General features: G+C 56.6%; 75 protein-coding genes and 3 pseudogenes (1 of these 78 only partly in view). 50 read left to right on the top strand and 28 right to left on the bottom strand.

The window, feature by feature from the left end:
* Nucleotides 1-581 precede the first annotated feature (581 nt).
* Nucleotides 582-773, top strand: a pseudogene (locus GMO_RS14905) (tyrosine-type recombinase/integrase); the annotation flags it as partial.
* On the opposite strand, the gene GMO_RS14900 reads toward GMO_RS14905, so the two are convergent.
* Together GMO_RS14900 and GMO_RS04740 are read right to left on the bottom strand one after the other, a co-directional pair.
* Nucleotides 680-1,297: a LexA family protein gene (locus tag GMO_RS14900; RefSeq protein WP_008851171.1), complete on the bottom strand. Its 618-nt coding sequence runs from the start codon at nucleotides 1,295-1,297 to the stop codon at nucleotides 680-682. The pseudogene GMO_RS14905 and the gene GMO_RS14900 sit on opposite strands and share 94 nt — an antisense overlap.
* A gap of 594 nt (nucleotides 1,298-1,891) precedes the next feature.
* Complete coding sequence (locus GMO_RS04740) at nucleotides 1,892-2,815, bottom strand: alpha/beta hydrolase (RefSeq protein WP_040507491.1); 924 nt, start codon at nucleotides 2,813-2,815, stop codon at nucleotides 1,892-1,894.
* 140 nt (nucleotides 2,816-2,955) lie between these two features.
* Here GMO_RS04740 and GMO_RS04735 point away from each other — a divergent pair, with 140 nt between their 5' ends.
* Nucleotides 2,956-3,831, top strand: a complete 876-nt coding sequence (locus GMO_RS04735) for a LysR family transcriptional regulator (RefSeq protein ID WP_280985121.1) — start codon at nucleotides 2,956-2,958, stop codon at nucleotides 3,829-3,831.
* A 133-nt stretch (nucleotides 3,832-3,964) separates the two neighbouring features.
* Here GMO_RS04735 and GMO_RS04730 read toward each other — a convergent pair whose 3' ends face one another.
* Nucleotides 3,965-4,621 carry a TetR/AcrR family transcriptional regulator gene (locus GMO_RS04730; protein WP_040507489.1) on the bottom strand — a complete coding sequence of 219 codons (657 nt, stop codon included), beginning with the start codon at nucleotides 4,619-4,621 and terminating at the stop codon, nucleotides 3,965-3,967.
* 109 nt (nucleotides 4,622-4,730) lie between these two features.
* Between GMO_RS04730 and GMO_RS04725 the strand changes: the two genes are divergently transcribed.
* The 3 genes from GMO_RS04725 to GMO_RS04715 all read left to right on the top strand — a co-directional run bounded on the left by GMO_RS04725 (nucleotide 4,731) and on the right by GMO_RS04715 (nucleotide 7,473).
* A complete protein-coding gene (locus tag GMO_RS04725) occupies nucleotides 4,731-5,297 on the top strand; it encodes a hydrolase (RefSeq protein WP_008851167.1) in 567 nt (188 codons plus the stop codon).
* A complete protein-coding gene (locus GMO_RS04720; protein WP_008851166.1) occupies nucleotides 5,290-6,702 on the top strand; it encodes a DHA2 family efflux MFS transporter permease subunit in 1,413 nt (470 codons plus the stop codon). The genes GMO_RS04725 and GMO_RS04720 overlap by 8 nt, the downstream gene beginning before the upstream one ends.
* A gap of 135 nt (nucleotides 6,703-6,837) precedes the next feature.
* A complete protein-coding gene (locus tag GMO_RS04715; protein ID WP_245528429.1) occupies nucleotides 6,838-7,473 on the top strand; it encodes a CPBP family intramembrane glutamic endopeptidase in 636 nt (211 codons plus the stop codon).
* A gap of 286 nt (nucleotides 7,474-7,759) precedes the next feature.
* On the opposite strand, the gene GMO_RS13805 is transcribed toward GMO_RS04715, so the two are convergent.
* Nucleotides 7,760-7,897, bottom strand: coding sequence for a DUF4113 domain-containing protein (locus tag GMO_RS13805; RefSeq protein ID WP_245528428.1), 138 nt, complete (start codon nucleotides 7,895-7,897; stop codon nucleotides 7,760-7,762).
* A gap of 148 nt (nucleotides 7,898-8,045) precedes the next feature.
* Between GMO_RS13805 and GMO_RS04710 the strand changes: the two genes are divergently transcribed.
* Together GMO_RS04710 and GMO_RS04705 are read left to right on the top strand one after the other, a co-directional pair.
* Nucleotides 8,046-8,513, top strand: a complete 468-nt coding sequence (locus GMO_RS04710) for a hypothetical protein (protein WP_040507974.1) — start codon at nucleotides 8,046-8,048, stop codon at nucleotides 8,511-8,513.
* 456 nt (nucleotides 8,514-8,969) lie between these two features.
* The gene (locus GMO_RS04705; protein ID WP_050801385.1) at nucleotides 8,970-9,608 is read left to right on the top strand and encodes a hypothetical protein; all 639 of its coding nucleotides are present in this window, start codon (nucleotides 8,970-8,972) and stop codon (nucleotides 9,606-9,608) included.
* A gap of 131 nt (nucleotides 9,609-9,739) precedes the next feature.
* On the opposite strand, the gene GMO_RS14140 is transcribed toward GMO_RS04705, so the two are convergent.
* The 3 genes from GMO_RS14140 to GMO_RS14355 form a co-directional block, all read right to left on the bottom strand.
* A complete protein-coding gene (locus GMO_RS14140) occupies nucleotides 9,740-10,237 on the bottom strand; it encodes a hypothetical protein (protein ID WP_139064360.1) in 498 nt (165 codons plus the stop codon).
* A 264-nt stretch (nucleotides 10,238-10,501) separates the two neighbouring features.
* Entirely contained in the window at nucleotides 10,502-10,720 is a 219-nt protein-coding gene (locus GMO_RS04700) for a DUF4113 domain-containing protein (RefSeq protein WP_008851161.1), read from the bottom strand.
* A gap of 391 nt (nucleotides 10,721-11,111) precedes the next feature.
* Complete coding sequence (locus tag GMO_RS14355; protein WP_008851160.1) at nucleotides 11,112-11,285, bottom strand: hypothetical protein; 174 nt, start codon at nucleotides 11,283-11,285, stop codon at nucleotides 11,112-11,114.
* A 144-nt stretch (nucleotides 11,286-11,429) separates the two neighbouring features.
* Here GMO_RS14355 and GMO_RS13800 point away from each other — a divergent pair, with 144 nt between their 5' ends.
* Nucleotides 11,430-11,642 carry a helix-turn-helix domain-containing protein gene (locus GMO_RS13800; protein WP_083813599.1) on the top strand — a complete coding sequence of 71 codons (213 nt, stop codon included), beginning with the start codon at nucleotides 11,430-11,432 and terminating at the stop codon, nucleotides 11,640-11,642.
* A 1,661-nt stretch (nucleotides 11,643-13,303) separates the two neighbouring features.
* Here the strand turns inward: GMO_RS13800 and GMO_RS14350 are convergent.
* From GMO_RS14350 to GMO_RS04685, 3 genes are all read right to left on the bottom strand, one after another.
* Nucleotides 13,304-13,465 carry a hypothetical protein gene (locus GMO_RS14350; RefSeq protein WP_008851159.1) on the bottom strand — a complete coding sequence of 54 codons (162 nt, stop codon included), beginning with the start codon at nucleotides 13,463-13,465 and terminating at the stop codon, nucleotides 13,304-13,306.
* Between the two features lie 554 nt (nucleotides 13,466-14,019).
* Nucleotides 14,020-14,775 (bottom strand): SDR family oxidoreductase, encoded by a 756-nt coding sequence (locus GMO_RS04690; RefSeq protein WP_008851157.1) that lies wholly within the window; start codon nucleotides 14,773-14,775, stop codon nucleotides 14,020-14,022.
* A 28-nt stretch (nucleotides 14,776-14,803) separates the two neighbouring features.
* Nucleotides 14,804-16,144 (bottom strand): GntT/GntP/DsdX family permease, encoded by a 1,341-nt coding sequence (locus GMO_RS04685; protein WP_008851156.1) that lies wholly within the window; start codon nucleotides 16,142-16,144, stop codon nucleotides 14,804-14,806.
* Nucleotides 16,145-16,553: 409 nt separating this feature from the next.
* On the opposite strand from GMO_RS04685, the gene GMO_RS04680 reads away from it, so the two are divergent.
* Nucleotides 16,554-17,972: a carbohydrate porin gene (locus tag GMO_RS04680; protein ID WP_083813611.1), complete on the top strand. Its 1,419-nt coding sequence runs from the start codon at nucleotides 16,554-16,556 to the stop codon at nucleotides 17,970-17,972.
* On the opposite strand, the gene GMO_RS04675 is transcribed toward GMO_RS04680, so the two are convergent.
* Nucleotides 17,965-18,945 (bottom strand): LysR family transcriptional regulator, encoded by a 981-nt coding sequence (locus GMO_RS04675; protein ID WP_008851154.1) that lies wholly within the window; start codon nucleotides 18,943-18,945, stop codon nucleotides 17,965-17,967. The genes GMO_RS04680 and GMO_RS04675 overlap by 8 nt on opposite strands.
* Nucleotides 18,946-19,121: 176 nt before the next feature.
* Between GMO_RS04675 and GMO_RS04670 the strand changes: the two genes are divergently transcribed.
* From GMO_RS04670 to GMO_RS04660, 3 genes are read left to right on the top strand one after another with little or no spacing between them, the layout of a single operon-like run.
* A complete protein-coding gene (locus GMO_RS04670) occupies nucleotides 19,122-20,789 on the top strand; it encodes an MFS transporter (RefSeq protein ID WP_175282571.1) in 1,668 nt (555 codons plus the stop codon).
* 17 nt (nucleotides 20,790-20,806) lie between these two features.
* On the top strand, nucleotides 20,807-21,883 hold the full coding sequence (locus tag GMO_RS04665; RefSeq protein ID WP_008851151.1) for an HlyD family secretion protein: 1,077 nt from the start codon (nucleotides 20,807-20,809) through the stop codon (nucleotides 21,881-21,883).
* An 8-nt stretch (nucleotides 21,884-21,891) separates the two neighbouring features.
* Nucleotides 21,892-23,421, top strand: coding sequence for an efflux transporter outer membrane subunit (locus GMO_RS04660; protein WP_008851150.1), 1,530 nt, complete (start codon nucleotides 21,892-21,894; stop codon nucleotides 23,419-23,421).
* A gap of 386 nt (nucleotides 23,422-23,807) precedes the next feature.
* Here the strand turns inward: GMO_RS04660 and shc are convergent, their stop codons facing one another.
* Nucleotides 23,808-25,811: a squalene--hopene cyclase gene (gene shc / locus GMO_RS04655; RefSeq protein WP_040507485.1), complete on the bottom strand. Its 2,004-nt coding sequence runs from the start codon at nucleotides 25,809-25,811 to the stop codon at nucleotides 23,808-23,810.
* Nucleotides 25,812-26,168: 357 nt separating this feature from the next.
* Between shc and GMO_RS04650 the strand changes: the two genes are divergently transcribed.
* Nucleotides 26,169-26,558 carry a hypothetical protein gene (locus tag GMO_RS04650; protein WP_040507965.1) on the top strand — a complete coding sequence of 130 codons (390 nt, stop codon included), beginning with the start codon at nucleotides 26,169-26,171 and terminating at the stop codon, nucleotides 26,556-26,558.
* Nucleotides 26,559-26,758: 200 nt separating this feature from the next.
* Nucleotides 26,759-28,888, top strand: coding sequence for a M3 family metallopeptidase (locus GMO_RS04645; RefSeq protein ID WP_040507483.1), 2,130 nt, complete (start codon nucleotides 26,759-26,761; stop codon nucleotides 28,886-28,888).
* A 64-nt stretch (nucleotides 28,889-28,952) separates the two neighbouring features.
* Here GMO_RS04645 and GMO_RS04640 read toward each other — a convergent pair whose 3' ends face one another.
* From GMO_RS04640 to GMO_RS04630, 3 genes are all read right to left on the bottom strand, one after another.
* On the bottom strand, nucleotides 28,953-29,504 hold the full coding sequence (locus tag GMO_RS04640; protein WP_040507481.1) for a DsbA family protein: 552 nt from the start codon (nucleotides 29,502-29,504) through the stop codon (nucleotides 28,953-28,955).
* 27 nt (nucleotides 29,505-29,531) lie between these two features.
* Nucleotides 29,532-29,954: an alternative ribosome rescue aminoacyl-tRNA hydrolase ArfB gene (gene arfB, locus GMO_RS04635; RefSeq protein WP_008851142.1), complete on the bottom strand. Its 423-nt coding sequence runs from the start codon at nucleotides 29,952-29,954 to the stop codon at nucleotides 29,532-29,534.
* A gap of 98 nt (nucleotides 29,955-30,052) precedes the next feature.
* Nucleotides 30,053-31,270 (bottom strand): MFS transporter, encoded by a 1,218-nt coding sequence (locus GMO_RS04630; protein WP_008851141.1) that lies wholly within the window; start codon nucleotides 31,268-31,270, stop codon nucleotides 30,053-30,055.
* Nucleotides 31,271-31,709: 439 nt separating this feature from the next.
* Here GMO_RS04630 and GMO_RS04625 point away from each other — a divergent pair, with 439 nt between their 5' ends.
* From GMO_RS04625 to GMO_RS04615, 3 genes are read left to right on the top strand one after another with little or no spacing between them, the layout of a single operon-like run.
* The gene (locus GMO_RS04625; protein ID WP_040507479.1) at nucleotides 31,710-34,907 is read left to right on the top strand and encodes an efflux RND transporter permease subunit; all 3,198 of its coding nucleotides are present in this window, start codon (nucleotides 31,710-31,712) and stop codon (nucleotides 34,905-34,907) included.
* On the top strand, nucleotides 34,907-36,124 hold the full coding sequence (locus tag GMO_RS04620; RefSeq protein WP_008851139.1) for an efflux RND transporter periplasmic adaptor subunit: 1,218 nt from the start codon (nucleotides 34,907-34,909) through the stop codon (nucleotides 36,122-36,124). Before GMO_RS04625 ends, GMO_RS04620 begins: the two co-directional genes overlap by 1 nt.
* Nucleotides 36,124-37,755, top strand: coding sequence for an efflux transporter outer membrane subunit (locus GMO_RS04615; protein WP_008851138.1), 1,632 nt, complete (start codon nucleotides 36,124-36,126; stop codon nucleotides 37,753-37,755). Before GMO_RS04620 ends, GMO_RS04615 begins: the two co-directional genes overlap by 1 nt.
* A 74-nt stretch (nucleotides 37,756-37,829) precedes the next feature.
* On the opposite strand, the gene GMO_RS04610 is transcribed toward GMO_RS04615, so the two are convergent.
* Nucleotides 37,830-38,780: a ketopantoate reductase family protein gene (locus GMO_RS04610; RefSeq protein WP_008851137.1), complete on the bottom strand. Its 951-nt coding sequence runs from the start codon at nucleotides 38,778-38,780 to the stop codon at nucleotides 37,830-37,832.
* A 132-nt stretch (nucleotides 38,781-38,912) separates the two neighbouring features.
* Here GMO_RS04610 and GMO_RS04605 point away from each other — a divergent pair, with 132 nt between their 5' ends.
* A complete protein-coding gene (locus tag GMO_RS04605) occupies nucleotides 38,913-41,057 on the top strand; it encodes a TonB-dependent receptor (protein ID WP_008851136.1) in 2,145 nt (714 codons plus the stop codon).
* 198 nt (nucleotides 41,058-41,255) lie between these two features.
* On the opposite strand, the gene GMO_RS04600 is transcribed toward GMO_RS04605, so the two are convergent.
* Complete coding sequence (locus tag GMO_RS04600) at nucleotides 41,256-42,263, bottom strand: hypothetical protein (protein ID WP_008851134.1); 1,008 nt, start codon at nucleotides 42,261-42,263, stop codon at nucleotides 41,256-41,258.
* 317 nt (nucleotides 42,264-42,580) lie between these two features.
* On the opposite strand from GMO_RS04600, the gene GMO_RS04595 reads away from it, so the two are divergent.
* Both GMO_RS04595 and GMO_RS14635 read left to right on the top strand, forming a co-directional pair.
* Nucleotides 42,581-42,895, top strand: coding sequence for a hypothetical protein (locus GMO_RS04595; protein WP_040507477.1), 315 nt, complete (start codon nucleotides 42,581-42,583; stop codon nucleotides 42,893-42,895).
* Nucleotides 42,896-43,008: 113 nt separating this feature from the next.
* Nucleotides 43,009-43,564, top strand: a pseudogene (locus GMO_RS14635) (transposase); the annotation flags it as partial.
* 458 nt (nucleotides 43,565-44,022) lie between these two features.
* Here the strand turns inward: GMO_RS14635 and GMO_RS13790 are convergent.
* A complete protein-coding gene (locus tag GMO_RS13790) occupies nucleotides 44,023-45,441 on the bottom strand; it encodes a discoidin domain-containing protein (protein WP_175282570.1) in 1,419 nt (472 codons plus the stop codon).
* Nucleotides 45,442-45,767: 326 nt separating this feature from the next.
* On the opposite strand from GMO_RS13790, the pseudogene GMO_RS04585 reads away from it, so the two are divergent.
* Nucleotides 45,768-46,818: pseudogene (locus GMO_RS04585) on the top strand (transposase).
* A gap of 377 nt (nucleotides 46,819-47,195) precedes the next feature.
* On the top strand, nucleotides 47,196-48,164 hold the full coding sequence (locus GMO_RS04580; RefSeq protein WP_083813610.1) for an MIP/aquaporin family protein: 969 nt from the start codon (nucleotides 47,196-47,198) through the stop codon (nucleotides 48,162-48,164).
* Nucleotides 48,165-48,176: 12 nt separating this feature from the next.
* Here the strand turns inward: GMO_RS04580 and GMO_RS04575 are convergent, their stop codons facing one another.
* Both GMO_RS04575 and GMO_RS04570 read right to left on the bottom strand, forming a co-directional pair.
* Nucleotides 48,177-49,043, bottom strand: coding sequence for a DNA/RNA non-specific endonuclease (locus tag GMO_RS04575; RefSeq protein ID WP_008851126.1), 867 nt, complete (start codon nucleotides 49,041-49,043; stop codon nucleotides 48,177-48,179).
* Nucleotides 49,040-49,237, bottom strand: coding sequence for a hypothetical protein (locus GMO_RS04570; RefSeq protein ID WP_008851125.1), 198 nt, complete (start codon nucleotides 49,235-49,237; stop codon nucleotides 49,040-49,042). Before GMO_RS04570 ends, GMO_RS04575 begins: the two co-directional genes overlap by 4 nt.
* Before the next feature lie 115 nt (nucleotides 49,238-49,352).
* Between GMO_RS04570 and GMO_RS04565 the strand changes: the two genes are divergently transcribed.
* Nucleotides 49,353-49,868: a hypothetical protein gene (locus GMO_RS04565; RefSeq protein WP_040507954.1), complete on the top strand. Its 516-nt coding sequence runs from the start codon at nucleotides 49,353-49,355 to the stop codon at nucleotides 49,866-49,868.
* Here the strand turns inward: GMO_RS04565 and GMO_RS04560 are convergent.
* Together GMO_RS04560 and GMO_RS04555 are read right to left on the bottom strand one after the other, a co-directional pair.
* Nucleotides 49,853-50,494: a CatB-related O-acetyltransferase gene (locus GMO_RS04560; protein WP_008851123.1), complete on the bottom strand. Its 642-nt coding sequence runs from the start codon at nucleotides 50,492-50,494 to the stop codon at nucleotides 49,853-49,855. The two genes, GMO_RS04565 and GMO_RS04560, sit on opposite strands and share 16 nt — an antisense overlap.
* Before the next feature lie 106 nt (nucleotides 50,495-50,600).
* Nucleotides 50,601-51,191: an NAD(P)H-dependent oxidoreductase gene (locus GMO_RS04555; protein WP_040507947.1), complete on the bottom strand. Its 591-nt coding sequence runs from the start codon at nucleotides 51,189-51,191 to the stop codon at nucleotides 50,601-50,603.
* A 311-nt stretch (nucleotides 51,192-51,502) separates the two neighbouring features.
* Here GMO_RS04555 and GMO_RS04545 point away from each other — a divergent pair, with 311 nt between their 5' ends.
* Complete coding sequence (locus tag GMO_RS04545) at nucleotides 51,503-54,052, top strand: mechanosensitive ion channel family protein (protein WP_008851120.1); 2,550 nt, start codon at nucleotides 51,503-51,505, stop codon at nucleotides 54,050-54,052.
* A 244-nt stretch (nucleotides 54,053-54,296) separates the two neighbouring features.
* Nucleotides 54,297-56,198, top strand: a complete 1,902-nt coding sequence (gene acs / locus GMO_RS04540; RefSeq protein ID WP_008851119.1) for an acetate--CoA ligase — start codon at nucleotides 54,297-54,299, stop codon at nucleotides 56,196-56,198.
* Nucleotides 56,199-56,511: 313 nt separating this feature from the next.
* Here the strand turns inward: acs and GMO_RS04535 are convergent, their stop codons facing one another.
* A complete protein-coding gene (locus GMO_RS04535; protein ID WP_008851118.1) occupies nucleotides 56,512-57,153 on the bottom strand; it encodes an Abi-alpha family protein in 642 nt (213 codons plus the stop codon).
* A 461-nt stretch (nucleotides 57,154-57,614) separates the two neighbouring features.
* On the opposite strand from GMO_RS04535, the gene GMO_RS04530 reads away from it, so the two are divergent.
* The 5 genes from GMO_RS04530 (at nucleotide 57,615) to GMO_RS04510 (ending at nucleotide 62,873) form a co-directional block, all read left to right on the top strand.
* Nucleotides 57,615-59,261 carry a S10 family peptidase gene (locus GMO_RS04530; protein ID WP_008851116.1) on the top strand — a complete coding sequence of 549 codons (1,647 nt, stop codon included), beginning with the start codon at nucleotides 57,615-57,617 and terminating at the stop codon, nucleotides 59,259-59,261.
* Between the two features lie 156 nt (nucleotides 59,262-59,417).
* A complete protein-coding gene (locus tag GMO_RS04525) occupies nucleotides 59,418-60,566 on the top strand; it encodes an MlaE family ABC transporter permease (RefSeq protein WP_008851115.1) in 1,149 nt (382 codons plus the stop codon).
* Nucleotides 60,567-60,568: 2 nt separating this feature from the next.
* Nucleotides 60,569-61,336, top strand: coding sequence for an ABC transporter ATP-binding protein (locus GMO_RS04520; protein WP_008851114.1), 768 nt, complete (start codon nucleotides 60,569-60,571; stop codon nucleotides 61,334-61,336).
* The gene (locus GMO_RS04515) at nucleotides 61,336-62,298 is read left to right on the top strand and encodes an MlaD family protein (RefSeq protein WP_008851113.1); all 963 of its coding nucleotides are present in this window, start codon (nucleotides 61,336-61,338) and stop codon (nucleotides 62,296-62,298) included. The genes GMO_RS04520 and GMO_RS04515 overlap by 1 nt, the downstream gene beginning before the upstream one ends.
* Nucleotides 62,295-62,873, top strand: a complete 579-nt coding sequence (locus tag GMO_RS04510) for a PqiC family protein (protein WP_008851112.1) — start codon at nucleotides 62,295-62,297, stop codon at nucleotides 62,871-62,873. The genes GMO_RS04515 and GMO_RS04510 overlap by 4 nt, the downstream gene beginning before the upstream one ends.
* Nucleotides 62,874-62,936: 63 nt before the next feature.
* Here the strand turns inward: GMO_RS04510 and GMO_RS04505 are convergent, their stop codons facing one another.
* Nucleotides 62,937-64,394, bottom strand: coding sequence for an NAD-dependent succinate-semialdehyde dehydrogenase (locus GMO_RS04505; protein ID WP_008851110.1), 1,458 nt, complete (start codon nucleotides 64,392-64,394; stop codon nucleotides 62,937-62,939).
* A gap of 364 nt (nucleotides 64,395-64,758) precedes the next feature.
* On the opposite strand from GMO_RS04505, the gene pstS reads away from it, so the two are divergent.
* The 4 genes from pstS (at nucleotide 64,759) to GMO_RS04485 (ending at nucleotide 69,228) form a co-directional block, all read left to right on the top strand.
* Nucleotides 64,759-65,766 (top strand): phosphate ABC transporter substrate-binding protein PstS, encoded by a 1,008-nt coding sequence (pstS, locus tag GMO_RS04500; protein ID WP_040507475.1) that lies wholly within the window; start codon nucleotides 64,759-64,761, stop codon nucleotides 65,764-65,766.
* An 89-nt stretch (nucleotides 65,767-65,855) separates the two neighbouring features.
* A protein-coding gene (locus tag GMO_RS13785; protein WP_217491390.1) for an IS5 family transposase occupies nucleotides 65,856-66,634 on the top strand; the annotation gives its coding sequence in 2 pieces (ribosomal slippage) (nucleotides 65,856-66,195 and nucleotides 66,195-66,634; 780 coding nt in all).
* A 194-nt stretch (nucleotides 66,635-66,828) separates the two neighbouring features.
* Nucleotides 66,829-67,815: a UDP-glucose 4-epimerase GalE gene (gene galE, locus GMO_RS04490; RefSeq protein ID WP_008851107.1), complete on the top strand. Its 987-nt coding sequence runs from the start codon at nucleotides 66,829-66,831 to the stop codon at nucleotides 67,813-67,815.
* 129 nt (nucleotides 67,816-67,944) lie between these two features.
* On the top strand, nucleotides 67,945-69,228 hold the full coding sequence (locus GMO_RS04485; RefSeq protein WP_040507473.1) for an alpha/beta hydrolase: 1,284 nt from the start codon (nucleotides 67,945-67,947) through the stop codon (nucleotides 69,226-69,228).
* A gap of 72 nt (nucleotides 69,229-69,300) precedes the next feature.
* On the opposite strand, the gene GMO_RS04480 is transcribed toward GMO_RS04485, so the two are convergent.
* Nucleotides 69,301-69,459, bottom strand: coding sequence for an oxysterol-binding protein (locus GMO_RS04480; protein ID WP_139064359.1), 159 nt, complete (start codon nucleotides 69,457-69,459; stop codon nucleotides 69,301-69,303).
* Nucleotides 69,460-69,812: 353 nt separating this feature from the next.
* Between GMO_RS04480 and GMO_RS04475 the strand changes: the two genes are divergently transcribed.
* The 5 genes from GMO_RS04475 to GMO_RS04455 all read left to right on the top strand — a co-directional run bounded on the left by GMO_RS04475 (nucleotide 69,813) and on the right by GMO_RS04455 (nucleotide 76,212).
* Nucleotides 69,813-70,838: an MYG1 family protein gene (locus GMO_RS04475; protein ID WP_040507944.1), complete on the top strand. Its 1,026-nt coding sequence runs from the start codon at nucleotides 69,813-69,815 to the stop codon at nucleotides 70,836-70,838.
* 324 nt (nucleotides 70,839-71,162) lie between these two features.
* On the top strand, nucleotides 71,163-73,097 hold the full coding sequence (locus tag GMO_RS04470) for a lipase family alpha/beta hydrolase (protein WP_245528427.1): 1,935 nt from the start codon (nucleotides 71,163-71,165) through the stop codon (nucleotides 73,095-73,097).
* A complete protein-coding gene (locus tag GMO_RS04465) occupies nucleotides 73,094-74,095 on the top strand; it encodes an Lnb N-terminal periplasmic domain-containing protein (RefSeq protein ID WP_008851101.1) in 1,002 nt (333 codons plus the stop codon). The genes GMO_RS04470 and GMO_RS04465 overlap by 4 nt, the downstream gene beginning before the upstream one ends.
* A gap of 98 nt (nucleotides 74,096-74,193) precedes the next feature.
* Nucleotides 74,194-75,507, top strand: coding sequence for an ATP-dependent DNA helicase (locus GMO_RS04460; protein ID WP_008851100.1), 1,314 nt, complete (start codon nucleotides 74,194-74,196; stop codon nucleotides 75,505-75,507).
* Nucleotides 75,508-75,513: 6 nt separating this feature from the next.
* Nucleotides 75,514-76,212, top strand: a complete 699-nt coding sequence (locus tag GMO_RS04455; RefSeq protein WP_008851099.1) for an NUDIX domain-containing protein — start codon at nucleotides 75,514-75,516, stop codon at nucleotides 76,210-76,212.
* A 24-nt stretch (nucleotides 76,213-76,236) separates the two neighbouring features.
* On the opposite strand, the gene GMO_RS04450 is transcribed toward GMO_RS04455, so the two are convergent.
* Nucleotides 76,237-77,019 (bottom strand): TIGR03915 family putative DNA repair protein, encoded by a 783-nt coding sequence (locus GMO_RS04450; protein WP_008851098.1) that lies wholly within the window; start codon nucleotides 77,017-77,019, stop codon nucleotides 76,237-76,239.
* Nucleotides 77,020-77,021: 2 nt separating this feature from the next.
* Nucleotides 77,022-78,269 carry a putative DNA modification/repair radical SAM protein gene (locus tag GMO_RS04445; protein ID WP_008851097.1) on the bottom strand — a complete coding sequence of 416 codons (1,248 nt, stop codon included), beginning with the start codon at nucleotides 78,267-78,269 and terminating at the stop codon, nucleotides 77,022-77,024.
* Between the two features lie 180 nt (nucleotides 78,270-78,449).
* Between GMO_RS04445 and GMO_RS04440 the strand changes: the two genes are divergently transcribed.
* The 3 genes from GMO_RS04440 to moaB are packed head-to-tail and all read left to right on the top strand — an operon-like array spanning nucleotide 78,450 to nucleotide 80,767.
* Complete coding sequence (locus GMO_RS04440; protein ID WP_245528426.1) at nucleotides 78,450-79,445, top strand: ABC transporter ATP-binding protein; 996 nt, start codon at nucleotides 78,450-78,452, stop codon at nucleotides 79,443-79,445.
* A complete protein-coding gene (locus tag GMO_RS04435; protein ID WP_008851095.1) occupies nucleotides 79,442-80,203 on the top strand; it encodes an ABC transporter permease in 762 nt (253 codons plus the stop codon). Before GMO_RS04440 ends, GMO_RS04435 begins: the two co-directional genes overlap by 4 nt.
* Nucleotides 80,204-80,242: 39 nt before the next feature.
* Nucleotides 80,243-80,767, top strand: a complete 525-nt coding sequence (gene moaB / locus GMO_RS04430; RefSeq protein WP_008851094.1) for a molybdenum cofactor biosynthesis protein B — start codon at nucleotides 80,243-80,245, stop codon at nucleotides 80,765-80,767.
* A 437-nt stretch (nucleotides 80,768-81,204) separates the two neighbouring features.
* On the opposite strand, the gene GMO_RS04425 is transcribed toward moaB, so the two are convergent.
* Nucleotides 81,205-81,993 carry a deaminated glutathione amidase gene (locus tag GMO_RS04425; RefSeq protein WP_008851093.1) on the bottom strand — a complete coding sequence of 263 codons (789 nt, stop codon included), beginning with the start codon at nucleotides 81,991-81,993 and terminating at the stop codon, nucleotides 81,205-81,207.
* Between the two features lie 406 nt (nucleotides 81,994-82,399).
* Here GMO_RS04425 and GMO_RS04420 point away from each other — a divergent pair, with 406 nt between their 5' ends.
* The 8 genes from GMO_RS04420 to GMO_RS04385 all read left to right on the top strand — a co-directional run.
* Nucleotides 82,400-83,068, top strand: coding sequence for a TetR/AcrR family transcriptional regulator (locus GMO_RS04420; protein ID WP_040507469.1), 669 nt, complete (start codon nucleotides 82,400-82,402; stop codon nucleotides 83,066-83,068).
* 110 nt (nucleotides 83,069-83,178) lie between these two features.
* Entirely contained in the window at nucleotides 83,179-84,162 is a 984-nt protein-coding gene (locus tag GMO_RS04415) for an efflux RND transporter periplasmic adaptor subunit (RefSeq protein ID WP_008851091.1), read from the top strand.
* Nucleotides 84,140-87,250, top strand: a complete 3,111-nt coding sequence (locus GMO_RS04410; RefSeq protein ID WP_040507467.1) for an efflux RND transporter permease subunit — start codon at nucleotides 84,140-84,142, stop codon at nucleotides 87,248-87,250. Before GMO_RS04415 ends, GMO_RS04410 begins: the two co-directional genes overlap by 23 nt.
* Nucleotides 87,247-88,698, top strand: coding sequence for an efflux transporter outer membrane subunit (locus GMO_RS04405; RefSeq protein WP_040507466.1), 1,452 nt, complete (start codon nucleotides 87,247-87,249; stop codon nucleotides 88,696-88,698). Before GMO_RS04410 ends, GMO_RS04405 begins: the two co-directional genes overlap by 4 nt.
* Before the next feature lie 336 nt (nucleotides 88,699-89,034).
* Nucleotides 89,035-89,301, top strand: coding sequence for a hypothetical protein (locus tag GMO_RS04400; protein WP_139064357.1), 267 nt, complete (start codon nucleotides 89,035-89,037; stop codon nucleotides 89,299-89,301).
* The gene (locus GMO_RS04395; RefSeq protein WP_040507465.1) at nucleotides 89,298-89,600 is read left to right on the top strand and encodes a hypothetical protein; all 303 of its coding nucleotides are present in this window, start codon (nucleotides 89,298-89,300) and stop codon (nucleotides 89,598-89,600) included. Before GMO_RS04400 ends, GMO_RS04395 begins: the two co-directional genes overlap by 4 nt.
* The gene (locus GMO_RS04390; protein ID WP_008851086.1) at nucleotides 89,597-91,147 is read left to right on the top strand and encodes a PepSY-associated TM helix domain-containing protein; all 1,551 of its coding nucleotides are present in this window, start codon (nucleotides 89,597-89,599) and stop codon (nucleotides 91,145-91,147) included. The genes GMO_RS04395 and GMO_RS04390 overlap by 4 nt, the downstream gene beginning before the upstream one ends.
* Before the next feature lie 119 nt (nucleotides 91,148-91,266).
* Nucleotides 91,267-92,033 carry the 5' portion of a M28 family metallopeptidase gene (locus tag GMO_RS04385; protein WP_008851085.1) on the top strand. The gene runs 934 nt beyond the window's last position, so only the first 767 of its 1,701 coding nucleotides appear in the window; the start codon lies at nucleotides 91,267-91,269; its stop codon lies off the right edge, out of view.

Here is a 92,033-nt window from a genome sequence, read left to right as displayed (position 1 = left end):
CGAACATCCCGCGCCTTGTTATGGACCGACGGGGCGATCGAAGACTTGAGGAAGCGGTCAAACCCTTCCTGGGTGCAGGCATTCATGAAGGTCACAGGTTGCTGCTTCATCCAGAACCGGACATATATCCACCGCTCAGATGTTCTGCTGCCGGATTTTCCTTCGATTGCAACAGTCGTCGCACGTTGCGCGCGGCCGAAATGGCAGAAGAATGCCTGGGATTCTCGCGTCATGAGCCTCTCCTCACCTCTTCATGGGGAAATCATTCTCGCTGTGCAGCGTGATGCTGAAGCACGGCGAGGAGAAACCTTCCCGCGGGGAGTCGTCAGATCAGTGCTTGGGCGAGGCCCAAGACTGGGTGACTGCGGAAGAAAAAAGGGTGGCGCGCCTTCCGATTGAAGGGCTCTGAATGCGTCATGATAACGCAGAGTTATCTGACATGGCCCGTTGGGCGACGTGTCAGATAACTCTGAATATCCCCCTGAAAGCCGTCAGATAATACCTGTTATCTGACGTTTTTTCATGCCTCGAATGAGGGTGAAAACTTATATGTATCAATGACTTGTTAGAGAGTTGGACGAATGGCGCCAGCGGCGGCGGGGAAAACGCCCAATATCTCTGACGACGATCGTCTCATGAAAATGTGGCTCCACAACCGCTCCGAGAACACGGCTCGGGCCTATCGGGCGGACGTGGAATCTTTTCGTGCGTGGAGCGCCAAACCGTTCCTCGAGGTCACGCTTGAGGATCTGCAGGAATGGTACGACAGCCTTGAAGGCGCCGATGCTACGCGGAGACGAAAGCTCGCCTCCGTGAAATCGGCCCTGTCATTTGGCGTGCGCGTCGTCATTCGGCATTGAAGGTCTTGTACTTTCTTGGCCTTCGCATCTCCGAACTGTGCGGCCTGACATGGAGAGATATGACACGGCGCCAACAGCCCGGTCGCCACGGCCCAGATCGCCACGTCGGTTTCGTCATCGACCTGAACGGGAGAAGCGCCAGGCGAAGAAGAGCGCAGCCACCATTCCCCGGCGCGCTGGGTCAGTTCACAGACCCGCAGCTCGTCGCCCACGCTGGCAATCACCACGACACCGGCCCGGGGAGCCACGGCAGAATCGACCACCAGGATATCGCCATGCCGGATGGAGCGGCCCAGCAGGGCATCCCCTTCAACGCGGACCGGATACCGGCTGGGCTGACGCAGATCGAGGACGGCCGACATGAGATCGATCGTGCCCTCGATGTTGTCGCCTGCAGGGGATGCGAAGCCGGTCGTGCGGTCGCCTTGATAGTTCATGATTCTGGCCTCCTTAACGAGAACAGAAAGAGAACAAATCAATGCACGTCAATGCCTTTGCAGAAACGATTTCTGGAAGTCGTTTGTTTGCAAGGAGATAGGCTACTGGCGCCCCCTTCCATTGGGGCAGCGCAATTCCTAGCGGATCTGTATAAACTGTTGAGGATTGCTAAATGGGTGGATGCGGGTGAGGCCTGACGGAACCTCACAATGCGCTCCTGCCCATAAACGAGACAGTGTGCTACGGCAGCCAGAATATCACCGTGTCACCGCATCCAAGGCGAGCGTAGCAGACTGGTGCAGGGCTTTCATCTGACCCGCTTCAACGCCAACCCAAGCAGAATTAGGCATCATAATATTCCCGGGTATAAGATCGAGAACTATAGTTTCACCAAATAGACAAAATCATGTTTTTACAATGATGTAGTCGAAGATTGTGACGAACTAATTCGCCCCGATCTCCCTGGGAGAGATCGCAGCTTTCGTTACGAAACAGTCTGTCTGCTTTGGGAGGGTGAACGGAAGGTCCGATTACGGTAAATCTGAGGACGTAATCGGACGTTCCAAGTTACCAAGGCTCTTAAAGGCATGGCGTTAGAGATACGCGCCGTAGAACTCTTTCAGTTTCGCAATCGCCTGGCTTGTGTATTCCGGCTTGTCATACAAGTCGTAATGCGTCGCGCCAGGTACGACGAAGATATTTTTCTTCTTGGACCGGGCCTTGTCGAACAGCTCGAAGCCGTCGCGATAGGAACCGAAAATACCGGGCTGACCGCCGCCAACAATGACCTGCAACGGCTGGGTCAGCAGGCGGTCCACCAGGTGGAATGCATCCCATGAAAAGGCTGCACCCGTGCTGACCACATTTAGTTTGTTGGGCGACCCGGGCTTCTGGCCACGGGGCGTCGTGTAATAATCGACAGCCTCAACAACATCCACATCCTTGATGTCGCAGGACGCAAGCTGCTTTTCCGACTGTGGGATGTAGCTTGTAATGGCGGCTGCAGTCCCATGTGCCTCAGCTGTGCGCTGGGCACAGACGCCTTCCATAGCCTTCAGGGCAGCATCTGGAGACAGGTCACCCTCGCGGCACAGACGACCATAATTGGCAGCGACAACAGTGCCAACGGCTTTGAAACGACGTTCTGTCATGGAGGCATTCGCGGCGTAGCCACCGCCACCACAGATGCCGAGCACGCCAATCCGGTTTTCGTCAACGAACCCTAGCGTTGTGAGGTAATCGGCCGCCGCGCGGAAATCCTCGACGCGCAAGGCCGGATCTTCCAGATAGCGTCCGGGACCGCCACTTCCGCCCTGGGTGGACGCATCGAAGGCAAGGCAGACATATCCGGCTTCCGCCAATCCCGCGGCATAAATGGCGGCAGTCTGTTCTTTGCAGGAGCTGATCGGGTGAGCCACCACAAGGGCCGGATATTTCAGGCTCTTATCAAAATCCTTCGGAAAATGCAGATCCCCCGCCATATCCCAGGTTCTGTTTTTGAAGGTCACGGTTTTCATTGTCATCGTTCCTTTCCGCTTCGAGCCTGAAACGCCCGACAGGAGGAAAGATGAAACAACTCTCCTTATAAGTTTAGATGGCTTGTTCCGCATTTAGTCATTAGCCATACTTCTGAATGATGAATGAAAATCTTCGCGATTTGAATGCTTTTGTCATCGTGGCAGCCGAGGGGAGCTTCACCCGGGCCGCCGCACGGCTCAGCGTGTCCCAGTCCGCGCTCAGCCAGATAGTCCGCAATTTGGAAGAACGCTTGGGAATCCGCCTGTTCAACCGTACGACGCGAAGCGTCTCTCCGACCGAGGCCGGAGAGCGGCTTCTGGCAGAGGTGGAACCGGCGCTTGCCCGGATTGAACGCGGACTGGAACAGCTTGGTACTTTACGCGAGCGTCCGTCTGGTACGATCCGCATTTCAGCCGATGAATATGCGATCTGGAGTGTGCTCTGGCCGGTTCTGGAGCGCTTTCTTGTTGACTATCCGGAGATCCATGTGGATCTCACAACCGATTACGGTCGGACTGACATCGTGCGCGAACGGTATGATGCCGGGGTCAGACGCGGCCAGCTTGTCTCGAAAGACATGATCGCATTGCGGATCGGACCGGATGTGCCAATGGCCGTCGTAGCCACGCCGACGTTTCTAAAGCAGCATGGGAGTCCACGAAACCCGCGTGATCTGGCCGAGTTTCCCTGCATCAATCTGCGGCTGCCGACACACGGCGAACTTTTCCCCTGGCAGTTCAGGAAAAGCGGCAAGGACATACGAATCACAACGTCTGGGCAACTTGTTCTGACCAGCCTTTTTCAGATACGCGAGGCCTGTCTGGGCGGGCTGGGGCTGGCCTGGCTGCCGCATGATCTTGTGGCTTCCCGAATTGCGACAGGAGAGCTGGTCGAGGTGCTCTCACAATGGCAAAAGGTTTTCGAGCCCTATCACCTTTACTATCCAAGCCGTCGCCAACACTCATCGGCGATGGCTGCTTTCATCGCCGCATTGCAGGCTTCAGTACGGGAGTAGTGTCTGCTTTTGGGATATCCAACATTCACACGCATTGTCTGACACGAGGGCGCAAGCTGCCACGACATCTCACTCTCCGGGACAGCGCCAAGGCTCTTAGGTCGTGGGTCGAATACTGCACCAATCCGCGAAATTATGGCTTCGCGTCTGCTTTGCCGTCTGAAGCGCGCCGAAACGGCTCCAGCCGATCCGCAAGATAAAGACGGTTCATCCGCCGCAACTCGTCGGGCGCACCCAACGTCGTAGGCGCGTCCTTCATCGTCATACCGCGCAACACTTTCATAGTGTTTAGAACCACCGCAGCAATATCCCTCGCCAGTGCCTCATCCAAGCCTGGTGCACAGACACGAAGTGCTGCCGCAATTCCAGCTATTGCATTTCCTCGCGCAAAATCACGGATCTCCATTTTGTCGGTCCGCGCCTCCATCAGCGCGGACAGGGATTTTACGCGAGGATGAAGCGTGACAAGCATTTCGATCAGAACGTCTGCCAGAGCGTCCGGCGATAGAGTGGCCGCACGTTTGGCAAGTGCCGCGTATTCGTCTTCCAGAACGGCGATATGCCGCTGCACCAAAGCGTCCGCCACAGCTTCCTTGTTTGGAAAAAAACGATAGAGCGAGCCAATCTTCGCTCCCGCGCGCGCGGCGATCTCCGCCATGGTCGTCGTCTCGTAACCTCGTTCTGCCATGAGATCAGACGCGGCCTCCAGTAATTCCTCGACGCGCTGACGCCCGTCCGCTCGCAACGGCTGAAGAGGCATCCGTTTATCCCTTGACGAATTTGAGTCCATCCTCAAATAATGCTCCAACTTGAGTATCCACTCAACTTATTAACGTTTTTACGCGCTTCGAACAACGGCTCCAGGTGACCGTTTGAACGCCAACCAGGAGGGTCTTGCTATGATTTCACTCTCAGCCACCAGAACAGCTCTCGTTCTGATCGATCTCCAAAAAGGCATTACGGGGCTTCCCTTGGCTCCGACATCAGGCGCCGAGATTGTGGAGCGCTCGAAAGCACTTGCCGCTCGTTTCCGAGCGGCAGACGCGCCGGTTATCCTGGTAAACGTGGCGTTCGCAGCGGATTTCTCTGACGCATTGCATACGGTTGTTGAGCGCTCTTTCTCTCCCCCCGGAGGTTTTGCGCCAGACTGGGCTGAACTGGTCGACGGTCTCGCCGAGCCAAAAGATCTACGTGTCACGAAACGGCAATGGGGCGCATTCTACGGTACGGATCTTGACCTCCAGCTTCGACGTCGCGGGATCACCACGATCGTACTCGGCGGAATAGCCACTAATTTGGGTGTAGAATCGACTGCCAGAGCGGCACATGAGCATGGATATAATGTCGTGCTCGCCGAGAATCTTATGTCCACCTTCACGGACGAGATGCAGCGCTTTGCCTGCGAGGAGATTTTTCCTCGGTTAGGTCGCGTGACAATGAGCGAGGCAATTGCACTAGATGCATGAGCGCATGTCACCGGAGCACTCAGAAAAATTGCCACCAGGCACATGGAAAATTGTGAGCGTCGCGGCGGTCGGGTCGTTCATGGCACAACTGGATGCCACAATCGTCAACGTGTCGCTCCCAGATCTCGTTACGAGTCTGAACGCGCCGTTTTCACAAGTACAGTGGGTGGTCAGCGGCTATCTGCTGGCGCTCACCCTGACGTTGCCACTGAATGGATGGCTCGTAGGCCGCATCGGGGGACGAGCAGTTTATTTGTGGTGTTTCGGTGCCTTTACACTGACGTCAGGCCTGTGTGCTCTGGCATGGTCCGCGTCCTCTCTGATTGTATTCCGTCTGCTACAGGGGATGGCCGGTGGGCTGCTGGCTCCCATGGCGCAGATGACGGTTGCCCGTGTGGCAGGAAAACAGATGCCGAGGGTCGCTAGCGCACTGACGGCACCGGTTCTGCTTGCGCCTCTTCTTGGTCCCGCCGTCGCGGGTGCCATTCTCTCGGTCACCTCTTGGCGATGGATCTTTCTTCTCAATGTTCCGGCCGGGCTAGCAGCCTTCATCCTTGCCGTTCTATTTCTCCCGGACGATAAGCATGAAGAGCGCCCCCGATCGCTTGATCTGACAGGCCTCGGATTTCTCGCGCCAGCCCTTGTCTCGTTTCTCTACGGCATAGATCATGTCGACCGGTCTTATGGACAAGCGACCTTAGGCGCGTCCCTCGTGCTGTTCGTCCTGTATATCCGATCCGCGCGACGCAAGCGCGATGACGCGCTGATCGACCTGCGCCTGCTGCGTGCGCCCGTCTTTTCGGTGTCGGCGGTCATCATGTTTCTGACGAACGGGGTGTCGTTCGCTGGTCAGATGCTTCTACCCGTATGGCTGATCCACGCCTGCGATGTCTCGCCTGAGCGGACAGGCCTGTTCATGGCCCCTCTGGGACTGGGGATGATGTGCGTCTATCCGCTCATTGGCCGTCTGAGTGACCGGTTTGACGTGCGCGATCTGACTGGTTGCGGGGCGCTACTGTCGTTGATCGGCACAGTGATTCTGGTGCTGCTCGCCTATAACGGCCTGAACGTCACACTGCTCACTATAGCGCTGCTGCTGCGTGGCGGGGGTGGGGGTGCCGTCGGTATTCCCGCCATGAGTGCGGGATATGCTTCGATCGCACGCGCGGATATCCCGATGGCAACGACCGCGCTGAACATCATGCAAAGGATCGGAGGGCCGACATTGATTACAGCATGCGCCACGTTCCTCGGGTGGCGGCTTGCGACGGTCGGTCTGTCCCATGTCGCATCGGAGGCTTATGGCGAAACATTTGGATTACTCGCGTTATTCCATGGCGCTCTGTTGCTCGCCACGCGCTTCATCAGGCCTTTAGAAAAGAAACGCCAGTTCGGATCGAACTGAACTTGTCGGGCATTGATACTTACCTGAGAAAATAAAATTCTCCCAGGCAAGATTGGCCAGCGTCGTCCGCTTTAAGATCAGTCGTTTGTATTTCGGATTGTCCGAGATGAAGGCGATAGCTGCCGCTGCATTTCTGTGCCAAACTCGAAACACATGCCTCTCCTTCGCCTCGCCGTCGAATTTGCTGCCCTCTATCTCGGTGGCCCCTTTATAATCCTCGAACTCCGCCGCCCCGGCATCCTGTTCGGGCTCATCTGGGTGACGGCTATCGCGGCGTTTCTCGCGATCCGGGGCGAAAAGCCACAACCTCATGACGTGCGTCGCGAGCTGCGCGTCATCTTCCTGCGTTTCGCGATCCTCGCGCCGGTTATCGTGGCGCTGACGGCATGGTTCTGGCCCGAGACATTCCTCAGCCTACCGCTTCAGAAACCGCGCTTCTGGCTGCTGATCATGGTGCTCTATCCGGTGCTGTCGGTATGGCCGCAGGAAGTGCTCTACCGCGCATTCCTGTTTGCCCGGTATCGCCCGCTGTTCCGCAGCGACAAAGGCATCATCACCGCAAGCGCACTCGCTTTTGGCTTCGCCCATGTGATCTTCCTGAACTGGATCGCAATCGCCATGACCGCCATCGGCGGCCTACTCTTCGCCCGCGACTACGCACGCCACCGGTCGCTGCGCCTGACTTGCCTAGAACACAGTCTCTATGGTTGCCTGATCTTCACCGTAGGCCTCGGCCGCTTCTTCTACACAGGCGCCGCCTGGCACCACTGAGAGCGCTAGCCGACCGGGCCGGAGCCGCCGTTCACCCGTCTCGGCACCTGCAGACCAACGCCCCTGAATCTGGCCGGGCCGCCACGTCAGCGTTATGGAAGATGTCCAGTTCCGGCGTCTTGCGCGGGCAGTTCGGGCAGCGTCAGGGCGACGACCGACACCCTGGCGTACCGCCGGTTAAACGGCGCCAGGATCGGCCGAAATCAATCCTTGCACGCCATGACACGTCTGCTTTGAGAAAAGGTCGTGCCGCGCTCTGACGTCCGACAAGAGGCGAAAGTAGCCTCTACCAACTCCTGGCTCGAACGATCTCCTCCAGTCGCGTCGTATAACGTGCCGACAGGAGAGACTGCCGCGGAGCCCAGCTTCGTTTCAGACCCGTCGAGGCCGGTCGCAGGGTTCCGCTGCCAAAACGGGCATTCACCGCATCTCATGCCGGTGGGCAATTTTCTGCACAGGTGCAGAAAAATTAGCTTCCAATGGAAGTCTTGGATAGAGTTTTATTGGAAGACAACCCTAGCGAATCCGAAAAACATAGAATTATTTTTCGAAGGATATGTGCGATTTATAAAATAACAAGCATATCAAAAATAGCCTTCCTTCTCGCAAGTATTCTTTTGATCATACTTGCAGCCCTCCTAATTATCTCAGGAGGGATTGGTCTGATATATGCATTCAAATTATCACTAAATGATGGACGGGAAGAAATCGTTCAGGCGATCAGTTACGTTGTGATCGCCATAGCAGTTTTTGATGTTGCCAAATACTTCATAGAAGAAGAAGTATTACGTTCCAGGGGAAAGCAATCCCTCTCAGAAGCTCGTACCAGCCTCACAAAATTTATGACGACGATTATTATTGCTGTCTTTATCGAAGGTCTTGTCGGAGTGTTCGAGCGCAGTGGTAAGGCCCCTGAAGACATTCTTTATCCCGCAGCATTGCTAGTAGTCGCGACATTCATGGTGGTGGCATTAGGAATGTATCAAAAACTCAGCGTGAATGCTGAACGGGAGAAAAAAGAAAAAGATCTTATCGGATGATCTGAAAGGAGGTGCTACGGCAGCCAGAATATCACCGTTTCACCGCATCCAAGGCAAGCGTAGCAGACTGGTGAGCTTGATGACTGAGAGGATGGAAGCTCTCAGCCGCCGATTCAGTCAGCGCTTTACGGGCGCTTAAGGAAAGCTGCTTCACCAGTAAGCACCCGAATCGTAGTACAAGCACGGTCGCCGGTACAAGCGGAATTAGCACCGCAATATTCCCGGGTATAATATCGGGAATTATAGTTTCCCCAAGTAGACAAAAGCTTGTTTTTACAATGATGTAGTCGGGGATTGTGACGGATCTCTCTCCGCTATGAGGCAATTTCTCCAATAAAAACAGTTACTTAGTTGTACAGAGCGTCACTTCGTGTTGACTGTGCGTCACTGGTTCAGCGTCACTATCCGTGATGGCTTACCCCTGCCCTTAACTGCTAGAAGTTGGGCATGAACGATATGGCTAATCTGACCGAGAGGCATGGAAGCTACTATGTGCGCTTCATTGTGCCCAAGGAGCGCTGGCGGGACGTTGGCGCCGTACTAGGCTCAAGCACGGGCCTGCGCAGAGACGTTCTGAAGTCCTTACAGACCAAAGATCGCAAGACGGCTTTTAAGCTGCGTGATGCCGCTCTGGAGGCTATTAGGCGTTCGCTTAACCTCAAGCTGGCTGAGGCTGGATTGCCTCCCCTGCACGGTGATGTGGTCCCGGACTGGATGAGCGAGGAATGTCTCTTATCCGAGGCACTGGAAGCCCGGCGGGAGATTGCGGCCACCTCAGACAGGACGGACGGTGGTGACGAGCAGATGGGTGAGACCGACCCCAGACGCCGCCTGATCGAGGGCATGGATTACTTTCTGGAGGAGCGGGCCGAGCAGCTTGAGAAGGCCGGAAAGAACCCTTCAGACTATGTGAGGAGATTGCGCTGGGCCAGACCACGCCCATCGGCCCCCTTTTTGAGCGCTGGATACGGGATGTTGAAAATACGATCAGACAGCAGACGACCCGAGGGCACAGGCTGGCCTTTTGGCTCTTCGGGGAGTTTCTGGCTTCTCAGGATGGAGACGAGAGCCCAAACCAAGACCCGGAAACCCTGATTGCGTCAACAAGCGTGGAAAGCATTACCAAGAGGCGCATAGACGAGTTTCCCGAATGGCTGGCCCAGCATAAGGGGCTATCACCTAAAGACCATTCAGAGCCGTGCCAGCCCGCTCAAAACCTTCTGATACTACTGTATCTCGAGGCAATTCGTCACGATTTTGTCGGAGCATATCGGCAGCTTCATTATAGTTGTCCCGGGTGTGACCAGAGGCTCGTTAGGCGAAGAAACGTTCTTCGTTACTTCTTTAGCGGTTGCCGTTGTGGCATCTCCTTTTTGCGCAGCTTCAGGTGCCAGCCCATTATATCTTTCGCATATCAATGGAGAGTTGCTTGCCATATCGATATCGATAGTATTCCCGATTGTGGCATTTGAGGAATTGCTAAACTGTTCACCCGCCTCGATCTTTGCAGCCTCGATCGGCGCAGACAGCGTCGCATGCCCTCCAGCAGATGCATCCGATGTCGAGGAAATATTGAAGTGAATTTTCAACCGGCACGCAATCAGACCAAGCTTCATTGGCGGAGAACTTATCCCATCTTCCTTTGTATACGTCGGACTTTTCAGTATAGCGTTAAAGTCGCGAAATCCGCGAGCGGTATCTTTGAAAGCTTGATCGACAGTCACTGTTCCTAGGGGCACAAGCGTGCTGGGTTTCGTTATCCCGCATCCCGTTAGGCAAGCCACGGGCAAAGCCAGCCAAATACGCATAGACAGGCTCCTATCCCAGTACCATGACAATACTGGTAACACTCTCGGGCCGTCACCTATTTTAGGCATCTGCTTCGCTCACTTGCTCGTGAATAGACGGTCTGCTCCCGGCCAATTTGGCGGCAGGAATCCAAACTAATCATATCCGCTTTACGGAAATTAGCGCACCGATTTCTACAACTAGGATGAAGACGGGAACAGTCTCTCCCAACTCCTCGCCCGAACAATTTCTTCCAATCGCGTCGTATAGCGTGCCGACAGAAGAGACTGCCGCGAAGCCCAGCTTCGTTTCAGAGCCGTCGAGGCCGGTCGCAGGGTCCCGCTGCCAAAACGGGCATTCACTGCATCCAGCGCTGCCATGTCGATCACGGACCGGATCGGGTCACGTGAGGTGAACATGCGTTCCTGTCCACCCGCGGACGCAGATCTGTCAGGATTACGCCACCCTTAAAAGACCGATGGCCGGGAAGAAAAATCGCTTGGCCGAATGCTTGGATGCGGGTTGACCTAGCCCTTTTCTACACTGCGTTCCTGCCTCTGAACGGAACAATGCGCTCATTCGTTGGATTGCGTTACAGAATCCACGGTATCATCAGCAATATTATAACTACAATGTTATGTAATTTCTAACAAACTAAATTTTTTACATTGACGATATTAAACGCAAATTAGGAATAATTACTCAATCCATTTTAGGTATTCATGGTGTGTGCCACAAACGAAAATGATTTATTTAGTAAATTCCGTTTGTGAAAACTATAAGAAAACCAAATTCCATTTCGGAATGTTTTTATGAAATTTCTGCTGCTTTAATGATTTTTTGATGATTGCGTTGATTGATTTCGTAATCTTCATGATCGTATAAAGCGTAGATCTTTTCGATAACCTCAATGGTTTGTTGTTTCTCGCCGTTTTCCCAGAGATTATCTGCGAGTTTCAGCAAATCTGAAATTTTTGAGCACATGGCAGGGAACCCGCATTATTTGAAATTGTTAAGACCAGAAACATTTGGAATGCTTCCTTACACATTGCGACAAAAAAGCGGCGGCGCAAGAGCAATTAAGGCGAATTGCGGTCAAATTTTGTTCTGTGAAAAGGTTTTAAATATATGCAGAATTTGACTAAAATCATTGCGCAGAACGTAAAAACGCTGCGCCTCGAACGGGATCTAACTATCTCTGCTCTCGCCACTAAATCTTTTTTATCAGAAGACCTGATTAGTGAAATCGAAGAAGGGATTTATCGCCCTGATTCAGCTGAACTTCTTCGTCTTGCGGAAGTATTCCAAATTCCTCCCTCACATTTACTATCGATGAGTTGAAGCAGCTTCCCATCCTACAGGGTTACTCAATCAAGGTAGGGGAAACGTAAGGCATCTCATCAACAGTATCGACCCAAAACTACTTTCCAACGAATAATTAGATAATCAAGATATTCGAATAATAACAAATAAATTTCTTTCCTTTGATTTTATTTATTTGGATTTAATATACATAAACCTCCCGATTGTGCGAAATTTATTACAATATTACTCAAATATCTTGATTGTATATTCCATACTACAAGCTGGCTGAAGCTTGCACATCCCCCACGACTCAGGAAAAAGTCCTTCGATAAGGCTTTTCGACGCATCGCCCATGAGATCAAAGCCCGTTTCTTCGCCATTTATTATCTCTATAAGGGAAACGATTTACTAAGAAGCGCCTTGTGTAAGATTATACTGGGCCTTTTTATTTTCAATAACATTTCACTTTTTCTGCGTATTGTTCCGTATTCGGCACGAAGATCATGCCTACAAGAGAGACTGCCATGGAGCCCAGCTTCGTTTAAGATCCGTCGAGGCTGGTACAAGCGGAAACCTGTGAATTCGATGGAAGGATGCGGAATCGAGCTGAAGGGTTTCATTTTGGAGGGGCCTGTAGAACATCCTTTATGGAACCATCATAAAACCAATTAGATAGCGTCCCAGATCGACTGCTTCTCTCCCCTGACAGCGCCCTTCCTCAATCAGTCTTATCCATCAAGTCAGCGGGAAAAGGCTTCAGAACAATGAATCTCAAGCAAAATACAAAAAAGAATCAGACCATCTTGTCGATGCTTCATGCATTGAGATTAGTAAATTTCCCATCCTTCTCATACACCGCTTCTCCAGCCGCCTACCTGGCCGGTTTTCCCTTGCCACAAAGAGTCCATGCAACTCCTGAGCCTCCGCCCTCTATAACCTTCTATGGAAATGGAGGCTCATTATCAGATACCGTTTGACCATCTTGATCGCCCTGATTGTGCTCACCGCACTAATGCTCCTTGCACTTGATCACTCGCGGCACATCATCGCGACGCCCAAAGAGAAACATATGGAGCGAATAAACCCCACCCCTGGGGCAAAAGGATGGAGAGCATAGAAGAAAGGGACTGCGCGTGTGGCCCTTGCCTCAGCCTGCGCTGACATTACTGGAATTCAGGCGCCATATAACGGATAGCCAATCCATCATATTTCTCAGCCGCCCCTCACCGAACGGCTTCTGTTGTCTGAAAAAATCACCAGAGCCCTCCCGAACGTCACCCTTCCAGCAATCCGAAACGTTCCAGTCGCGTCGGTAGGCATCGGTTATGCTTACTATTGCGAGCGTAGAAAAGAGCTACATTACGTCACGAACAGCAAGGATTTGGAAATCTTCAATTCCTGAAACACAAATGCATTTTCGATCGAACGCTCAACGGGATCGTGGCCGGGAGGCGTCCGGCCTTGATCGTGCGGCAGAAGTTGCTCGGCATAGCCATAACATTTTCAGCCCCCTGTAAGGTGGTTGAGGCTCTACGGCCTTTTACTGGCCACATCCCTTTCCGAGTACGCGTCGCCATCTGGATCGTAGCAAACACCACCGGCAATCTTCCGCCAGAAGAACCCGACACGAAAGCAGCCCAACGATCGAAGTATCCGCTCGCCGCTTTCAGGTTAGGAAACGGAACACTGTAACAAGATCAATTCCCAAGATTGGGTGGATCTTCAACAGGCGGTGGCGGCTCACCCGGCGGAGGATAAGGGTTAGGAGGCGGAACCGGAGGAACGGGCAGCGGTGGATTGGGGATCTCGCTGCCCTGAAACTGCATCAGTTTGAAAGGCCTGCCAAATTCAGGAAGCATGGATTATCTCCCGCTTTGAGAACACTCCTAGAAACAGGCACAACGGGGCTCAGACAGTTCAGTTCTGAAAAAAAGAAAACCCGGCCAGAAGCCGGGTCACTCACAGGTTACATCCCACCATCCGGACCGCCAGGGCCTCTCTGGTCTGAGCCGCCCATGCCTCCTTCCTGAAAACTGCCTCCTTGCCCATAACCGCCCCGATTTCCGCCATCATGGCCGTTCTGATGGCCCCCCAGGTCCTCCCGGAGGCGGCGGTCCCCAGCAGGCGGACAGGGCAAGCGTCATTCCAAATCCGACAAGAAGTCTTGAGAAACTGTTCATACAAATCCTCCCATCGGAAATACAGACAGCCCTGACGGCAACAACATGGCGCGGCTGCAACGAAGGGAAACGACGTTTTGCGGAAGATATGTTCAGCCTTCTGTAGAAGAAGAGATCATTTTAGAACCGGATTCCCGAAACCTTCACAGCAACCCCGCTGCGGAAATTCCACGTTCTTACGCCCCCTCCGTGAACACATCCTGATCAAAAAATCTGTCTCTCAAACAGCCTCATCAAAGAGAAATGGATATGCCGCCATCCACGTAGAGGACATGTCCATTAACAAACGATGAGGCATCAGAAGCTAGGAATATCCCTGCCCCGATCAGTTCATCCACCTTCCCCCATCGTCCCGCAGGCGTCCGCTGCCCAAGCCAGGAAGAGAACTCAGGGTTCTGCACCAACGCCTCATTCAGTTCCGTTTCGAAATACCCCGGCGCGACGGCATTACATTGCAATCCATGCCGGGCCCAGTCCGTGGCCATTCCTTTTGTCAGATTGCCCACAGCCCCTTTTGTCGCCGTATAAGGCGCAATACCGGGGCGCGCCAAGGCCGTCTGGACACTGGCGATATTGATGATCTTCCCTGCCCGCCGCTTGATCATATGACGCGCGACAGCCTGTCCGACATTGAAAACAGAAAAAATATTGGTTTTCAATAATTGCTCGAAAGCAGACGCTGGGAAGTCTTCCAGTGGCGCGCGATGCTGCATGCCCGCGTTATTGACCAGAATGTCGATAGCACCATTATTTTCTTCGAAATGGTCAACAGCTTTCCTCACGCCATCATGATCCGTCACATCAAATGGAAGGACATGACTTCCAGGCAAGTCACGGGCCACCGCCTCAAGATGGCCCACGTGACGTCCGTTCAGAATGACTGTCGCCCCCGCCGCATGCAGTCCCTGTGCCAGTGCAAGGCCAATACCCCGCGAAGAACCGGTTATCAGGGCCGTACGCCCGGACAGGTCAAAAAGAGATAACGTCATGGTGATGTGCCTCTCGTTTTTCGCTCAATCAGATGACAAGAGATGCCAGCAGGACGAAGACCAATCCGAAAACCGCAATCAGCGTTTCGAGAACGGACCAGGTACGCAGTGTCTGCGGAACTGTCAGACCAAGATACTCCTTCATCTGCCAGAAACCGGCATCGTTGATCGGCCCGAAAGCAACCGAACCTGCCCCCGTAACAATGACCATCAGTTCCGGTGAAACCGCAGGAGAATGTGCTAGGATCGGCCCCGCAATACCGGCCGCCGTGCTCATGGCAACCGTGGAAGAGCCGCTGGCCAGCCGGACCACAACGGCAAGCAGCCAGGCAAGTACAAGCAACGGCACATGCGCCCCCACAGCCGCGTCCGTGATGGCTTTGGACACCCCGCTGTCCATCAACTCCCGGCCAAAACCGCCACCGGCCCCGACGAGCAGCATGATCAGGGCCGTCGGCCCCAGACATTCATTGGTAAATCGCAGAATGGTCTCGCGGGAAAACCCACGCGCCAGCCCCAGAACATAGAACGAGAGAATGGTGGCAACCAGAAGCGCAATATCCGTATTCCCCAGGAAATGCAGGACCTGGTTAATGGCGGAATGCGGTGCAGTCACCAGATCGGCAAACGAACCGATCAGCATCAGGAAAACAGGCAGCAGAATCGTAAAGGCCGTAATGAAGAAACCCGGAAGATTTTCCGGAATTTCCCGGTTCAGAAACTGTTCCGCCAGCGGGTTAACCTGGGTTATCTTGATGCGCGGTGCTACATATCGCGCAAAGATGGGCCCGGCAATGGCTGCGATCGGCGTTCCCATCAGGATACCCCACAGGATCGTCCGCCCCGTATTGGCATGATATGCGGAAAGCGCCAGCAATGTGGCCGGATGCGGAGGTATCATGGCATGCGTCACGGAGAGCGCGGCGCCCATGGGAAGAGCAACCCGCAGGATTGGCGTTTCAGTCCGCGAAGCAAGGATGAACGCCAGGGGGAACAGAAGAACCACACCCACTTCGAAAAAGACCGGCAGACCGATCAGCAGGCCGATGATCATCATGGCCCAGTCTACGCGCTGTCGCCCCGCCCGTTCGGCAATCGTCAGCGCAATACGGTCAGCGCCGCCTGATTCCGCGAGCATTTTTCCCAGCATCGTTCCCAATGCGATGATCGTGCCGACATGTCCCAGAACATGCCCTGCTCCGGCTTCAAAAGACGCCACGACCTTGTCTGGCGGCATGCCGGAGACGAGAGCAAGCAGCAACGAAACCGCAAACAGGACAATAAAGGGGTTGAGCCGGTAATAAGCGATCAGGATGACAATTGCTATGATTGCTGTTGAGGCCAGGGAAATTGCAAAGATCGTCGTCATGAAAAGCTTAATCCTTGGCAGTGCAAAGTCTTTTCATGAGCGTCTGGAAAAAAGAAGAAAAGTAACAAGATCGCCACTGGGGCTACTTGGGATATTTCCCGAAATCGTGAGTAAAGCTCACGAGACATAAATTGAAATTTTTTCAGGATTGTAAATGGCCCAATAAAACACTTCGTAATTTTATAAAAATATTTTTATTGTCTCGCTTTATTTTTCATTAAAGGTAAATTTTAGATGATACCCGGAGAAAACAGATTTTACAGGATGATTTCCGTCACGAATTTTTATAGTAGAATTTCCTGAAACTCCTCTTTTACCTCACGAGAAACTGATATTTCCAGGTTGTTACTGGAAAACGTATGGAGAAACCAAGTTGCTGAACCGGAAAACCTACCGTTTTTCTGCCGCAATGCTCGCTTTTTCCGTGGTATCCATCAGTATGGCGTCCTCCGCGCGGGCGCAGGTCATGGATCGGGACGTGGGGTCCGCCCCCAGTATTCTGGTTTCCACCCCCTTGCCGGCAAATGCATCCAAAAAAACGTCCGTTCCTGCATTTTCCACACCGGAAGCCATTATTTCCAATCCCCTCTCGGTATGGCTTCGTCAGAAAGGAATTAATTTCCTCGTCGACAACACCAACGAATTTGCAGGCGCGATCACGCCACCGACCAAAGGAACCACCAAAGGGTTCTCAAACTACAAGCAGGGCGCCAGCAATGCCGGACAGTACGCCCTGCAGCTTGATATCAACTGGGAGAAACTTGCGGGACTGAAAGGTTTCGCTACCCATATGGTGACCGTGGGCCGGTACGGAACCACTGCGAACCGCATGTTCGGGGACTGGCTGAATCATGCCTCCGAAGACTACGGCGGTGGCGGAAACGTCGTCGTCCATCTTGTCTATATGTATGGAGAGGAAACGCTGTTCGGCGGCCGCTTGGCCATCGCTGCCGGGCGCATGTCGGAAATTTCCGATTTCGCGGCCAGTCCCCTGTTCTGCAACTTCCAGAACGGTAGCTTCTGCGGCCGTCCCAAAGGCATCACGGATACGAACTATGACGCCGGCTACCCTGCTGCGACATGGGGTTTCCGCGTGCGCGGACGGCCCGTGAAATCCGTTTACATCCAGACGGGCGTTTATCCCATCGAGAACGGAATCTATCAGGTTTACCAGCACCGGACTGGTTTCAAGTTCAACGGCTCCAACATCATCGGCTACGCCGCCCCCATCGAAACCGCCTGGGAGCCGGTTTTCCGCAACGGAACCCTCCCCGGCCATTACAAGTTTGGCGCCCAGTTGTTCAGCACACCACAAAACGACAATTATTATGACCTGTACGGCGGATCATATGCCAAAACCGGCCTGAGTCCGAAAGTTCACAGCGCCTCCTGGTCGACCTGGGTCATGTTTGATCAGCGCCTGATTCATTACCATGACAAGGATTCCGGCCTGACTGCCCTGACCGGCATCATCTATAACGATCCCCATACATCCCTGCGGCGTTACCTTGCCTACGGTGCCCTCATCAATCGCGGCTTCCTGCGCTCACGCCCATACGACACGCTGGGATTTGCCTTTACCTATACGAAAATCGCCTCCGGCGTGAGCAGGACGGAAGAAGAACTGCTCCAGAACGGCGAAACCATGCCCAACCATGCCACCGGCGTTCAGAGAAGCACCATTGTCATGGAACTCAATTACGCTGTTCACGTCATGCGCGGCGTCATTTTCACTCCGCTGTTCGAATATTACGTCCGCCCCAACGCGCAGTACAACTTGCGGAACGCAGCCCTGCTGGGGTTCAAGAGCCATATTCAGTTTATGTAGGCCCGGCGGAAGCAGCCTTCCGTTCACTGGCTTCCCTCATGCGGTGGAGCTCCTGACGGATGGTATGGAAAACCGTTTCCCGCAACCAGCGGTGAACAAGATCCATATCCATCCGCGGATGCCAGGCCTGAAAACAGATCACGGGCGGCAGAGCAAAGGGAAATTCGAACGCTTCCAGCTCGATCCGGTCGAGCAGTAACCGATCAATGACGATATCCGGCAGCGGCAGGATCATGTCCGTCTCCCGCATCGTCTCGATCATGGCGTAATAGGTTGGCACAACCATCGCAATCCGCCGTGCCAGTCCATATTTTTCCCTGAGAATGACGTCGAGCGGCCCATGCATCCGTCCTTTGCGGGAAATACTGATATGATCGTAATCCACCAAGGTTTGTGGCGTCACACCCCGTTTCAGGATCGGATGCGACTTGCGGACCAGGCCGCGAAATTCCGTATGGAAAAGGGTCTGCTTCATGATCTCCGGCGCAAGATCATCCGTCGCGCCGATATAGAGATCGATCCGGTTTTTCCGCAGGGGTTCGCTGGCAGATTCCTCGGTTTCCGGTGAAAAAATGACCCTGCACCCCGGACAGCTCTCTTTCAGCGTTCTGAGGACAGCGTGGCCGAACGCCCCAACAATCAGATCATGCGCACGGATGGTAAAACAGGGCGCCAGCTCTCGCAGATCCAGATCATCACTGTCATTGACGAGTTCATCCGCAAGTTTCACGAGATTCTGAACCCGGTCCCGGATGCGATTGGCGAATGCCGTCGCCACCATCCTGCGTCCGGACAACACCAGAATCGGATCCCCGAACACCGTCCGCAGCTTTGCCAGGTGCCGGCTCATCGCAGCTTCACTCACCTGAAGTCGCTGTGCCGCCAGCGAAACGCTCTGCTCTTCCACCAGAACCTGCAGATAACGCAACAGGTCCAGATCATACCGCCGTGCTGCCGTGACTTTACGCGCCATGCCCTGCCCCTTTCATAATTGTTCCGCCAAGAGAACCCTGTATTCGTATTCCTGCCACAGTGCCGTAAGCATCCTCTCCGATCCTTCCGAAAAGTGAAATCGTCATCTGCCAGAACTGTGGGTTTTCGGACCGTACCACTCCCAGATAGATGCATCCCAAAGCAGGAAGGCACCTTATGGCAGATGCAGTTCAACCCAGCATAACCGCGGCTCCCGAGCCACCGTCCTACATCCCGCCTTTCGGATTGCGTACGGTTATCGGCTGTCTGGGAATGCTGCTGGCTGTGCATGTTGCCGGTTTCAATGAACACATTACCGAGATCGGCCTCGCCGATATTCGTGGCGCCATGCATATCGGCCACGACGAAGGCACGTGGTTCATCTCGGTCTACGAGGCCTTCAACATCGCCGCCATGGCTTTCACGCCTTGGTTCTACATGACGTTCTCGATCTACCGCTTCTCCATCTTCATGACGGCGGTTCTGGCGCTTCTCTCCATTCCGCTGCCCTTCATGCCGGACATGTTCTCCCTGTGCTTCCTCCGCGCCGTGCAGGGCATGAGCGCGGGCTGCCTGCCCCCTGTCCTCATGACCGTCATGCTCAAATACCTGCCTCCCCCCATCAAGGTCTTCGGCATTGGCGGTTACGCCATGAGCGCGACGTTCGGCCCCAATCTCGGCGGCCCGCTCGAAGCCCTCTGGTTCGAGCATGTCGGCTGGCGTTGGCTCTACTGGGAGGTCATTCCCCTCAGCATCATCGCCATCATCATGATGGCCTATGGACTGCCCAAAGACCCGGTCCATCTGGAACGTTTCGAGAAGTTCAACTGGCGCGGCTTCTTCATCGGCGCGCCCTCCATTCTCTGCGTCGTCACGGTTCTCTATCAGGGCGATCGTCTGGACTGGTTCCGCTCCCCGATGATCTCACATCTGACCTTCTGGGGCGGCGCCTTCTTCGTCGGCTTCCTATTCCACGAATGGCACCATCACAGCCCCTTCTTCCGCCTTCAGTACTGGAAGAACCGCAACATCACGATGGCGCTCCTCACCCTCGTCGCAGTGCTCATCATCTGCGCCCTCATGAACGAGGTCCCGATGACCTACCTTGAGGAAATCCGCGGATACCGACCCATCCAGGCCATGCCCGTCGCCCTGACAGTCGCCCTGCCACAGCTCATCATGCTCCCCCTGACCGCCGCCATCTGCAACACCCGCGTCGTGGACTGCCGCTATGTTCTTGCCATCGGCATGACCTGCCTGGCCCTCTCGGCCGGGCTGGGCCTGTGGCTTACCCCGGACTGGGTGCGTGACAACTTCTATCTCCTGCAAGGTCTCCAGATCTTCGGCCAGCCCATGGTCGTGATCCCGACCCTGATGCTCGCCACCATGTCCCTCGGACCCGCGGACGGACCATTCATTTCCGGTATGGTCAACATGCTCAAGGGGATGGCCAATGCCTTTGCCACAGCCATTTTCGAAGTAATGCTCCGCCGCCGCGAGCAGTATCATTCCACCATGCTGCTGGACAGATCGGGCAACAATGCCACCGCCCTTTCCGGCATGGGCAACCCCATCGAAAACGTCATCGGCAACACGTCCCCCGATCCCGGACATGTCGCCCGCAATACCCTTCAGATCTTCCATACCTACATCCGCGAGCAGTCCACCGTCCTTGCACTGGTGGACATCTATTTCGTCGTGATGTGGATCTGCATTTTCTACATCGCCCTGACAGCCATTCTGCCAAAGCGGGTCTATCCCCCCGGCAAAGGTCCCTTCCCCAAAGCGTCAGCTCCAGCACCCGTTTCCGTGCCTCCTGCGACATCCCCCGCTCTCGCCCACTGATACCGGACCCGCTTCCCATGATTTCCACCAAACCTCTCCTGCTGGCTGGCTGCACGGTTATCGTCCTGACCGCCCTCGCCTGGACCGCCGACCGTTTCGTTGTGGGAGACGGCATCCACCAGGAAACAAACGACGCCTACGTCACGGCCGACTTCACGACCGTCGCACCCAAGGTCTCTGGCCGTATCGATCAGGTTCTGGCTGAGGACAACGAATATGTCCGCGCCGGTGAAGAACTCGCCCATATCGAGGATGACGATTACCGCGCCTCCCTCGGCGTCGCGAAAGGTGACGTCGCCGCCGCACAGGGTGACGTCAGCAACCTTCAGGCCGCCCTGAATCGCCAGTCCTCCCTGATTTCCGCGGCAAACAGCACAGTGGAGGCAGACGAGGCCGCCCTCGTCTTCGCCCGGCAGAACGCCGCGCGGTACCGCAATCTCTCCGCGGGCGGCGCCAGCACACTCGAACAGCAGCAGGGCGCAGATGCCCGGCAGCGTGAAGCCGTGGCCCAGCTTTCCCGAGACAAAGCCAGCGTCGATGCCGCTACCCGGGAAGTTGACGTCCTGAAAGCCCAGCTTGAAAAGGCGCAGGGCGCCCTTCTCCGCGCCCAGAGCGCCGAACGTCAGGCTGAACTCAACCTGTCCTACTGCACTATCCCCGCCCCCGTTGAGGGCGTGGTGGGTGAACGTGGCGTACGCGTGGGTGCGTATGTGCATCCCGGTACCGGCCTGTTGGCCGTCGTGCCCGTCCACAAGGCCTATGTCCTAGCCAATTTCCAGGAAACCCAGCTCACAAAGGTCCAGACAGGCCAGACCGCGAAAATCTGGGTCGATACCTTTCCCGGCCATCCCCTCAGGGCCCATGTGGACAGTCTCGCCCCCGCAACCGGCGTTGCCTTCGCCGCCATCCAGCCGGACAATGCCACCGGAAACTTCACGAAAGTTGTCCAGCGCGTTCCCGTCAAGCTGACGTTCGATCCCGGCCAGCCCCTGGCCGAGCGTGTCCGTGTCGGCATGTCGGTGGAAGCGGAGATCGACACTTCCTCCACCCCTGATGGCTCGCACTCCCACGACAACCGTTACATCTGGCGGTAAGGACAGCCATGCGTTCCCCCCTAAAAACCCTGCCGCTGCTGAGCCTGCTGGTCCTGAACGCCTGCAATGTCGGCCCGGACTATCACCGGCCGGATCTCCAGACCGCAGCACACTGGCACGAGAGCCTTCCCCCCGCTCAAAGCCACCCGGAAGAGACACTGGCCATCGATCCGCAGTGGTGGAAACTCTACAACGACCCCATCCTGACGGAACTGGAAGCGGACGTCGCTCGCACCAATCTCGATCTCCGAACCGCGGCCCTGCATTTCGATGAAAGCCGCGCCGAACGCCGCATCGCCGCTGCAGCCCAGATGCCGCATTCCGAGGCCGCCGCATCCTACGCCCGTGAACGGGCCAGTACGAATGGTATCCTCGGCCTCCTGGGCACGACCGAACAGGCCGGACCGGGAGAAATCGCCAGTGGTGAACAGGGCTTTGGCCCTGCCGCTGCGGATGGCGCAAAGGGAAACCCGTCCTTCAACCTGCCGCAATACGGCATCAGCGCGTCATGGGAAGTGGATTTCTGGGGACATGTCCGTCGGCAGGTGGAAGCCGCTACTGCAGCCATGCATGAGACGGAGGAACTGCGTCGTAATGTGCTGGTCTCCCTCATGGCGGAAACCGCACAGGATTACATCAGCCTGCGCAACGTTCAGGCCCAGATGGCCATCATCCTGCAAAGCATCGACATCGCCCGCCACAGCGTTGACTTGACCGTCATGCGCTTCACGCAGGGTACGGCCACAAAACTCGATGTCGCCTATTCACGGGGACAACTCCATAACTTCGAGGCCCGCCTTCCCGTTCTGAAAAGCCAGCAGGTCCATCTGATCAATGCCCTGAGCTTCATGATCGCCCGCGAGCCTGGAGCCCTGACCTCCCGCCTGGGAACCACGCGGGACATTCCGCCCGTCCCGGTCAGCATCCCCGTCGGCCTACCATCCCAACTCGCGGAACGGCGCCCCGACATCCGCGCCGCCGAAGATCGGCTTCACGCCGCAACAGCCAGCATCGGCGTGGCCATTGCGGATTTCTTCCCCCGCGTTACCCTGTCCGGAAGCCTGGACATCCAGGCCCTCCAGTTCAGCGGACTGGGTTCATGGGCCTCCCGCCAGTACGGCTTCGGCCCGACCATGACCCTTCCCCTGTTCGAGGGCGGCCGTTTGACAGGCCAGCTTCACCTCCGCCGCGCCCAGCAGAAGGAAGCCGCCATCACCCTCCAGCGCACGATCCTCCATGCCTGGGAGGAAATCGACAACGCCATGGCGGATCTCAGCGCCGCACAGGACCGCCGTGCCAGCTTGGCGGAAACCGTGACCGAGGACGACACCGCCGTTCATATCGCCCAGTTGCAATATGCACAGGGCGCAGGAGACTTCCTGAACGTCCTGACCACCCAGAACGCCCTTCTCTCCAGCCGGAGCGCCCTCTCCGAAGCCAGCGCAGGCGTTTCAGTCTCCATGGCCCATCTCTACCGCGCCCTCGGCGGCGGATGGTACCCTGCAACAGCCAGTGACACCAGACCGCCCCATGCCTGAGCCGGTCCGCTCCGGCCCATTCACGCTGACCGATCCGAAGCCACTATCGTGAAACGGGCCTCCGTTATCCATACGGGATCATCAGACAGTTCAGAGATACGGCCCCGGAAACCCCGTGGCTTCCGGGGCCCCTTCCGCTGACCGCAGAAAGGCTGAACACCATCTCAGGTCCGGAACAACAAATCGGACGAACCTTTTCGGTCCGCGACATTGGCCGAAGTCACATTACAGTCCGACAGCAGGGCTGACCCACCCGTCAGATACCCAGCTTCGTGAACGCCCGGATCGGAAAGCAGTGGCCCTGATTCCACCCAGCCTGACACCTGCTCACAGAGCAGTGTGCCAAACCGGACGGATACAGAACCATGGTTCTCTGGAACCGCGCCTCAGGCAGCGGCCGAAGCATCCTCTTTCATCATGCGCCGCGCCCGGCTGAGCGCCATGACCGGGAAATACTGCCGGTACAGGTCATAACGCAGCATGAAGGCCCGTGAGAGTTCCGCTCCCTGAAGCAGGCGGTCAGGCAGGGACGGATCATCCAGCTTGATGGCCTGCCCCACGCCATAACCAGGGAACCCGGTCCCGGTATATTCCTCTTCCGTCCAGCTTCCGTCTTCCTGCCGCTCGATCAGAAACTGACAGCCACGGGCGATGGCCTCCCTGTCCTTAGGCCGTTTCGCCGCCAGAAGCCCGATGAGCGCCCATGCCGTCTGGGAGGCCGTCGCCACCCCGTGCCCGACCGCATTGATATCCATATAGGACGCACAGCTCTCGCCCCAGCCCCCGTTCTCCTGCTGGACGGACATCAGCCAATCACAGGCCCGGACGATGTAGGGCTGCGTCATGTCCTCGCCAATGGCGGCCAGCGCCGGCAGAACCGCACCCGTCCCATAAACGTAATTCACGCCCCACCGCCCGAACCAGGCACCATTCCGTTCCTGTTCGCTGCGGATATAGGCCAGCGCCTTCTGAACGGACGGATGATTGCGGGAGATGCCAAGCAGGCCGAACGCCTCCAGCACATGGGCCGTCACGTCCACGGAGGGCGGATCAAGTGCCTCCCCGAAGTCGCAGAACGGAATTTTCGTCAGGATGCTCCGGTTGTTGTCCTTGTCGAAAGCGCCCCAGCCGCCGCTGGAACTCTGCATGGCCAGCAGCCAGTTTACCCCGCGCGAAATCGCGCCTTCAATGTCGCGCTCGCGCCATTCCGGCCGATGACGGCATCCTGCCAAGGCAATCAGCGCAACCGCTGTATCGTCCGTATCGGGATACTTGTCGTTGGCGTATTCGAAGGCCCATCCCCCAGGCTCCGTGTCGGGCAGCTTGATGGACCAGTCCCCCTTGACCCGCACCTGCCGGTCTAGAAGCCAGCCGATCGCCTTGTCCATCTGGGGCGAATACCGGTCTTCCGCCCCGGCATCATGCAGCGCCAGAACGGCCAGCATCGTATCCCAGACCGGGCTGTTCGTTGCCTGGATCCAGCTTGCATCCCCCTTGTCCCGGCGCCAGCCCGGATCATTGAGCGCATCCATCGCCTTCGCCAGGACCGGATGATGCAGCGGATATCCCTCCACGGACAGGGCCATGAGGCCATAGATCCAAGGCGGCTGAATCCCGCCCCAGCCGCCATCGGCGTCCTGATGGCGGATGATCCATTCAATTACGTGGCGGATGGCGGCTTCCCGCGGGACAAAACGCCGGACAGGAAAGGACTGAAGGGAATGCAGCCCCTTGTCCGCCGCACGGAAGAACCTGCCCCACAGATCTTCCTCGCCCTTTACGGGCAGTTCGTAATCGAAATTCTCCCGCCCTTCGGGGAACAGGCCGTCCAGACGGTTTTCCGGAAGCAGGGGGCGGCTGGGCCGACGGGCTGACAGGATGGTCAGCGGCATCATGGTCGCCCGCGCCCATTGTGCGAAATTATAGATCGAGAAAATAAAATTGTCGGGCAGCCAGATGATCTCGGGCGGCAGGTTCGGTGTCTTGTCCCACGGCCACTCCCCGATCAGCGCCAGCCAGTACCGCGTGAAGACACGGACATTCCGCAGGCCGCCTTTCTGCTGGATCCACGCCGCGGACTTCGCCATAATCGGCATGTCAGCGGCATAGCCCATTGAGCGCAGCGCGGCATACGCCTCGACCGTCGTGTTGATGTCCCCGTGATCCGCCCCGACATAAATTCCCCAGGAACCGTCTTCCCGCTGCATCTCCAGCAGGGCCTGCGCCAGGCGCGGCCGAAGCGGATGGTCCTCCTGTCCGAGAAACCACAGCGCCAGACACCACTGCGCTTCCATGCAGGCATTGGATTCAACCGGCCCGACCCAGTGCCCGTCAGGCTTCTGCTGATCAATCAGCCAGTCGCACGCCGAGGACACGGCCTCCGGCAGCATGTTGTCCAGTCTCTGGAAGGAGGACGATTTTGTCGAGATGTCTGCGGGGCTCAAGAAAAAAGTTCCTATTCCTGCCGAATCTTAATCAAATCAGCCTGCCCGTACCGGTGCAGACGGACAGGGCGTTTAACGCATATTTCTGCCCTTCCCAAGGCACATTGGCACCCGGACGGTTTTTCTCGCTGCTTCTGTCGCCGGCGAAGCACATTCCATGAGTGTATCTGCCCCGGCGATGACATGCATCATGGATGACACGCGGAAGTGCCTCTAGCATGATGCCCAGTGCCCCGGAGCCAGACATCGCGGCTGCATTCAGCAGGCCTGCATGGCGGCCCGATCATCAAGGAGCAGCACATCATGGGTCTTTCCTCAAAATGTACCCTCAAAGGATTACGCTACACCGCTATTGCGCTCACGACCCTCTGGACAACCATGATCTGGCGTGACCGGCAGAGCGGAATGAATGTCAAGGAACGTGACGTCCACCTTGCGGCCATGAGCATCACCGGCCTTCTGGGGATTTCCGGTTTCCTGAGGATGCGCCGGGACGGATGGAAGAAAACATGCCGTCCGTGGCTCGGCGTGGCCCTGATCACGGCGCATGGTTTCGCGGGCGTTCACAGCCGCCGGGCGCTTCAGGCAGGTGACCGGAAGGACGCCATCCGGGATGGCTTCCTGCAGATGGCTCTCGCTACCCTGGCTGGCCTCGTTTTCACTGCGGCCTCCAGGTCCGGGCACGAAAAGTAACACTCACGGCAAACCGCTGAAATAGGTCTGCACCTCTCTTGCAGGAGCCCGGAAAATCCCCCTCCGGGCTCCCGATCCACCGCCGAACGGAGAGAACGAAACCCCACTCCAGCGGGGCAGAACCGTCGCATTCAATCCGTTTGACCGCCGCATCCGGACCGAATACGTTACGAATTTCAATTTCAAAACTGGATTTCCATATGCGCTTCAATCGCAGGACTGCGACGACCATTACGATATTCGCGCTGACTGTTCTGGGCGGAACAGCGGATGCCGCACGGGTCAATCCTTTCTTCAGCGCCAGTACGCTCCCCTATCAGGCCCCCCGTTTCGATCTGATCACGGACGCTGACTATGCGCCGGCTTTTGACAAGGGAATGGCCGACCACCTGCGGGAAATCCAGGCGATTGCTAACAACCCCGCCCGTCCCGATTTTGACAATACCATTGGCGCCATGGAACGTTCGGGCCGTCTGCTCGATCGCGTTCAGGAAACATTTTACGGTGTCTATCAGGCGAACTCCAATCCCACCATGGATCAGACCCAGACTCGTGAATCCCCGCGTCTGACAGCCCATGAGGACGAGATCTATCTCAACTCCAGGCTCTTTGCCCGGATCAAGACCCTTTATGACAGGCGGTCCAGCCTCTCCCTGACGCCGGAACAGGCCCAGCTTCTCGACGTTTATTACCAGCAGTTTGTCCATGCCGGCGCCCAGCTTTCTCCCGCCGAAAAGACCGAACTCAAGGCGCTCAACAAGCGGATTTCCACTCTGGAAACCACTTATGAGCAGAAGCTGATCGCCAGCGCGAAAAAGGGCGCCCTCGTCGTCGACCAGAAATCCGCCCTTGCCGGTCTGGATGATGGAACAGTCGCATCGGCCCAGAAAGAGGCCGAAAGCCGGCACCTCGCCGGAAAATGGGTTCTCCCCCTCCAGAACACGACGCAGCAACCGGTTCTGTCGTCCCTGACCGATCGCGAGACCCGGCAGACCCTGTTCGATCACAGCTGGAACCGGGCCGAGCGCGGCGATGACAACGACACACGGGCCACCATCGCCGAACTGGCGCAGCTTCGCGCCAAAAAAGCCGCGATCTTCCATTACCCGAACTACGCGGCCTATACCCTGTACGACCAGATGGCCAAGACGCCTCAGGCCGTCGAGAATTTCATGCAGCAGCTCGTTCCCGCCACCGCGGCCGAGCAGAAACGGGAAGTTCAGGTCCTTCAGGACGCCATTCACAGGGACGGACAGAGTTTCAGCCTGCAACCCTGGGACTGGAACCGTTATGCGGAACAGGTCCGTCGCGAAAAATACGCCCTGAACCAGGAAGAGATCAAACCGTATTTCGAACTGAGAACAGTCCTGGAAGACGGCGTCTTCTACGCCGCCCATGAACTGTACGGACTGAGCTTCAAACGTCGCACCGACATCCCGACCTATAATCCGGACGTCATGGTCTATGAAGCCTCGGACAAGGACGGCTCTCCGCTTGGTCTGCTGTATTTCGATTACTTCAAGCGCGACAACAAGTCCGGCGGCGCATGGATGTCCAACTTCGTTGGACAGTCCACCCTCCTCGGGACAAAACCCGTCATCTACAATGTCGCGAACTTCACGAAGGCAGCGCCCGGACAGCCACAGCTCATCACGTCCGAAGACGTGACGACGATGTTCCATGAATTCGGTCACGCCCTGCATGGCCTTTTTGCCAGCCAGACCTATCCCACCCTGTCAGGCACCAGCGTAGCCCGGGACTTTGTGGAATTTCCATCCCAGTTCAATGAGAACTGGGCCCTTGATCCAAAAGTCCTGGCCCACTACGCCCGCCATTACAAAACCGGCGCTCCGATGCCTCAGAAACTTGTGGCCAAAATCCACAAGGCCGCTCATTTCAACCAGGGATATGCCCTCGGCGAAATCGTGGCTGCAGCACAGCTGGATATGAAGTGGCATGACCTGCCCGCAGATGCTCCCCGTCAGGACGTTGACAGCTTCGAGACAGCCGCGCTGAAAGCGACCGGACTGGACGTTGCCCATGTCCCGCCCCGTTATCGGTCCAGCTACTTCCTGCATATCTGGTCCAATGGCTATTCGGCCGGATATTACGCCTATCTCTGGACCGAAATGCTGGATCAGGATGTTTTCGCCTGGTTCCAGAGCCATGGTGGTCTGACCCGCCAGAACGGCCAGCGCTTCCGTGACATGATCCTCTCCCGCGGGCACACCATGGATTATGGCGCCATGTTCCGGGCTTTCTACGGAAAAGACCCGGAAATCGGCCCCATGCTTGCCCATCGTGGACTAACTGAAAACGCCCAGCCCTGATGCAGGCCGCTCCGGCTCACGCCCTCTGTCGTGAGCCGGATCAGATGACACCTGTTTCCGTCATTCACGCCGGGAACAGGTGGGCTTTCCATTGCTCGACGCTGTCTCCGCTACTCAGGGCGGGATCAATCAGACCATCCACCATGAACGTGGGGGAAACGTGGATGCCGTTCTGCCGACTGTAGCGCGCCTGCCATTTCATGGCCTGGGTGGCTTCCGGAAAGGTGAATGCTTCCGCAAGCTGGACACCGCTGTAATCTTCCAGCCGTCTGATGATCTCGGCCGGCGTGGCCTGCATGTTGGGCCCTTCGCAGTGATCCGTGAACTCGAATTCCTCGCGGTGATCCGCAATGGCCGCCATGACGGTCCGGGCTGTCTGCCGCCCTCCATCCAGCATGGACGCTGCAAGAATGCATCGGACCAGTATCCCCGAGAACAGATGCCAGGGTTGCGATTGCAGCCTTATCCTGACTGTCAGCCTGTCTTCCCCGGCGGCTTCAAGAAGCACGGGCAGTTTGCGGAATGCCTTTACGGAAAATGGACAGGTCGGTTCCAGAAAAACATCGAGTATTTTGGGTCCATGTCCGCATGACAGGGCATCTGGCTGTCGGCTCATGATCTTTTCTCCTTCGTTCTCCCCGGTTTAATCGTCCAGTCTGACCTTCCGGTTGCGTTTGACACCTGCGCGATGGGCCTTTCCGTCCAGTCGGCGCTGCCGGGCATTTTTCCCCGGACGCGTTGCCACCCGGAAAGCAGGCCGGTGTGCAGCCTGCCGGATCAGCGCCACGAGGCGTTCGATCACATCCTCCCGGTTCCGCTGCCGTGTCCTGAAACGGCGCCCCGTCATGACGATCTCGCCATTTCGTGTCGCCCTGCTGCCCGCAAGCTCAAGAAGCCGGGTCCGGACCCGGTCAGGCAGCTGGGTACAGGCCGCACTGTCAAACCGCAGTTGTGCTGCGGTCGCAACCTTGTTGACATTCTGGCCACCGGGACCAGACGCAAGGATATAGGTGATTTTCAGGTCTTCCTCATGCAGAGAGAAACCCGGAAGGACATTCAGGGACATTCCCTCTCCCTACCAAATCCCCTGACGGCTCCGCTACCGTCATGACCCTGCCCGATCTGACTGCCATCAAACCATCAGCATCGAAGCAGGCAGGTTTTTCAGGCTGCCTGGGAACGATGCGTCTCCGGCATGGCGAAAAGGAACAGCAGGGCAACGGCAATCCCGGTGACCGCCAGAGCCACGAACGCCGTGTTGAAACCGTATGAAGAGGTCAGCATACCGCTGACGACATTCGACAGGAGCGCCCCAATCGTTCCCAGCCCGAGGCCCAGCCCGATCAGGAGGTTCCGCCGGCCGCTATTGGCCGCAAGATCGGCAAGAATGGCGTAAAACAGCACGAGAATGATACCGGACGACAGACCGTCGAGAATCTGCGCCATGACCAGCACCGGCCAGTCCGCACTGATCACGATGAGAGCATCCCGGAGGGGCTGGACGCCAAGGGCCAGAAAAAACAGCGGCTTGCGGGGCCACTGCCCTGCATAGCGTCCAACAACATATGCAACAGGCGCCATCGTGACCTGCGCCACCACGATACAGAGTGCCGTCAGAGAAGACGGATCTCCAAAGTGGAAGAAGGCATGGCGCTCTATCATCAGAGGGACCGTGGCACCATTCGACAGATTAAACAAAAGATAGCAGAGGAAAAAGACAATCAGCCTCTGATCGGCCAACAGTCTGAGAATGGTTTTCCCCATCTTTTCCTGCGGCGCAGAAGATTTCCCCTCCTGCTCGGGTTCATCCGCCTTGGGCGTCAGCAGAAAAACCAGCAGCATGCTGATACCGGCCAGCCCTCCAATGCCCCACAGGGGAGCCAGCGGGCCAAGACTTTTGCCAAGGACGCTCATGGAGCAGCCGACCGAGGCATTTCCGAGATGGTTGAAGGATTCATTGCGGCCCATACGGGCGACATATCCGTCCGCACCCGCCGTATGATGGCTGATAGCCGCGATAATGGGAGAAAACAGTGCCCCTGCCCCGCCTGCCACGAAATGCGCCAGCACGATCGGCCAGAAGACCGGCACCCATGCGATTGTCATGACGGCCAGAAGCGTCACCACGCAGCACCCGCCCAGCAGGAGACGCCTCGCGGAGAAAACATCGAGAACAAACCCGCCAACAAGCCGGGACAGGACAGCCCCCGCTCCGCCCGAAGCCACGGCAAGCCCGATATTGCTGGATGACCATCCGCCACTTGCCAGAAAAGCTGTCAGGAAGGCGCCAAGATTATCCTGAACGTCCGCCAGCAGAAAACTCAGACCATCCAGCGAAAAATCATCCTGCCGTTCATGGGTCCGAGCTCTGTTTTCGGGCATGCCGCCTCCTCTGGTCCGTTTCAACAAGACATCAGCAGTCCAAAACTGCCCGTTCCTGTCCTGAACGGCTGAACAGGCTTTCCGTTACAGAATTTTGAAACTGATCACTCAGGAATATCCTCCTGCAGCGGTTCGCTCGCTGCCCTACCCCACAAATCGTGCAGGAAAACCACCGGAATCTGGGTCCGAAAGCACCGGCTACCGCCCGATACCCAGATAGGAAAATTGTCTGTCAGGGTGATTTGCGGACGCCACACCAGCGCGCATGGGATAGATAAGTAATAATAAATTTATATTTGTATAATTTTACTTATATTAAAATTAATGCTGGCTTTATAAATATTATGAAATGAATCATGATTTAAAAGACCGAAAATAATTCAGATTATATCGTCCGGTTCCTTTCATTTCTTCGGAAACCCTTCGGGAACCCAACCTGATGAATGCCATAGTCATCACTGCGCTGAGGCGACCCCTTACCTTCGTCGTCCTGTCGATCATGATCGTGATGCTGGGCGTCATGTCCATTTTCAAGACGCCGACAGACGTCTTCCCGAACATCAACATTCCTGTCGTTTCGGTCGTCTGGACCTATGGCGGAATGCTTCCAGAGCAGTTCGCGGGACGCATCATCTACAATTACGAACTCAATGTGACCTCGACCGTCGAAGGGATCGAGCACATGGAGTCCAACTCCTATTACGGTCGCGGCATCGTCAACATCTACTTCCAGCCCGGAACCGATATCGGCCCGGCGGAAGCAGATGTCGTGGCCATTTCCCAGACTGTCATCCAGCAGCTTCCCACCCACATTCCCGCTCCGATGGTGATGCGGCTGGAAGCCTCGTCCGTTCCCGTCATTTCCCTTCAGATCACCTCTGATAAACAGACCCCTTCGGATCTGTTCAAGCTGGGCGTGATTTCGGTCCGTCCCCTGCTCGTGACGGTCCCCGGTTCCGTGGTCGCCCATCCCTATGGCGGCATGGACAGCTTCGTCATGGTCGCCCTGAACCAGGCGCAGCTCCGGGCGCATCACCTGTCCGCCATGGATGTGCAGGCCGCCATGCGCGACCAGAACATCGTCCTTCCTGCAGGCGACCAGAAGATCGATGCGACCGACTGGATGGTCCAGACCAACGCCACCCCCACCAGCATGAAAGCCATCGGGGACATCCCGGTCAAACGCGTGGGCAATGCGGTCATCTACATCCATGACGTTGCCGACGTCTATCGCGGCGGCCACCCACAGACGAACGTCGTGCTGGTCAAGGGACGCCAGGGCGTGGAAATCGTCGTCATGAAAGGTGGCGGAGCATCCACGCTGGATGTCGTCAATGGCGTGAAAAACCTGCTCCCCCGCCTGCGGCGCATCCTGCCACCGGACGTCAAGGTATCGGTTCTGACGGACGCCTCCACGTTCGTGAAGGATTCCATCCAGGACGTGGTCCGTGAAATGGTGACGGCCGCCGTGCTGACCGGCCTTGTCGTCCTGCTGTTCCTGGGGTCGTGGCGTTCGACCGTCATTATCGCCACCTCTATCCCACTGGCCATCCTGTGCTCGATCATCGGCCTCGGATGGGCCGGGCAGTCCATCAATGTCATGACGCTGGGTGGTCTGGCGCTGGCCGTGGGCATCCTCGTTGATGACGCCACAGTCATGATCGAGAACATCGACACCCATCTGGAGATGGGCAAGGACCTCGAAGCCGCCATCATCGACGCGGCCAACCAGATTGTGATCGCCACCTTCGTTTCGACCACCTGCATCTGCATTGTCTGGCTGCCCCTGTTCGAACTGGATGGCGTGGCCGGCTTCCTGTTCCGCCCAATGGCCATGGCCATCATGTTCGCCATGATCGCCTCCTTCATCCTGTCGCGGACCCTGGTTCCGACCATGGCGAAGTACCTGATGGCCGGGCATGTCCACAGCGGCCTGCATGGTGAAGAACATGAAGCCTTTCACATGGACCAGACGGTCGCCGGCGGTCCGCGGAAAGGTATCCTCGGCCGTTTCCAGCAGGGCTTCGAGCATCGTTTCACCCGTTTCCGCGAAGGATACGGAACCTTTCTGGCGCGCTGCGTGGAACGGCGGAATGTCTTCGTCGGCGTTTTCTTCGGCGTGTCCGTCCTCTCGCTGGGGCTTTATGCCACGGCCGGACGCGATTTCTTCCCGGAAACGAAATCCGGAATGCTGCAGATGCACATGCGCACCCCGATCGGAACGCGCATCGAGGTCGCAGGCCGCATTGCCGCCCTTGTTGACGACCGCATCCATCAGGATTTCCCCGGCAAGGTTGAGGACATCATCAGCAACTGCGGCCTGCCGGAAGGCCCGCATAACCAGGCATTTATTCCGACACCAACCATCGGCACGCAGGACTGCGACCTCACCATCACGCTGAAAAACGAGGAAACGCCGGTCTGGGATTATCGCCGCCTGCTGCGCAAGGACCTCTCGGCCCGCTTCCCGGGAACGGTCTTCACGTTCCAGCCTGCGGATCTGACAGCCAAGATCCTGAACTTCGGCGCCCCGTCGCCGATTGATGTCCAGATCTCCGGCCCGGATATCCGTCAGAATTATGCCTATGCCCGTTCGATCATCAGCAGGCTGCGGCATATTCCCGGCGCAGCAGACGTCGTCATCCAGCAGAGCATGACCACTCCGACGCTCATGGTGAGAGGCAACCGGACCTTCAGCCAGGCCACCGGCCTGACGGAAGCCGATCTCGCCAATAACGAGCTCATGGCCCTGTCCGGCAGCTCAACCGTCGATCCGCAATACTGGCTGGACCCCAGCAACAACGTGACGTTCCCGCTGAACGTCTATGTCTCGCAGGACCAGCTGACCCACCTGTCGGATCTGCTGACCATTCCCGTGGACAAGGGAGACGGTGACCCCAGCGGCACCCAGACCCAGCTTCTGGGCGCCATCAGCACCGTGAAAGCCACCGGCACGCCGGGTGAAGTCTCGCATTACAACTCCATGCCGGACATCGACATCTACGTCTCGGCGGAAGGAACCGATCTTGGCGGCGTGCTGGACGGCGTCCATCGGGTCCTGAAGGACACAGCGTCATCCGTCCCCGCTTCCGCCGCCGTGGATGTACGTGGACAGGCGACGACGATGCACGGCGCCTATAACCAGCTTGTCTTCGGGCTCGCCGTTTCCGTAGTGCTGATCTACCTGCTGATCGTGGTGAACTTTCAGTCCTGGCTGGACCCGTTCATCATCATCACGGCACTTCCCGGCGCGCTGGCCGGCATTGCCTGGGCGCTCTTCCTGACCGGAACGCGCCTCTCCGTCCCGGCCCTGACAGGGGCGATCATGTGCATGGGAACGGCAACGGCCAATTCCATCCTCGTAGTCTCCTTCGCCCGTGAACGCATCGAGGAACACGGCGACGCCCTGAAAGCCGCCGTGGAAGCGGGATACGGACGTATCCGCCCCGTCATCATGACCGCCCTCGCCATGGTGGTCGGCATGATCCCGATGGCCATCTCCAATTCCACCAACGCCCCGCTCGGACGGGCCGTCATCGGAGGCCTCATCGTGGCAACCGTCTCCACCCTGCTCTTTGTCCCCTGTGTCTACGCCATCCTCCATAACCGTCCGTCGCGCCAGAAGGAGACAGTCTGATGGCCTCCACGTCTCGTAAATTCATCCTTGCCGCAGGGGCCAGCGCGTTCGGTCTCTACGTCCTCTTCCTCGTCGCCGGACACGTCCATGCGGTCAGCGCACTGCGGGCAGAGACCGATGCCGCCGCCATCCCCGACGTGGCGGTCGTCTCCCCCCACCGGGTTGCGCCAAAGGTGGCTCTGACGCTGCCGGGAAACATCGACGCTTGGTATCAGGCCCCGATCTATCCTCAGGTCTCGGGTTACGTGAAGATGTGGTACGCCGATTACGGCGCGCATGTTCACAAGGGCGACGTTCTGGCGGAGATCAACGCTCCCGCCCTCGATGCGGAATACGCACAGGCAAAGGCGAGCCTCGCCTCGGTCATGGCGAAGTACAATCTCGCTTCGGTTACCGCCAACCGCTGGCGCGCCATGGGCCGTTCACAGTCCGTCTCCGGGCAGTCCGTCTCGGTTGCAAACGCAAACGAGCAGTCCGCCAACGCCGAAGTGCAGGCCGCACAGCGCAATGTCGATCACTTCGAGGCGCTGGAGCGTTTCAAACAGATCGTCGCGCCATTTGATGGCATCGTCACCTCCCGCTCCCTCAACGTCGGAGACTACGTCAGCAGTGGCGGCGGTGGCCTGAACGCAACCGGAACCGCATCGGAACTCTTCACCGTGGCGGACACGGACAAGCTGCGTCTGTTCGTATCCGTACCGGAGGTCTTCTCATACATCCTCCAGGACGGCCTGACAGCGAAGGTTACCGTTCCGCAGTTCCAGGGACACAGTTTCAACGCCACCTATCTCACGACATCGCACGGCTATGACCCCAACACCCGCACGGCCATTGCCGAGTTTGTACTAGACAATCCGGGCCATACTCTCTGGCCGGGCACGTTCGCATCTGTCGGACTGACGGCCCGCAACACGGACGCCAATCTGTATGAAATTCCAAGCGGAAGCCTCGTCTTCGAGGAAAAGGGCATGCAGGTCGCGGTCGTGGACCAGAGCAGCCATGTCCATTACGTCAAGATCCAGGTCGGACGCATGGCGGACAGCTCCACGGAAGTCCTGAGCGGCATCAAGCCAACGGACCGCATCATCAACAACCCGCCTGCGGATCTTCTGGACGGTGACGCGGTGCACGTCGTCACACCCGCCCGTGGCTACAACGAAAGCGGTTTCCAGTCGGAAGATACCCCTGATTCCTCCGATGACGACGGGAGTGAGTGATGCTGATGACCACGTTCCGGCGCATGGGTCTCGCCTGCGGATCGGCGCTGTCCCTTCTGGGGCTTTCCGCCTGCGATCTCGCCCCCGCCTATCACCAACCAAACTTCGTCATCCCCGGCAACTGGCAGGGGCAGGCTCCTTTCGCGATTGCCACGCCGGCTGATACGGCTTTGCCGGAAGACTGGTGGACCATGTTTCATGATCCCCTGCTGAACGATCTCGAAAGCCGCGCAACCTCCGACAACGGAGACATCCAGGCCGCGGCGGAACGCTTCATACAGGCGCGGGCGCTTGTCGTGGCGGCGCGGTCCGAACTGCTGCCACATGCGAGCCTCGCCGCCGGAGCCTCCGACAACAAACAGTCGGCCGACCGTCTTTTCCGGAACGGTGCCACCCTGACCCAGACGGATGAGGATTATGGCGGCCTGGCCTCCTGGGAGCCGGACTTCTGGTCGTCCATCCGAAACCGCGTCCGGGCCCAGAAGCAGTTCGCGCAGGAACGGGCAGCCAATTTCGCCATGGCCCGCCTGAGCACACAGGCCGAACTGGCACGCGATTATATTCAGATCCGTGGATATGACGCGCAGGATGCCGTTTATGAACAGTCCATCAACTATTATCAGCGCGCCATTCGCATCACGGAAAATCAGGTGCAGAACCAGGCCGCTCCACGTCTCGATCTGGCACGCGCACAGGCACAGCTCTACACGACGCAGGCCGCAAGACTGGACATCCAAGCCGCCCGGCAGGTCACGGAACACGCCATTGCCGTCCTGACAAACTCATCGCCTTCCAGCTTCCACATCCCTGCTATGCCGACATTCAGCCTCTTCGCGCCGTCAATTCCCAGCGGCGTTCCCTCGGCCCTGCTTCAGAGACGGCCTGATATTGCCGCCTCGGAACGCAGAATGGCACAGGCCAACCGTGACATCGGCATCGCGCGCGCGGCATTCTATCCTCATATCGCCCTCAAACTGGATGGCGGGTTCCAGGCCAATGGCTTTGATCTCGCCAATCTGGCCAATTCCCTCTGGACTTACGGCGCCACGCTGAACATGCCGCTGTTCGATGGAGGTCTGCGCCGCGCGGAACTTCAGAGAAGCTGGTCCGCCTATCGCGAAACACGGGACGAATATCGCATGAAGGTCCTGTCCGCTTTCCGGGAAGTGGAAGACGGCCTGTCCCTGACCAATCGTCTTGCGCGGGAAAACGAGGCGCTGGAAGCCGCCGTCAAAGCCAATCTCGCAACCCAGAACATGACTATGACCCTCTATCAGGGCGGGGTCGGAACGTATCTGGAAGCCATTGTCAGTCAGGAAAATACACTTGAGAGCCGTATCCATCAGGTCGAAGTCGCCACACGGCTCTTCAGGGCCGACGTGGATCTGATCCGCAGCCTGGGTGGCGGCTGGACCACCCGGAACCTGCCGACGATGGATCAGACCCTATCCATCCAGCCCCTGCAGTATGACGGTCTTCATCACCCGAAACCGGCAGGAGACGTTACGACATCCCAGCATCCGGAAAGGTTTGAAAACCTTGCCTCTCCGGCCCCCGCTGTCCCGGGACGGGGAGGCAGCAACGCGCTGCCATCCCTCCCCATGGATTCTCCTCAGAACAACACACCCTGAACTGGCAACAGGGGGTAGGCTGACGTTTCAGCTCTGCCTCCCTGTCCCTCCGGGTTTCTCTCTGAATCCCCGGATCAGCCAGCATCCTGATGCCGGGTTTCAAGGATCTTCAGGACGCTCACAAGCGTCTGATTGACCGGCGTAGGCACGTCCAGCGCTTTCCCCATCCGCACGACATAGCCGTTCAGGAAGTCGATTTCAGTCGGCCTGCGGCGAATCATGTCCTGCGCCATGGATGATTTCTGCTTCGGCATGATCCTGCCAATCTCCAGAACCTTCTCCAGCATGTCCGCAGGAAGTGAAATCCCACAGGCTGCCGCAACGCACAGACATTCCCGCACGATATCTGCCATGACCTCCCGCACATCCACAATCTCCAGCAACGGCCCGTAAGACATCGGACCGACAGCCGAAAGCGCATTGCAGGCGCAGTTGATGACCAGCTTGCTCCATAATGCCACCTGGATGTCTTCGGTCACGGTGGTTGGCAGCCCGACCTCACTCAACCGTCGCGCAAGCTCCGGACTGCTGTCAGACGCGCCGATCAGCAGCCTTTTCCCACCCCGATGCAGAACATGCCCTGGCCCCGTCATTTCCACAGCGATATAAACGATCGCGGGAATAACAGGCCGACCGGTGATGTCTTCGAGAAGGGCACTGTTCCCCATGCCATTCTGAAGACTGACAATCACCGTATCCGCTTTCAGGGCAGGACGGATCATCCTGCCAGCCTCCGCCGTATCGGTGCATTTCACACAGACCAGCACGAGATCGGACTGCGGTAGCCGGGAAGCTTCCGTCACGGCACGGAGCTGCACGGTTTTTCGAAAACCCTGTCCTTCCAGCAGCAGACCGCGACTGTTGATCGCATCAACATGGGCGCTGCGTCCCAGCAGAACGACATCATGCCCCGCCAGCGCGAGCAGACCACCGACATGGCATCCGACCGCGCCTGCTCCGATCACCGATATCTGCATCTTTTCCTTCTCCTCCAGCACCCGCACGCGATAACATTCCACGTCCATGGAGATAACCGGACTGTGTCCTTCCTGCCACGCAGTTTCCAGACATCGAGAGCAGACACGTTTTCAGGTTGTTATGTTATAACATTTACAGATAGAAAGACTCAGTTCTCTCTATCAATTCCGAGCACCGACATGCGTTTTTACGGCACCACGCGTTTTTTTCTTCTCTGCACGATTGCCCTTGTTCCGCTGTCTGGCTCCCTCCAGGCCCAGACCGCCTCCGGTTCGCCATCCGCTGACAAAACAACAGCGGATGACAATACGGATTCAACACGTTCCAACTTCGAACGGAAGAAATCGAACCGTAAAACAACCGTAACGGAAGCCAGTCGTCAGGGTGAAGACGATATCCGCGTGAATGCCCATCTCGAAGACGCGCGGGACGAACTTCAGTCTTCCACCGGCGCAACACGGTACAGCTTCTCCCGCAAGAATATCGAAACCATTCCTGGTGGCGACAATGCCGCCCTCAATCAGGTGCTCCTTCAGGCTCCCGGTGTTGCACAGGACAGTTACGGGCAGATCCATATCCGCGGCGACCATAATGAAGTCCAGTTCCGTCTGGACGGCGTCATGCTTCCGGAAGGCATGAGCGTTTTCGGCCAGAGCCTCATGACGCGCTTCGCGCATTCGATGGCCCTGACAACCGGAGCGCTTCCCAGTGAATACGGCTTTCTCCAGGCCGGCGTCATCGACATCAATACCAAGAACGGTTTTTCGGATGCCGGGGGTACCGCCTCGATTTACGGCGGCGCACGCGACTACTTCTTTCCTTCCCTTCAGTATGGCGGGCACAAGGGAAAGTGGGACTGGTTCGCAACGGGAGATTTCGTTCACAACCGCGTCGGCATCGAGAATACGACACCAAAATTCAACGCATTGCATGATCTGACTAATCAGTACCATTTCCTCGGACACGCCCGCTACACCGCGGACGAAAACACGCGGATCAGCCTTACGGCCGGCGTTTCCAATGCGGAATATCAGCTTCCCAACAATCCCGGGCAGCAGAGACAGTTCGCCAATCCATCCTTTGCCGGAAGCGGTCTGGCCCAGTCCTTGGACGGAAGCACGGACAGCAGTGCACTGAACGAACACCAGAAGGAAATCACGGACTTCGGCATCCTGTCGTTGCAGAAGGAAATGGGCAAGGTCAGCCTCCAGACCTCCGCCGTCGTCCGCTACAGTTCCCTGCGCTATTCCCCGGACCCTGTCGGTGACCTGGTTTATAACGGGATCGCCCAGCGCGCCGCACGGTCCGTTTTTTCCAGCGGCAACCAGACCGATGGAACATGGCGCGCCGCTCCGGATCATACGGTCCGCTTCGGATACCAGATCTATGTCGAGCGTAATGTCTCCAAGTCGGATTCAACCGTCTTCCCGGAGAGTGGAACGGATGCCGAGGGCAACCCCGTCTATTCCGCCACGCCCGAAACCATTCACGACGGCTCCGGGCGCACCGGCTGGATGTACGGTCTCTACGCCCAAGATGAATGGCGCCCTCTGCGGAACCTGACCATCAATTATGGCCTGCGCTTTGATGGCGTGGATGAATACACACACGCCAAACAGGTCAGCCCACGCCTGAACATCGTCTATCACCCATGGAAGGGGGGGACGCTCCACGCCGGCTATTCCCGCTACTTCACCCCGCCGCCATTTGAAGTCGTCGGTGGAACATCGTTCTACAAATTCGCCAATACATCGGCAGCCCCTGGGACGTTCCAGAACAGCATGGTCAAGGCCGAACGGGATCACTACTTCGATGCCGGCTTCGCCCAGACCCTTCTGCCTGGCTGGCACGCATCCTTCGATGCCTACGTCAAACTTGCCAAAAACATGATTGATGAAGGCCAGTTCGGCTCACCTGTCATCCTGTCCGCCTTCAACTATCGGCGCGGTCAGGTCAACGGTTACGAATTTGCAACCGACTATACCCGTGGCCCCATCACCCTGTACGGCAATTTTTCCTGGTCCCGTGCCATCGGCAAGGATATCACGACGGCCCAGTGGAACTTCGATCCGGATGATCTCTCCTATATCCGCCAGCACTGGATCCATCTGGACCATGACCAGCGCTGGACGGCGTCCGCTGGTGGCAGCTACACGATCTTCCACAAGACGGATCACCCCCTGATGCTGTCCGCCACCATGGTTTATGGAAGCGGCCTACGTGCTGACGGCCTCGTCCCGAACGGAGATTCCGTCCCGCAATACGCCACCTTCAATCTGGCGATCGTTCAGTCTTTCAAAACCTGTTCCATGTCCCTTACCTGAAAGGCACACAGGTCCGTCTGGACGTAACCAACCTCTTTGACCGCACGTATCTGATCCGTGACGGCAGCGGCATCGGCGTGGGCGCCCCACAATATGGACTGCGGCGCACGATCCTGACCGGCATCCAGCAACAGTTCTGACGCTGTCAGGCTCTGCAAAAAAGACCTGCATCCACCACAAGATGCAGGTCCTGCGCTGTCAGGGCGTATTTTCAGGCGATTGTCCGCCCCGACTGCAACGCCGGGGCAGATAGGAAATGACCCGGTCCAGCATGAGCGTTTTTTCTTCACGCAGCATCCGGTCAAGAGCAGTCGCCACATAGGCACGGGCCTGACGCTTGATGACATTGGCCTCCCTGTGCGTCAGGTCAGTGCCCTCCATCTCATGCACCAGATCGGCCAGCGTCATGCGTCTCCTGAAGGCAATTTCAGTCATGCGGAATGCAAAGCTGTTTTCCAGAGGTTCAAACTGGACACGGCCAAATACCGTTCTGCAGGCCTCAAGTTCTTTCTGGAGCGCTCGATAATCCTGAACGGTTTCATCATCGCTCCAGCCGTGAAAATACTTCTGGATCCACGGTCTGAGTCGGGCATGTTCTTCCATGGCATGAAGTGTCTCTTCCGTCACAACGGGATCACGGTCCTGCTGCGCCCTGATGAGACGTCCCTGTAACCAGGCATGGGGAAAATCCTGAAAGACTTTTCCCGTCCAGCGCAGCAGCCCGTCTCCTCCCAGAACACCAACGCGAAACCCCTTTTTGCCATCCACGCCGAAAAAAGTCCGTCTGCCGGTTTTCCAGCCGGTTTCATGGCCCAGCAGCATGACATGTCCGCTGTCATTGGCATGAAGATAGTTCTGGCGGGTAAAGAGATCGTAAAGGGAGCAGTCCTCAACGACACGCGCCACATGAGCCTGAACATAGGCAATGAACAGGCAGGGCATGACACCCAGCACCGTATTGGGACAGAACTCGAACTGCCACCAGCGCGACATCTTGACGAGATGAAACGCCAGTTCGTTCCGGAGCTGCGTCAGACCGATCGTCCGGTCACCAGCCTCGCAAAGCGCCTGTACGGCCCGGAAGCGGGTGACAAGCGTGTTGGCCTGCCCGGCAAATGATGCGCGGGGATTGAAATAATCCAGACACCGGTAAGGCCTGGATTTCTTGAGGTGCCAGCCTGCGACGCTGTCTCTCGTCTCGCTCATGACGGCTTACCTTCCCTGATGACGACATAATCCATCCGGATTCATGATAAGTGAGAACGATTATCAATATCAAATAAAATCTTTTGCACGAGTTTTCGCTTCATCGGTCCGTTTGCGCCTTCAGAGAAAACCAGAAAATGCTTTCCGACATCAAAAGAATGAAAATTCACAGTTTCGTTAGTAAACTTCTGAAATAGGCTTCAATAACAGAATTTTTATTTTTATATAGTATAGTAAATATCTCGTGACTTTCCTCATATACTTCAGTTGATTGTATGATTTGACCCAGACTTTATTCCAGCAAGGAGCATACAGTCATGAAAAAAGTACTCTACTCAATTTTCATGATGGGTCTTTTCACAGGATCGGCAATGGCTGCCGCTCCCAAGATTGATGATGCCGTTGTCAGGTCATCCCAGCAACGGACAGACAACAACTCCGTCCGTCCGGTCGCTGAAAAGGTAACAGTGACCTCAGAGGACGAGATGGAGAACTGCAACAAGGTCTGGGTCAATACCGCAACGCACGTCTATCACCTTTCCGGCAGCTTCTGGTACGGCAGCACCGCACACGGAAAATACATGTGCGAACAGGACGCCAAGCGGACAGGAAACACAGCGGGTCAATTCTGATCTATCTGACCACCCCCACTTTCGTTCAGCCGCTTGGAGGGTTCAAAAAGCCCTTTGGTTTTTGAATAGCTCTCTGTAATTCTTTTTTTCTGTCTTGATTGGAGGGAGCTAGCATGAAGCAGCCGGGTTTCTTCGAATGTTATTGAGGACCGGCCTGTTCGGTTAAGCGGGCTTGATGATCAACTCGAAGCGTTTTCGCGGGCAGTAGATCTTGAACTGTTCCGATCCGATCTGGACGAGGCTCTGGCCCATGCGAATGGAAGAAGGCAGTCGTCCTCCGTTTGATCAGGTACCAATGTTCAGGATCCTGATGATCCAGAAGACTTTGAACAATCTCTCAGTTGAACGGAAAGGATACCCGATCAACGATTCCCTGCCCTTTGCTTTCTGGGATTCGGCCTCTCGGATCGGGCGCCTGACGCCAAAACGATCTGGCTGTTCTGCGGGCGCCTGACCCAGGCTGGCGCAATTGAAGTTCTGTTGAATCGCTTTGACGTAACCCTGAGGAATGCCGAATATCTGCCGACATTCAGTCAGATCCTGAACGCAGCACTCATAGCAGTCCTGAGGCAGCACAATACAAATGCTGAAAAGGCCGGCCTGTAGAAAGGACGCATCAAAAAAAACTGGCAGAACAAACCGTCAAAGTTATCGTACAAAAACAGGTACATCCTATAGACGCTCAGGCAGTCACCCCGTGTAATTTCTGATCTGATCTGCTGTCAGGAAGAAGTTGAGCGAATGTCCATTCCAGCCTGTGACGACATGTAATTTCATATTTATGCTGCCTTTTGTCCGTTAGATCAGTCGCCTTGGATCTCCTTTTTATCCGCAAGCTAGAAGTCGCGTGACATGCCTTTGAGATTAGGTCGCATCAATCATAACGACCTGTGGCTCTGCCTTCTTGGAAGACAGGTCACCCATCATCCGTATGAAAACACCTATGTCGCCCCAGTGTCTCCAGCAATAGCTCATACTTTCAGGGCATATCGCGCCAGAGCAGACCGTTTCGATTAACAAAGATAATCCCATTCAGGACGCAGTAGTCATCAACGCGCGCCCAAATGCATAGGAAATCAATTAACGGCCTTTAGGCTCTCCAGTTTTTGCAGTCGCACTTAAGTAGCTCATTCACCATATACATGAACTTTTTTCAAATGAAGACAGTCATCATTGGGGGTTGTAATTTTAACAAATCTTGCAAAAATATTGGGGTACAAATAAATAGTTAAATGATCATTATAGCTTCCACCAAATGATTTTTCCTCTACATGCACCAAATTCCAGCTAATTTTTTTTTCTGATCCATAAACATAAAGAGGTATACATCTATCTCTTACCAGATCATTACAATCCCTATTATAAATATCAATTCTACATATCTTGCAGACTTTCTCCAAATCAATTTCCAACCAAGGGAAAATCTCTCTACTGGTATGGAATGAATATCTCTCCACAGCACTTGAATCGACTGAATTTTTTGCAAAACCTTCTTCTTCATATTTAATATCATATTCGGAAGTGGAGCTAATTATTGCTATTTTATTTAATGACACAATTTTTTTATCTTCATTTTTCGGATGATCTGGGATTTTCCCCTCCCAAATCCCTCGTCTTAAAAAATGATCCTTGGCATCTCGATAAAATCCTCTCGCTATATCCATAGAAGCATCAAGATATCGACTTAGGTACCATGTAGGATTTACATAGGTATCATCCTCATTTTCTTTAAAAGAAAGAAATCTTGACTTAACAGCCTTCAAATCTTCTTCTGAAACATTAAAAGATTTTATTGATATTTCTTCAGAGATCGATCGCATTTTTGCTTCGGAAATACCCCCTATAAAAGGAAGTAAATAAAATACGAATCTTTCATCTCCGATAGGTAATAGGTCTATTTCTCCATGAGAGGCTGCAAAGCTATAAAATCCATACACGGGTAATATTATTTTTGAAGAATCAGACAGCCAGTTAGCAAGGAATGAAAACGTACTTATAGCTACTAGTGAATTCTTTGAACGTCTCAATACCTCGAAATCAAAGAGAGGAGATACATGGTTAATATAACGAGCATAAGGGAAATTTTCTTTGAGTTCATCACAATAAGCATTATCTTCGATCTGCCCCACAAAAACAGGCTCTAATTTTGTTTCTCTAACAATTTTTTTAATAAATTCTATCGGCAAAATGGGATACTGCCACAACCCACGCAGCAATTCTTTACTTCTAATATTTATTACTATTTCTTTTTCGGAAAAAACTATATCAGTTTCTTCTTTATTTACAAATTTCTGGCTCCAGAATTTGGGATCTCCGAAAAGAAAAATTTTCTGCAAAAAATCTGTGAAGTATACTATATCTGGATTTATTTCTTTTATTTTTTCAATAACTTCGTTAGCATTTTCAAAAGAATCATCTATTTCCAGAATATTTAATTTTTCTAACTCTTTACTATCCAGATCCTTATATTCTATCCCCCATTCCGGGAGATAAACATTTGCAAGGCGGGATTCAGGAAAAATATCTATAAAATATGATGCAGACATATATTGCATCATCCGATTACCTAGGTTTCCGAGATTGCTAACACGAAATATCATTGAAATCCCTCGAATCTAAATTTTTATTTTTCAATGTGATATTACCTTTCAAGGTAAGGTGCAAATAACCCTCTGGGGAATGGTGTTTGCGCTGCGACTAAGATCATTTCGACAAACACCCGGTGTTTGTTCTCATAGTTAGATGGTGTGCTATTTTCACCTGAATGCAAGGAAACCTTATGCGACAGATCCCTAAAGGGCTTTAAAAGCCTTCTGGTTTATGAGCATTTCCTATGATTCCATTTTTCCTGTGGTGGTTGGTAGAATGGATCATGAAGCAGTCCGATTTCTTTGATTTTGAGGAGCGCCTGGCGGGCCTGAGTGGTCTTGGTAAGTAACTCGAAGTCTTTTTCCGGACTATGGATTTTGATGTGTTCCGCCTTGACCTGGAAAAGGCTCTTGCTTATTCAGGCGGGAGCAAAAGCGGACGCCCGCCGTCCGATCGGTGCTCATGCTCCTGCTGATCCAGACATTAAATAATCTGTCCGATGAATGGGCGGAGCATTTGACCAACGATCGTCTGTCTTTCATGTACTTTCTCAGTCTGGGACTGTCGAACCGTGTGCCGGACACAAAAACGACCTCGCTATTCCATGAACACCTGCCGCAAGCCTGTGCGATTGAAAACCTATTCGATCGGTTTGACGCGAACCTGCGTGATACAGGCTATCTGCTGATGTCAGGGCAGACCCTGGACGCCGCATTGGTAACAATTCCAGAGCAGCGCAATACCAATGGTGAAACAGCGGATCTCCGGGCAGGACAAGCCGTCAAAGCTCTCCCACAAGGGCCGTCATGCGCGCTGGATACTCAAGTTCACGAAGGCCAAACGACAGCAGGACAGAATGATCCCGTCAACGGATCTCGCCATCCCGTTCTTTGGCTACAAGTTCAATATCTCTATCGACCAGAAATTCAGGCTGATTAGACAGTGGAAGACGATCGATGGGGCCGCCAGTGATAACGTGAGACTGCGAGAAAGACTGCTTGATCGAAACAATACGACGTCTGATGTCCGGGCGGATACAACTGACCGGTCAAAAACCAACATGGCCTTCATAGACAAGCAGGCTTTTGTCTCGAAGGTCCATCGCAAAAAGCCGCATTTCAAATCCATGTCTCGTCACATCCAGAGATCGAACGCAGGAAAGTCTGTCATCCGGTCCCGGGTGGAGGCATGTCTTTGCCGATCAGAAATTCCAGACTGGACTGTTCATCCGTATAGTCGAGGTAGAACGCGTCACAATGAAGATCGGACTGGCCAATATTGTCTACAACATACGCCGCTTTCTCTTCCTCGAGAAGATCAGCGCGAGCCCATAACAATCCAAGGCATAACACCTCCAACCCCATGCAGAAGAAAGCTGCGTCAGAATACGATGCAAATTTCTGATCTCCAGCAGATTGCACCCTGGTCTGTAAATAGCCCCAAGCCTTTCCGAAAAAAGACAGCAACATAACACCCAAATTTGAATACAAACCGAAATAAATAAAACTTGAACGCAAAACCGGACTCCAATCCTTATATAATGAATGACATGGAAGTCCGTCTCCTCTCTCCTCTGGCGGGCAATGACGTACAGACAGAGATAGTCATGACAGAAAATATCCCCCCGCAGAAAGATGATGTAAAAGCCTCAGAAAATCTCCAAAACGATCAGTCTACTTCCCATCATCATTCCCATTTTCATCTTCCGCATATCCGAATACCTAACATTCACTGGCCTCACTTCCATATTCATTTCCATGACCGCCCTCTGGCAGGGGAGCCACATCCTGAACGCCCTTTCCACTGGCGCCTTTATGGATGTGAAGCCGTTGCAACGGCTGTCCTGATGATTATCGGGCTTATCTGTGTCATCCTTCTCTCGGCACCAGGAACCATGGTCGCCGCCTATCTGGCGCAACATCCCATTCTTCAGACAGGTCTCTGCGGCCTCGGTTTCGGACTGGCTGGCACTGCGGCTGCCATGACGCCTTTTGGCAAGGTCAGCGGCGCCCATCTGAACCCTTCCGTGACACTTGCCTTCATGCTGTCCCGCAAGATCGTATGGATTGACGCGCTCGGCTATGCTGTCGCCCAGATCATCGGTGCCCTGACAGGCACTCTGGTCGTCTACGAGCTCGGTGCATGCTTTGCATCCTGGCGGCATCTGGCAACGGAAGCCCATTACGGAGCAACCATCCCTGATACCAATATCTCGATTATCTATGCACTTCTCTCAGAGGCCGGCGTCACAGGTCTGCTGATCATCGTGCTTTACTGGCTGGCCGCCCATCCCCGCTTCAAACGCATCACACCATGGATTGGCGGCATTTTCTTTTTTCTCATGAATCCCGTTACGGCCTGGCTTTCCGGGAACAGCGCGAATTTTGCCCGCAGCCTGGCGCCTGCCCTCTTTGCAGGCGAATGGACTAACCTCTGGGTCTACCTTCTGGGCCCATTCGCAGGATCGGCACTGGCCGTGCTGGCCATCCAGAGCGACATTTTCGGCAAGATCCATCTGCTTGAAGCCCGGCTGGTCAATTTCGGACATCATGGGCGCGTTCCCCATATGGATGACCCTCATTTCAAACATGCCCCTCCGGAGCATTATGACGCATACAAGGCGCATCTCGAGAGCATCGTGACGAACCGGGCTTCAGGACCATCAGCAGAAGCGGAGTGACTGCTTCTCTTCTCAGTCCACAAGCGCCCTGACCAGAGCCCGGAGCACTTTCTGGGCTCTGGCGGAACTCCATTCCTTCAGCAACCGGCTGTTTCCTGGGCGATGGGACAGTGCATAAGGGCTTTCCCGAATGGGAGGCATGGCCATCACATGATCCTTTTCCGAGGCCGGCAGAGCCGGAAAAGGATCAACGTTCACCAAGCTTGTCAGCAGCGCCACGGTCGTAATCCGGCAGGTCGGCGCAGCCGTGTTCCGGCAGATATAAACCCCCGTCCCTTCAGCGGCGGGATCATAGATCGCTTTCCAAGTCACAGCGGGAACAGGCAGATGGTCCACGCCGATGTAGCGGGTATGATCGGGATCGTACCCCGGACCCGTCACGACAAAAATCTCACCTTCCTGACGTGCCCAGCCCCGGACGGCACTCTCGACCCCTTCCCATGCCCCCCGGTTCAGTTCGGCCGTCTGGGGGACGATATTCGACAGGGCAAAAGACTGTTTCTGCGCGGCAGGACCAGCTTCGTCACCGCTTGGTGTCATATGTCCGCGGTCATATCCGGAGTCACGGTAATCATCCAGCGCGGCACGCATGGAAAGCGGCAGGCGCGTATCGACATGAAAACTGCCTTTACGCTGGGTCCGTTCAGCAACTTCAAGCCGCTCTTCCGTCAGGTCCTCCGCGGACCATGACGGCCCTCGGGTCTTTTCCGACACCAGGACGGCATATCCTGAATTGCAAAGCAGGACCGTCCCGCTCCGCTCCGTCTCTGACAGAACGGCGGGGGGAGACGCCTTGGCAAAGAGACCGTTACAGGATGCAGACAGGGCGGAAGAAGGAAAGACCGCAGCAGCAAGAACACAGAGCCACCAGCTCCTCACGCGCCTTTTGTCCTGCTCATGGGCGGATAGGGCGTCGCCGTGCCCTCGTTCTGATGATCACGACAGTAAAATGTCGTCCCTTCCGGCCGGTAAAACCCGAAAGCGGCCCCCTTGCCACAGATCGCACAGTCATAGGCCCAGCCGGAACCGGTACTCTTCTCGGGAGACGATGTCTTCACGGTGTCGCTGCTCATGCTCCCCGATATAGCGGAACATTTTCACAGTCCCAAATTGCCTCCGCCCTCTGGCGTCCCGGGACATAGGGGGGTAGAAATCCTGACATAGTCTGTAATGGAACATGGCAGGGCGATGAGTATTACATGGGGTGATTTTCAGGCCGTCATCCAGCTTTCAGCCGGACTGAACGTCGCCATTCTCAGCTTTGTGGATATCAGCATCCCCGCCATCAAGGAGCGGCGGAAAGTCTTCACAAAAGCCCGGCAGGAACTGGAGATCTACCGCAAAAATCCCCACAAGATCAGTGAGGACGACAGACACAACCATGCGGAGGAAGTCGGCCGGGTGGACCGGCAACTTTTCGATCTATGGAAAGAAACGTCGGACTTCGAGAACATGGAAGACTCCCTGATCCGGTTTACCGGCGTCTTCGGTTTCATCGGTGCCGTCCTGAGCATCACCCTGCTCTGGTATTCCGGCGTCCACTACAATGACACCATGCCGCTGACAGGAGAAATCCTGACGTCATGCTCCTTCCTGTCCCTGCTCGCCGCCTTTCTCATCAACTTCATCACGGCTTTCAAGGCATCCCATTACACCAAGCGCTGTAATGACCTCCGTGAGCATATGCGTCACCGGCTTTCCTGACTGCCCTTCTCCCGGTGCCGGGCGACAAAGCTGCGAATATCCCGGGAGAGCAGCTCCGGCGCCAGGGCATTGACCTTCTCGTCATCCCAGTCCCACCAGCGGATTTTCAGCAGGTCTTCGATAATATCCGGCGCAAAGCGATAGCGGATCAGTTTGGCCGGATTTCCGGCGTGGATCGCATAAGGCGGCACGTCCTTCGTCACGATGGATCCCGCCCCGATGACCGCACCATCCCCGATTGTCACCCCCGGAAGCACAACGGCCCGAAACCCGATCCAGACATCATTGCCGATCGTGATGCCTTTCATGTCATGATCATCGCCCGCTTCCGATGCCCCATCCCAGATCCCGTTTAGCGTCTGGAAAGGATAGGTCGTCACCGTATCCAGGGCATGGTTTCCCAGAATAAGCATGACCTGATCGGCAATCGAACAGTAAGCGCCGATCCGAAGAGGGGCATAACCCGCTTCCTGTACCTGCGGATGACCGTAGGTATGGCGGCCGATGCTGGCCCATGCCGCGATATCTTCATACGTCAGGTCCAGATGGATGTCTGTCCGGCGCTTCTGAAGCTCATGGCGCGATGTGGACGGGGGTACAGGAAAGAACCTGTCCTCTGTGCTCATTTCCGTTTCTCTCCCGACAGGAACAATTCAACGTACCGTCTCTCCGGGAAGACAGTCAGATTTCCCGCTGCCAGTTCCTTCTGCATAACACAGCAGAGACCTGATTTCAGCCGGCAAAACCAAGCACAGCCTTCAGATGCGCACGATAGCCCTCAAGCGTCTCCTCAACATACGGCGACTTCATGACATTCGTGGCCAGATAGGTCGGCAGACGGCTCATACCCAGAAATTCATGCGCCTTGTAGAATGGGAAGAAAACACCATCCACGCCTTTACCCTCAAAAAACTGGGCCGGATCGTCGAAGGCTTCCTGCGGTGCATTCCAGGTCGTGGACAGCATGAATTTCCTTCCCTGAAGCAGCCCACCTGATCCATATTTCCGCTCAGGATGCGCCCGGCTCCGCCCGTCATTTGCGTACAGGGCGCCGTGCCCGGCCGTCATCACCTCGTCCATGTATTTCTTGACGATCCACGGCGTGCCCATCCACCAGCCCGGGAACTGGTAAATCACGAGATCGGCCTGAATGATTTTCCGGACTTCCTCTTCGACATCATACCCCTTGTCGATGATCGTCTGCTGGATGGCGTAACCCTTCTTCTCCAGCAACTCGACAGCAGCCTCATGCAGCGTTGCGTTCAGCCGTCCATGCGAATGCGCGAATGGTTTGGCCCCATTGAGGAGAAGAATGTTCTTCACCATGCTTTATTCTCCCATACGGTTTTTCCGGACAGACAAGTTACCGTCAATCTTACAGCCTGATGGTCTCACGGCAACCGGCCTTTCAGACCGGACAAAACGGCCTGCGCGCCCATGCCGCCCCCGGTTCTGCATAAAACGGAAAGACAGGTTTCTGTATGTCTGGCAGCCACAAACATCACTTCCATGCCAGCAGACTGAAACACTTCCCAGACATCATACGTAAAACGCTTCTGGCGCCAGATCAGGGTCACCGAGGTGTTCGCACTCTCTGTCCCTGACAGTCCCCGGCTTCAAGGGAGGAGCACTGAATGCAGACAGAACCGCACATCGCCTCTGACAACCGTTTCCACAGTCTGCGAGGCGGATTTCTCCTTCTGCTCTTCCTGATGCTCGGCCTGCTTTCCCTTTCCATTCAGCCTGCCCGGGCCGCCTCTGACGCAACCTCAACGTCCCAGCCCGACACTTCTGCTCTTTCCCCCGAACAGACCCGGCAGCTGATCGGCGTGCTTAAAAACGATAAAGAGCGCCAGAAATTCCTGACCACGCTTCAGAATATGGCCCAGGCGCAGCAAAATCACGTCACGCCTGCCCCTTCCACCAGCACGAAAGCCGTTACGACCGCCACAACACCCAAAACGCCTCCCACCCCCATACAGCAGCTTCGCCCCAACAGTCTGGGAGCAGAACTGCTCGGATATGTCTCCGTCTTTGCAAATGCGTCCAGCGCCCGGTTTCAGGCACTGTTCAGAACCGTTCTGGACTTCCGCGCCGTTCCCGCATGGGTCCGTTACATCTCTCATGATCTTCAGGCGCGGGAAGAGGTTCTCAAGACCCTGCTCCGGGCCACGGTTTTCGCGGGCGTTGCTGCCGGTCTGGTTGTGCTGGCCCGGCTCCTGATCCGCCTGCCCCAGAAACGTCTGGAGGAAAAAGCACGTCAGAGCGGCCTTCTGGAACTTGAGCGCGCAAAAGCCGAAAAAGCCGAGGCTGACCGCGCCGCCTCACGCGATGCACAGGCGCAGGAAATGGTCCGGGAGAAAGCAGACGCACAGGCCGCCGCGACGCCATCCCCGCAGACGGCCGCCAGCTCCCTGCCCTCACCCGATGATGTGGAAGCCGAACGGGAAGTCCGCCTGCATCATCAGGGGGCGTTGGCGCGGCTGATGCTGGCCATTCATCGCGCGCCATTTGCCATCGGAACCCTCCTGCTTGATCTTTTCACCGTCGCGATGCTTCCCCTCGCCGCAACTCTGGTCATTGTCTGCGATCCATCGGGAGACGCCACCACGGCACTGGCCGTCAGGGACATGGCAGCCTGCGGCACGATCGGCGGTCTGGCCATCTTCCTTGCCCGTGACCTGTTTGCACCGACCCGCCCCTGGATGCGCCTGCTGACCGTCAACAACTGGGCGGCGGAATACCTGACACAGTGGATCGTGCTTCTGGCCTCCATCGGGACCATCGGAGCCGCAGTCATCGGCCTGCTTGATGACTGCTCCCTGCCCTCTACTCTTGTCGTCGCGCTGTCCAAGATTCTCGCACTTCTTCTGCACGGACTGGTGGCCATCATGATCCTGCGCAGCCGCGGACACGTCATGGCCCTGTGCGAACATGCGACGCAGATGGGATACGCCTCCCACATACTGCTACTTTTCGGAAGAGTCTGGTGGGTGGCGGCGCTCTTCTTCGATCTTGGTCTCTGGCTTGTCTGGGCCGCGGAAATCGAGAACGGCTATTCCGCCATCTGGGACATTTTCCTGCGGAGCGTCCTGGTCCTCGGCCTGATGCGCCTCCTCAGCATCGCAAGCTACGGATTTCTGGAACGGACATTTCGAAACGCTCCGAAATGGACCTCCCTGTCAGACGATACCTGCGCCCGTCTGGGCTCCTATTACCCGATTGCCCGCCGTTTCCTCGGGGCCATCCTCTTCATTCTCACGGTCGTATTCCTCGCGATTGCTTGGGGCGTCCGTACACGCGACCTTTTCCAGCAGGGCGGCATCGGAAACCGGCTCCTGTCCTCGACAATGACCACGCTCATAGCGCTTGCCGTGGCGACACTGGTCTGGGAATGGGCCAACATCGCCATCGAGCGGCACATCCGTAAAATCAGCGGCCTTTCCGACGGTGATACGCGTGTCGCCCGGATCCGCACGCTCCAGCCGATGCTCCGGATCCTGCTGCTCGTGATTCTGGGCGTCATTCTGGGACTGACGATTCTGAGCCAGATCGGCATCAACACTGCCCCTCTGCTGGCAGGCGCGTCCATCTTTGGCGTGGCACTCGGGTTCGGCTCCCAGAAACTGGTGCAGGATTTCATCAACGGTATTTTCCTGCTGCTGGAAAATGCCCTGACGGTCGGAGATGCCGTGACCCTCAACGGGATCGGCGGAACGATCGAACGCCTTTCGCTCCGCACGGTCCATGTGCGGGGAAGCGATGGTTCGATGAACATTTTCCCCTTCAGTTCACTGGGGCAGATCACCAACTTCAACCGCGACTTCGCCCGCGCCCTGATCGTCGCCCGGGTCGGTTACGACGCGGATACGGACGCTGTCGTACAGGCGCTCAGGGACATCACGAAAAGCATGAGGGAAGATCCAGCCTTCAAGGATCTCATAACCGATGACTTCCAGCTCTGGGGCGTGGACGCCCTTGGTGATTTCTTCGTCACCATCAGCGGAACCCTTCCCACGACAACCGCGGGCCGCTGGCCCGTACAGCGCGAATTCAACCGCCGCATGAAGAAATGTTTCGAGGAACGGAATATCACCATTCCCTACCCGATCCGGCGGCTTGAAATCGATGGCCTGCACCAGATGATGCCAAACCCGCCACCCCAACCCCAGACAGGCGCCTGAACCGAAAGCACGACAGGAAGCCTAAATCCGGTTCCCGAGAAAAGACATTTCAGCGAAAACCAGAAAGTGGCAGTATATTCCTACTGCAACAATTTTTCTTTTAACCCGAAAAAGAAGAAATTTTATGCCCTAAATTCCCGCTTTGACAAAACTTAAAGACCAGAAAGAATTCCTGCTGCCTCTCGCATCAGAGCCTGATATAGGTACCCTACCATAATCTGACTGTTCCGAGTTTTTCTGATCGATGCCCTCATCCCTCTCTTCTTTCCGTCTCACCCCTGAAGACTATCGCCGGCTGACGGAAGAAGCCCGGCACGATCCGGAAGCCTACTGGCTTCGCGAGGCCAGCCGCCTGACCTGGGAGACGCAACCTGCCCATGCCCGTGATGAGGGTCAGGGATGGTTCAGGGACGGAACCCTGAATGTCTCGGTCAATTGCCTCGACCGCCATCTTCCGGAACGGGGCGAGCAGACAGCCCTGATCTGGCAGGCAGAAGACAACGATCACGTCCTGCGCCTGACCTATCGTGACCTGCACGCCCGCGTCTGCCAAATGGCCAATGTGCTCCGGGCTGAAGGCGTCCGGAAGGGAGACCGGGTCGCCATCCATCTCCCGACCGTGCCGGAAAGCATGATCGCCATGCTGGCCTGTGCCCGGCTGGGTGCGATGCATGTCGTCCTGTTTGGTGGATTTTCTCCCGAAGCCATCGCTGACCGACTGGCTGACAGCGGTGCCGTTCTGGCTATTACAGCCAATGTCGGACGCCGTGGTCCCAAGCGCATCCCGTTCAAGACCACCATGGACGCAGCCCTGAGCCTGCGCCCGGAAACACTCGCCGTCCGGCGGGTCCTGGTCGTCAGCGTGACGGATGACGCCGTCCCCATACAGGACGGACGGGACGCAATGCTTTCTCCCCTGCTGGAAAAGAGCGCGACGGACTGTCCGGCCGAGACCATGTCCTCAACGGACGCGCTGTTTCTGCTTTATACATCCGGCAGCACGGGAAAACCCAAAGGTATCGTACACGGATCGGGCGGCTATCTTCTCTGGGCCGCCTATACGCATCAACTCGTCTTCGATCATCAGCCGAGTGATATTTTCTGGTGCACAGCCGATATCGGATGGATCACCGGCCACAGCTATGTCGTTTACGGCCCCCTGGCCAATGGCGGCACAGTCCTGATGTTCGAGGGCATGCCGTCCTATCCGGAGCCAGGCCGCTGGTGGCAGGTCATCCAGGATCACGGGGTCACAACATTCTACACCTCTCCCACGGCCATCCGTGCCGTCATGCGGGAAGGCAATGACGTCCCCCGGAAATACAATCTCTCATATCTGCCATATCTGCGCGTTCTGGGGACGGTGGGCGAGCCCATCAGCCACGAAGCCTGGAACTGGTTCAACGATGAAATCGGCGGCGGGCGCTGCGCATTCGTGGATACATGGTGGCAGACGGAAAGCGGAGGCATCATGATCTCTCCCGTACCCGGTGCCGTCGCGGAAAAACCCTCCTCCGCCACCCTCCCTCTCCCGGGTGTCCAGCCCGTCCTTCTCAATGACCGGGGCGAAATTCTGGAAGGCGCGACAGAAGGCGTTCTCTGCATCGAAGGCTCTTGGCCGGGGCGTGCTCTTACAATCTGGAATGATGACGCCCTCTTCCAGACTACGTATTTCCGCCCTTATCCCGGGCATTATTTCACAGGAGATGGCGCCTGCCGGGATAATGACGACTATTACTGGATCACGGGTCGCGTTGATGATGTCATCAACGTCTCCGGCCACCGGATCGGATCAGCAGAAATCGAAAATGCCCTCGGGGCCGAAAAGATGATCGCGGAAAGCGCTGCCATCGGTATCCCGCATGATCTCAAGGGGCAGGGCATCGTCGTGTATGTCGTGCCCAGAACCGGAGACACAACGGAAATCGAGACTCTGGCCATTCGCGCCATCACGTCCCGTGTCGGTCGCTATGCCGTGCCCGAGCGTGTGCATGTCGTTCCTGACCTGCCAAAAACCCGTTCCGGAAAAAGCGTCCGTCGTCTGATGCGAAAGATCGCCTGCGGAGAAACCGAAGGCTTCGGCGACCTCTCAACACTGGCCGATCCAGAAATTGTCGCCACGCTCGTCCGGATTGTCCAGGGCTAAAGCACTTCATGTTTTTCAAACCGCTTCGTCTGCCTGCATAAAGGTCAGACGGAGTAGTCCAATGACGCTTCAGCTTTTACGAAATCAGGCAAACAGCTCCCAACCCATCTTCCAGAGCAGTTCAGTATAACTGCTTTATAAGTACCCGAACGGGTAAAACTCCGTTCAAAACAGCAGCGCTGTAAGACGTATTTCGCCTATTCAAATGATACTATATTCATGGATGAACGATCCATGGCAGCCGGAAAACGCGCCAGATCGTTTTCCTTCATGCACTACCCGACATAACCTGCTCTAAAAGCCGGCTATTCCCTCAGAAATCCGGATCTACCGAGCGAAGGATAACCCGTCCCATCGCCTGCACAGTCCAGCGGCATTCCCTTTTCCCGGAAGAACGGGCAATTTCATGAGCCTGAAGGACGCCCTGATCTGTCAGAACGTCGAGAGAGAGCTGGATATCATCAACCGAGCCGTGGGGCAGTTCACGCAGAACATGATCTGCAATGATTTCAAACTGCGGGAACAGTGAATCCCCGGTCTGACTTTTCTGCACGGTTCTCAGAACAAGAGCATCAACGGGCACAAACCCACGTATGATCCTGATAACTTCCGGCCTGACAGAGGAAATCCTGCCCGTCACCAGATTGGCAATCAGGGACGCCCATATTTCCTGAAGTTCGCTTCTGTCTTCTTCCGCAGCAGCATTCAGCACAGGCTCCGCTTCCTTGCGGGAAGGCTCGTGAAGAGGATGTGTGCCGACTTTTTCTTCGACTTTCTCGCGAATATCGTCCAGATTTTTCTGGCGCGTCTGCCACTTGACCTTGAGTGGTTCTACGACGTTAGTCTGGAGCAGGTTGGATGCCGCGCTTCCTGCCATCTTTGCAAGCGGTGAGACGACCTTGGAGAGTTCATGAACATCTCCGGCCACGGCACCTGCAAAGAGTTGATGGAGCATCCTATCCCCCAGAGCTGCTTCAATAGAGCTCTTCTCCCAACAATCATTTATTAAAACAACAAAAGATGACAAAAATCAATACCGAATAAAGACTCGGCCATCGAGAGGTTCAGGCAGCGAAATCCGGACCGCATTCCCCTGAAAACCCGGGTATACCAAGGATATTCGCCCCTACACGCTCCCCTTCTGGCAGCAGCAGTATTTGCCGGTTACCATTTCACATTCCGGTGAACGGTCCGTCTTCTGTTTCCGCTCCATTAGGAAACTTCCTGAGTTCATAATTCAGCCCCCGACAAGACAGAGCATCATTCCGTCGTCCCCTGAGCAGCAAAATTTCTGGCACTGTCAGCATTTTATAAAATATCGTTTCGCAGAAGATTTTAAAATTCCCTGACGGGGCAGGTGTTGCCACCCGTTCCAATTTCCTGAAAAACTGTTCTCCTTGTGCAAGGAGTTGCCCGATGACGCTGACCCGATTTTTCCGCCCTACCCGTCTTGCTGCCTGTTTCCTCACCGCCACCAGTCTTTCACTAGCAGGGATGGCACAGGCGGAACCCGCACCGCCAATGGTGCATTCTCCGGAAACGGCAACACAGGTCCTGACAACACCTCAGAAGGCAGTCTCGGACGGAACCGTGACAATCCGCGGACAGCACATTGCCTATCAGGCCGTGGCAGGTACCCTGATCGTTCACGCCACCGGCTGGGATGACGCCGCTACGGAAACGGGCGATGCGAAAGACGGAAAGAAAAACCTGGACGCCGCAGCATCAATTTTCTACGTCGCCTATTTCAAGAAAGGGGAACATCCCGCAAACCGCCCCATCACCTTTGTCTATAATGGCGGTCCGGGTTCTTCGAGTGTCTGGATGCATATGGGCGCCTTCGGCCCACACCGGATCGTGACAGCCGACGACACACACACGCCAGCCGCGCCCTATCGTCTGATCGATAACAATGACAGCCCGCTTGATGCTACCGATCTGGTCTTCATCGATGCCCCCGGCACGGGTTTTGGCCGCCTGACCGGCAAGGACAAGGAAAAAGCCTTTTACGGCACGGATCCTGACGCCAGCGCCTTCACGAATTTCATCACCCAGTTCCTTGCCCGCTTCGGACGCTACAACTCTCCGAAATACCTGTTCGGCGAGAGCTACGGCACGACCCGCTCTGCCATTATCGCAGACCAGCTGGCCTCGGAAAAAGGCATCGACCTGAATGGCGTCATGCTGCTCTCACAGATCCTGGACTACGATAATTCCATCGACAGTGCGCAGTCCAATCCCAGCATGGATCAGCCCTATGTGCTCGCACTCCCTAGTTTTGCCGCAACAGCTTGGTATCATCACAAGCTTCCGGAACAGCACCCGGACCTGAAGGCATTCCTGGCGGAAGTCGAACATTTTGCACTGACGGATTATACCTCCGCCCTTCAGGACGGAACGGCAATCACAACCGAAAAATTCGAGCAGACCGCCCAGAAACTTCACCAATATACGGGCCTCCCGGTCGATTACCTGAAAAAGGCCAATCTGCGCGTCAATGGCGGTGAATTCGCCAAGACTCTGCTGGGCGACGAAGACATGGACACAGGCCGGCTGGACAGCCGCTTCTCCGGCCCATCCCTCGACCCGCTTTCCCAGCGCCCCGGATACGACCCGCAATCTGCGGCCATGTCGTCCGCCTATGTCGCGGCTTTCAACGATTACTCCCGCAACGTCCTCCATTACGGAAACAGTCCCGCCTTCGACAACGGATACGAGGAATACAAGGTCAGCGCTCATTCGATCGGAAAATGGGCGTTCGTACACAGACAGCCAGGCTCTTCACGGCTCGGACGTGGAGCCCCGAATGTCCTGCCAGATCTGGCAGAAGCCATGAAACTCAATCCTAACCTGAAAGTCATGCTCAATCAGGGCTACTATGATCTGGGAACGCCTTTCTTTGAAGGCATCTATGAAATGCGCCACCTCCCCATTCCGCGTAGCCTGGCCAGCAATATCGAGATCCATCAGTACGAGTCCGGCCATATGGTCTATGCCCACACGCCGGCACTGGCGGAACTGCATGATAATGTCGTCAATTTCATCAGCCGGACCCATAGCTGAACCGGCAGCCCTCCATTTCTCCCGACCCTCCCTAAAAACCGTCTGTAACCAGATGAAAAGGGCCGGGGGTTGTGGAAAGAACGCGGAACTTCTAGGAAAACAGAAGGGGCAATTCCCCTGCCTTGATCCTCGTTCCGCGTCCTGATTGCGATCCTGATGAAATCTTCCCTGTCCGAGCCTGACCAACAGTCTCCCCGGTGGGAGATAGAGGCCCAGGATGGACATCAGGTTCTGCATCTGGACGGCATATGGCTTGCGCGAACAGGCAACATCCCGCGCTTTCCTGCGGATGGCCTGAAAAATCTTCCCGCCAGAAGCACCCTCAGCTTTGACGCCTCCGGACTGAAGGACTGGGATACCGGGCTGATCGGATTCCTCTGGGATCTCCGGACCGTCGGGCATCAGGCAGCGGTGACGCTGGATGAAGACAGCTTGCCCAATCCCGTGCATCAGCTTCTCCAGCTTCTGCCCGCAACGGAGGAAACGCCTCCCAACCCGCATGCAAAACGTCCCTCCCTGCTCGAACAGGTGGGCCAGAGCAGTATCAACGGCGTAACCGAAGTCGGTGTCGTCGCGGAACTGGCGGCAGGAACGGCAAAAGGCGGCTTTCTGGCGCTGATAGGCCGCAGCCGGATGCGCTGGACGGACCTTATGGCCAATACCAGCGATGCCGGTCCCTATGCGCTGCTGATCGTCGGCATCGTGAATTTCCTGATCGGCGCTATTCTGGCCTTTGTCGGGGCTGTCGAACTCCAGAAATTCGCAGCCGGGATCTACGTCGCCAGCCTCGTGGGTATTGCCATGGTGCGTGAAATGGCTGCCGTCATGACCGCCATCATCATGGCTGGCCGGACAGGAGGCGCCTATGCCGCCCGGATCTCCACCATGCAGGGCAATGAGGAAATTGATGCCCTGAACGTCTTCGGGATCTCCCCGTCAACATACCTCATTCTTCCGGCCGTCCTGTCTCTCATCCTGACAATGCCGTTCCTGTATCTGTATGGCTGTCTGATCGGGATGATCGGCGGGTTCGTCGTCGCCGTTTCCATGCTGGACATTACCCCGGCAGGATATTTCCATCAGACCGTGACGTCTTTCGGTATCGGACAGTTCGTTTTCGGTTTCGTCAAAAGCATCGTTTTCGGCGCCTTCATCGGCCTGACGAGCTGCCGGATCGGCCTCAAGGCCGGTCGTTCCGCAGCAGATGTCGGCATTGCCGCGACACGCGCCGTGGTTGTGGGGATTGTCGGCGTCATTGCCATCGACGCCATCTTCGCAGTCATTGCTGACGCACTGGACATCTGATCATGAGCGAGCAGCCTGTTCTCTCCCTGCGTGACATAACGCTCTCTTTCGGACCGAAAGTCATCCAGAAGAACATTTCGCTGGATGTTCGCAAAGGCAGCATTTTCGCGGTCATGGGCGGGTCCGGCTGCGGCAAGAGCACCCTTCTCAAAAGCATGATCGGTCTTCTGCGACCCTCCGCCGGCGATTACAAGGTGGAAGGCACCGACTACTGGAGCGGATCGAGCGCCCTACGCACCGAGATCAACCATCGTTTCGGCGTCCTGTTCCAGAGCGGGGCGCTGTGGAGCTCCATGACCATTGGCGAGAACGTCGCCCTGCCCCTGCAGATGTTCACGGACCTCAAACCCGGTGTCATACGCAGGCTGGTGGAGCTGAAACTGGGTTTCGTGGGCATGTTGCAGGCCATCGACCTGTACCCGTCGGAAATCAGTGGCGGCATGTGCAAACGGGCCGGTCTCGCGCGGGCGCTGGCCCTTGATCCCAGCATCCTGTTCTTTGATGAACCTTCCGCTGGCCTCGATCCCATCACGTCAGCCCGGCTGGATGACCTGATCCTGAACCTGCGTGACGGACTGGGCGCCACGGTTGTCATTGTCAGCCACGAACTCTCCAGTCTCTTCCATATTGCCGATGACGGCATCTTTCTTGATGCCATAACCAAAACCCCGATAGCCCATGGCTCCCCGTGCGACCTGCGTGATCATTGCGAGAACCCACTGGTTCATGCCTTCATGCACCGTGAGCGCGACGTAAAAGGAAATAACTGATGAACAGGCAGACCCTTGTCGGCGCGTTCGTTCTGGGAGGGATTGGCCTGCTGGTCGGCGCCTTCGTCCTGTTCGGAAATTTCCATCCCTTTACGCATACGGAAAAAGCGGTCCTGATCTTCCACGGGGCATCTTCCGGGCTGTCCGTCGGCTCTCCCGTCACCTTCCGGGGCGTTCAGGTCGGCGCAGTGGACCGGGTGGTAATCGAATACAATCCCGCCACGCGCGACGCCTATATCCCTGTGTACGTCACCGTCCGCCCTGACAACATTACCCTGACCAACAGCGCCCACGGGCATCTCCCCAGCCTGAAAGAACTGGTGAAACAGGGCCTTCAGGGCGAGATGAACCTCAAGAGCTTTGTCACCGGCACGTCGGAAATCGATCTGGATTTCGTGCCGGACATCAAACCCGTCTTCCATCCCGGGATCACGCATTTCACTGAAATTCCCACGCGTCAGTCCACGCTGGAAGCCATGACCAAAAGCCTTCAGGACCTGCCCCTGAAGCAACTGTCAGACAACGCGACCGCCACCCTGGCAGCCGTGCGCCACCTTTCAGATCAGCTGGATCACGACCTGCCGCCGCTGGTCGCAAGCGTCCGCCAGACCTCCGACCATAGCCGGGACATGGTGGACTCCGCCCGGCAACTGGTCATCCAGCTTCAGCCCGAACTGGCTCATGCCCTGGCCGCCATCGACCATCTGGCCGTAACAGGCAGCAACCAGCTGGACGCGCGCGGACGTGAACTTCATGCCCTGCTCCAGAACAGCAACGAAAGCATCCAGCAGGCCGGACGGGCCCTGAACAATATCCAGACCATGACCTCCCCCCGCTCCGCGGACCGCGCCAATCTTGAAGCCAGTCTGAGAGATCTTGCCGCCGCCGCCTCCGCCATGCGCGGTTTCGCCAATGACGTGGAACGCAACCCACAACTGCTGCTGACAGGACGTCGTCAATGAGAGTTCTTCCCCTCACGGTCTCGGCCTTCATGCTCGTTACTCTCAGTGGCTGCGCATCCCCGCCCCTGCGGTTCTACACGCTTGGCGCACCGGCCATCTCCCATGATGACAGCACACTCCCCGCCAATGCGCCTGTTATCGCGATCGCACGGGTCAATCTGCCGGATTATCTCGATACGCAGGACATGATTGTCCGGGACGGCAGCCAGCTGGAACGCAGCGCTTCAGGACGCTGGGGAAGCCGCCTTTCGCAGGGGATTACGGACCTGATCACCGCCCATCTGGCAAAAAGCTGGCCATCATGCCTCGTGACAACACAGAGCCAGAGCATCACCACACCGGATGTCCGGCTGGTCATCAACATCACACGGTTGGACCTCGACAGCCAGGGTCAGGGCACGCTGGAAGCAGACTGGGCCTTCGTTCCCAGGGACGAGAACCATCCCGTCCTGAAAAACCGGGGCATTTTTTCCGTCCGTGGCGCCGTGTCATCTGACATGGAAAACGCGGATCTGACACGCAATCTGGTCCAGCAACTTGCCAGCCGCCTTGCGCAGACCCAGCCGACGCCCTGAGTCCCGAAAGGCCCGGCGGTTCTCTCCGACGGGTCAGGTCAAAAGACTACGCGCCTCAGTACCTCAAGCATGGTTTTTCACGGCCATATGAAAGCTTTTGACCGTCAGAAATTCTTCGATGCCATGCGTTCCCCCTTCCCGGCCCAGTCCTGAATGCTTCACACCGCCAAAGGGCGCGGACACCAGCGAGACAGACCCCGTATTCAGGCCAACTATGCCAAAATCCAGAGCCGTCCCGACACGCCACGCGCGATCAACATCCTGCGTAAAGAAATAGCCCGCCAGCCCGAAAGGCGTGGCATTGGCCTGCCGGACCGCCTCTTCTTCCTTCCCGAACCTGAACAGCGGCAGAACAGGTCCGAAGGTCTCCTCGCGTGCAATCAGCATCTCGGACGTTACATCCGCCAGAAGCACAGGCTCGACGAAACGCCCCCGAACCGTCAGCGGACGACCGACAATCCGCGCCCCCTTGGACACGGCATCCTCCACCTGCTTCCTGACCTTTTCAACCGCAGCGTCATTGATCAGCGGCCCGATCTGGCTCGCAGGCTCAAACCCATCTCCGGTCTTCAGCGTACCGATATCCCGGGCAATTTTTTCAAGGAAAGCATCATAGATCCCACCCTGAACATAGACACGGTTTGCACAGACGCAGGTCTGCCCGGCATTGCGGAATTTGCTCACCATCGTGCCTGCAACAGCAACATCCAGATCCGCATCATCGAACACGATGACCGGAGCATTACCTCCAAGCTCCAGACTCAGGCGCTTGATCGTCCTGGCCGACTGCTCCATGAGCAGGGCCCCAACAGCCGTCGATCCTGTAAAGGAGAGCTTGCGGACTGTGGGATTTTCCGTCAGTTCCGGCCCGATCTCCCGTGCATGTCCCGTCACGACAGACAGAAGCCCCTTCGGCAGCCCGGCACGTTCAGCCAGCACAGCCAGAGCCAGCGCGGAGAACGGCGTCAGTTCGGATGGCTTGATGACCATGCTGCATCCGGCAGCAAGAGCCGGGGCACATTTGCGGGTAATCATGGCGAGCGGGAAATTCCAGGGCGTCACGGAGGCCGTCACGCCAACGGGCTCCCGGAGAACAAGAACCCTGCGATCCGGTGCCGGGATCAAAGTCTCTCCCTGAAGGCGCTCCGCCTCCGCCGCAAACCATTTCAGGAAAGACGCCGCATAAGTGACTTCCCCCCGCGCTTCCGCCAGCGGCTTGCCCTGCTCCAGCGTCATGATATGCGCCAGATCGTCAGCATGTTCCTGCATCAGCCCGTACCACCCCATCAACAGGGCGGACCGCTCCGCTGCGGAACTCTGCCGCCATTTCACCTGAGCAGCCGCCGCGGCTTCGATGGCGCTTCTGGTCTCTTCTGCCGTACAGGCCGGAATGGTGCCGATCACCTTGCCCGTGGCGGGGTTATCAACACCCATCGTCCGGCCACTGGCAGAGTGTTCCCAGTTTCCGGAAAGAAAAGCCTGTTCACGAAAAAGATCAGGATCATTCAGATGAAACGTCATGTTAGGAACTCCCAGAAACTGCTCCGAGAATACCCTGAATTCTCTCCAGACCAAACCGGAAACCCTGCAAAACCGGACATCCTCAGGAATTTGTGCAGATCATGATGATGTATGTCATGCAGGCATCCGCCTGTCGGAAGTAAAATACGTCTGCAGAAAACAGTTTTTACAAAAGGAAGGAAAAAGGATATTTCCCCGGGACACTAAATGACAAACAATGTCCCGAAGACAGAAGCGGCACCTTCTTTGCCAATCCTCCCGGAGACTGTCTGTCATAAAACTATCATGAATATTCGCCTGTTCGCTCCCGGGCAGTCCCGTTACCTAGAGGATGTTTCCAACCGGTTCCATAAAGGGTCTCTTCATGAGCAAGGTCAGCATTGCGATTTTCGGTCTCCTTGCAGTGTCCAGTCTGTCCATAAACGTCAGCCGGGCCGCTGACATCACAGGCGCCGGTTCCAGCTTCGCGGCGCCCATCTATGGGGCATGGGGTGCAGACTCCAGAAGCCAGACTGGCATCGCCGTCAATTACCAGAGTGTCGGCTCAAGCGGCGGCCAGGATCAGATCATCGCGCGCACCGTCGACTTTGGCGCGTCAGACAAGCCCATGGCCGGAACACGCCTTGCTTCCGAGCACCTGTACCAGTTCCCAACGGTCATGAGCGGTATTGTTGTTGTCGCCAACGTTCCCGGGATCAAGCCTGGAAGCCTGCGTCTGGATGGCCCGACGCTGGCAGCCCTGTATTCAGGCGAAATCACGGAATGGGACGATGCCCGCATCAAGGCCCTCAACCCTGGCATCACGCTCCCTGACACGGATGTGGCCCCCATTCATCGTGCTGACGGATCGGGAACCACCTTTGCCTTCACGTCCTATCTGGCGCAGGTCTCGCCATCGTGGAAACAGAAGCTTGGAAGCGGAACGTCCGTCTCCTGGATCGGAGGAGCAGGTGCCCGCGGCAACGATGGCGTTGCAGCGATGGTGAAGCAAACCGAAGGCGCTGTGGGATATGTGGAATATTCCTATGCTAGGCAGAACCACCTGAACGTGACCCAGCTGAAAAATCATTCCGGAGCGTTTGTCTTCCCCAGCCTGCAGAGCTTCTCCGAAGCAACGCGGGCCGCTGACTGGGTGCATGCAGATCATTATGCCGTCAATCTTCTAGATACGGATGGCGCCGGAGCTTGGCCGATCGTGACGGCGACCTTCGTGCTGGTTCCCACCAATCCGTCCAACGCGGAAAGAGGAAAGGCGGTTCACGATTTCTTCGCATGGGGCTTTGCACACGGCGATGCGGACAATACCCGGCTTGATTATGTCAGCCTGCCCCAGAGCGTCCGAACCGACGTAATGGCACACTGGCCGAAGTAAAACAGGCGTTCACGCCCGAATGCAAAACCCTAGGGCCTGTTAGACCTTGAATGACAGAACGGACTGCATAGCTGTTTATGATGAGCATGATGCAGTCTGTTTTTTCCGATACCGCATGGTCCGTCTGGGAGCCTTTGATCGAGGAGGTCCGCCCGAAGGGCAAGACCCCGCCGAAGAATCTTCGACGGACGATATCCGCGATTTTCTGGCGCCATCAAAACGGCGCGAAGTGGCGCGCCCTGCCATCTGAGTTTGGTCCCTGGTGGATTGCCGCACAGTTGTTCATTCGCTGGTCGAAGCTTGGGGTGTGGGAGCGCCTCTTTGAAAAGGTCAAAGACAGGGATCAGGCCCTCGGCATGGTCTTTCTCGATGGCACGACGATCCGTGCCCATCACAAGGCAGCCGGAGCGGCTAAAAAAGGGGGCACAGAGAACGCCGAAAGGATCGTGAGGCTCTTGGCCGCTCACGTGGAGGATTTGGCACCAAGGTCTGTGTAGCTGCGGACAGTCATGGCAGGGCACTGTCCTTCACGCTGTCACCCGGACAGGCGCACGAACTGCCGTGTGCCTACGCCCTGCTTGACGCTCTGCCACACCCACCAATCTATGTCGTTTGCGATCGTGGGTATGCTTCAAATAAATTCCGTGAAGATCTTTGGAACCGTGGATCTCGTCCTGTCGTCCCGCCAAGGAGGAATGATCCAGAAGTCGCCTGTCCCAGATGGGCTTACAGACACCGGCACCTGGTCGAAAACCTGTGGGCAAGGCTCAAGGAGTGGCGGGCTGTCGCGACCCGATACGAAAAGAAAGCCGCGTCCTTTCTCTCTGTCATCCTCATCGCGGCTACAGCAGACTATATCAAGGCCTAACAGGCCCTAGCCTCTGTCCGTTCTCTCAATCAGGACCGGAGAGAGGCCTTTATTTTATGCGTAATCTCGGCTCAATTTTCCTGAACATACGATATGCCCATTTGCCGGAGACGCCCTGTTTGAAGCAAAATTTTTTCTGAGATAAGAAAGACTGTGCTGTTTTAAAGTCATTGTTTCTGAAAGGTCAGGTCTGAATGCGGTATCTTGTTACCGGAGGAGCGGGTTTTGTCGGAAGCCACGTTGTTCTGGCGCTTCTGGACCAAGGCCATGATGTTGTCGTTCTGGATAACCTCAGCACCGGACACCGTGCCGCCGTGCCGCCCGGCATTCCCTTTCATCATGTTGACCTGATCGATCTTGATGCAACACGCAATGTTGTTTCTCAGGGGCCTTGGGATGGAGTTCTGCATTTTGCGGCACTTTCCCTGGTGGGCGACAGCATGCGCGAACCGTTCCATTATCTGCGTCAGAATTACCTGACTGCCCTTAATCTGGTTCAGGCCAGTGCAGAGAGTGGCGTAAAAAAAATCGTATTTTCATCTACCGCGGCGCTTTTCGGAGGCCCGGAACGCTCAGCACCAATACCGGAAAATGCCCCTGTGCAGCCGGGTTCGCCTTACGGTGAAAGCAAGTTCATGATCGAACGGGTATTGTACTGGGCGGATGCAATCCATGGCCTTCGCAGTGCCTGCCTCCGGTATTTCAATGCCGCAGGCGCGGACCCGCAGGGGCGCGCCGGGGAAGATCACCGCCCGGAAACACATCTGATTCCTCTGACAATTGATGCCGCACTGGAACGTCGCCCTCCGCTCAGGCTTTTCGGCACGGATTATCCCACGCCTGATGGCTCCTGCGTACGGGATTATATCCATGTTACGGATCTGGCGGACGCCCATATCAGGGCACTGGCCCAGATAGACAGCCGAAGCGTCGTCTACAACATCGGCAACGGACACGGGTACTCCAATCTGGAGGTCATCCAGAGCGTGGAACGGGTCAGCGGACGAAAGGTGCCTTGGGAAGCGGCCCCGCGCAGGCAGGGCGACCCGGCCATGCTTGTTGCCGATTCTACGACCTTGCGCAGGGAGACGGGCTGGACACCCCGGTTCGGGGAACTGGATCGTATCGTTGAAACCGCCCTGAAGTGGCGTGAAGCGCATCCTGAGGGATACCAGGACTGAACCTGTCAGGCGGTATTGGTGCCGGGAAGCATAAGACTAAGCAACCGGCCCTGCCCTTTTGCCGGATGGACATAGTACGTTAACATTGCGTCCGAGAAGCCATCCTTACGTCTGGATCCAGGATAGACCATGAGAACTCTGCCCCTGCTTGCTGTCACAGCCAGTCTTTTGATGGCATTTCAGGCTCAGGCAGGGTGTGGTGCGCCCGGCCCGGGGGAACAGCCGGCTCCCAATCTTTCCAATGCAAACCAGCCCTTCTTTATCGACACCACCCATCTGAACGGGGCCACCCATCCCCCAACCCGCGACCCGCATAGCCCCAATTATCCCGTTGCGCAGGATCTGGCTGATGGTGTTCTGCCTCCCGTAGACCGGAACGGCAATTTTGTCCTTGGGCCAACACATGACCTGCCTTTTGAATTTACCGAGGCAGCATCGGTTCCTCATGGCAGGGTCACGAGTTTTACCCTGCGTTCGGATCAGAGCATTCTTTTCAGTCCGGGGATCATCAGGGATGACGGCGCGCGCTGTCCGGATGGCTCTCCTTTTGCCCCGTATGCACTGCAGCATGATCCATCCAGTCTTCAGCTTCATAACAGCCATCCTGGCCCATGGAGCCGACAGATTGATGTTTATGTGCCAGTTCAGTACCGGGCGGGCGCGGCAGCACCGTTCCTTGTCTTTGGTGATGGCGGTTCGGATGGCGTTTACCCGGGGCGCGATCTGTTTGCCATTCTGGATGTCCTGATCAGCCAGCACCGCCTTCCACCCCTCATTGCCATCGGGATCGGAGCGGGGGGTCAGGATGCACAGGGCAGTGAACGGGGGCGTGAATATGACACGGCTTCCGGAACCTATGCAGACTGGGTTGAGCAGGAAGTCCTGCCCCGGGTGGAACGTCAGGCCAGCGTAAAGCTGACACACGATCCGGATGGGCGAGCGACCATGGGCGTCAGTTCCAGTGGAGCCGCGGCTTTCAGCATGGCATGGTTCCGGCCACAGCTTTACCATCGGGTTCTGGCTTATTCGCCGACACTGACCAATCAGCAATGGCCGCATGATCCGCGTCTGCCCGGCGGGGCCTGGCAGTTTCATGATGCCTGGGCGGGAAACCCGAAGGCATCAGGGAACGAGGCAGGAGCCGCGCTTGTTCCCAACGCGCCGCGCAAGCCGATCCGTTTCTGGTTTGAAGCAGGAGATCAGGACCTCTTCTATCCGGGAGGTCTCATGCCTGACGGAATGCATGACTGGGTTCTGGCCAGTGAGGACATGGCCCGCGTTTTTGCCGCCAAAGGGTATGACTACCAGTTCGTGTTTTCCCGGAACGCTGGTCATGTTGACGGGCCGACCATTGAACAGACCCTTCCCGAGGCGCTCGTCTGGACATGGCAGGGTTACAAAAACCAACCCTGAACAAACCATTTTCATTCTGTGAAAGCACGGCCAGCAGAGTAACCAACAGGACGCTGACCGTGCCGACGCAGATCAGTCCTGAAGCTGGGCTTCGAGTTTCTTCACTTCGGCCCGCAGGGCGTGAGCATGTTCAGAGTTTTCTTTCTCCGCGCGAGCCAGTTTACGCTGAACATCTTCCAGACGATGTTTCAGAGCCTGCTGGGACGGGAGGGTGTGGGAATGCTCGGTCATATCCGTTTCCTTGTCAGATGCTGGTTGCCCTGCGTGACAGCCTTCGGGAATCTTGATCTTCACAGTGAAGAAGCAAGACATTCCCGTACTGTCCAGTGTGGATATGGGTCAGACTACCTGCCTTTTCCAGTGCTGGATGCCTGACCCGCGTTTATGTCTGACAGCCAGATAGCCGTTGAAAAGTAAAATACCCGTCCGCGAAAAGTCCAGCATGTGTATCCGGGGACCAGGTCTTTATTCCCGGATATGCCCTGACATCCTGTGCGTGCGTTCGTCGGATTGCGTCTGCACGATGGGTCAGGCATGAGAGGGCGCACACATTGTCCCTTCTTGTCCATCAGCAGGTTTTACAGATGCCAGATTACACCCCGATTGGCTTTGAACAGAATGCTCGTCCGATCGTCAGTCTGACTCATTCCGGGAATTTTCATCTCGACGAAACGATGGGTTACGTCATTCTTCACTACGCTCTTTCGCCAGAGGGAGACCTGCGTGGTCGTGTCCTGAACGGGAAGGCAGACGGCGACAGGCTGGAATTCGTGCGGACACGCGCGCCGGAGCGTATTGCCGCTGCGGACCTTGTGTTCGATGTGGGGGCTGTGCATGAACCTGTCAGGGGACGGTATGACCATCACATGCGAGACAAACCATTACGCGAAGATGGAACCCCGTACAGTGCCGCGGGGCTGCTATGGAAAGATTATGGACAGGCAGCCATCCGCAATCTTCTGACGACACCCGTTGATGACACCACAGTCACCGCCATCTGGCGAGCCATCGACAAATCCCTCATCCTGCCGATTGATCAGGACGACAACGGTGTTGCAAAAATGGGAAAGCTGTCTCTGGCGGATATCGTCTCGGCCTGCAGCCCCCCTTGGGACACGGTTGAACTTTACGGCCGACAAGAAGCCACCCGACGCGAGGCTCAGGGCTTCGCGAATGCCGCGTTTGCCGTTGCCTCGCACCTGACCAATACCGTTGATCGCGTCCGCGCCAGCCTGAAGGCCGCATCCCGGGTATTGCAGGCTTATGAACAGGCGCAGGACAAACGCATTCTGGTCATGGAGACGGGAATGCCGACGGAGAAAGTGATTTTCGAGCACGATCTTCCCGTGGTTTATGTCGTGTCTCCTGCCGGGCCGGAGCAGTGGAACGTGAAAGCGGTTCCTCCAGTGCGTGGGGATTTCGGTCAGCGGGTTTCCCTGCCTGAAGCATGGGGCGGACTTGAGAAAAAGGCGCTGGCCGAGATCTCAGGCGTGCCGGACGCTGTTTTTGCTCATCCGGCACGTTTCATCTGCGGAGCAGGCAGCCGTCAGGGCGCGATAGACATGGCGCGCCTGGCTCTGGAAATCGACGCAGCAGAACAGAAAGCCTGAAACGACCTACCCCAATGACCGACAGGTCGCAGCGTCCATTCACTGGAGGTATGGACATCTGGTCCGAGCCTCCCGTGACGTCGGGGAGCCATCGGGGCAGACAGAACACTGTTTGCCTCCCTTTCTGCTGGCTGACGGAATATCGGCGCTCAGAACACCCGGCGTATCCAGATCTTTCTGACCGATCTGGCCAGCACTCATCGTGCTCCCCACAATGTCTCCGATCCTGAGCGTCACGCCAAGAAAAGATGCCGGTTTGTGAAATCCACCGGCCTCGTTATGAATCAATCCATGAGCCGGAACACATGCCGCGGGCGAATTGCCATGAAAAAGCTTCCCGTCCTTCTGGCAATGCTGGTTCTGAGTGGGTGTGCTGCGCCCGTCTCCGTCCATCAGCTCTCTCTGACGGATGCTTATAACGCCCGCAGCCACAGTGCGCTGGGTGGGGACGTCCTGAGCGATACAACCCGCATTACGCTCCGGCATGAAAACCTTCTTTCAGTCTGGAGATATCAGCCGGCGCAGGCTGTCGTGACGTTGCGCCTTCTGACCCAGCGGCATGTCAACGCCCCCGATTTTCCCGCTCACCTGTTTGCACTGGCGGAACTCAGTTATCAGTCCGGCCGCCGTCATGCGGACCGCGCAGCCTTCATGGCAGCGGCCCTGTATGCCTATGCCTATCTCAACCCGGACGCACCCCCACAGGAACGCCCCAGCCCTTACGCACCACAGTTCCGGCAGGCCTGTGATATCTACATGTTCGGGCTGACCGAAGCCCTGGGCTCACCCATCAGCCTGTCTCCCCAGCGCTGGCAGCTTCCCTTTGCCATGGTTGACCTGACACCGGCTCAACCGGACCCCACATGGCACAGTCATGCCATTACTGATCTCCGCCCGCTGAGCCGTTCTGATGTCCGGGGCTTCCGAAACGTTTATACCCAGTCCGGTCTGGGAGAACCGGTCGCCGCCCTGCCCCACCTGACGACGCAGGAAAGCCGCTCTTTCCAGATTTTCGACAAGCTGCGCGTCCCAATGAATCTTCTCCTGACGGTCAACCATCCGCGAGACAGCGTTCTTTCCAGCCATGTTGAAGGGCATTTCAGACTGACATCTGTAGATGATGCCGCCTCATCCCGGGCTTTTCCGCTTCAATTCGATCCGACGGCAGCCCGCGCCCTGAGCTTGGGTGATGCTATGGACTGGTCTGTAGAATACAGGGGATTTCTGGACGGGCGACTGTTCGACAACGGAACCCGTCCCCAGCTTCTGGCGATCGAGCCTCACCAATATGGGCATCGTCCGGTTGTCCTGATCCATGGTACGGCGTCAAGCGCGGCCCGCTGGGCGGACATGGCGAATGACCTGCTGGAAGATCCTAAGATCCGTGAGCACTACGAATTCTGGTTCTTCTCATACGCAACCGGAAATCCGATCCCGTATTCCGCCCTTCAGCTTCGAAAATCCCTTGAAAAAGCAGTCTCCCAACTGGGTGGCGTCAAAGCCGATCCCGCGCTGGGGCATATGACGCTGATTGGCCATAGCCAGGGTGGACTTCTGGCCAAGATGCTGACCATCCAGGCAGAAGACCGCCTGTGGGACGGGATGCTTTCAACGCCGCTGAACAGGCTGAAACTCTCACCTGCTGACAGGACCCTGCTTTATGAAGCGCTGTTTCCTGCTCCGCTGCCGGAAGCCAGAAGCGTCATCTTCATCTCCACGCCTCAGCATGGCAGCTATCTTGCAGGATTTTCCGCCGCACAGTTTCTTGGACGGATGGTGACGTTTCCCCTGACGGTTCAGGAAATCATGAAGGCTGTTTTCACAAGCACACCAAACGGCCGGAAACTGAACATGCGCCCATGGCGCATTGGCAGCATCTATGGCATGTCCCCCCGGAGTTCATTCATTCAGTCATTGGCCGCCATTCCTGTGGCTCCCGGGATCAAGGCCCATTCGATCATCCCGGTCTTGGGAAACGGGCCGCTCACAAAGAGCGATGACGGTGTTGTCGCCTATCAGAGTGCCCATATTTCCGATGTCAATTCCGAATTGGTGGTCAGACATTCCGGCCATTCCACCCAGTCCAATCCCGTGACGATAGCGGAAGTCCGCCGTATCCTGCTGGAACAGCTTGAGGATGACGGGGTGTCGCTGCCCGATATTCCCCAGCAGCGCGACATTACGGAAATCGGGGGTATGTATATTCCAGTCAGCCGCACAGCAGTGGAAGACCGTCAACCGGGGCTGGCTATCCAATGAAGCGGGACGATCCGGCTCTCCACTGGTTCAGAGCGAACTGGATAGCATCCATATGCTTTGCCATCCTGGTGCTGTTTGGCACAGCATCATTATACTATTCCACCATCGAGCCCGCAGGGCTGCGTAATGGGCTGACAGTCTGTTTCCCGCTTCTGGGTGTGGCCCTCCTGCGTGTGCGCCGGTATCGCGCCGGAAAGATCGCACTGCTGGTTTTCACAGGAGGGTGGCTGACCTGGTACCTCACCGACCCTCCCCGGAACAAACGGGACTGGGCAGGCGAATATGCCGTTCCTGCCGACGTCACGATGGAGAACCGGCTGGTTCACGTCCGTCATGTCCGCAATTTCATCTATCAGACACCCAGCCTCTACACGCCACGATACTATGACGCGAATTACAATCTGGACGATCTGAACGCGGTGGATCTGGTAACATCCTACTGGGCGGGAAACAGCATCGCGCATGTCTTTCTCAGTTTCGGTTTCCGGAACGGACGGCATCTGGCCATTTCCATCGAAACGCGTCGCCAGAAAGCGTTTGGGTATTCCACCATCGCCGGCTTTTTCCATCACTACGAAGTCTTTTACGTCACGGCGGATGAGCGGGATCTCATTGGCGTACGGACGGATATCCGTAAGGAGCGGGTTTATCTGTATCGCGTGCGCCTGTCAGCCGCGGCGCGTGAACGCCTTTTCCTCAGCTATCTGACAGAAATCGACCGTCTGAAGCAGCATCCGGCCTGGTACAATACCCTGACGGACAACTGTACAACGGGCATTCTGACGCGCGCGCAGGCCCGCCTGCGATACAGGCTGGACTGGCGGGTCCTTCTCAGCGGCTATACGGCGTCACTGGCTTACGATCTGGGACTGCTGGACACGCAGATGCCATTTCCGGAGCTGAAACGCCGGAGCCGGATCCGGCGTCCAGACCATGCCACACCCGGACCGGATTATTCCCGCGAGATCCGGGTGGGACTTCCCATGGAGACCCCCTGAACGTCCCCTGCTCCGATCAGGAAAGGCCATCGTGATCTTTCGATGCAAAATCATGATCAGGTAATAGGCACAGGCATGTGAGTGTGAGAAAAAGAGGAATGGTCACGCTTACGCCTTCCCAGAAAACCGCTCTCGACGAAATCATCAAGGCCCATGCGGACGGTCGCCCGACCCACCTTCTCACCGGCTATGCCGGCAGCGGCAAGACCACGCTCATGCGCGAGGTAGCGCGCCATTTCGCGGACCGGAAAGTTGTGACGGTCATTACGGCTCCAACCCACAAGGCAACGGCGGTCCTGCGCTCCAAAGTGGGTACAGACGTGGAATGTCGGACCATTCAGAGCCATCTCGGCCTTCAGCCCTCCTCACAGGGCGGACGGACGACGCTTGTTCGCGCCAAACGCCCGCAGACGATTCCGGACGGGGTCGTGATCGTGGATGAATGCTCCATGGTTTCCCGGGGGCTGATGCAGTGGATCCGTGATCTCCTGCGATACTGTTTCGTGCTGTTTGTGGGTGATCCGGCCCAGCTTCCTCCTGTTGGAGAGGAGGCCTCGCCCTCCTTCTCCATTGCGTCCACGTCCCATCTTGAAACGATCGTTCGTCAGGCAGCCGGAAATCCTGTTCTGGATGCAGCAACTCACATTCGGGAAAGCCAGGGACAGGAGCCCGACTGGAGCTGGGTCCGGGATGCACGCAAGGACCGCTCTGGAATTTTCCTGCCCAAGGACGTGGAAGGCTGGCTTCGGAAAGCCTTCCTGTCCGAGGATTTCGCAACGGACAATGACAGCTTCCGCTACCTGTGCTGGACCAATGAGCGGGTGGAGCGGATCAACCGCATGGTGCGTCTCTGGCGTTATAAAGACGATGCCGAGAAACCCTTCACACCCGGTGAACGGGCCGTGGCGCGTGCGCCGTTTTCGCGGATGGACGAAGAAAAGAACCGCCAGCAGATCGCCACCAATGAAGAGGTGCTGGTTATGGACATCAGGCCATCCCGCTTTCAGCACCGTTTCGAAGCCGTGGGATCCGTGGCGGCATGGACTGCCGATCTTCCTTCATGGGAACTGACGGTCCTGTCTCTGGATGGTGAGGAAATCATGGCTCATCTGCCACAGGATCCGCGAACGCTTCAGGCCGTGGACAGACGTCTGGTGCAGGAGGCGAAGCAGGAACACAAGCGCTGGAAGCACCGTTTTGCTTTCCAGAATGCTCTTCTCAACCTTCAGCCCATCTACGCCATGACCATTCATACATCACAGGGTAGTACGTTCCGGAATGTTTTTGTGGATCTGGGCGATATCCGCAGACGGGCCCGCACCAATCTTCTTGAGACCCAGCAGCTCTGCTACGTTGCCCTGACCCGCGCAACGGACATGGTGTTTCTGGTCAACGCCAGCATGAAGGACTGAAAGCCAATGGATCGCCCGCCTCCCCCAGTCACGTTCGCTCCTTCAATTCCACAGGATCTTCATGAACCTATCCTTGAAGCCAGCCATTTCGCGACATGGTTCAGGAAGGCCCAGACCCATTTTGATCTCCGTTCGGTCCATGTGCGCGATGTCATGATGTTCGGCAGATGGGTCGGATTCGTCGTGCTGGAGGCGGATGCATGGCATGAGGGACGCCGGATGCCATGCTACGCCGTGCTGCGCGGTCCGACTGTTTCCATCATGCCTGTCATCAGAGTCCGGGAAAATTCTGAAGAGGCCTACGTGGTACTGGTAAATGAAGCGCGACTGCCGGCAGGGCAGATGGTCACGGCCATGCCGGCAGGCATGGTAGATGACGAGACGGCGGATACCGCCGCCCTGCGGGAACTTCAGGAAGAAACAGGGATCGATCTGACACATGGGGTGCCTTACCGGCTCAGGGAGGAGCCAGTGTTTCTCTCTCCCGGCGGCAGCGATGAACAGATGACGCTTTATGCCGTGGACATCATCCTGAACCGGAAGGACATGGACAGGATTCAAGGCAGACATGCAGGTCTGGCGAGCGAACATGAATCCACTCAGGTGATGGTAGTTCCCCTTGCAGCTGTGCCGGAACTGACACCCAATGCGCATTGCCTTCTGAGCTGGCATCTTTATCAGCAGAGACAGTCGCGTCCACACTGAGGCTGGCTGATCCGTCCAGAGCGTTCAGGTCTTTTTCCTGTCGGGATCCGTCATGTCACAGGTCCTTTTGTGCGCACCTGCAATCAGGGTGGGAATGAGGGCTGTCTCCGGCATATTGTGCCAGTATTTCCGGGGCATTTCCTTCATCATGGCCCTGGACCTCAGGCGCGCGGGATTGAAGGTGGCGGCATAGTAGTCTTTCCAGACAGCCTCAACCGGATCGGAATCCGGAACATCCTGCCTGCTGGCCGCAGGGCTTTCCTGTACGGTTTTCCCGTCCCAGTGAAGGCATCCCTTCGGGGTCAAAATGGACCATTGCATGGTGGTAAAGCGATCTACAAAGAAAGCGGCGCAGGACCGAAGGATATGATGTTCCGGCTCGAACCAGGCCACAAACCGTCTCGCTTCGCCTTCTCCCACTTCCCGGAAACGCAGGAAGGCATGCATCTTGTGCTGCTCGACGCGTATCGCCCGGGACAGGCGGGAGAGTCTGTGAACCTGCCGGTCCGCACGATCCTGAAGGAGGTGGGGTTGCGTCCGGACACGCAGCAACAGGCTGTAAAGCTCGGAAAACCGCTCGGGATTGCTGTGAAGCAGGACGGACCGCGCCAGCTGGACGAAACCGCGGGGAACGTGAAAGGATGAACCTGCTTCCGGCAGGGACATGGCCTGTCCGAACAGATCGGTCCGCTCTTCGCCGATCTGCCAGATGACGGCTTCGGCGGGAATATCTGCCGCTGCCAGCCTGCGGGCAGCATCGCGCCATCCTTCGAAATCATCATTCCTTTCCAGCCGGATCACGGTCATCGTCAGGCCCCAAACAGTTCCATCTGGCTGGACTTCGGGAACAGCATGGCGCGCAGATCCTGACTTTCCGCCAGCAGAACTGGCCGCCAGTCCTGGGTAATGATGAAAGGGCGCAGCTTTCTGACGGAAACTGTCAGACGCGCCACATCCGCGAGACGCAGGCTTCGCCAGCGGCGGGCCGTCAGGATGGATTTCACGGCCTTGGGCCCCAGACCAGGCACACGCAGCAGCATTTCACGCGGGGCACGATTGATGTCCACGGGAAAATTCTGGCGGAACCGCAAGGCCCAGGCTAGTTTCGGGTCAATATCGAGCGGAAGCATCCCTGTGACCGGATCGGCTGCGGCCGTGACCTCATGCGGCTTGTAATCATAAAACCGGATCATCCAGTCCGACTGATAGAGGCGATGTTCCCGCAGGAGGGGCGGCCGTTTGAGCGGAAGAACCGCACTCGCATCAGGAATAGGGCTGAACGCGGAGTAATAGACGCGACGCAGGTCGAAACGGTTGTAAAGGGTGGCGGCCCGGGTGACGATGTCACGGTCCGTTGCCGCATCCGCCCCGACGATCATCTGCGTGGACTGTCCGCCCGGCGCGAAGAGTGGCGCAGACCGGTACCGCCGGCGGGCATCCCTGCTGTCTTCTATGGCTGAGGACAGGCTGCCCATCGCGCCTTCAATCCGCTGTTCCGATTTCTCCGGTGCAAGACGATGCAGGCCATCCAGCGTAGGAAGCTCCACGTTGATGGACAGCCGGTCTGCATAGGCTCCGGCTTTTCTCACCAGATCCGGATCGGCATCAGGAATGGTTTTCAGGTGGATGTATCCCCGGAAATCATGATCTTCCCGCAGGGCACGTGCGACCTCAACGATCTGTTCCATGGTGTAATCAGGCGTATGAATAATGCCTGATGACAGGAACAGTCCTTCAATATAGTTGCGGCGATAGAAATCGAGCGTGAGTTTCACGACTTCAGCAGCCGTGAACCGCGCCCGACGAACATTCGACGACCGCCGGTTGATGCAGTAATGGCAATCGAAGATACAGCTGTTGGTCAGAAGAATTTTTAGCAGGCTGATGCATCGCCCGTCCAGGGCATAAGCATGGCAGATCCCTCCTCCCGTGACCGAACCAATGCCTTTGCCGGAACGGGAATCCCGCTTTTTGCCGCCGGAAGAAGAACAGGACGCATCATACTTCGCCGCATCGGCAAGGATCGTCAGTTTCTCGGCGATTCCTGTCTGCGCCATTGCTTCGTTCCATTATGATGAAGATACGCCGCGACCGGGAGGTGACATTTCCGGAGACTGTATCTTGGACTTCTCATTCAGAACATATAGAGAACAAATTATTTCCATTCAAGAAATTTAACCGCTCATGAAAGCCGGATCGCGCAGCGGACGTTTATGTGCCAGTCTGGAACGTGACCGATGACTGTCGTGAGAGCCATGACCCAGCCTTTTCTGGACGCACCCTTTTCCCAGGCTGCTGCAACCGATCCTGTGCCAGCCATTGCCATCCGCAACGTGACGAAACGGTATGCCTCGGGGTTCGAAGCCCTGTCCGGCATCACTCTCGACATCATGCCGGGTGAAATCTTCGCGCTGCTTGGTCCCAACGGAGCCGGCAAGACGACACTCATCAGCATCATCTGCGGGATCGTTACGGCTTCGGGCGGACAGGTCGCCGCGAACGGGTACGATACCATCCGGGATTACCGCGCGGCGCGGCGGCAGATCGGACTGGTGCCGCAGGAACTGACAACAGAGAGCTTCGACACCGTCTGGAACACAACCTGTTTCAGCCGTGGCCTGTTCGGAAAAGCTGCCAACCCGGCCTATATCGAAAAGCTCCTGCGGACGCTGTCCTTATGGGAAAAGCGGGACACCAAACTTGTCGCGCTTTCAGGGGGTATGAAGCGTCGGGTCATGATCGCCAAGGCCCTGGCCCATGAACCGCGCATCCTTTTTCTGGATGAACCGACGGCGGGCGTAGATGTCGATCTGAGGCGGGACATGTGGGAAATGGTGCGCCAGTTGCGGGCAGATGGTGTCACGATCATCCTCACGACACATTACATTGAGGAAGCCGAGGAGATGGCCGATCGCATCGGTATCATCAATGGCGGTCGCATCACCCTTGTCGAAGACAAGCAGATCCTGATGCGGAAACTGGGACGGACGGAGCTTCTGCTCCGGATCCACCCGTCCCTGCCTGCCCTGCCTGAAGCGCTGGCCCCCTGGCATCTGGAACTCTCCGAAGATGGGACGGAACTGACATACTCCTATGACGCACAGGCGGACGATACCGGTATAGCAGGTCTTCTGCGCCAGCTTGACCTGTTGGGGATCACCCTGCGCGGCCTTCAGTCGCGGCAGAGTTCACTTGAAGACATTTTCGTCAGTCTCGTGCGGAGCGCATCATGAATTTCTATGCTGTCCGAGCAATCTACTCCGCCGAGATGCAACGCACCCTGCGGACACTTGTACAGAGCATTGTCTCCCCCGTCATCTCGACAGCTCTGTATTTCATTGTCTTCGGCGCTGCGATGGGCAGCCATATGGGGCCAGTCAATGGCGTCAGCTATGGCGCGTTCATTGTCCCCGGCCTTGTCATGCTCTCCCTGCTGACCCAGAGCATTTCGACGGCCTCCTTCGGGATCTATTTCCCGAAATATCTTGGCACAATCTACGAGATCCTGTCCGCACCAGTTTCTCCTTTCGAGATCGTGCTCGGTTATGTCGGTGCAGCCGCGACCAAGGCGCTGCTTCTGGGATCGATCATTCTCGTGACCGCGCGACTTTTTGTTCCGTTCAGCGTGCTTCATCCCTTCTGGATGGTGGCATTTCTGGTTCTGACCGCACTGACCTTCAGCCTCTTCGGCTTTATCATTGGTATCTGGGCGGACACGTTCGAAAAGCTCAACGTGGTACCCACGCTGATCATCACCCCCCTGACCTTTCTGGGCGGCAGCTTCTACTCCATCCGGATCCTGCCACCCTTCTGGCAGCATGTGACCCTTTTCAATCCTGTCCTGTATCTGATCAGCGGGTTCCGCTGGAGCTTCTATGGCGCATCGGATGTCGGGGCGACCATCAGTCTCACCATGACGCTGCTTTTCATGGGACTGTGCTTGGGTGTGGTCTCATGGATCTTCCGGACAGGGTACAAGCTGAAGCGATAAGACAAACCTGATTTTCAGAATTCTGGAGATACTGCTTTCATGATTGACGAAATCAAGACCTTCCTGCCCCTTCACATCGCAGTTCTGACGGTTTCCGATACCCGGAACATGGAGAATGATCTTTCCGGCAACAGCCTGGTGGATTATCTGACCCGGGCCGGGCATGTCCTGTCAGACCGGGCACTGGTGCGGGACAATGTTCCGGACATCAAAAGCCATCTGGAAAAATGGATTGAAGATCCCGGGACGGATGTGGTCATCAGTACTGGCGGAACAGGTGTTACGGGACGGGATGTCACGCCTGAGGCCTTTTCCGCTGTTATTGAAAAATCCATCCCCGGCTTCGGTGAGCTGTTTCGGATGCTGTCCTATCAGAAGATTGGAACCTCCACCATTCAGTCACGGGCGCTGGCCGGGCTGGCAAAGAGTACGTATCTGTTCGCACTGCCCGGCTCCCGTGGTGCGGTGCGGGATGCCTGGGAAGATGTCCTGAAATACCAGCTCGACAATCGACATCGCCCCTGCAATTTCGCTGAACTGATCCCCCGTCTTCAGGAAAAATGATAGCAGTACTGTCTCTCTGGCAGGCGTCATGGCGCTGACCCGAAAGATAGCAGCCACTTTTGCAGAGATGTTCGTTGCTTCAGATGGAAGATATTCTTCCGGAAACCTCTTCTCCTGCACTGTTCTCTGTAATGTGGCGGCACCTGTCAGAGGCAGATCGTTCAATGCAAGGCATCCTTTTTTGGATTACCTTGACGGGGACACGGATTTTCCAACTTTTCCGCTATGGCAGGCAAACTCCCTGCCCCATGCGGCCAGACGGATAATCCGAAGTCACGATGACTTCCCTGTCGGGAAATGCGAGTCCGAAGAATCATCGTGGGAAACTATGCCTCCCGACAGGAACCCGCACCGGTTTCCTTTCCGCTGAATGCCCGGAATGACACAGAGACTACTTGGCTAAAAATCACTGCCCGGCCCGATACCATGGTGATGTGTTATGGGGTTTCCAGAACGGGAGGTGCAAAACGCCGGTTTTCCAGTACGGGCAGAATACGGCGTGCATGAGCGATCCGCTCGCGGTCGAGAGGCGCAAAGCCCAGCGCCGGAGACTCTCCCAGAGCCAGTGTCACTACACCCAGCGGATCCACAACCATGCTGGCGCCGATGTTCCGTTCTCCACATTCTCCAACAGCCACGACATAACAGGTATTTTCAAGCGCCCGGGCCACGGCCATAACCTCCCAGTGGCGCTCCTTTGCCGGACCGCGGATCCAGGCTGCAGGCAGCAGCAGCACTTCCGCTCCCGCCAGGGCGAGATACCGCGCCATTTCCGGAAAGCGGACATCATAACAGGTCATCAGGCCAACCTGCATTCCGGCGATTTCCACCACCGGCGGGAGTTCCGTTCCCGGAGAGGTCCGGCGGGACTCCTTCATGCTGAAAGCGTCATACAGGTGAAGTTTGCGATACTGCGCAATGAATGCGCCATCCCGCAGCACGAACTGCGTGTTGAAAAAGCGCCCGGCCCCATCAGGAACATTAACGCATCCCGCTACGGCAATGCCCTGTGTCTCCTGTCGCAGCTTCTCCAGGAAAGGACCATCCAGCGGCTGAGCCGTATGGGGCAGTAGGTCGGGATTGTTGATGTCCTGAGCCAGAATGCCTTCCGGCAGAACAAGCAGATCCGCTCCACCGGCTTTGGCTTCGCTGATCAGTTTCTGACATTGATGCAGATTTGTCTCCCAGTCCGGCGCAACCGCGAACTGTCCCAATGCAACCTTCATGTCGGTATTCTTCCCCTGAAAAGACCTGCTTCACGAACTGCCGGAAACCCGTCAGCTTGCGGAACAGACCCGCTGGTCATGGCAAATCACAGACGATGCAATCCTGTCATGATGGTCAAGTATGTTTTCAATACAGGCCCGTACTTTCCGGGCTGTTTCCAATTTTTCACTGCCTGGACAGTATTTTGACGGTCAATGGAGAAAACTGTTTTTCAGATCCGATGACGTTCAGAAGTTGCAGCCGGAGCTAAGGCCTGCATACCACCCGACCCGAAAAGCATAATCCGCAAAAGATGCAAAATTTCCTCCTTTCTGTGTAATTTTGTTTCTTGCGAGACGATACCGTCTCGTTCTATTTAAGGATGCTGTTGATTTTGGTTTGAGCCGGACAGGAACTGGCAGGACAATGCAAAGATTTGCCGGACGACCGGACCTCCGGATGTCGGAAGAACTGGATACCCTCATTCTGGAAACGGCCAGCCGGCTGTTCGGAGAGCAGGGTTACGCAGCCACATCAGTCGAACAGATTGCCGCCGCGGCCCAAGTCGGAAAACAGACCATCTACCGACGGCACTCTTCTAAGGAAAACCTGTTCAAGAGAGTTATCTTCGAACTGGGAAACAGTTTTCTTGCCACCGCCGAACCACTGGAGGAACTGGCCTCCAGCGATCCGCTGCTGGCGTTGTACAGAACCCTGAGAATGCTTCTTGACCTGGTCCTCGCTCCGGAAACGCTCGCCCTGAGCAGGACCTTCATTGCGGAAGGGTGGCGTTTTCCCGATCTGGTAAACCATGCAGGCGCCCATATCTTCGAATCACTCGAAAATCTGACATCCAGGTTTCTGGGGTCCGTTGAAGAAGCAGGGCTTCTGAACGGGCCTTATCATCTGGAGGAAACAGGCCAGATGCTTTGTGGCCTGACACTCGGGATTCCGCATCAGAAGATGCTTTTCGGGCGGGGAAAGTTCGAGACGAAGACAGAACGCGACCATTATTTTAACGGCGCGTGGGTCACATTCATGAACGGGATACTGGCCAGCCCGCTCCCCGGCCAGTTCAAAGGTGCTTTCCAATGAACCGACGGCGATCGCCATATATGACCGGCCTGGGAAGCTGCCTGCTCGTCACCCTGGCCGGATGTCATCACAAAAAACCGGCGGTCGAAGAGATAAGACCCGTCCGATCCATGGTGGTTCAGCCACTGGACAAGACATCCGGGGAGCGTCTGACAGGACAGATCACGGCACACCGGATGGTCACCCTGTCATTCCGCGTTCCGGGGAAAATGGTGGAACGTTCGGTTCTGGCCGGAAATCCCGTCCGGCAAGGGCAGATTTTAGCCCGGCTGGACGATGCAACTGAAACCCAGACCCTGCTCGCGGCAACGGCTGATGCACAGTCGGCACGCGCTGCCTTGGCGCAGATGACGCCACTAAAACAACGCGCAACAGCCCTTCTCCCCGACCATGCCGTCTCGCGGAATGACTATGATGACGTGATCCGCCGCTACAGGATGACCCAAGAAACAGTGCTGGCTACGGAAGCCCGGCAGAAGATTGCCGCACAGCAGCTGGAACGGACCCGTCTGCGGGCCGATGCGGATGGTATCATTACGGATCGGCTGGTCGAGGTGGGTGAGGTTGTCGCTGCCGGACAACCAATCATGCGCATGGCGGATTCTGCGGGCCGGGATGCGCAGTTCGATATTCCAGCGGACTTCCTGCGCTCCGGCCTGACCACCGGTACCCTCATGACCGTATGTCTGGATGCAAACCGCCAGATCTGCGCGAACGGCACCCTTTACGAACTGTCACCGGACAGTGATCCCCTCACCCGGACCTATCGGGCCAGGGTTGTGCTTCAGGACACACCGGCAGCCATGACTCTGGGCTCGGTCGCGGTCGGATGTTTCTCTGCGTCCCCTCATCCGGACATTCACCTGCCGCCAGCGGCGCTGACCGCACAGAATGGTCAGCCCGCTGTCTGGGTTGTTATGCCCGACACGATGACTGTCACGCTGCGGCCAGTGGGGGTCGCGCAGTATGCCGCGGACGATGTTACAATCGCTTCGGGACTGAAGGCCGGGGAGCGTATCGTGACCGCAGGCGTGCAGGCCCTTTACCCCGGAAAGAAAGTCTCCCTGCTGGATGAGTCCCATGTCCGGCCCTGATGAACAGGATGGACAGGGCCTGAACCTCTCGTCCTGGTCCCTGCGCCATCGTGCCCTTGTCCTGTTCGCCATGATCCTCATTACCGTGGCGGGGGTACGATCCTACTTCAGTCTGGGCCGGAACGAAGATCCGCCCTTCACCGTCAAGACCATGGTGGTGCAGGCCATGCTGCCTGGCGCGACCCTGGAAGAAACGACCCATCAGCTGACGGACCGGATCGAGAAGAAGCTTCAGGAAACGCCTTATTTCGATTACGTCAAAAGTTACACGGTTCCCGGAAAGACCACCATTCTGGTCAACCTTCTGGGAAGCACACCCAAGGCCCGGGTGGCGGACATCTGGTATCAGGTCCGCAAGAAGGTGGGGGATATAAAACCCTATCTGCCCGCCACGACCGAAGGACCGTTTTTTGACGATGAATTCGGCGATACCTACGGCATCATCTACGCCTTCACGGCGGATGGTTTTTCCCCCCGTGAACTGCGGGATTATGTCGAAACGGTCCGCGACGAACTGCTGCACGTCCCCGATGTCGCCAAGGTGGAAATGCTGGGCGCACAGGACGAAAAGATTTTTGTCGATTTTTCTAGCAGACACCTTGCCCGGCTTGGCATCAGCGGAGAAATGATTGCCGCCGCGTTTCAGGCGCAGAATGCGATCGTTCCTTCCGGCACAATCGACACCGGATCTGAAAATATCATGATCCAGCCGACGGGCAAGTTCGGCTCCACGAGCGATATCGCCAATGTCACGGTCTATGCGGGCAACCGCAAGATCCGTCTGGGAGACATCGCCACCATTAGCCGTGGCTATTCCGATCCGCCCCAGACCATGTTCCGGGTCAATGGTCATGACGCCATCGGGCTTGCGCTCTCCATGAGCAGCGGTGGCAATATCCTGAACATGGAAAAGAACGTCTCCGCGAAAATGGCGGAGTTTCACGCTCACATGCCGATCGGGATCGAGGCGCACCTCGTCGCCAACCAACCGAAAGTCGTGAAGAATGCGGTGGGCGATTTTACGGAAGCCCTGTTCGAGGCCATCGCAATTGTTCTGGGGGTCAGCTTCCTCAGTCTTGGCGGACGGGCGGGAACGGTAGTCGCGTTCTGTATTCCGTTCGTGCTGGCAGTCGTGTTCACCTGCATGGAATTACTGGGCATCGACCTTCAGCGCGTTTCGCTGGGCGCCCTGATCATCGCGCTCGGGCTGCTCGTGGATGATGCCATGATCACCGTCGAGAGCATGGTCAGCAAACTCGAGGAAGGGTGGCCACTGGGGCGGGCCGCAACCTTTGCCTATACGTCCACGGCTTTTCCCATGCTGACGGGAACACTGGTGACGGTCGCCGGTTTCGTGCCCGTGGGTTTCGCCCATAGCATTGCCGGGGAATACACGTTCTCACTGTTCGCCGTTGTCGGCCTGGCCCTCATTGTTTCATGGTTCGTGGCCGTGCTGGTGGCCCCGCTGATCGGTGTCACGATCCTGCGTCCACGTGATGATGCGTCCCGGGCGTCCGCCGAGAAGCCCCGCCAGGGACGGATCCTGACGCTTTTCAAACGTTTCCTGCTTGGTACGATGCGTCATCCGCGGATGACCGTTCTGCTCAGTCTGGGTGCGCTGCTTGTTTCGCTGATCCTTCTGCCCCTTGTTCCCCGCCAATTCTTTCCGGCTTCGGACCGGCCGGAACTTCTGGTCAATCTCTCGCTGAGACAGGGAGCCTCCATCAAGCAGACAGGAGAAATTTCGCGCCGCCTTGACGCCATGCTGCGCAATGATCCGGATATTGACCACTGGAGCTCCTATGTGGGGCGTGGCGCGATCCGGTTCTATCTCTCGCTTGATGAACAACTTCCGAACGATTTCTTCACCCAGACGGTCATCGTGGCCAAAAACGCATCTGCCCGTGAACGTCTACGCCGGCGTCTCGATGACAGACTGGCACGGGAGATGCCGGATCTCGTGCATGGGCTCTTTCCCCTGGAGCTGGGACCACCCGTAGGCTGGCCGATCCAGTACAGGGTCAGCGGCCGCAACCCGGATGAAGTCCGTCATTATGCGCAGGATGTGGCGCAGATGATGGCCGCCACCGGGAACCTGCGTCTCATTAACTTCGACTGGGGCGATCCGGCGCGCAAGCTCAGGATCGATGTGCGGCAGGATGAAGCGCGTCGTCTCGGCCTTTCCTCCGCGACGATCGCGCTGGCCATCAACTCGACCGTCACGGGCATGACGGCCACACAGGTACGGGACAGCATCTATCTTGTCGATGTCGTACTACGGGCCAGGAAGGAAGACCGCCTGTCCATCGAGAGCCTCCGCAATCTTGACATCCGCCTGCCGAATGATTTGACGGTCCCGCTGTCATCAGTAGCGAGCGTTTCATATGTGGAGGATTATCCCCTGATCTGGCGGCGAGACAGACTGCCGACCATGACGGTACAGGCGCAGCTTCAGGACGGGATTCAGGCCGAAACCGCCGTTTCCGCCTTGTCGGACCAGATAAAGACCTATAACGCGCATCTGCCATCCGGTTACCATGTCGCAACTGGCGGAACGGTCGAGGAAAGCGCAAAAGCCCAGAATTCGGTCATTGCCGTAATGCCTGTCATGGTCCTGATCATGCTCGCCGTGCTGATGGTACAGCTTCAGGATTTCAAGCGCGTGGCCCTGGTCGTCAGTGTGGCGCCCTTCGGCCTGATCGGTGTGGTCATCGCCCTGCTTCTGACCGGTAATCCGATCGGATTCATTGCCCTGCTCGGGCTGGTGGCGCTTGTCGGGATGATCATCCGTAATTCCGTCATTCTCGTGCATCAGATCAGGATCGAGCAGGACGCCGGGAAGTCTGAATGGGATGCGGTGGTCAGTGCGGCCATGATCCGCTTCCGCCCGATCATGCTGACGGCCGTCGCCGCCATTCTGGGGATGGTGCCGATTGCTTCCAGCGTATTCTGGGGGCCAATGGCGGATGTCATCATGGGCGGTCTCGCAGTTGCCACGGCCCTGACCCTGATCTTCCTTCCGTCACTGTATGTCCTGTGTTTCCACATCCGGGAACCGTCCCCCTCCACGAAGGCAGCCGCGCCATGAAACGACTGCTGCTCCTTCTTCCCGCGCTTCTCGCCGGATGTTCGTGGCTGTCACCGACCTACAGGCGACCCACTGTGACGCTACCCGACACCTGGAACGGGACGCATGCCGTCCCGCGGGATGAAAGCCAGTGGTGGCGCAGCTATGGCGATCCAGCCCTTGACCAGATCGTGCTCGAGGCCCTGCAGTACAGTGATGACATTGCGCTCGCGAAAAACCGGCTTTCCCAAGCACAGGCGCAGTACAGCTATGCCTTCGCCAACCAGCTCCCTGCCCTGTCCATTGCCGGAGCAGACGCATACGGAAAATTCGCGGACGGGAGCATCCATGCGCTTGGCCGGAGTTTTCCATTTCCCAACAAGACCAGCAATTTCGGCTTTGTCGGAGGGATGCTGAACTATGAGCTGGATCTGTGGGGCAAGAACGCCAGCCTCAGCAAGGCCGCGAAAGCGGGTGTCCGTGCGGCGGCCTATGCTGAAATGGCCGCGGATCTTTCCATCGCCGCAGCAGGCGTCAAACTCTATTTCAGCCTCCGTGCCCTCGATGACGATGTCGTCATCCTGAAGGACAGTATCCAAACACAGGATGAACTCCTCGCCATTGTCCAGCATCAGTACAGGGTCGGCGCAGTGGATGCCCTGACGCTTCAGGATGTTACGGAGCGGCGGGACAGCGTGCATGCTGCCCTCCCTGACCTGGAGGATCAGCGAAACCGGGCAGAAAGCGCGCTCGCCGTTCTCATCGGGCGTTCTCCCCGAAGCATCGTCCAGAATACCATTCCCCGTGGGCGGGACATCCGGGACATAACCGTGCCTGACCCGACGCCGGCGGTGCTGCCGTCGGAGCTTCTTGAGCGCCGTCCGGATATTGCCATGCATGAACAGGCCCTGATCGCGAGCAATTTCAACATCGGATATGCCCGGGCGGCCTATTTCCCCAGTATTTCCCTGGCGTCGCTGGCAGGCGTGAACAATGTCGACATCGACAACCTGTATCGGGCGACGGGCCGGGCATGGACACTGGGTGCAGCCATGGCGGCTCCCGTTCTCGACTTCGGCCGCACGGAGAGCGGGGTACGGCTTGCCAAAGAAAATAAAAACGAGCAGGTCATTCTGTACAAACAGTCCATCCGCACAGCGTTCAAAGAGGTCAGGGACGCGCTTCTGGCGCAGACAACGGCGCAGGAGCGCAGCCAGGACAATACTGACCGGGAAGATGCGGCGGAGAAGAAGCTGCACCTGACGGTCCTGCGCCTGAACCAGGGATATGCCAGCGAGGTTGATGTTCTCGCAGCCCGCTCCACCGTGCAGGAAACGCAGATCGCTCACGTGACAGCAACCCTCATGCGGCTGAATGCCTCCGTGGATCTGTTCAAGGCAACGGGAGGCGGCTTTCGGACAGTCCCTTCCCCTGAACGGGTAGGAAGCCCTGCCAAGGTCAAGCAATAGTCTGGTTCACGAAAAAGGCCGCAGGTCAGCATTCAGGATCATGGGGGTCATATCCGTCTCTGACACGTCAACTAGAGCCCGGCGAACAAGGCTGACACATTCGGAAAGCTCCTGCCTTCTTGTTATTGAGAATGATTATCACTAATGATAATCAGGATTTCCTCTTACGGAGACTGAGCATGATATGGCCGCATCCACATTCCCTCCCTGTTCAGCCCTTCCCTGCTTCCGGTATCGTCATGAATTGCTTTTCAGCTGGCCAAATGACCATTGCCAGACATCGGGCCGGACCGTGGTCATGACGCTCCCCAGCCTCTGGTAAAAGATCTGCCGTCCATGCTTCTTTCAGCCTTTCCGCTTCTACCTGCAGTAGTCCTGTTCTACCTTTCCACCCCGTCCCAATGTCTTCTGCCTCGCCCCTTTCCGGGGTGGGCGGGATGGCTTTCGGGTCTGGGCTTCACGGCGCTGGGGACTGTGCTTCTGTGCCGGATCCTCCAGCCGGTGGCGGCCGTTCTTCTGGTGGCGGCACTGCTGATGACGGGCTGTATCGTGATGGCGATCATCGCTTCCGTTATCCCGTTTCGTACAGGACGTCTGTCATGAACCGGGCGAGGCAACCGCTTGATACAGGCGGCTGGATGGGAAAAGCACTGGCCGGGCTTGTGCTGGGAGCGACCGCATCAATAGGGCTGATGGGTGTGGCCGGTCTTCTCTTCCATGCAGATGCCGCCGTCAAAACGCCAGCGGCCCTGATTCTCCGATGGCTTCCAGGACCGATATGGGGCCTGATCCTGGCGTTTTCCTTTCTGTTCCCGTCTGCGTTACGAGCCTGGCTTGGGCTGGCTTCTGCGAACATCGTAATCTGGGGCGTATTTTTCTTTCTTCGTGGTGTGATGGCATGAAGATCCGGGGAGATATCGTCCGCCTGTACCGGGCAATCCATAGCTGGGTCGGCATCATGGCAGGCCTGTTCCTGTTTATCGCCTTTTATGCCGGTGGCATGACGATGTTCGAGGAACCGCTGGAGTACTGGGGCTCCCGGTCCGACACACTTCCAGCTCCTGTCTCCATGACGCAGCTTCCAGAACTGCTTCAGAAGGCGTCCAAGGCGAACCCTGCAGCGGCAACCAGTTACACGGTTGTTCTGCATCCTGACCCTGTCAGTCCTTCCAGCCTGATGTGGTCCGTCTCGCAAGATCGGGATCATGGGCCTGCCCGGACTGTGTATGCGGGTCTTGCTCCGGATGGCACCCTTGTCACCCGAAGCCGTACTCCGTCACAGGCAGCGTATTTCATTAATATCCTGCATCAGCGGATCGGCCTTCCCCTCGGACGGACGTCAGGACGACTGATCATGGGCTTTGTCGCGCTGCTTTATGCCGTCGCCCTCGTTTCCGGAACGATTACACTTCTTCCCTCACTGGTGCGTAACCTGTTCGTTCTGCGCCTGGGGGAAAACCTGAGACGCGTCTGGATGGATTTTCATACGTTGTTGGGGGTGTGTTCCCTTCCCTTCCATATTGTCATAGCTGCAACAGCGGCAGGTTTCGCATTCCAACAGCCTGTCCTAGCGTTGGAACACGCCCTGTTCATACCCGCTCCTCATGTCGAAATGGCACGACATAAACATCCCGGAAACGGAAATAGTAGTCATGTGAAACACGGCAATATGCCTGCACCTGGACAGATTGTCGCAATACTGGCAGAACAGGCGCCCGATTTCACGCCGGACAAGCTGACCTACTCCACCCGGAACGGCAAGATATCCCTCCGCGTCACGGGACATGATTTTCGACACGTGACCCGTCGGGCAGATGGCGGTTATGTCGATATCAATCCCTATGACGGCCATATGATATCCACTGATTACCTTCCCGGACATCAGAGCCATGGATTTGTGGCGCTAACGACAATTTATGCTCTCCATTTCGGGACGTTTGGCGGCCTTGCAGGACAGATCTGTTATGCCCTGTTGGGCATGGGTGGCGCTTTTCTGTTCTATTCTGGCAACCAGCTCTGGCTTTCCTCGCGCCGTCAGCGGGAACGCAGCGCGGGTCTGACACAGGCCAGCTCTACAACCCGCGCTCTTTCCATCCTGACAACAGGATGCATGCTGGGCTGCATGAGCGGAATATCCGCCATTCTTGCTGCCGTGCCTCTCCTGCCGGAAGGAGGGCATTATCAGACAGTCGAGATCCTGTTTTACGCTGTTTTCCTCGCCTGTCTCGCTACGGCAGTCTGCCTTGGTGGCGACAGGAGCAGGCAACCATTACTTCTGGCGACCGGTCTTCTGACCATACTGATTCCCATGACAGACGGGACGCGTGTATTGTCGACCGGCCTGAATCATGTCTCAGTAATCATTGATCTGCTGGCCCTGCTTTACGGCGCCGTGCTCATTCTGATTGCGTCACATGACAGGAAAACACTTTATGCACGGACGATCTGACCGAAAATCCATGTTCCCGAAAACCGGCATTTTCGGGAATCCCATACAGGAATTTCTCGCCTTTTGACAAAAGGCGGAAAGACTTCCCATATAAGAAATAATTACGATAAGATAAGAGAATGATGCCTTTTCCTTCCTTCCCTGTCCGTATGTCCCTTGGTGCTCTTTGCGTGAGTTGCGCCGCTGTTTCCTTTTCGGCTGCCGCTGCTCCAGCAGGCGCATCCGGCCCGATTGATCCGGCCCGTATGTCGGAAACCATGCGGGTTCTGGCGTCTGACCCTTTTGAAGGGCGCGCTCCCGGCACGCATGGAGAAGCCGTTACGGTTCCCTGGTTGATCCAGCAGTACAAGAAACTGGGGCTGGAACCGGGTGGCGAGAATGGCGGCTGGACACAGACCGTTCCCATGATCCACACTCAGACACAGGCTAACGGAAACATCTCGGTCCAGACCGGATCGAAAAATCTTCCTCTGGCTCAACTGAAAGACATTTATCTTGCGACCCTGCTGCCGGAAGACCGGCTGCGTGTCCTGAAGGCACCGATGGTTTTCGTTGGTTACGGTGTATCTGCGCCTGAACGTCACTGGGACGATTACAAAGGCGTGGATCTTCATGGAAAAGTCGCTGTTTTCCTGGTCAACGATCCGGATTTTGACGCAAAACCGGGTGAACCAGTCTATGGACGGTTTGGCGGCAAAACCATGACCTATTACGGTCGATGGACGTACAAGTACGAAGAAGCGGCACGTCGGGGCGCCGTTGCTGCTCTCATCATTCATGATACCCCCGGTGCATCCTATCCCTGGAGCACTGTCATAGCGCCGAACGGTGAAGCATTTGATGTTGTACATGCTGATACCGAACAGAAACCTGTTCCTGTTCAGGG

This window comes from Gluconobacter morbifer G707 (assembly GCF_000234355.1).
Lineage (GTDB): Bacteria > Pseudomonadota > Alphaproteobacteria > Acetobacterales > Acetobacteraceae > Gluconobacter > Gluconobacter morbifer.
Note: the sequence above shows the minus strand (reverse complement) of the source record. Positions and strands in the feature narration are given on the sequence as shown.

What these genes read in the sequence shown, in the direction of transcription:
- GMO_RS14900 (WP_008851171.1), bottom strand. Translation starts at nt 1,297, where the DNA reads ATGAACTATCAAGGCGACCGCACGACCGGCTTCGCATCCCCTGCAGGC.
- GMO_RS04740 (WP_040507491.1), bottom strand. Translation starts at nt 2,815, where the DNA reads ATGAAAACCGTGACCTTCAAAAACAGAACCTGGGATATGGCGGGGGAT.
- GMO_RS04730 (WP_040507489.1), bottom strand. Translation starts at nt 4,621, where the DNA reads ATGGACTCAAATTCGTCAAGGGATAAACGGATGCCTCTTCAGCCGTTG.
- GMO_RS04725 (WP_008851167.1), top strand. Translation starts at nt 4,731, where the DNA reads ATGATTTCACTCTCAGCCACCAGAACAGCTCTCGTTCTGATCGATCTC.
- GMO_RS04720 (WP_008851166.1), top strand. Translation starts at nt 5,290, where the DNA reads ATGCATGAGCGCATGTCACCGGAGCACTCAGAAAAATTGCCACCAGGC.
- GMO_RS04705 (WP_050801385.1), top strand. Translation starts at nt 8,970, where the DNA reads ATGGCTAATCTGACCGAGAGGCATGGAAGCTACTATGTGCGCTTCATT.
- GMO_RS04700 (WP_008851161.1), bottom strand. Translation starts at nt 10,720, where the DNA reads ATGTTCACCTCACGTGACCCGATCCGGTCCGTGATCGACATGGCAGCG.
- GMO_RS14355 (WP_008851160.1), bottom strand. Translation starts at nt 11,285, where the DNA reads ATGTGCTCAAAAATTTCAGATTTGCTGAAACTCGCAGATAATCTCTGG.
- GMO_RS13800 (WP_083813599.1), top strand. Translation starts at nt 11,430, where the DNA reads ATGCAGAATTTGACTAAAATCATTGCGCAGAACGTAAAAACGCTGCGC.
- GMO_RS14350 (WP_008851159.1), bottom strand. Translation starts at nt 13,465, where the DNA reads ATGCTTCCTGAATTTGGCAGGCCTTTCAAACTGATGCAGTTTCAGGGC.
- GMO_RS04690 (WP_008851157.1), bottom strand. Translation starts at nt 14,775, where the DNA reads ATGACGTTATCTCTTTTTGACCTGTCCGGGCGTACGGCCCTGATAACC.
- GMO_RS04685 (WP_008851156.1), bottom strand. Translation starts at nt 16,144, where the DNA reads ATGACGACGATCTTTGCAATTTCCCTGGCCTCAACAGCAATCATAGCA.
- GMO_RS04680 (WP_083813611.1), top strand. Translation starts at nt 16,554, where the DNA reads ATGCTCGCTTTTTCCGTGGTATCCATCAGTATGGCGTCCTCCGCGCGG.
- GMO_RS04675 (WP_008851154.1), bottom strand. Translation starts at nt 18,945, where the DNA reads ATGGCGCGTAAAGTCACGGCAGCACGGCGGTATGATCTGGACCTGTTG.
- GMO_RS04670 (WP_175282571.1), top strand. Translation starts at nt 19,122, where the DNA reads ATGGCAGATGCAGTTCAACCCAGCATAACCGCGGCTCCCGAGCCACCG.
- GMO_RS04665 (WP_008851151.1), top strand. Translation starts at nt 20,807, where the DNA reads ATGATTTCCACCAAACCTCTCCTGCTGGCTGGCTGCACGGTTATCGTC.
- GMO_RS04660 (WP_008851150.1), top strand. Translation starts at nt 21,892, where the DNA reads ATGCGTTCCCCCCTAAAAACCCTGCCGCTGCTGAGCCTGCTGGTCCTG.
- shc (WP_040507485.1), bottom strand. Translation starts at nt 25,811, where the DNA reads ATGCTGCCGGAGGCCGTGTCCTCGGCGTGCGACTGGCTGATTGATCAG.
- GMO_RS04650 (WP_040507965.1), top strand. Translation starts at nt 26,169, where the DNA reads ATGGGTCTTTCCTCAAAATGTACCCTCAAAGGATTACGCTACACCGCT.
- GMO_RS04645 (WP_040507483.1), top strand. Translation starts at nt 26,759, where the DNA reads ATGCGCTTCAATCGCAGGACTGCGACGACCATTACGATATTCGCGCTG.
- GMO_RS04640 (WP_040507481.1), bottom strand. Translation starts at nt 29,504, where the DNA reads ATGAGCCGACAGCCAGATGCCCTGTCATGCGGACATGGACCCAAAATA.
- arfB (WP_008851142.1), bottom strand. Translation starts at nt 29,954, where the DNA reads ATGTCCCTGAATGTCCTTCCGGGTTTCTCTCTGCATGAGGAAGACCTG.
- GMO_RS04630 (WP_008851141.1), bottom strand. Translation starts at nt 31,270, where the DNA reads ATGCCCGAAAACAGAGCTCGGACCCATGAACGGCAGGATGATTTTTCG.
- GMO_RS04625 (WP_040507479.1), top strand. Translation starts at nt 31,710, where the DNA reads ATGAATGCCATAGTCATCACTGCGCTGAGGCGACCCCTTACCTTCGTC.
- GMO_RS04620 (WP_008851139.1), top strand. Translation starts at nt 34,907, where the DNA reads ATGGCCTCCACGTCTCGTAAATTCATCCTTGCCGCAGGGGCCAGCGCG.
- GMO_RS04615 (WP_008851138.1), top strand. Translation starts at nt 36,124, where the DNA reads ATGCTGATGACCACGTTCCGGCGCATGGGTCTCGCCTGCGGATCGGCG.
- GMO_RS04610 (WP_008851137.1), bottom strand. Translation starts at nt 38,780, where the DNA reads ATGGACGTGGAATGTTATCGCGTGCGGGTGCTGGAGGAGAAGGAAAAG.
- GMO_RS04605 (WP_008851136.1), top strand. Translation starts at nt 38,913, where the DNA reads ATGCGTTTTTACGGCACCACGCGTTTTTTTCTTCTCTGCACGATTGCC.
- GMO_RS04600 (WP_008851134.1), bottom strand. Translation starts at nt 42,263, where the DNA reads ATGAGCGAGACGAGAGACAGCGTCGCAGGCTGGCACCTCAAGAAATCC.
- GMO_RS04595 (WP_040507477.1), top strand. Translation starts at nt 42,581, where the DNA reads ATGAAAAAAGTACTCTACTCAATTTTCATGATGGGTCTTTTCACAGGA.
- GMO_RS13790 (WP_175282570.1), bottom strand. Translation starts at nt 45,441, where the DNA reads ATGTCTGCATCATATTTTATAGATATTTTTCCTGAATCCCGCCTTGCA.
- GMO_RS04570 (WP_008851125.1), bottom strand. Translation starts at nt 49,237, where the DNA reads ATGAGCAGCGACACCGTGAAGACATCGTCTCCCGAGAAGAGTACCGGT.
- GMO_RS04565 (WP_040507954.1), top strand. Translation starts at nt 49,353, where the DNA reads ATGAGTATTACATGGGGTGATTTTCAGGCCGTCATCCAGCTTTCAGCC.
- GMO_RS04560 (WP_008851123.1), bottom strand. Translation starts at nt 50,494, where the DNA reads ATGAGCACAGAGGACAGGTTCTTTCCTGTACCCCCGTCCACATCGCGC.
- GMO_RS04545 (WP_008851120.1), top strand. Translation starts at nt 51,503, where the DNA reads ATGCAGACAGAACCGCACATCGCCTCTGACAACCGTTTCCACAGTCTG.
- acs (WP_008851119.1), top strand. Translation starts at nt 54,297, where the DNA reads ATGCCCTCATCCCTCTCTTCTTTCCGTCTCACCCCTGAAGACTATCGC.
- GMO_RS04535 (WP_008851118.1), bottom strand. Translation starts at nt 57,153, where the DNA reads ATGCTCCATCAACTCTTTGCAGGTGCCGTGGCCGGAGATGTTCATGAA.
- GMO_RS04530 (WP_008851116.1), top strand. Translation starts at nt 57,615, where the DNA reads ATGACGCTGACCCGATTTTTCCGCCCTACCCGTCTTGCTGCCTGTTTC.
- GMO_RS04525 (WP_008851115.1), top strand. Translation starts at nt 59,418, where the DNA reads ATGAAATCTTCCCTGTCCGAGCCTGACCAACAGTCTCCCCGGTGGGAG.
- GMO_RS04520 (WP_008851114.1), top strand. Translation starts at nt 60,569, where the DNA reads ATGAGCGAGCAGCCTGTTCTCTCCCTGCGTGACATAACGCTCTCTTTC.
- GMO_RS04515 (WP_008851113.1), top strand. Translation starts at nt 61,336, where the DNA reads ATGAACAGGCAGACCCTTGTCGGCGCGTTCGTTCTGGGAGGGATTGGC.
- GMO_RS04510 (WP_008851112.1), top strand. Translation starts at nt 62,295, where the DNA reads ATGAGAGTTCTTCCCCTCACGGTCTCGGCCTTCATGCTCGTTACTCTC.
- GMO_RS04505 (WP_008851110.1), bottom strand. Translation starts at nt 64,394, where the DNA reads ATGACGTTTCATCTGAATGATCCTGATCTTTTTCGTGAACAGGCTTTT.
- pstS (WP_040507475.1), top strand. Translation starts at nt 64,759, where the DNA reads ATGAGCAAGGTCAGCATTGCGATTTTCGGTCTCCTTGCAGTGTCCAGT.
- galE (WP_008851107.1), top strand. Translation starts at nt 66,829, where the DNA reads ATGCGGTATCTTGTTACCGGAGGAGCGGGTTTTGTCGGAAGCCACGTT.
- GMO_RS04485 (WP_040507473.1), top strand. Translation starts at nt 67,945, where the DNA reads ATGAGAACTCTGCCCCTGCTTGCTGTCACAGCCAGTCTTTTGATGGCA.
- GMO_RS04480 (WP_139064359.1), bottom strand. Translation starts at nt 69,459, where the DNA reads ATGACCGAGCATTCCCACACCCTCCCGTCCCAGCAGGCTCTGAAACAT.
- GMO_RS04475 (WP_040507944.1), top strand. Translation starts at nt 69,813, where the DNA reads ATGCCAGATTACACCCCGATTGGCTTTGAACAGAATGCTCGTCCGATC.
- GMO_RS04470 (WP_245528427.1), top strand. Translation starts at nt 71,163, where the DNA reads ATGAAAAAGCTTCCCGTCCTTCTGGCAATGCTGGTTCTGAGTGGGTGT.
- GMO_RS04465 (WP_008851101.1), top strand. Translation starts at nt 73,094, where the DNA reads ATGAAGCGGGACGATCCGGCTCTCCACTGGTTCAGAGCGAACTGGATA.
- GMO_RS04460 (WP_008851100.1), top strand. Translation starts at nt 74,194, where the DNA reads ATGGTCACGCTTACGCCTTCCCAGAAAACCGCTCTCGACGAAATCATC.
- GMO_RS04455 (WP_008851099.1), top strand. Translation starts at nt 75,514, where the DNA reads ATGGATCGCCCGCCTCCCCCAGTCACGTTCGCTCCTTCAATTCCACAG.
- GMO_RS04450 (WP_008851098.1), bottom strand. Translation starts at nt 77,019, where the DNA reads ATGACCGTGATCCGGCTGGAAAGGAATGATGATTTCGAAGGATGGCGC.
- GMO_RS04445 (WP_008851097.1), bottom strand. Translation starts at nt 78,269, where the DNA reads ATGGCGCAGACAGGAATCGCCGAGAAACTGACGATCCTTGCCGATGCG.
- GMO_RS04440 (WP_245528426.1), top strand. Translation starts at nt 78,450, where the DNA reads ATGACTGTCGTGAGAGCCATGACCCAGCCTTTTCTGGACGCACCCTTT.
- GMO_RS04435 (WP_008851095.1), top strand. Translation starts at nt 79,442, where the DNA reads ATGAATTTCTATGCTGTCCGAGCAATCTACTCCGCCGAGATGCAACGC.
- moaB (WP_008851094.1), top strand. Translation starts at nt 80,243, where the DNA reads ATGATTGACGAAATCAAGACCTTCCTGCCCCTTCACATCGCAGTTCTG.
- GMO_RS04425 (WP_008851093.1), bottom strand. Translation starts at nt 81,993, where the DNA reads ATGAAGGTTGCATTGGGACAGTTCGCGGTTGCGCCGGACTGGGAGACA.
- GMO_RS04420 (WP_040507469.1), top strand. Translation starts at nt 82,400, where the DNA reads ATGCAAAGATTTGCCGGACGACCGGACCTCCGGATGTCGGAAGAACTG.
- GMO_RS04415 (WP_008851091.1), top strand. Translation starts at nt 83,179, where the DNA reads ATGGTGGTTCAGCCACTGGACAAGACATCCGGGGAGCGTCTGACAGGA.
- GMO_RS04410 (WP_040507467.1), top strand. Translation starts at nt 84,140, where the DNA reads ATGAGTCCCATGTCCGGCCCTGATGAACAGGATGGACAGGGCCTGAAC.
- GMO_RS04405 (WP_040507466.1), top strand. Translation starts at nt 87,247, where the DNA reads ATGAAACGACTGCTGCTCCTTCTTCCCGCGCTTCTCGCCGGATGTTCG.
- GMO_RS04400 (WP_139064357.1), top strand. Translation starts at nt 89,035, where the DNA reads ATGCTTCTTTCAGCCTTTCCGCTTCTACCTGCAGTAGTCCTGTTCTAC.
- GMO_RS04395 (WP_040507465.1), top strand. Translation starts at nt 89,298, where the DNA reads ATGAACCGGGCGAGGCAACCGCTTGATACAGGCGGCTGGATGGGAAAA.
- GMO_RS04390 (WP_008851086.1), top strand. Translation starts at nt 89,597, where the DNA reads ATGAAGATCCGGGGAGATATCGTCCGCCTGTACCGGGCAATCCATAGC.